General features: G+C 71.5%; 80 protein-coding genes, 4 pseudogenes and 2 riboswitches. Of the genes and pseudogenes, 49 read left to right on the plus strand and 35 right to left on the minus strand.

Annotation, left to right across the window (positions count from 1 at the left end):
* The 4 genes from IPZ69_RS18435 to IPZ69_RS18450 all read right to left on the minus strand — a co-directional run.
* A partial coding sequence (locus IPZ69_RS18435; protein ID WP_235455233.1) for a glycosyltransferase family 39 protein occupies positions 1–1,240 on the minus strand: 1,240 nt, incomplete at its 3' end.
* Positions 1,237–2,475 (minus strand): bifunctional glycosyltransferase family 2/GtrA family protein, encoded by a 1,239-nt coding sequence (locus IPZ69_RS18440; protein ID WP_235455234.1) that lies wholly within the window; start codon positions 2,473–2,475, stop codon positions 1,237–1,239. The genes IPZ69_RS18435 and IPZ69_RS18440, both read right to left, overlap by 4 nt.
* A 101-nt stretch (positions 2,476–2,576) precedes the next feature.
* The gene (locus IPZ69_RS18445) at positions 2,577–3,098 is read right to left on the minus strand and encodes a hypothetical protein (protein ID WP_235455235.1); all 522 of its coding nucleotides are present in this window, start codon (positions 3,096–3,098) and stop codon (positions 2,577–2,579) included.
* A gap of 10 nt (positions 3,099–3,108) precedes the next feature.
* Positions 3,109–3,615 carry a SigE family RNA polymerase sigma factor gene (locus IPZ69_RS18450; RefSeq protein WP_235455236.1) on the minus strand — a complete coding sequence of 169 codons (507 nt, stop codon included), beginning with the start codon at positions 3,613–3,615 and terminating at the stop codon, positions 3,109–3,111.
* Between the two features lie 229 nt (positions 3,616–3,844).
* On the opposite strand from IPZ69_RS18450, the gene IPZ69_RS18455 reads away from it, so the two are divergent.
* Genes IPZ69_RS18455 through IPZ69_RS18465 form a run of 3 tightly spaced genes read left to right on the plus strand, consistent with a single transcriptional unit; the run spans position 3,845 to position 5,912 of the window.
* Positions 3,845–4,351 (plus strand): SRPBCC family protein, encoded by a 507-nt coding sequence (locus IPZ69_RS18455; protein WP_235455237.1) that lies wholly within the window; start codon positions 3,845–3,847, stop codon positions 4,349–4,351.
* On the plus strand, positions 4,351–5,409 hold the full coding sequence (locus tag IPZ69_RS18460; protein ID WP_235455238.1) for an LLM class flavin-dependent oxidoreductase: 1,059 nt from the start codon (positions 4,351–4,353) through the stop codon (positions 5,407–5,409). The genes IPZ69_RS18455 and IPZ69_RS18460 overlap by 1 nt, the downstream gene beginning before the upstream one ends.
* Positions 5,406–5,912, plus strand: a complete 507-nt coding sequence (locus IPZ69_RS18465; RefSeq protein WP_235455239.1) for a winged helix-turn-helix transcriptional regulator — start codon at positions 5,406–5,408, stop codon at positions 5,910–5,912. Before IPZ69_RS18460 ends, IPZ69_RS18465 begins: the two co-directional genes overlap by 4 nt.
* 12 nt (positions 5,913–5,924) lie before the next feature.
* Here the strand turns inward: IPZ69_RS18465 and IPZ69_RS18470 are convergent, their stop codons facing one another.
* From IPZ69_RS18470 to IPZ69_RS18485, 4 genes are all read right to left on the minus strand, one after another.
* Entirely contained in the window at positions 5,925–6,515 is a 591-nt protein-coding gene (locus IPZ69_RS18470; RefSeq protein WP_235455240.1) for a hypothetical protein, read from the minus strand.
* A gap of 66 nt (positions 6,516–6,581) precedes the next feature.
* The gene (locus tag IPZ69_RS18475; RefSeq protein ID WP_268834737.1) at positions 6,582–9,989 is read right to left on the minus strand and encodes an NACHT domain-containing protein; all 3,408 of its coding nucleotides are present in this window, start codon (positions 9,987–9,989) and stop codon (positions 6,582–6,584) included.
* Between the two features lie 4 nt (positions 9,990–9,993).
* Positions 9,994–10,344, minus strand: coding sequence for a trypco2 family protein (locus IPZ69_RS18480; protein ID WP_235455242.1), 351 nt, complete (start codon positions 10,342–10,344; stop codon positions 9,994–9,996).
* A 134-nt stretch (positions 10,345–10,478) separates the two neighbouring features.
* A complete protein-coding gene (locus IPZ69_RS18485) occupies positions 10,479–11,027 on the minus strand; it encodes a hypothetical protein (RefSeq protein ID WP_235455243.1) in 549 nt (182 codons plus the stop codon).
* Positions 11,028–11,190: 163 nt separating this feature from the next.
* Between IPZ69_RS18485 and IPZ69_RS18490 the strand changes: the two genes are divergently transcribed.
* From IPZ69_RS18490 to IPZ69_RS18520, 7 genes are all read left to right on the plus strand, one after another.
* The gene (locus IPZ69_RS18490) at positions 11,191–11,691 is read left to right on the plus strand and encodes a carboxymuconolactone decarboxylase family protein (RefSeq protein WP_235455244.1); all 501 of its coding nucleotides are present in this window, start codon (positions 11,191–11,193) and stop codon (positions 11,689–11,691) included.
* 90 nt (positions 11,692–11,781) lie between these two features.
* A complete protein-coding gene (locus tag IPZ69_RS18495) occupies positions 11,782–12,207 on the plus strand; it encodes a hypothetical protein (RefSeq protein WP_235455245.1) in 426 nt (141 codons plus the stop codon).
* Between the two features lie 208 nt (positions 12,208–12,415).
* Positions 12,416–13,897, plus strand: a complete 1,482-nt coding sequence (locus IPZ69_RS18500; RefSeq protein WP_235455246.1) for a sialidase family protein — start codon at positions 12,416–12,418, stop codon at positions 13,895–13,897.
* Between the two features lie 70 nt (positions 13,898–13,967).
* The gene (locus tag IPZ69_RS18505; RefSeq protein WP_235455247.1) at positions 13,968–14,477 is read left to right on the plus strand and encodes a GNAT family N-acetyltransferase; all 510 of its coding nucleotides are present in this window, start codon (positions 13,968–13,970) and stop codon (positions 14,475–14,477) included.
* A gap of 275 nt (positions 14,478–14,752) precedes the next feature.
* Positions 14,753–14,974 carry a CbtB domain-containing protein gene (locus tag IPZ69_RS18510; RefSeq protein WP_235455248.1) on the plus strand — a complete coding sequence of 74 codons (222 nt, stop codon included), beginning with the start codon at positions 14,753–14,755 and terminating at the stop codon, positions 14,972–14,974.
* Positions 14,975–14,995: 21 nt separating this feature from the next.
* Positions 14,996–15,748, plus strand: a complete 753-nt coding sequence (locus IPZ69_RS18515) for a CbtA family protein (RefSeq protein ID WP_235455249.1) — start codon at positions 14,996–14,998, stop codon at positions 15,746–15,748.
* 92 nt (positions 15,749–15,840) lie between these two features.
* Positions 15,841–16,194, plus strand: a complete 354-nt coding sequence (locus IPZ69_RS18520; RefSeq protein WP_235455250.1) for a hypothetical protein — start codon at positions 15,841–15,843, stop codon at positions 16,192–16,194.
* Positions 16,195–16,216: 22 nt separating this feature from the next.
* Here the strand turns inward: IPZ69_RS18520 and IPZ69_RS18525 are convergent, their stop codons facing one another.
* Positions 16,217–16,807, minus strand: a complete 591-nt coding sequence (locus tag IPZ69_RS18525) for a histidine phosphatase family protein (protein ID WP_235455251.1) — start codon at positions 16,805–16,807, stop codon at positions 16,217–16,219.
* A 177-nt stretch (positions 16,808–16,984) separates the two neighbouring features.
* Positions 16,985–19,294 (minus strand): 5-methyltetrahydropteroyltriglutamate--homocysteine S-methyltransferase, encoded by a 2,310-nt coding sequence (gene metE / locus IPZ69_RS18530; RefSeq protein WP_235455252.1) that lies wholly within the window; start codon positions 19,292–19,294, stop codon positions 16,985–16,987.
* 155 nt (positions 19,295–19,449) lie between these two features.
* Positions 19,450–19,667: riboswitch (cobalamin riboswitch) on the minus strand.
* A 78-nt stretch (positions 19,668–19,745) separates the two neighbouring features.
* Between metE and IPZ69_RS18535 the strand changes: the two are divergent.
* Positions 19,746–20,010, plus strand: a pseudogene (locus tag IPZ69_RS18535) (3-hydroxyacyl-CoA dehydrogenase family protein); the annotation flags it as partial.
* On the opposite strand, the pseudogene IPZ69_RS18540 reads toward IPZ69_RS18535, so the two are convergent.
* Positions 20,011–20,218 (minus strand): annotated as a pseudogene (locus IPZ69_RS18540) (3-hydroxyacyl-CoA dehydrogenase NAD-binding domain-containing protein); the annotation flags it as partial. It abuts the pseudogene before it with no gap.
* A gap of 154 nt (positions 20,219–20,372) precedes the next feature.
* Here IPZ69_RS18540 and IPZ69_RS18545 point away from each other — a divergent pair.
* From IPZ69_RS18545 to lpdA, 6 genes and pseudogenes are all read left to right on the plus strand, one after another.
* A pseudogene (locus IPZ69_RS18545) lies at positions 20,373–20,624 on the plus strand (short-chain fatty acyl-CoA regulator family protein); the annotation flags it as partial.
* 147 nt (positions 20,625–20,771) lie between these two features.
* Positions 20,772–22,142 (plus strand): MBL fold metallo-hydrolase, encoded by a 1,371-nt coding sequence (locus IPZ69_RS18550; protein WP_235455253.1) that lies wholly within the window; start codon positions 20,772–20,774, stop codon positions 22,140–22,142.
* Positions 22,139–23,401: an MFS transporter gene (locus tag IPZ69_RS18555; protein ID WP_235455254.1), complete on the plus strand. Its 1,263-nt coding sequence runs from the start codon at positions 22,139–22,141 to the stop codon at positions 23,399–23,401. The genes IPZ69_RS18550 and IPZ69_RS18555 overlap by 4 nt, the downstream gene beginning before the upstream one ends.
* 138 nt (positions 23,402–23,539) lie before the next feature.
* On the plus strand, positions 23,540–23,980 hold the full coding sequence (locus IPZ69_RS18560; protein WP_235455255.1) for a spore germination protein GerW family protein: 441 nt from the start codon (positions 23,540–23,542) through the stop codon (positions 23,978–23,980).
* Positions 23,981–24,340: 360 nt separating this feature from the next.
* Entirely contained in the window at positions 24,341–25,039 is a 699-nt protein-coding gene (locus tag IPZ69_RS18565; protein WP_235455256.1) for an SDR family oxidoreductase, read from the plus strand.
* A gap of 59 nt (positions 25,040–25,098) precedes the next feature.
* A complete protein-coding gene (lpdA, locus tag IPZ69_RS18570; protein WP_235455257.1) occupies positions 25,099–26,496 on the plus strand; it encodes a dihydrolipoyl dehydrogenase in 1,398 nt (465 codons plus the stop codon).
* A 40-nt stretch (positions 26,497–26,536) separates the two neighbouring features.
* Here lpdA and IPZ69_RS18575 read toward each other — a convergent pair whose 3' ends face one another.
* A complete protein-coding gene (locus IPZ69_RS18575; protein WP_235455258.1) occupies positions 26,537–27,004 on the minus strand; it encodes a winged helix-turn-helix transcriptional regulator in 468 nt (155 codons plus the stop codon).
* Positions 27,005–27,093: 89 nt separating this feature from the next.
* Here IPZ69_RS18575 and IPZ69_RS18580 point away from each other — a divergent pair, with 89 nt between their 5' ends.
* From IPZ69_RS18580 to IPZ69_RS18595, 4 genes are all read left to right on the plus strand, one after another.
* Complete coding sequence (locus IPZ69_RS18580) at positions 27,094–27,588, plus strand: PaaI family thioesterase (protein WP_235455259.1); 495 nt, start codon at positions 27,094–27,096, stop codon at positions 27,586–27,588.
* Between the two features lie 49 nt (positions 27,589–27,637).
* Positions 27,638–27,705, plus strand: a riboswitch (guanidine-III (ykkC-III) riboswitch).
* 12 nt (positions 27,706–27,717) lie between these two features.
* Positions 27,718–28,593 carry an MBL fold metallo-hydrolase gene (locus tag IPZ69_RS18585; protein WP_235455260.1) on the plus strand — a complete coding sequence of 292 codons (876 nt, stop codon included), beginning with the start codon at positions 27,718–27,720 and terminating at the stop codon, positions 28,591–28,593.
* Between the two features lie 98 nt (positions 28,594–28,691).
* Complete coding sequence (locus IPZ69_RS18590) at positions 28,692–29,999, plus strand: hypothetical protein (protein ID WP_308407496.1); 1,308 nt, start codon at positions 28,692–28,694, stop codon at positions 29,997–29,999.
* 89 nt (positions 30,000–30,088) lie between these two features.
* Positions 30,089–30,289, plus strand: coding sequence for a hypothetical protein (locus IPZ69_RS18595; protein ID WP_235455261.1), 201 nt, complete (start codon positions 30,089–30,091; stop codon positions 30,287–30,289).
* A gap of 32 nt (positions 30,290–30,321) precedes the next feature.
* On the opposite strand, the gene IPZ69_RS18600 is transcribed toward IPZ69_RS18595, so the two are convergent.
* Positions 30,322–31,542: a glycosyltransferase gene (locus tag IPZ69_RS18600; RefSeq protein WP_235455262.1), complete on the minus strand. Its 1,221-nt coding sequence runs from the start codon at positions 31,540–31,542 to the stop codon at positions 30,322–30,324.
* A 280-nt stretch (positions 31,543–31,822) separates the two neighbouring features.
* Here IPZ69_RS18600 and IPZ69_RS47430 point away from each other — a divergent pair, with 280 nt between their 5' ends.
* Positions 31,823–32,263, plus strand: a complete 441-nt coding sequence (locus tag IPZ69_RS47430; protein WP_308407497.1) for a peptidoglycan-binding protein — start codon at positions 31,823–31,825, stop codon at positions 32,261–32,263.
* Between the two features lie 44 nt (positions 32,264–32,307).
* Here IPZ69_RS47430 and IPZ69_RS18615 read toward each other — a convergent pair whose 3' ends face one another.
* Positions 32,308–32,733: a VOC family protein gene (locus tag IPZ69_RS18615; protein WP_235455263.1), complete on the minus strand. Its 426-nt coding sequence runs from the start codon at positions 32,731–32,733 to the stop codon at positions 32,308–32,310.
* 129 nt (positions 32,734–32,862) lie between these two features.
* Between IPZ69_RS18615 and IPZ69_RS18620 the strand changes: the two genes are divergently transcribed.
* The 8 genes from IPZ69_RS18620 to IPZ69_RS18655 all read left to right on the plus strand — a co-directional run bounded on the left by IPZ69_RS18620 (position 32,863) and on the right by IPZ69_RS18655 (position 40,840).
* Positions 32,863–33,882 (plus strand): helix-turn-helix transcriptional regulator, encoded by a 1,020-nt coding sequence (locus IPZ69_RS18620; protein ID WP_235455264.1) that lies wholly within the window; start codon positions 32,863–32,865, stop codon positions 33,880–33,882.
* A 119-nt stretch (positions 33,883–34,001) separates the two neighbouring features.
* Positions 34,002–34,412 (plus strand): VOC family protein, encoded by a 411-nt coding sequence (locus IPZ69_RS18625; protein WP_235455265.1) that lies wholly within the window; start codon positions 34,002–34,004, stop codon positions 34,410–34,412.
* A complete protein-coding gene (locus IPZ69_RS18630; protein WP_235455266.1) occupies positions 34,409–34,861 on the plus strand; it encodes a pyridoxamine 5'-phosphate oxidase family protein in 453 nt (150 codons plus the stop codon). Before IPZ69_RS18625 ends, IPZ69_RS18630 begins: the two co-directional genes overlap by 4 nt.
* Before the next feature lie 151 nt (positions 34,862–35,012).
* Positions 35,013–37,403, plus strand: coding sequence for an ATP-binding cassette domain-containing protein (locus IPZ69_RS18635; protein ID WP_235455267.1), 2,391 nt, complete (start codon positions 35,013–35,015; stop codon positions 37,401–37,403).
* A 149-nt stretch (positions 37,404–37,552) separates the two neighbouring features.
* On the plus strand, positions 37,553–38,005 hold the full coding sequence (locus tag IPZ69_RS18640; protein WP_235455268.1) for a MarR family winged helix-turn-helix transcriptional regulator: 453 nt from the start codon (positions 37,553–37,555) through the stop codon (positions 38,003–38,005).
* Between the two features lie 28 nt (positions 38,006–38,033).
* A complete protein-coding gene (locus IPZ69_RS18645; RefSeq protein WP_235455269.1) occupies positions 38,034–38,444 on the plus strand; it encodes a hypothetical protein in 411 nt (136 codons plus the stop codon).
* Positions 38,445–38,574: 130 nt separating this feature from the next.
* Entirely contained in the window at positions 38,575–39,309 is a 735-nt protein-coding gene (locus IPZ69_RS18650) for a FadR/GntR family transcriptional regulator (RefSeq protein WP_235455270.1), read from the plus strand.
* Positions 39,310–39,682: 373 nt separating this feature from the next.
* Positions 39,683–40,840 carry a DUF3103 family protein gene (locus IPZ69_RS18655; RefSeq protein ID WP_235455271.1) on the plus strand — a complete coding sequence of 386 codons (1,158 nt, stop codon included), beginning with the start codon at positions 39,683–39,685 and terminating at the stop codon, positions 40,838–40,840.
* Between the two features lie 61 nt (positions 40,841–40,901).
* On the opposite strand, the gene IPZ69_RS18660 is transcribed toward IPZ69_RS18655, so the two are convergent.
* From IPZ69_RS18660 to IPZ69_RS18675, 4 genes are all read right to left on the minus strand, one after another.
* Positions 40,902–41,807: an NmrA family NAD(P)-binding protein gene (locus tag IPZ69_RS18660; RefSeq protein WP_235455272.1), complete on the minus strand. Its 906-nt coding sequence runs from the start codon at positions 41,805–41,807 to the stop codon at positions 40,902–40,904.
* A 124-nt stretch (positions 41,808–41,931) separates the two neighbouring features.
* Positions 41,932–42,777 carry a thioesterase family protein gene (locus tag IPZ69_RS18665; RefSeq protein WP_268834740.1) on the minus strand — a complete coding sequence of 282 codons (846 nt, stop codon included), beginning with the start codon at positions 42,775–42,777 and terminating at the stop codon, positions 41,932–41,934.
* Positions 42,767–43,093 (minus strand): branched-chain amino acid transporter permease, encoded by a 327-nt coding sequence (locus IPZ69_RS18670; protein ID WP_235455274.1) that lies wholly within the window; start codon positions 43,091–43,093, stop codon positions 42,767–42,769. Before IPZ69_RS18670 ends, IPZ69_RS18665 begins: the two co-directional genes overlap by 11 nt.
* The gene (locus tag IPZ69_RS18675) at positions 43,086–43,772 is read right to left on the minus strand and encodes an AzlC family ABC transporter permease (protein WP_235455275.1); all 687 of its coding nucleotides are present in this window, start codon (positions 43,770–43,772) and stop codon (positions 43,086–43,088) included. Before IPZ69_RS18675 ends, IPZ69_RS18670 begins: the two co-directional genes overlap by 8 nt.
* Positions 43,773–43,851: 79 nt before the next feature.
* Between IPZ69_RS18675 and IPZ69_RS18680 the strand changes: the two genes are divergently transcribed.
* Positions 43,852–44,292, plus strand: a complete 441-nt coding sequence (locus IPZ69_RS18680) for an Lrp/AsnC family transcriptional regulator (RefSeq protein ID WP_235455276.1) — start codon at positions 43,852–43,854, stop codon at positions 44,290–44,292.
* 35 nt (positions 44,293–44,327) lie between these two features.
* Here the strand turns inward: IPZ69_RS18680 and IPZ69_RS18685 are convergent, their stop codons facing one another.
* The 3 genes from IPZ69_RS18685 to IPZ69_RS18695 form a co-directional block, all read right to left on the minus strand.
* Entirely contained in the window at positions 44,328–44,495 is a 168-nt protein-coding gene (locus tag IPZ69_RS18685; protein ID WP_235455277.1) for a hypothetical protein, read from the minus strand.
* A gap of 61 nt (positions 44,496–44,556) precedes the next feature.
* Positions 44,557–45,390, minus strand: coding sequence for an NmrA family NAD(P)-binding protein (locus tag IPZ69_RS18690; protein WP_235455278.1), 834 nt, complete (start codon positions 45,388–45,390; stop codon positions 44,557–44,559).
* The gene (locus tag IPZ69_RS18695; RefSeq protein ID WP_235455279.1) at positions 45,387–45,815 is read right to left on the minus strand and encodes a nuclear transport factor 2 family protein; all 429 of its coding nucleotides are present in this window, start codon (positions 45,813–45,815) and stop codon (positions 45,387–45,389) included. The genes IPZ69_RS18690 and IPZ69_RS18695 overlap by 4 nt, the downstream gene beginning before the upstream one ends.
* A 91-nt stretch (positions 45,816–45,906) precedes the next feature.
* Between IPZ69_RS18695 and IPZ69_RS18700 the strand changes: the two genes are divergently transcribed.
* Positions 45,907–46,488 carry a TetR/AcrR family transcriptional regulator gene (locus IPZ69_RS18700; protein WP_235455280.1) on the plus strand — a complete coding sequence of 194 codons (582 nt, stop codon included), beginning with the start codon at positions 45,907–45,909 and terminating at the stop codon, positions 46,486–46,488.
* Positions 46,489–46,668: 180 nt separating this feature from the next.
* Here IPZ69_RS18700 and IPZ69_RS18705 read toward each other — a convergent pair whose 3' ends face one another.
* The 6 genes from IPZ69_RS18705 to epsC all read right to left on the minus strand — a co-directional run bounded on the left by IPZ69_RS18705 (position 46,669) and on the right by epsC (position 51,574).
* A complete protein-coding gene (locus IPZ69_RS18705; RefSeq protein WP_235455281.1) occupies positions 46,669–47,178 on the minus strand; it encodes a hypothetical protein in 510 nt (169 codons plus the stop codon).
* 143 nt (positions 47,179–47,321) lie between these two features.
* Positions 47,322–48,044, minus strand: a complete 723-nt coding sequence (locus IPZ69_RS18710; RefSeq protein WP_235455282.1) for a hypothetical protein — start codon at positions 48,042–48,044, stop codon at positions 47,322–47,324.
* Between the two features lie 366 nt (positions 48,045–48,410).
* Positions 48,411–49,058, minus strand: coding sequence for a vitamin K epoxide reductase family protein (locus tag IPZ69_RS18715; RefSeq protein ID WP_235455283.1), 648 nt, complete (start codon positions 49,056–49,058; stop codon positions 48,411–48,413).
* 408 nt (positions 49,059–49,466) lie between these two features.
* A complete protein-coding gene (locus tag IPZ69_RS18720) occupies positions 49,467–49,991 on the minus strand; it encodes a hypothetical protein (protein ID WP_235455284.1) in 525 nt (174 codons plus the stop codon).
* Between the two features lie 31 nt (positions 49,992–50,022).
* Complete coding sequence (gene cysK / locus IPZ69_RS18725) at positions 50,023–50,946, minus strand: cysteine synthase A (RefSeq protein ID WP_235455285.1); 924 nt, start codon at positions 50,944–50,946, stop codon at positions 50,023–50,025.
* Positions 50,873–51,574, minus strand: a complete 702-nt coding sequence (gene epsC, locus IPZ69_RS18730; RefSeq protein WP_235455286.1) for a serine O-acetyltransferase EpsC — start codon at positions 51,572–51,574, stop codon at positions 50,873–50,875. Before epsC ends, cysK begins: the two co-directional genes overlap by 74 nt.
* A 495-nt stretch (positions 51,575–52,069) precedes the next feature.
* On the opposite strand from epsC, the gene IPZ69_RS18735 reads away from it, so the two are divergent.
* From IPZ69_RS18735 to IPZ69_RS18750, 4 genes are all read left to right on the plus strand, one after another.
* The gene (locus tag IPZ69_RS18735) at positions 52,070–52,879 is read left to right on the plus strand and encodes a DUF2249 domain-containing protein (RefSeq protein ID WP_235455287.1); all 810 of its coding nucleotides are present in this window, start codon (positions 52,070–52,072) and stop codon (positions 52,877–52,879) included.
* Between the two features lie 159 nt (positions 52,880–53,038).
* Positions 53,039–53,347, plus strand: coding sequence for a FeoA family protein (locus IPZ69_RS18740; protein WP_235455288.1), 309 nt, complete (start codon positions 53,039–53,041; stop codon positions 53,345–53,347).
* Positions 53,344–55,293, plus strand: a complete 1,950-nt coding sequence (feoB, locus tag IPZ69_RS18745; RefSeq protein ID WP_235455289.1) for a ferrous iron transporter B — start codon at positions 53,344–53,346, stop codon at positions 55,291–55,293. Before IPZ69_RS18740 ends, feoB begins: the two co-directional genes overlap by 4 nt.
* A gap of 7 nt (positions 55,294–55,300) precedes the next feature.
* Positions 55,301–55,843: a NifU family protein gene (locus tag IPZ69_RS18750; RefSeq protein ID WP_235455290.1), complete on the plus strand. Its 543-nt coding sequence runs from the start codon at positions 55,301–55,303 to the stop codon at positions 55,841–55,843.
* Positions 55,844–55,886: 43 nt separating this feature from the next.
* On the opposite strand, the gene IPZ69_RS18755 is transcribed toward IPZ69_RS18750, so the two are convergent.
* From IPZ69_RS18755 to IPZ69_RS18780, 6 genes and pseudogenes are all read right to left on the minus strand, one after another.
* Entirely contained in the window at positions 55,887–57,200 is a 1,314-nt protein-coding gene (locus IPZ69_RS18755; RefSeq protein ID WP_235455291.1) for a molybdopterin molybdotransferase MoeA, read from the minus strand.
* A gap of 5 nt (positions 57,201–57,205) precedes the next feature.
* Positions 57,206–57,481, minus strand: a pseudogene (locus IPZ69_RS18760) (DUF6457 domain-containing protein); the annotation flags it as partial.
* A gap of 38 nt (positions 57,482–57,519) precedes the next feature.
* A complete protein-coding gene (gene narI, locus IPZ69_RS18765; protein WP_235455292.1) occupies positions 57,520–58,281 on the minus strand; it encodes a respiratory nitrate reductase subunit gamma in 762 nt (253 codons plus the stop codon).
* Positions 58,278–59,054, minus strand: coding sequence for a nitrate reductase molybdenum cofactor assembly chaperone (gene narJ, locus IPZ69_RS18770; protein ID WP_235455293.1), 777 nt, complete (start codon positions 59,052–59,054; stop codon positions 58,278–58,280). The genes narI (IPZ69_RS18765) and narJ (IPZ69_RS18770) overlap by 4 nt, the downstream gene beginning before the upstream one ends.
* Complete coding sequence (gene narH / locus IPZ69_RS18775; RefSeq protein ID WP_235455294.1) at positions 59,051–60,619, minus strand: nitrate reductase subunit beta; 1,569 nt, start codon at positions 60,617–60,619, stop codon at positions 59,051–59,053. The genes narJ (IPZ69_RS18770) and narH (IPZ69_RS18775) overlap by 4 nt, the downstream gene beginning before the upstream one ends.
* Before the next feature lies 1 nt (position 60,620).
* A complete protein-coding gene (locus tag IPZ69_RS18780; RefSeq protein ID WP_235455295.1) occupies positions 60,621–64,319 on the minus strand; it encodes a nitrate reductase subunit alpha in 3,699 nt (1,232 codons plus the stop codon).
* Between the two features lie 391 nt (positions 64,320–64,710).
* Here IPZ69_RS18780 and IPZ69_RS18785 point away from each other — a divergent pair, with 391 nt between their 5' ends.
* From IPZ69_RS18785 to IPZ69_RS18805, 5 genes are all read left to right on the plus strand, one after another.
* Positions 64,711–65,919 carry a TIGR04053 family radical SAM/SPASM domain-containing protein gene (locus IPZ69_RS18785; RefSeq protein ID WP_235455296.1) on the plus strand — a complete coding sequence of 403 codons (1,209 nt, stop codon included), beginning with the start codon at positions 64,711–64,713 and terminating at the stop codon, positions 65,917–65,919.
* A complete protein-coding gene (locus IPZ69_RS18790) occupies positions 65,916–68,612 on the plus strand; it encodes a multicopper oxidase domain-containing protein (RefSeq protein WP_235455297.1) in 2,697 nt (898 codons plus the stop codon). The genes IPZ69_RS18785 and IPZ69_RS18790 overlap by 4 nt, the downstream gene beginning before the upstream one ends.
* Complete coding sequence (locus IPZ69_RS18795; RefSeq protein ID WP_235455298.1) at positions 68,609–69,058, plus strand: hypothetical protein; 450 nt, start codon at positions 68,609–68,611, stop codon at positions 69,056–69,058. The genes IPZ69_RS18790 and IPZ69_RS18795 overlap by 4 nt, the downstream gene beginning before the upstream one ends.
* A gap of 271 nt (positions 69,059–69,329) precedes the next feature.
* Positions 69,330–70,568 carry an MFS transporter gene (locus tag IPZ69_RS18800; protein ID WP_235455299.1) on the plus strand — a complete coding sequence of 413 codons (1,239 nt, stop codon included), beginning with the start codon at positions 69,330–69,332 and terminating at the stop codon, positions 70,566–70,568.
* A gap of 34 nt (positions 70,569–70,602) precedes the next feature.
* Positions 70,603–71,076 carry a hemerythrin domain-containing protein gene (locus IPZ69_RS18805; RefSeq protein ID WP_235455300.1) on the plus strand — a complete coding sequence of 158 codons (474 nt, stop codon included), beginning with the start codon at positions 70,603–70,605 and terminating at the stop codon, positions 71,074–71,076.
* Between the two features lie 90 nt (positions 71,077–71,166).
* Here the strand turns inward: IPZ69_RS18805 and IPZ69_RS18810 are convergent, their stop codons facing one another.
* A complete protein-coding gene (locus IPZ69_RS18810; RefSeq protein WP_235455301.1) occupies positions 71,167–71,631 on the minus strand; it encodes a pyridoxamine 5'-phosphate oxidase family protein in 465 nt (154 codons plus the stop codon).
* Between the two features lie 226 nt (positions 71,632–71,857).
* Between IPZ69_RS18810 and IPZ69_RS18815 the strand changes: the two genes are divergently transcribed.
* The 8 genes from IPZ69_RS18815 (at position 71,858) to narI (IPZ69_RS18850) (ending at position 84,992) form a co-directional block, all read left to right on the plus strand.
* Positions 71,858–73,582 carry a sensor histidine kinase gene (locus IPZ69_RS18815; protein WP_235455302.1) on the plus strand — a complete coding sequence of 575 codons (1,725 nt, stop codon included), beginning with the start codon at positions 71,858–71,860 and terminating at the stop codon, positions 73,580–73,582.
* A 259-nt stretch (positions 73,583–73,841) separates the two neighbouring features.
* Positions 73,842–75,047: a globin domain-containing protein gene (locus IPZ69_RS18820; RefSeq protein ID WP_235455303.1), complete on the plus strand. Its 1,206-nt coding sequence runs from the start codon at positions 73,842–73,844 to the stop codon at positions 75,045–75,047.
* 434 nt (positions 75,048–75,481) lie between these two features.
* Positions 75,482–76,471 carry an Acg family FMN-binding oxidoreductase gene (locus tag IPZ69_RS18825; protein ID WP_235455304.1) on the plus strand — a complete coding sequence of 330 codons (990 nt, stop codon included), beginning with the start codon at positions 75,482–75,484 and terminating at the stop codon, positions 76,469–76,471.
* A 72-nt stretch (positions 76,472–76,543) separates the two neighbouring features.
* Positions 76,544–77,788, plus strand: a complete 1,245-nt coding sequence (locus IPZ69_RS18830) for an MFS transporter (RefSeq protein WP_235455305.1) — start codon at positions 76,544–76,546, stop codon at positions 77,786–77,788.
* Positions 77,789–78,107: 319 nt separating this feature from the next.
* Positions 78,108–81,842 carry a nitrate reductase subunit alpha gene (locus tag IPZ69_RS18835; RefSeq protein ID WP_374293418.1) on the plus strand — a complete coding sequence of 1,245 codons (3,735 nt, stop codon included), beginning with the start codon at positions 78,108–78,110 and terminating at the stop codon, positions 81,840–81,842.
* Positions 81,842–83,575 carry a nitrate reductase subunit beta gene (gene narH, locus IPZ69_RS18840; protein WP_235455306.1) on the plus strand — a complete coding sequence of 578 codons (1,734 nt, stop codon included), beginning with the start codon at positions 81,842–81,844 and terminating at the stop codon, positions 83,573–83,575. Before IPZ69_RS18835 ends, narH (IPZ69_RS18840) begins: the two co-directional genes overlap by 1 nt.
* Positions 83,572–84,231, plus strand: a complete 660-nt coding sequence (narJ, locus tag IPZ69_RS18845; RefSeq protein ID WP_235455307.1) for a nitrate reductase molybdenum cofactor assembly chaperone — start codon at positions 83,572–83,574, stop codon at positions 84,229–84,231. The genes narH (IPZ69_RS18840) and narJ (IPZ69_RS18845) overlap by 4 nt, the downstream gene beginning before the upstream one ends.
* On the plus strand, positions 84,228–84,992 hold the full coding sequence (narI, locus tag IPZ69_RS18850) for a respiratory nitrate reductase subunit gamma (protein WP_235455308.1): 765 nt from the start codon (positions 84,228–84,230) through the stop codon (positions 84,990–84,992). The genes narJ (IPZ69_RS18845) and narI (IPZ69_RS18850) overlap by 4 nt, the downstream gene beginning before the upstream one ends.
* A 24-nt stretch (positions 84,993–85,016) precedes the next feature.
* Here the strand turns inward: narI (IPZ69_RS18850) and IPZ69_RS18855 are convergent, their stop codons facing one another.
* Complete coding sequence (locus tag IPZ69_RS18855) at positions 85,017–85,484, minus strand: DUF5990 family protein (RefSeq protein ID WP_235455309.1); 468 nt, start codon at positions 85,482–85,484, stop codon at positions 85,017–85,019.
* Between the last annotated feature and the right edge of the window lie 567 nt (positions 85,485–86,051).

An 86,051-nucleotide genomic window follows, 5' to 3' on the forward strand; every position in this document is an offset into this window, starting at 1 on the left:
CGAGTTCGAAGAGCACGTAGCCCGCGTACGAGCCGGAGGCGAGCGCCGCGAGACCGAGCAGGCTGATCTGCAGGGGCAGGCGGAGGCGGCGGAGCGCGGTGGCGAGCGGGATGAAGAGCGGGAAGGCGGGGAGCAGATAGCGGGAGACGTTGCCGAATATCTGCTGGCTGCCCAGGACGAGAGCGATCGTCAGCACGGTGTAGACGAGCAGCGGCGGTGGGAGCCGCAGTCGGACCAGCAGCGGGAGCAGCGCGAGGGTCAGCAGGACGGCACCGATGCCGACGATGTCCGCGAAGGGGAACGCGAAGAGATAGGTGAAGTGGCCGACCGGGACGGAGGTGAGCACGTCGAGTGTGTGCCGCCCGTAGTCGAACTCGTGGGCCCAGGCGCCGCTCTGGAGCGTGAAGTAGCCGCCGTAGGAGCCCATGCGATGGCCCACCCAGGCCAGGTATCCGAGCAGGCCGAGCGGTGCGAGGGCCATCGCGGCCACGGGGCGCGGGACGCCGACCCGGCGTCGGCGGAGGGCCGACAGGGCGGTGACGAAGAGCGCGGCGATCAGCGCGACGGCGGTGGGGCGGCAGAGCCCGGCGGCGCAGGTGAGGAGGCCCGCGGTGAGCCAGCGGTGGTTCAGGAGGGCGTGGCAGGCCCAGACGGTCAGGGCCACGTAGAGGGAATCGGAGTAGACCGACCACTCCACGCCGGAACCCGGCCACACCGCCCACAGTCCGGCCGCGGCCAACCCGGCTCCTCTGCCGGTGAGTTGGGAGGTGAGGACGTAGATGCCGAGCGCGGCGGCGAACGAGGAGACGACCGAGACCAGCAGCCCGGCCCCGTACAGGCCGAGGCCGGTGGTCTCGGAGACCAGCCGTATCAGCGCCGGGTAGAGCGGGAAGAACGCCGCGGAGTTCTCCTGCACGGTGAAGAGCCCGCCGGCGTGCGGCAGTTGGACGAGCGCGGGGTGGTACCCGTGCGCGGCGATCTGCTGGTACCACCAGCCGTCCCAGCTGGCCAGCACGTCCCAGGGGTGGGCGCCGCCGCCGAAGCGCGGGGGCTTCTTCCGGTAGTCCCCGGCCGAGTCCAGCAGGAAGAGGAAGACGGAGAAGCCGACGAGCTTGAGGCCGCCGTACATCGCCGCCGCCGGGCCGTACCGCTGCACCGCGCACCGCAGCCGCTGTCGGACGGGTCCGGGGGCGGTCGCGAGGGCGGGCGGACGGGCGGCGAGGGTTGTCAGGGTCTTCATGAGGCGGCGGCTCCCGTACGGTCACGGCGCGGCCGGAACACCCAGGCGCGCAGCAGCACGAACCGCAGCAGCGTCGCGGTCAGGTTGGCGGCGATCAGGACGGCGAGTTCGGCGCGGTCCGAGGCCTCGGGTGCCACGTGGTGCAGGAGCGCGAGGGAGCCGCCGGTGAGTGCGAGCCCCACGAGGAAGGCCGCCATGCCCCGGGCCTGGTGGCGCAGCGCGCCCGCGCGGCCGCGCACTCCGAAGGTGAGCCGCCGGTTCGCGGCCGTATTGGCCACCGCGCACACCAGCAGCGCCAGCGCGTTGGCCACCTGGGCTCCCGCCGCCGGACGCAGCGCCGCGTACAGCAGCAGGTGTGCCAAGGTGCTCACCGCTCCTACGGCGGCGAAGCGGGCGAACTGCGTGACCAGGCGCCCCGACGGCCCGTCGGCGCCCCGGTGCAGTCCGGTCGGCGGAAGCGTGCCGCGCAGCAGAGCCAGGGTGATCCTGGCGATGCCGCGCAGATCGGCCAGCGCGGTGGCCAGCAGATCGACCCGGCTGTCGGGATCGTCCACCCAGTCGACCGGCACCTCGTGGATCCGCAGCCCGTCCCGCTCGGCGACGACGAGCAGTTCGGTGTCGAAGAACCATTCCGGGTCCCGCACCAGGGGCAGCAGTCGCTCGGCGACATCACGTCGTACGGCCTTGAAACCGCACTGCGCGTCCGAGAAGCCGACCGAAAGGGTCGAGCGCAGCAGGGCGTTGTAGCAGCGGGAGATGATTTCCCGCTTGGGACCGCGTACCACGCGCGAACCGGGTGCCAGGCGCGTGCCGATGGCGATGTCGGAGTGCCCGGAGATCAGCGGGGCCACCAGCGGCAACAGGGCCGTCAGTTCGGTGGACAGGTCGACGTCCATGTATGCCAGGACCGGCGCCCGCGAGCGCGACCAGGCAGCCCGCAGCGCCCGCCCCCGCCCCTTCTCGGCCAGCCGCAGCCACTCGACCTCGGGCAGTTCGGCGGCCAGCCGGGCGGCGATGCGCGGGGTCGCGTCGGTGCTGGCGTTGTCGGTGACGGTGATGCGGAACGGGTAGGGGAAGGTCTCCCGCAGGTGCGCGGTCAGCCGCCGCACGCTCGGCTCCAGCGCGGCCTCCTCGTTGAACACCGGGACGACCAACTCGAGGACCGGCTCCGGGTGGTGGGCCGGCACCGGTGGCCGGTGCGGACCTGGCACGGTGACCAGACCTGCCTCTCTCATTTTTCGTCCTTTCTGTCAGCTTCTGTATGCATTCGTGCGCGGTTTCGGGGCATGCCGAAGGCACGCCTGGCGAGGGCGGGTTCAGGTGACGCGGGGTGCGGTCAGCCGGTCGGGCCGACCAGGGCCGAGGACGTGGCCGGTGGGGCCGACCGGCCGGGCGGTGGCTCCGAGGTGTAGTTCGCCGTCGATGTCGCCGGGGGCGCCGACGCCGTGTCCGTCTCCGAGTCCGCGGGTGTCGGCTCGGAGCCCGTGCTCGAACTGCCGGGCGTCGGCAGCTGTGAGGTGGCGGTCCCGCTCGGGGGCGCGGAGTTGGTGGCGGTCGAGGAAGGGGGCGTCGGCGACATGCCCGGCGTCGGTGTCGTGGTCGGCGACGGCGTCGGGCTGATCGCGGGCCGGGGGTGCGGGGCGCTGGGTTCGTCTCTGGCGTGGGAGTGGGGCAGCAGGAACAGTCCGGCGCCGAGCCCGGCCACCGCCAGGACGGAGCCGACGGCCGCCTGCGCCGCGCGCGCACGGCGACGGGCCCGGACGCCCGCCCGGAGACGTTCCCGGTGCCTCGGCTCGAAGGGGGACTGCTGCTCGGAGTGGTGCATCATGCGAGCCAGCTGCCGTTCGAAGTGGTCCATGGTCTCTCCCTCACCCCACCGGCTCGATGACGTCGGCCAGAAGCTGCCGCAGTCGTGCCACACCGCGTGCGGTGTGTGACCTGGCCGTGCCCAGGGGGCACCCCAGCGCCTCCGCGACCTGGCCCTCGGGCAGGTCCTGGTAGTACCGCAGCACCACCGCGACCCGCTGTTTCGCCGGCAACTGGCCCAGCGCGGCCTCCAGGCGCGACCGCTCGGCGACGACCGCGGAGACATCGCCGGCGACCGCCGTGTCCGGCAACTGCGCGACGGGACGCTCACCCCACCAGCGCCGCCTCGCCGACCGGGCCGCCGCGCGCACCATCACCTTCCGTACGTACGCGTCGGGGGCCTCGTCGGCGACCTTCGACCACACGAACCAGAGCTTGACCAAGGACTCCTGCACCAAGTCCTCGGCTCTGTGTCGATCACCGCCGGTGAGCAGCCGGGCGAGATGGAGCAATCCCGACCAGCGGACCGCCACGAACTCGTCGAACTCACCGGCCCGAGCCTGCGCCATCCGCAATGTCCCCGCTCTCGCCAGTTGCCTTCACGGAGAGAAAGACGGTGGCGGCCGCTCCGCTATGCACTCGGCGGCTGTGACCCTGGTCACTGGCCGCAAGGGGGCTGGGACATCGGCCCTGGAGCCCTCGGCGCTCCAGGCTCGCGCCGCTATTGACTTGCTAAGTCTTGTTACGCAACTCTGAAGGGGCAGGCAGACCCCTGGACCTCGAGGAGGCCGACTCACGATGGAGTGGACGGGCGCGCGGTACGCGGACACACCGACGGTCGAGGTGACGACCTGGATCGATGCCCCACCGCAGCGGGTGTGGGAGCTGGTCTCGGACGTGACCCTGATGCCGGGCATGAGCGACGAACTGGCGTCGACCGCATGGCTCGACGGCGCCACCGGGGCCGCCCTGGGCGCGCGGTTCGTCGGGCGCAGCAAGCACCAGGCCTTCGGGGAGTGGGCGACCACCTCGACCGTCGTCGAGTGCGAGCCGGCCCGGGTGTTCGCCTGGGCGGTGGAGGACCCGGACCGGCCGTCGGCGCTCTGGCGGTTCCGGCTGGAACCCAAGGACGACGGAACGGAGTTGGCGCAGTGGATGCGGATGGGCCCCGGACGCTCCGGCCTGTCCATGGCGATCGACGCCATGCCGGACAAGGAGCAGAAGATCGTGTTCGTACGGATGCGGGAGTTCGAGCACAACATGACGGCGACGCTCGCGCACATCAAGAAGCTGGCGGAGGCGTGATGCGGACCGCGACGACCGTCGAGGCGGCGGGCTTCGAATCCTGGTCCCGGCAGGCCGACTTCGTGATCGAGGCCGAGAAACTGGGCCTCGACATCTGCTGGGTGGCCGAGGCCTGGGGCTCGGACGCGCCATCCGCGCTCGGCTTCTACGCGGCCCGCACCGAGCGCCTGCTGCTCGGCTCGGGCGTGATGCAGGTCGGCACGCGCACGCCGGTGGCTCTCGCGCAGACGGCGATCACGCTCTCCAACCTCTCCGGCGGACGCTTCCTGCTCGGCCTGGGCCCCTCCGGGCCGCAGGTGATGGAAGGCCTGCACGGCGTGCCGTTCGCCCGGCCCCTCGCGCGTGTCCGCGAGACCGTGGAGATCGTGCGGGAGGTGGTCGCGGGCGGCAAACTCTCGTACACGGGCTCCGAGTTCCGGATCCCGCTGCCGGGCGGGGAGGCGGTGCCGATGCGTCTGTCCATGCGGGCCGAGCATCCGGTCCCGATCTACCTGGCCGCCCTGTCCCCGGCCATGCTCCGGCTCACCGGGCGGGTCGCGGACGGCTGGCTGGGCACCAGCTTCGTACCGGAGGGCGCGGCCGAGGCGTACTTCGCCCCGCTCGACGAGGGGCTGGCCGACAGCGGCCGCGGCCGTGCCGACATCGACGTCTGCCAGGGCGCCGAGGTCGCGTTCGCGCCGGACGAGGAGGCGCTCGGCGCCATGGTCGCCGGGCGCAAGAAGGAACTCGCCTTCAGCCTCGGCGGGATGGGTTCCGCGTCCACCAACTTCTACAACCGCGCCTACAGCCGCCAGGGCTGGAGCGAGGTCGCCGAGCAGGTGCGCGAGCGCTGGCAGGCGGGGGACCGGGACGGCGCTGCGGGCCTGGTCACCGACGACATGGTGCTGGCCACCACCCTCATCGGCACGGAGGACATGGTCCGGCGGCGGCTGCGCGTCTGGCGCGACGCGGGGGTGGACACCGTACGTCTCTACCCGGCCGGGGAGACCATGGAGGCGAAGCTCGACACCCTGGGCCGGGCGATCGAACTGGTACGGGAAGTCGGCGACGCGTCATGAGCCCGGCGCGCCCCTCCTTCGCCAACTGGCCGTGCTCCATCGCGAGAACGGTGGACGTGCTCGGCGACGCCTGGAGCTCCCTGCTGCTGCGGGAGGCGTTCTACGGCAGCAGCCGCTTCGAGGAGTTCCAGCGCGAACTCGGCATCGCCCGCAACACCCTGACCGACCGGCTGCGCCGCCTGGTCGACGAGGGGCTGATGGAGAAGCGCCGCTACGAGAGCGAGCCGCCGCGCTACGAGTACGTGCTGACGGAGAAGGGCCGCGACTTCTTCCCGGTCCTCGCCGCCCTCAGCCGGTGGGGCGACCGCTGGCTGGCGGGGGAGGAGGGCGCGCCGGTCACCCTCCACCACGACACCTGCGACCACGACGCGCACGCCGAGGTGGTCTGCTCGGCGTGCGGCGAGCCGATGCGCTCCGAGAACACGTCGGTACGGATGGGCCCCGGCTACCCGGAACACCTCAGAACGAGACCGGACATCGTCCGCCGCTTCACACAGACGTGAGGCGAACACCCGTCACCAGCCGAGCTGTGGTTCGCCCAGGACCTCGCCGCCGATGAGGGCGGCGAGCTTCTGGGCCCGGGGCAGGTCACCGAACTTGGTCACGTGGACGAAGACCGTGTGATGCTCCGCCCACCCGGCCCACTGGGCATGGTCCCCGTGGAACACGACCTGGACACCGTCGTACTTCGCCCATCCGAAGCTGTCCGCCTCCGGGTCGTCCGGCCACACGCCGTGCCACTCCAAGGAGGCGAGGCTCTGACCGAGAGCCGCGACGAACCGCTCCTCGACACCGCCTCCCGGAACTTCCTGCATCACGCTCAGCGGCAGGTGCGCCTCCAACGCCCGGTCGTCGACCGCACTCACGTCGAGGTCGTACCGGAGGTACTCACCCGTCGCCGGATCAGTACGGACATCCAGAAAATCGAAGTCCGCCCCGGGAAGGACCTCGGCCATCCGCCGCAACTCCGCCGCCGTCCGCAGCTCGGCGTAGAACCACACCTCGTCCTCGCGCTCCTCCAGCACCGCACACAGACGCTTGGCCTGCGCGTATGCCTCGGCAGCGTCGCTGGTCCGAAGAACGGGATATGCCATGGAGTTGCCCACGCCCCGAACCTTCACATGTCTCCGGGGGCTACGGCCAGGGGGTTTCCCACGACGTGGCGAGCTGTGTCATCCGCTCCGTCTGCCTCCCCGGCTGTCCGGAGTCGTCAGTGAAGGCGGCTGGCCCGGGGTGGCACGGAGCCGATGAACCAGCGGTCCCGGTTCTCGGATCGTGGGTCGTTCCATGGAGACGACGGTCACGGAGAGGTCGGGGAGTCCGTGGAGGGGTTTGAGATCGACCACCGGATCGGGAGTGACTCCGAGGTCGATGGTCAGTCTGCGGAGTGCCGGGAAGGTACGCGTCACTCCCTTCAGATGGGGGTCATTCAGGAGGCTGGGCAGTGTGAGGGAGTGGACCTGGTGGAGCGCGGGGAGGCGCTGAAGCTCGTACGCGGGATTCGCGAGGGGTAGCTGGAGCGCTTGGAGTCTTGGGAGCTCGGTCAGCTGTGCGAAGAGTTCGTCGAGCGCCGTCGGCTGCCAGATCGCAAGGCCGCGCAGGCCGACCCAGCCATGCAGCGTGTCCACCTGAAGGTCTTGGCTCGACACGGACAGCCGCGCCACGGAGCGGTGAGGCGGGGGAAGCCACGCGTATTGACCGATCGGCAGCCCTTGGAGGTGGAGTTCCCGGAGCCCGTGCACGGTGGGAATGACTTCCAGATCCTCGGGGAGCAGGAGCGCCGCGTTCAGTGCGAGGGTCACCAGGTGACAGTGGGCCAGATGGGAGATGTTCCTTATCTGGGCGGTGGAATCGACGATGAGGTGCTTGATGCCTGGCCGTCCGTTGAGGAACGACAGGTCGGTCAGGGCCGGGTTGTCGGCGACGCCCAGACGTTCGAGCGGTGTGTACGGCAGGTCCCGATGCAGTTGGTCAGCGGGGAACTTACCGTGCACGACGACCTTCTTGAGTGGCCCGAGGTGATGCAGGTGCTTGAGCATGTGGTCACGGTTGACCACGATCTCCAGGTCGTCGAGTCGCATGGTGGCGAGGACATTGCGCGCATAGGGCTCGGCCGGGAAGTCTCCCCAGGCAGAGGCCAGAAACTGACGCAGCGTCCTGCTTGGCTGGTCGGCGTACTCGCCGACGAGGGGCAGGCAGTCCGGGGTGCCGATCTTGGTCAGCGTTGTGGCAACGAGTAGCTGTACGTGCTCCGGCAGTCCTTCCGGCCCGGGAAGCATGGGAAGGACGTAGGCACCGAGTTTGGCCACCTCGGTTGCCTGGAGTATGTCCTTGGGAGGCATGAAAGCCCTGAGACGTTCGGCCACGGCGGCGCGTTTGTCCTGTGGTAGGAAGACCGCTTCGGCGGCGCAACTCGCGGCGAGGACATGCAGGTTCCAGCGCTGATGGCCCTCTTGGGCATCGCCCTGTTCCATCAGGTTGTCGATCACTTTCTCGACTTCGGCGGTCCTGCAGTGACCGATCGACAGGAGGACGACGTCTTGCCATTCCTCCTGGGCGGCATGGCCGAGCAGCTCCTTGAGGCTTTCGCTGTCCTGGAACTCCTTTGCCGCGAGGTAGTCCTGAAACGTGCGGTGGATGAACTGGATACTGTCCTCGGCGCGTTCCTCCAGAACCCCACTGCGATTGAGGATGTGCCGCAATACCTCGTCCACGGAGCCCTGCACCTCGGACATGCCGCTGAGCGTGGGGACCAGCCGGCTTCTGGCCTGCTCACGGGAGAGCTGGGACTGCCCGTTGCGCACCAGCCAGGCGGCGATGCGTTGGAGTAGCAGTTCGTGTTTCTCAAGATCCAGCTTGATCCCTTCCGGCTCGCGGATGTCGCGCCCCACGTCGCGCTTTCCGAGCAACATGTGCAGCGCTGCCGCATACAGTTCGGGGCGGCTCACCGGCAAGTCCCCTTCGCGGCGGCGATTGAGGGCGCAGATCACGGCACAGAGCAGGGGCGTTCTGGCCAGGTTGCGCAGTGCCGGGCTGCTCGTGAACTTCGCCTTGAGCTCGGCTTCCAGCTCCGCGAGATGTCCACTCTCGTCGGCCGACTGAGTTGGTTCCAGGCGAGCGGTGTCGTGCCAGGCGTGCACGAAGGCCTGGATGTCGGTGTCCCGCATGGGCAGGAGCCGCAGCTCGCGAAACCCCTCATTGCTCAGCCAGTTCATCTCCACCGCGAGCGGTCTCACCGTGACGAGGCAGTGTAGACCGGGGAATTCGGCCAGCATGTCGCCGAGCCACCGGTGAGCGTTCATCCTGTCGCCCCGGGGAACCTCGTCCAAGCCGTCCACCAGCAACAGCCCCCGCCCCGCCATCAGCACCCTGCGGGCCCAGCCCTGCGGAGCCTGGTCCGTCAGCAGGCGTGCGGCCCGGTCGAGTTCGCCGGGCCGCGGGAATCCCTCGCCCTTCGCTCGAAGACTGCGCAGCGGTACGACGAACGGCACCTGTCCGTTCAGGTGGGCCAGGCTTCCACCGAGCGTGCCCGAAGCCGCGTGGGAGGCCAGCCACCACACCAGAGTCGTTTTGCCCGCACCGGCTTCTCCCCTCAGGAGCACGCACGGCCCCGCCTCGGCCAGCAGCTCGTCGACGCGCCGTGGCCGGGAGGACACGCCCCTGGAACCGGCCGCCGGCGGGGCGGCCTCGGCTTCAAGGTGGAGGTACGCGGTGTCCAGGTCCCAGCGGGACTCGCGGGTGCTCAGCTCGTCCAGGCCGATGATGTCGATCTTGCGGTAGCGGTTCTTGATCGCCCGTCGGTACTGCTGCTCGAATGCCTCGTCGCGGCGGTGGTTCTCCGCGACGTCCTCGGTGCGCGGGGTCAGCAGTCCGGCCTCGGCACGGTCCAGCAGACGCAGTTGCTCCGCGTCGACGTTGGCCACCTCGATGCGCATGTGCTCCCGTCCGCGGGGGACGGCGGTGACGATGCCGAGCAGCACGCCGCTGGCGAACAGTGGCGCGCCCGAGAGGCCGGCGAGCGGGGAGTGGCGGTTGTCCGTCTCCGCCACGGGCTTTCGGGAAAACTCGCAGACCGTGACCTCCGGCCGTAGACGGCTCGCCATGGGCAGCACGGTGACCTCGTACTGATCACATTCGATTTCACCGCTGACGGGGTCGCGCTGCACGGCGGGAAACCCGATGATCTGGCAGTCGGTGATGGGCTGTGAGGTGGCGATCCGTCCCAGGCGCATGCGGCCCAGCGGCTGCAGGAAGTCGGGTCCCACCGCCTCGTTGCGTGTCCTCAGCAGTACGAGGTCGCGGGCGGTGTCGATCCATCGCACTTCGCAGGTGGCCCATTCGGAGCTGTGCGGGTGGATGATCTTGGCGGTGCGAGGGGGCTGAGTGGGGACGACCACGAGCTTGGGCGGCTTGCGCCGGAGATCAGTGACGTTCTCAGGGTGCTGGACCCGCGCTCTGGGCGGTCCGGTCAGCACATGTGCCGCCGTGAGGATGTGCCGGGGCCCGATCAGCACCCCGGTGCCTTGTACGGCGCCGTTGACCAGGACCACCCGGTCTGCCGACGAAGTGGCGCGCGGCATGGCGTCAGTCGCCGGTGATGGGGCGACCGAAGCGCCCCGTGCCGCCCGGGGCAGGGTTTCCCACACGCAATGGCCCACCTGTGCGGGCGTCCGTGGGTGAGAGCGTGAAGCTCACTTTGTGCGTGCGGGCGGTGGAGCGTGTGTCGTCGACACCGGCATCCAGGACCCACGCGCGGACCTTCGCGCCCGCCTTCTCCTCCGCACGTAGCTCCACCGTGAATTCCATCTGGATGTCGCCCACTTCGAAGGCGACGCCCTGCCCCGAAGCCCGACTCGCGGCGATGAGGAGCTGGTCCCGGACCGCCTGGACCGCGTCCGCCAACTCGATACCCTCTTGGGCATTCTGATCAGCCATGCTGCCTCCCCCGTAGCAGATGCTCAGGCAGCGAATGTACCGGGGAAACTCCCCGAAGTCGGCGGAAATCGATGAGGTGGTACGCCGCGGGACGGGCCCGCGCGGGCGGCCCCACCCGTCCACGAGCCAAGGGCTCAGGACCGCCGGCGTGGGGCCTCGTCGTCCGGGGTGTCGGGGCTGGCGAAGTGGAAGGGGACGCAGAGGTGGTCGGCCAGGGCTCGGCCGGCCTGGTCGGCGGCTGCGGCCGAGGGATGGCGGGTGCCTCGGTTCCCGGTGTCGCCGAGGTGTCGTACGGCCGTGCCCCAGTAGATGGTGGCCAGCGGGTGTTCCGCGTCGGGGTCGGCGGTGATGGCCAGCAGGACCACGAACCAGTCGTGGAAGGTGTCGCCGTCCCACACGGCCTCGACCGCGACGACGCGGCCGTGGAGGCCGGCGGCGCGGGCCGCCAGGGACTCCAGGTCGAGGGGGCTGTCGGGGGTGCGGGCGATTGCGTCGCCGTGGTGGTCGTAGCGTTCGGCGACCACGTACTGAGCGTCGGTGAGCCCCAGGCCACGCGCACGGCCGGCCGCCAGGACGACGCGGATCGCTTGCATGTGGGCGTCCTGGAGGACGTACCCGTCGACCTGTTGCCGGACCCCGGCCGGCAGCAGCTCCCACCACTGGGTCGCGGTCTTGTCACCCATGAGTTTCCCCGTCTCCCCTCAGGCCCGCACGGCAGGGCCCCCGAGCGTCACTGTAGAACGGCTGCCTGCTGCCCGAAGATTTTTTTCCGGGAGGCGTCACATCCTCGTCGTCGGTTCCGTCAGTGCTGTGTCAGCTATGTCAGACACCCGGAGGAACACAGTCATGGGAGATCAGTCGACCGCCGCGCAGACGGCCGGTTCGCGGCTGCCCGACCCGCTCAAGCTCGTCCCCGAGTTGGGGGAAGTGGCGGGACTGCTGTACAAGACCATCGGCAACGGCACGGTGCCGCAGAGCACGATCAGCTTCATGCACCTGAGGGCCGGTCAGATCGTCGGCAACACCTACCTGACCCTGATGCACACCGAGAGCCTGCGCAAGGCGGGGGAGTCCGAGGAACGGATCACCGCGGTGTCGTCCTGGCAGGACGCGCGCTGCTTCACCGAGGCCGAGGCCGTCGCGCTGGCCCTCGCGGAGGCGGTGCTCCAGCCGTCCGCGCACGGCGAGCGCGTCTCCGACGAGCTCTACGCCCGGGTGGCCAGGAGCTACGACGACAGGGCACTCGTCACCCTGATCCTCGCGCTCGGCCAGGTCAACTTCTTCATCCCGCTGGCCGTGATAGGCAAGCCGATTCCCGGCGCGAAGCCGTCCGAGCAGTGGAGCTGACCTGAGGGTGTCGGACGAGGGAGCCGCGGTGCGCCGTCGGCTTCCTCGTCCGGCGTTCCGGGAAGTCAACGGCGTACTGGGGGGCTGGACATGGGTGCCGTCGTCGTGGGCGTCATCGGAACGCTGCTCGGAGTCCTGATCGGCGGCGCCCTCCAGCAGTCGCAGGCGTCGCGCAACCGCAAGTGGCAGCGGGAGGACTCGCTCAGCGACGCCAAACGAACCGCCTACGCCGAGTATCTGCGGTCGATCAGCGCCAGTTACGCGCAAGCGGTGTCCGGTCAGCGGAACCGTTCGGAGGACGGCCGCCTGCTGGCTGTCACCGCTGAGATCGAGGTCCTGGCGGGGCGAGACGTGTCAGGGCCGGCTCGGGACCTGGTGAACTCCGTCATCCAGGCGCATACGGCGATCGCCGCGGGCGCGAGTGTCGCGGAGGCCGGGGTGGCCGAGGTCGACCGGCGTCGATACGAACTGATCGAACGGTTCAAGGCTGACCTTGGGCGCACGACACACCCCTGACCGTCACCGCGCCGAAGGGGCGGCTGAAACCTGCGCGGCATTTCAGGTGCACTTCGCGGAACGCGAGCCGGACATGCGCCCGAGCCCCGCACGGGGCGCTCGCCCGCGCGGCACTCCGCCTTTCGGCCCATCAAGGGCATCGACCACGACGCCGAAAGAGATCAAGCAGTGCCGTCGCTCGGCTGTCGAGGTCCGGAGGAGATCCTTCATGCGCGTCCGTCCGCCCTTGACCGCCACTGCCACCGCTACCGCCGCACTCCTGCTCACCGCTGTCACCGGTGCGACTCCGGCGGCCGCAGAGCACGGCAGCGACAGCGGGTCGCTGAGCAAGGTGTCCCACGGCGACCCCTACGCCGACTGCACCATCGGCGCGAGGTCCCCCGACAGCGTCGTCTATCCGGGCACCGAGGTCGAGCCTTACCTCACCGTCGATCCGCGCGACGCCAAGCGCGTGGTCACCGTGTTCCAGCAGGACCGCTGGTCCGACGGCGGCGCCCGTGGCCTGGTGGCGAGTTGGAGCAGGGACGGCCGTACGTTCCACGAGAGCACGCTGCCGTTCAGCGCCTGCGCGCCGGGCGGCGCGGACTTCGAGCGGGCCACCGACCCCTGGGTGAGCACCGGACCGGACGGCACCGTCTACGCCGGCGGAGAGGGCGTCGACTTCACGAAGAGCACGCGTACCGGCCTCCTCGCCGCCACCTCCCACGACGGCGGGCGTACCTGGGAGAACCTCACCACCACACACGTCGACGAGCAGCCGTTCTTCAACGACAAGCCCTCGATCACGGCCGACCCGATCCGCAGGGGCACCGCCTACCAGGTCTGGGACCGCCTCGACAACGACCCTCCCGAGCCGAGCGACCTCGACGGTCCGGGCTACATCTCCGTCACCCGCGACGGCGGCCGCACCTGGAGCGAGGGCCGGCGGTTCGTCGACACCAGCGCCGTTCCCAACACGCAGACCATCGGCCACGTGATCGTCGTCAACCGGCACAGCGGCGCCCTGTACGACTTCTTCGACTGGATCACCTACGCCGATGACCTGACCACCGTCACCGACGCCCACTACGCGGTGGTGACCTCGACCGACGGCGGCGCGACCTGGAGCGCGCCGGTCACCGTGGCCAAGGACACCGCCGTACCGGAGGTCCACCCGAACGACCCCACCAAGGCACTGCGCGCCGGCTCCACCCTGCCCAGCCCGGCCATCGACCCGAAGAGCGGCACGCTGTACATGGCCTACGAGGGTTCGGACTTCTCCGGCGGCAGGCACAACTCCGTCCAACTGGTGCGCTCCACCGACGGCGGGCACACCTGGAGCAGGACCCCGACGCTGATCAGCCCACGGCGCGTGCCGGCTTTCTCCCCGTCGGTCGCCGTCGACGAACGGGGCACGGTCGCGCTCACCTACTACGACGTCCGCTTCCTCAAGCCGGGCGACACCACCACGCTGCCCACCGCCTACCAGTTGGCCACGCTGCCGCACGGCGACCCGCGGTCGCTGTCCGAGCGGCGGATCTCCCGGGTCTTCGACTGGCTGCAAGCGCCGTACGCGGGCGGCTACTTCATCGGTGACTACCAGGGCCTGGTGTCCGTCGGGACCGGGGTGCGACCGGCGCTGACCGAGACCAACTCCGGCGCACCGGACAACCGTACGGACGTCTACAGCGGCATCTTCCGCACCCGGTGACGGGCCTGGACCACCCGAAGGTGTCGTAGGCAGTGTCCCGCTTCCGTCCGCGATGCGGGAGGCTGGGATCATGCGCACCGACTGGATCACCCGTGTCGAGACCGGCGCCGACCTCCCCGCCATCCGCGAGATCGACCTGGCGGCCTTCGAGACGCCGTTGGAAGCCGACCTCGTCGACGCCCTGCGGGCCGACGCGTCCTGGATCGACGGTCTGTCCATCGTCACCGCCACGCCGGACGGCAGGCCCGTCGGCCACGCGCTGCTGACTCGCTGCCACATCGACGCCACCCCGGCCCTGTGCCTGGCCCCCGTCGCCGTACTGCCCGAGTACCAGGGGACCGGCGCCGGATCCGCGGCCGTCCGCGCCGCGCTCCAGGCCGCCCGGGACACGGGCGAGCACTTCGTCGTCGTCCTCGGGCATCCGGCGTACTACCCGTGCTTCGGCTTCACCCGCGCCTCCACCCACGGCATCGGCGTCACCTTCGACGTCCCGGACGAGGCCCTGATGGCCCTCACCCTGCACGCCGGTCACCCGCTGCCCGGCGGTACCGTCCACTACGCCGCACCCTTCGGCGTCTAGGAGACCCGTGCGGGGGCGGAGGTGCCGCCAATCCTGGCAGGCCGGACAAGAGGGGAAGATCACGTTCGCCGATGCGGTCTTGGCCAGGCTCCGGACTCGCGGTACCGTCGGTCCGATATCGACGACGGCAGAACGGAAGCCGGTGGAAGTCCGGCACGGTCGCGCCACTGTGAACGAACAGCCCTGCAGCGCCAGGGCTGTTGGTGAGTCAGACCCGTAGCGGTCGTCCTGTGCACCACCGAGATGGGACGCGAACTCCCAGAGGAGGTTCTGCCATGGCGCAGACCGTCGCCCAGCCGACAGCCACCACCCCCGCCGTTCCCGCCACGCTGCCGCTGAAGGCGATAGCTCCCTGGGCGGTCTTCTTCGGCATCCTCATGCTCATCCTGCTCTACTTCGTCGGCGCCGAGCAGGGCGCCACCTCCGTGTTCAACGGCACGGACGTCCACGAGTGGGTGCACGACGCCCGCCACCTGCTCGGTTTCCCCTGCCACTGACGCGAGGGACGCCGCACACCCATGAATTCCGCAACGGTTAGAAACCTCCTCGTGCGGGGCATGCTCGCCGGCCTCGCGGCCGGCGTGCTCGCCCTGGTCGCCGCCTACTTCCTCGGTGAGCCGAACGTCGACAGCGCGATCAGCTTCGAGGAGGCCCACTCCCACGAGCACGAGATGGAAGTCGTCTCCCGCTCCCTGCAGTCCACCGCCGGCCTTGCCACCGGCGTCCTGGTCTACGGGGTCGCCTTCGGCGGCATCGCGGCGCTCGCCTTCTGTTTCGCGCTCGGCCGGGTGGGCCGCTTCAGCCCGCGGGCGACCGCGCTGCTGCTGTCCGGCTGCGCGCTGCTCGCCGTGTACGTCGTGCCGTTCCTGAAGTACCCGGCCAACCCGCCGTCGGTGGGTGACCCGGACACCATCAGCAAGCGGACCAGCCTGTACTTCCTGATGATGGTGCTCAGCCTGCTCCTGGCGATCGCTGCCACCATCCTCGGCAAGCGGCTCGCGCCCACCCTGGGCACCTGGTGGGCGACCGTGGTCGCGGTGGCGGCCTTCGCCACCGTGATCGGGCTCGCGTACGCACTCCTGCCGGCCGTCAACGAGGTGCCGCAGCACTTCCCGGCCACCCTCCTGTGGCGGTTCCGTCTCTCCGCACTGGCCATCCAGGCCGTTCTGTGGGGCGGATTCGGTCTGCTCTTCGGCGAGTTGGCCGAGCGGCAGCTGAACCCCAAGCCCGCGACCGCGACGTCGGGGCGGGCGGTTCCGGCCGCCCACTGATCCCTTCCGGACACGAGTCGGCCCTTCGGAACCGTCCGAGGGGCCTCTCGCGTTCTCGGGACACCGACGGAGGCGACGAGCGGAGGAGCCGAGTGGCCCGCCAACATCCCCAACCGCGCCACATCACTCTCGGCGGACGCGAGGCGGTCGCCCTGACCCCGGAGGAGTACCGGCGACTGGTCGCCAGCCGACGCCAGATCGGCGGTCAGAGCGCGCGCGTGCGGGTCCTGGCCCAACAGGCCAAACGCACCGAGAGACTCCTGCGGGAGCTCGAAGCCCTGGTCGGCGGCCCGCAGCCCGGCTGTCCCCCGCCCCAGGAGCGAACAGGGGCGCTGGAAGCGGCCGAGTGCGACCGCCACCACGACACCACCGGCGCCCCGGATACCGACTGCCTGCGCTGCGCGATAGCGGCGCTCCTGCGCCGCCACCGGGACGAGACCGCCTGATCAGGCCTCGCGCCGACCGGCGTCAGGGCGCGGATGCGCCCCCCGGCGGGGAGAGGACGGGTCCGAGCCGCAGATTCCAGCGCCCGGAGCGGCCGGTGACCTCCGTCGCCGCGAGCGGGGGGACGTCGACGCGCCAGAACGCGGTCTCGGGCGCGCCCAGCGCGTGCAGCACCACCGCCCGGATCACCTCCGGCTCCGCCACGGCGACCGTCCTGCCGTCCGCCAGGCCGGTCGTCTCCAGCCACCGCGCGACGCGCGCACACAAGTCCCGTACGGACTCACCGCCGTGCGGCGCGGCACCGGGATCGGCGAGCCAGCGGGCCACCGCCTCCGGCTCGGCGGCGCCGACCTCGTCCAGGGTCAGCCCCCGCCACCGGCCCACGTCCAGGCCCGAGAGCCCCGTCTCCTGCGAGGCGTCGAGGCCCAGCGCGGCCGCCGTCTCCCGACAGCGCACGCTGGGCGAGACGAAGACACGACCGGCGGTGGGCAGGGACAGCGCCGTCGCCCCCGCCCGGACCGCCGCGCTGTCCTCGATCGAGTCGTCGTCGTCGAAGCGGGCCCGCCGCAGCGATGGTGTCATCGCCGGTGAGATGAGAGTGACTCTGCTCGTCACCGCGTTACTCCTCCTGCTCCGCTGCGGCGGGGTCGCCGGACCGTCCTTCTGTCCCACCCCGTATCCGTCACCACACCACGCATCCTCGCAGCATCCTGCGCGGCCGGGGTGGGGCGGGTGACCGCGGGTGGACCGGTGACCGGACCCGAGGCAGGCCCGGTCACCGGCCGCGGCCCGCTACAGCTCCGTGCGCACCCTCCGTGCCGCGGCCACCAGGTTCTCCAGCGAGGCGCGGGTCTCCGGCCAACCGCGGGTCTTCAGGCCGCAGTCGGGGTTGACCCAGAGCCGTTCGGCGGGGATGGCCTTCAGACCGGTACGGAGCAGCTCGGCCGTCTCCTCGGCGCCGGGCACGCGAGGGGAGTGGATGTCGTACACGCCGGGTCCGGCCTCGCGCGGGTAGCCGTGGGCGGCGAGTTCGCGGGCGACCTGCATATGGGAGCGGGCCGCCTCCAGGCTGATGACGTCGGCGTCGAGGTCGTCGATGGCCTGGACGACGTCACCGAACTCGGCGTAGCACATGTGCGTGTGGATCTGGGTGTCCGGCCGTACGCCACCGGTGGTCAGCCGGAACGCCTCCGTCGCCCACGTCAGGTACGCGGGACGGTCGGCGGCGCGCAGCGGCAGCGTCTCGCGCAGGGCGGGTTCGTCGACCTGGACGACCGAGGTGCCCGCCGCCTCCAGGTCGCCCACCTCGTCGCGCAGGGCGAGCGCGACCTGGCGCGCGGTCTCGGCGAGGGGCTGGTCGTCGCGGACGAAGGACCAGGCGAGCATGGTGACCGGACCGGTCAGCATGCCCTTGACCGGGCGGTCGGTGAGCGACTGGGCGTACGTCGTCCAGCGCACCGTCATCGGATCGGGACGGGAGATGTCGCCGGCGAGGATCGGCGGGCGGACGTAGCGGGTGCCGTACGACTGGACCCAGCCGTGCTGGGTGGCGAGGTAGCCGGTGAGCTGTTCGGCGAAGTACTGGACCATGTCGTTGCGTTCGGGCTCACCGTGCACGAGGACGTCCAGGCCGGTCTTCTCCTGGAAGGCGATCACCTCCTGGATCTCCGCCCTGATGCGCTCCTCGTAGCCGGTCGTGTCGATCCGGCCCGCTCGCAGGTCGGCGCGGGCGGTGCGCAGCTCGCCGGTCTGCGGGAAGGAGCCGATGGTGGTGGCCGGCAGCAGGGGCAGGCCGAGGCGGGCGCGCTGGGCCGCGGCCCGTTCGGCGTACGGCTGTGAGCGGCGGGCGTCGGCCTCGGTGACCGCGCCGGTGCGGGCGCGGACGGCCGGGTCGTTGGTGACGGGGGAGTTCGCCCGGGAGGCCAGGTCGGCGCGGTTGGCGGCCAGTTCGGCGGCGATGGCGCCCGTACCACGGTTGAGCCCGCGGGCCAGGGTGACGAGCTCGGTGGTCTTCTGCCGGGCGAACGCGAGCCACCGCAGGATCTGTGGCGCGATGTCCCGCTCGGCCGTCGTGTCGAGGGGGACGTGGAGCAGCGAGCAGGAGGCCGCGACGTCCACCCGGTCCGCCAGGCCGAGCAAGGTGCCGAGCGTGCTCAGGGACTTCTCCAGGTCGGCGACCCAGATGTTGCGGCCGTTGACGACCCCGGCGACCAGCCGCTTGCCGGGCAGACCGCCGACGGCCGCGAGCGCCTCCAGGTTGGCGGCGGCGGCGTCGGTGAAGTCCAGCGCGAGTCCGTCGACGGGCGCCTTGGCGAGGACGGGCAGGGCCTCACCCAGCCGATCGAAGTAGGAGGCGACCAGCAGCTTCGGACGGTCGGTGCGGGCACCGAGGTCGCGGTAGGCGCGGCCGGCGGCGTCGAGTTCGGCCGGGGTGCGGTCCTGGACCAGGGCGGGCTCGTCGAGCTGCACCCACTCGGCGCCGGCCGCGCGCAGGTCGGCGAGCACGTCGGCGTACACCGGCAGCAGGCGGTCGAGCAGGGTCAGCGGGTCGAAGCCTGCGGCCACACCGGGGGCGGGCTTGGCGAGGAGCAGGTAGGTGACGGGTCCGACCAGTACCGGCCGCGCCGTCAGGCCGAGGGCGAGGGCCTCCCGCAGTTCGGCGACCTGCTGGGCGGAGTCGGCCGCGAACGTCGTGTCCGGGCCCAACTCCGGTACGAGATAGTGGTAGTTGGTGTCGAACCACTTGGTCATCTCCAGCGGCGCGACGTCCTGCGTCCCGCGCGCCATGGCGAAGTAGCCGTCCAGCCCGTCCGCGGCGACGGCCTCCCGGTGCCGTGCGGGGATCGCGCCGACCATGACGGTGGTGTCGAGCACGTGGTCGTAGTACGAGAAGTCACCGGTCGGTACTTCGTCGAGGCCGGCCTCGGCCAGCTCGCGCCAGTGCCTCCGGCGCAGTTCGGCGGCGGTGGCGCGGAGGGCGTCGGCGTCGACGCGGCCCTTCCAGTAGCCCTCGATCGCCCTCTTCAGTTCCCGGTTCCGTCCCTGACGGGGGTAGCCGTACACGGTGGCCCGTGCTGCCGCGGCCGCGGACTTGGTGGTCACGGAGATCTCCTTCGCGAGATGAATCCCTGAGATCCCGGGGACGGGAGGAGAGCGCGAAGGGAGTGACACACCGGACGGCGACGGCGCAGGGCCGTGCGTTCGGTGTGTACGTCGACCCGCCCTCGAAGGTCACCGGGATGTCCGCGCACGAGTGCTTCGCGCGCGGGCAGTTGGCAGGTCTTCGGACTCGCGGGCACGTCCTCACCGAGGAGGACACCTACTGGCCGTCGCTTCCCAGGCCCTCAGGACCCAGTGCGTATGACGGCGGTCGTTCCCGCTCACCGCTGCGGGGCAGTCCCGGATTCCCGCCGGGTTCCCTCTTGCGACGCCTCCCGCCTGGCGGACGGGGCGAACCAGCTGCGTCGATCAGCTTAGAGGGTGACGCGGGCCACCGGAGCGCCGTCCCACGGTTCGGACGGCACCGTGGACACCGGGGCGGGGCCCACTCAGCTCCCGGGACCGGGCGGGGTGCGTCGTCAACGCGTTGCTCGCCCCGTACCCGCTGGCGGCCGTCCGGATGACGGAGTCCGGCTTCGCCATGGCCGCCGACGTCGACACCGGCCTGGAGCTGGGCTGCGCCCAACCCAGGGACCGCTCGGACTCGCCGACCTGATCGGCCTGGACACCACCGCTGCCACCGCCGAGTCGCTCTACGAGGAGTGCGGGAACCCCTCTACACCCTTCCCCCGCTGCTCCGGCGGATGGTCCAGGCTGGGCAGGGCGTCCCGCGCCGCCTCCGGCGCCGGCCTGCCCCGCTGGACCGCGCGGTCCAGGGAGGAGGACACCCGGTGCGGCGCGGCGCGGGCTGCCGTGGCGTCGGCCTCGCGGACCACAGTGTCCAGCCCGGCCCGCGCGCACCTCGGCGATGCCCGTGCCCGTCTGCCCGCAGCCGACCCCTCTCGCGCGCCGGATGCCGCCGCTCACGAGACCGGCTTCGCGCGGCGCACGAGGTGGCGGGTGTAGGCAATCGGGGGTGAAGAAGCACGGCAACTCGCCGCTCAGGGCGGTGCGTTCGAAGATCGCCCGTACGTCGTCGAGGGGCGCCCAGGGGAACCGGGCGCCGAGCGCGGCGAGTTCCTCGTGGGGCGAACCCGGCAAGACCTTCGCCATCGGCCTCGGCTGCGAGGTGCGCCACGCCCACCGCCTCGTCTACTCCGACGGCCTCGACCTCGCCAACGCCTCCGCCGCGACCCCCATCGGCACGGGCTGCCGCGTCTGCGAACGCCTCGACTGCCCCCAGTGCGCCGCACCACCCCTCGGCCGCCCCCTCCGCATCGACCAGAACACCAGCACGTTCGTGCCGTACCCCGTGTCGGACACCACGGCCTGACCGGTCCTGCCCCGGGCCGGTCGCGGAGCGGCAGGGCCACGCGGAGCACCTGTCCGCATTGCTTACTCCATAAATCTATGGATTACTGTAAGTGGAGCCGAGGGCATCGCTTCCCGCTCGGCAGTGCCTTGCTCGGAAGGACATGGGATGGGCTTCGCCGACGACCACCTGATACCGCTGGTCGACCAGGGTCTGGGGAACAGCGCGTACCTCGTCGACCTGGGCGACGGGCGGGCGCTGGCGGTGGACGCCGGCCGGGACCTGCGCGCCCTGCGGAGGGCGGCCGAGCGGCGCGGCCTGACCGTCGCCTACGCGGCGGACACGCACCTGCACGCCGACTTCCTCTCCGGCGCCGTCCAGCTCGCCCACGACGACGGCGCCCGCGTCCTCGCCTCCGCCGTTGGTCGGCGCGACTTCCCGCACACCCCGCTGGCCGACGGCGACGAGACGGACCTGGGCGGCCTGACCCTGCGGGCCCTCGCGACGCCCGGCCACACCGACGAGCACCTGTCGTTCCTGCTGCTGGACGGCGAACGGGAACTCGGCGTGTTCAGCGGCGGCTCGCTGATCGTGGACTCGGCTGCCCGTACCGACCTCCTCGGCGCGGCCCGTACCGAGGAACTCGCCCGCGCCCAGTACCACTCCCTCAGGCGTCTCGCCGCCCTGCCGGACGAGGTCGCGCTCTGGCCCACCCACGGGGCAGGTTCCTTCTGCTCGGCCCCGCCCGGCACCGAGCGCACCTCCACCGTCGGCGCCCAGAAGCGGACCAACCCGCTGCTGTCCGCCCCGGACGAGGACACCTTCGTACGACTGCTCCTGGACGGCCAGGGCAGCTACCCGGACTACTTCGACCGGCTCGCCGAGGCCAACCGGCGCGGTCCCGCCGTCCTGACCTCCGCACCCCTCCTGCCGGACCTCGACGCCGGACAGGTCAGGTCCCTGCTCGCCGACGGCGGTCAGGTGGTCGACGTGCGTCCGGCCGCCGACTACGCGGCCGGCCACATCCCCGGTGCCCTGTCCATCCCGTTGCGCGGCCAGTTCGCCACCTGGCTGGGCTGGCTCCTGCCCGACACCGCACCGCTCGCCTTCGTCGCGGGCGAGGACCAGGACCTCGACGAGATCGTCTGGCAGGCGTACAAGATCGGCTACGAGCGGCTCACCGGACGCCTCACGGGCGGCATGACCGCCTGGCTGGCCGACGGCAACCCGCGGGCCACCACCGCGTTCGTCACCGCCGACCAGGCAGGGGACCGCCCCTACCTCGACGTGAGGCAGGACGCGGAGTTCGCCGCCGGACATGTCCCCGGCGCCCGCCACATCGAGCTCGGCGGGCTCGCCGCGCACGCCGTCGAGGCCCCCGAGGGGCCGATCGTGGCGTGCGGCCACGGCGAGCGGGCCATGACCGCCGCCAGCCTCCTCGAACGCGCCGGCCGCATCGACATCGCCGTCCTCGACGGCGGACCCGCCGAGTACGCGGCCGCCCACAGCCGGCGGCTCACCCAGGGGGCGGACGCGTGAACGCCACTCCCGCGACCGCCGCACCGGCCGACGCGTCCGGACGGCCCGTCCGCCTGGGCCTGCGGGAGAACTGGCTCCAGTTCACCCTGCTCGTCGTCGTCAACGTCTGCGTCGGCGGTCTGGTCGGCCTGGAACGCACCACCGTCCCGCTCATCGGCGCCGAGGTCTTCGGCCTCACCAGCGACCTCGCCGTCTTCTCCTTCATCATCGCCTTCGGCGTCACGAAGGCACTGACCAACCTCGCCGCCGGCGCCCTCACCGCCCGCTTCCGCCGCAGGCAACTCCTGCTGACCGGCTGGCTGATCGGCATCCCCGTCCCCTTCGCCCTCGCCTGGGCGCCCTCCTGGGGCTGGATCGTCGCCGCGAACGTCCTGCTCGGACTCAACCAGGGGCTGACCTGGTCGATGACCGTCAACATGAAGATCGACCTCGTCGGACCGTCCCGGCGGGGCCTGGCCACCGGCCTCAACGAAGCCGCCGGCTACACCGCCGTCGGCGCCACCGCCCTGCTCACCGGGTACCTCGCCACCCACCACGGGCTGCGCCCCACCCCCGAACTCATCGGCGTCGTCTTCGTCGCCGCCGGCCTCGCCCTGTCCCTCGTCGTCCGCGACACCGCGGCGCACGTGGCCCTCGAACTCGCCCAGCACGCCAAGCCCTTGCCCACCGGCGAGGACGCGGGACTGGCCGCCACCTTCGCCCGTACCTCCTGGCGCGACCGCTCCCTGCGCGGCGCCAGCCAGGCCGGCCTGGTCAACAACCTCAACGACGGCCTCACCTGGGGTGTCTTTCCCCTGCTCTTCACCGACCACGGCCTGGGCCTCGCCGCCGTGGGCCTGATCAAGGGCCTCTACCCCATCCTGTGGGGCCTCGGCCAGATTCCCACCGGCCACCTCGCCGACCGCATCGGCCGCAAACCCCTGATCGTCCACGGCATGCTCGTCCAAGCCGCCGGATTCGTCCTCGCGCTCGCCCTCCTCGGCCGCCCGCTGCTCGCCGGAGTCGTCTCCGCGGTCTTCCTCGGCATCGGCACCGCCATGGTCTACCCGGCCCTGATCGCCACCGTCTCCGACCACGCCCACCCCACCTGGCGCGCGAACGCCCTCGGCACCTACCGCTTCTGGCGCGACATCGGCTACGCGGTCGGCGCCCTGGTGGCCGGCATCCTCGCCGACGCGCTCGGACTCAACGCCACGGTCGTCGCCGCCGCCGTCCTCACGGCCGTGTCCGGCGTCTTCGCGGCGCGCTGGATCACCTGAGCAGCGCCGCACCGCCGCACCGGCGAGACCCTGGCAGATGCGGCCGGGCGCGGCCTATCGTGAAGTCACTTCGCTCTGTAGTGACTCCGCCACATCCCGTACGGACGCCTGCCCTCCTCACCAGGAAGCGAGCCCCCGATGAGCGGCACCGAGAAGACCCCCGCTTCCGTCCCGCTCGGGGACCTCACCGCGGAGCACGCCTCCGTCACCCTGCTGGAGCGGCTGGCCGACAAACTCGGCGCCCGGGCCTCGGTGGCCGCGGTGTACGGCGAACCCGTCACCCGGGACGGCGTCACCGTCATCCCCGTGGCCCGGGTCGGCTTCGGCTTCGGCGGCGGCACCGGGCGCGAGATCGGTACCGCCAAGACCGCCAAGACCGCCGAGGGCGGCGGGGGAGGCGGCGGCCTGGAGGCCCGCCCGCTCGGCTTCATCGAGATCAAGGACGGTACGGCGGTCTACAAGCCCATCCGCGACCCGTGGACGGACGTGGCTCTCCCGCTGGTGGCCGTGCTGGCCGGGGTCCTCGGCACCAAGTCGGTGCGCGCCCTGACCCGGCTGCGGAGTCGTCGCCGTACTTGAGCGCGCGAGCGCGCGGGCGCTTGCGACGGCCTGCGCCCGGATCTCGCTCGAAGTGACAGGCGGCCACGGCGAAGGGAAGACTGATCCCATCACGTCGTGCACACCCGCTCCTGCGAGGACAGCATGTGGTCCCGGACATCGATCGCCGACCCTGCCCGTCACCATCGCCGACCCTGCCTGTCATTCAGCGGAGCCCACGCACCGGCGTCACAAGCCACCCATGATGCGGTGCCGAGGCGTGCGCGACCTTCATGAACGCGGTTCGGGGCGCCTTCCGTAGCGGGGCGCGTCGCTGCCCCGAAGGCACTGGCCGGACCGGGCCGTGCGGGAGTGGGAACCCCCGGAGTAAGGAGTCCGATCATGGAAATCAATGGATCGGTCGCCCTGGTGACCGGCGCGAACCGGGGCATCGGACTGGCCTTCTCGCGCGCCCTGCTGGCCCGGGGAGCCGCCAAGGTGTACGCGGGCGTCCGCCGGCCCGAGGACTTCGAGGAGCCCGGGCTGGAAGCCCTACGCCTCGATGTCACCGACCCCGAACAGGTCGCGGCCGCGGCGGCGGCCGCGACCGACGTCACCATCGTGATCAACAACGCGGGCATCCAGGCGGGGCCCGGACTCTTCGAGGGATCCTTCGACGGTGCGCGGCGGGAGCTGGAGGTGAACTACCTGGGCACCTGGTCCGTGTCGCGGGCCTTCGCGCCGGTGCTCGCCGCCAACGGTGGCGGAGCCCTGGTGAACATGCTGTCGGTGGCCTCATGGCGAGCCAACAGCCGCTGGCCCAGCTACGCGGCGTCGAAGTCCGCCCAGTGGTCCCTGACCAACGCGCTCCGCGTCGCGCTGCGGGAACAGGGCACGCTCGTCGTCGGGGTGCACGCGGGCTATGTGGACACCGACGCCACCGTGACGGTCGACGCCCCGAAGATCGAGGCGGCGGACGTGGCCGAGATGACGATGGACGCCATCGCACGCGACGAGCCGGAAGTCCTCGTCGACGAACCCGCCCGCCAGGTGCGCGCCGCCCTGTCCGGCCCCTTGGATCTGCAGTACCCGACCCCCTGACCACCCTGACCACGCTCGGAGCGACGGCGAGGCGGACCGAGGCGGAGCGAGGTGGAGCGATGGACACGGACTTCGACGTCGTCGTCCTGGGGGCCGGCCCGGGCGGATACGTGGCCGCCGTCCGGTGCGCCCAGCTGGGACTGCGTACGGCGATCGTGGAAGGCCGGTTCTGGGGCGGAGTCTGCCTGAACATCGGATGCATCCCCGCGAAGGCCCTGCTGCGCAACGCGGAGATCGCCCACCTGGTCACGCACGACGCGGAGAAGTTCGGCCTGAAGATCGGTGGAGACGTGACCCTGGACTACCGGGCCGCCTATGAGCGAAGCCGGGTGGTGGCCGACGGGCGCGCCAAGGGCGTCGGCTATCTGATGCGCAAGAACAAGATCGCCCAGTTCGAGGGGCAGGGCACGTTCCTCGACCCGCACACGATGCAGGTGCGGATGAGGGACGGCGAGGCGACGCTGTCCTTCCGTTTCTGCGTCATCGCGACCGGAGCGACCGTGAAGCTGCTCCCGGGGACGACACTGGGCAGGCGCGTCGTCACCTACGAGGAGCAGATCCTCTCCGACAGCCTCCCGGCGAGCCTGATCATCGCCGGTGCGGGTGCCATCGGGGTCGAGTTCGCGTATCTGCTGCGGTGTTACGGGGTCGAGGTGACGCTGGTCGAGTTCCTCGACCGGATCGCGCCCCTGGAGGACGAGGAGGTCTCGGCCGAGCTCACCAAGCGCTTCCGGCGCCAGGGGATCAACCTGCTGACCTCCACGCGGGTGCGGAGCATCGAGGAGGCCGACGACCGGGTCCGTGTGGTCGTCGAGCGGGAGGGCCGGCCGGAGGTCCTGGAGGCGGAGAAGGTGCTGCAGGCCACGGGCTTCCACCCGCGGACCGGTGGCTACGGGCTGCCTTCCACGGGCGTCCGGCTCACCGATCGCGGAGCCATCGCCATCGACGGGTACTGCCGCACCGACCAGCCGCACATCTACGCGATCGGCGATGTGACGGCGAAGCAGATGCTGGCCCACACCGCCGAGGCGATGGGCGTCGTCGCCGCCGAGAGCATCGCCGGCGCGGAGACCATGGAGCTGGACTACCGCATGATTCCGCGCGCGACGTTCTGCCGGCCGCAGATCGCCAGTTTCGGCTGGACCGAGAGCGAGGCGCGCGGTGAGGGCTTCGACGTCCGGGTGGCGACGTTCCCGTTCACCGCCAACGCCAAGGCGCACGGATTCGGCGACACCGCGGGCTTCGTGAAGCTGATCAGCGACGGCCGCCACGGCGAACTGCTGGGCGGCCACATGATCGGTCCGGACGTCACCGAGCTGCTGCCCGAGCTCACGCTGGCGCAGAAATGGGACCTCACGGTGACCGAGCTCATCCGGAACGTCCATGCGCATCCGACGCTGAGCGAGGCGGTCCAGGACGCCCTGCACGGCCTCGCGGGACACATGATCAACCTCTGAAACCGTGGCCCCCGGTCCACCCGTACTTCTGGGCCACCCGTCAGGTCGCCGTGTGTGCCGAGGCGCCGGGTCGCGTGTAGGCCTGCCGCGGGTTGAGGGGCCCGTGATCGCCCGCGCAGACGACGACGACTTCCAGCGGGTCGTCGCAGTCACGGTGCCGCACCTCCAGGGGCGGTCCCTCCGGATCCGCGGTGTAGCGGTCGCCCCACTGCTTCAGGGCGATCATCACGGGCCACAGGTCCCAGCCCTTGGCCGAGAGCCGGTACTCGTGGCGGGTGCGATGCCCAGGCTCACGGTACGGAACGGTGTCCAGGATCCCGGCCGCGACCAGCTTGCGCAGCCGGTCCGCCAGCACCGCCTCGGACATCCCCACGTGCCGCCGGAAGTCGTCGAAGCGGCGCACGCCGTTCATCGCGTCACGCAACACCAGCAGAGACCACTTCTCGCCGATCAGGTCGAGGGTGCGCTGCACGGTGCAGTTCTCGGTGCTCAGGTCCAGCCAGGCCATGGGGCCATCGTAGGCTGACTGCGACATTGACAGCCAGAGGTTCGACTGGCTAACTTCAAATCTGGAAGCCAGCTGAGGAGGGCACGGTCATGTCGAGGTCACGCACGTTCGAGTGGGAGGACCCGGGTATCTCCGCGGCCGCCGTCGGCCAGGAGAGCGGACTCGACTTCCTGCGCGGAGTGCTCGACGGACGTCTGCCCGCCGCGCCCATCGGCGCGACCGTCGGCTTCTGCCTGGAAGAGGTCGACTTCGGGCGCGCCGTCTTCGTCCTGGAACCGGGGGAGGACCACTACAACCCCATCGGCAGCGTGCACGGCGGTGTCTACGCCACCCTGCTCGACTCGGCCGCGGGCTGCGCCGTGCAGTCCATCCTGCCGGCGGGCATGGGATACACCTCGCTCGACCTCAGCGTGAAGTTCCTGCGCCGCATCACCGTCGACACGGGCAAGGTCCGCGCCGTCGGCTCCCTCCTCAACCACGGCCGCCGCACCGCCCTCGCGCAGGCCGAACTCCTCGACTCCGACGACCGCCTGCTGGCCCACGCGACGAGCAGTTGCATGCTGTTTCCGGTGCCGGCCGGCTGAGGTCTTTCGGGGAGCCGAAACGTCGCGGTGATGCCGTGTTAGCGTCAGCGCGGAGGCTCGTACGTGCCTGCCCCGGACGAGATGCGCGCCGTACCCGGTCTGCCAAGACGACGCGCCGGAGGAGACGTCATGGACGCGGGTACGGGCCTGATCGATTTCGCCGGTGGTGTTCCCCGGCCCCAGGCGCTGGACGTCCGGTGGATCCACGGCTCGCCGTCGGCGAAGCACAACGCCGATCCGGACATCCAGGTCCATGCCTACGACGAGCACACGTTCATCCTGCGGCAGAACATGGCGATCGACTATGAAGCGCCGTTCCTGTTCCTGCTGTTCGGCAACTCCCGGGCGGTGTTGATCGACACCGGTGCCACCGCGTCCGCGGAGTTCTTTCCGCTGCGCCGGGTGGTCGACGAACTCGTCGACGGGTGGCTCGCCCGGCACCCCCGGGAGGAGTATCACCTCCTCGTTCTGCACACCCACGCACACGGTGACCACGTCGCGGGCGACGGGCAGTTCGCCGACCGCCCCCACACCACCGTGGTGGGCGCGGACCTGGCCACCGCCTGGGAGTACTTCCGGTTCGACGCGGACCCCGACGCCGTGAGCACGGTCGACCTGAGCGGCCGGGTCCTGGAGTGCCTGGCCACCCCGGGCCACCACGAGGCGGCGGTGACGTTCTACGACCCGTGGACCGGGTTCCTGCTCACCGGAGACACGGTCTACCCCGGGCGGCTCTACATCCAGGACTGGCACGCCTTCGCCCGCACCATCGACCGGCTGATCGAGTTCTCCGACCGCCGGCCGGTCACGTACGTGCTCGGCTGCCACATCGAGATGACCAGTCGGCCGGGTGTGGACTATCCGATCCGTACCACCTACCAGCCCGACGAGCCCCCGCTCCAGATGACCACCGATCACCTGCGCCGGATCCGTGCGGCGATCGCGGAGGCCGGCGACCGGCCCGGCCGGCGCGCCTGCGCGGACTTCATCCTCTACCCCGTCTGACGCCGCCGGCCCGGACATCGGTCCGAGGGCGCTGTCAGTGCCGAGCCGTAGCCTTCCGGATATCCGCACATGGCGTGCCACTCGGAGCGTTGGGGGTAATGATGCGCAGGCCGGTCGAGGGCGAGGTCTCCGTTCACTACGGCCAGATCTACGTCGAGAGCGATCCGGACAGCTACGGCCCGGACCTCGCCGAGGCGTTCGCGGGGCAGAGCTCCGGGCTCTGCGGGGCGGCGATCCCCGGCACGCTGTGGCTGACGACCGGGCTGCACACCGGCGAGGTCGGATTCACCGTCGAAGTGCACGAGGACCCACCGCGGTTGGACCCGGAATGGGAGGACGTGGTGGAGGTGTCCTTCCGGCCCGTGTCGGACAGCACCGCGCTCGTCCTGTGGGGAGGCATGGGCGACTGGGACCTGGGCCTGGAAGAGACGGACTACCGGGTGCGCTACTGCGCCAAGGACATGGACGCGGCACGCGAGCGCGACACCCGACTCGACGACGAGCCCCAACTGGACAGCTACCTCCTCCAGTTCTGGCCGGCTCCGCCGTCGCCGGACCGCGTCCTCAAGCAGACCTCCGGTTCCGCCGCCTACTGGCACGGCTACGCCCGCGAGCTGCCGCCCCCTCCCACCCCCGCCGAACGCGCCGAGGCCGAACGCCTCGCCCGCCTCGCACAGGAACAGGCCGACAGAGAACGCGAACTCGCCTACGAACTGTGGGACTGGGGCGGGCAACTGCCCAGCCAGGCCCTGCGCGAGGTCGACGGCAACGTGAGCGGCCTGGTCCGCTTCGACGCGGCCCTCGTCCACACCATCGACGCCGCCGGCCCCGAGGTCCAGCGTGCGGTGGCGCTGCTGGCCGCGCGACGCGCATGCGAGACCGCCGGTCTCACGGAGCTCGACTGGATCTCCCGGGGGCTCACCGCCCTGGCCGAGGGACGCCCGCTGCCGCCGCCCCTGGACGAGCCGGACGCCGTCTGGCAGGCCCTGGACGCGGACCCGCATGCTCCCGACGGGACCGTGGGCCGGGCCGTCCCTCCGGAGTGGCCGCCCTTCCAGCCGCCCGCCGCCGACGACGACCCGTACGTGTCGATACCCCTCCCCGAGGCGATGACAGCGATCGTGGGCCCGGCGGCACCCATGGCGGAGCCGCTGAGTCCGCCCGATCCGCCGGTGCAGCCGCCCGCCGGAACATCCAGGTACATGTTGGTCGCCACGATCGGCGAGCCGGACCCGTCCCTGCGCATGTCCCAGCCGCACATGGCCATCCCCGCACTGCTCGACGCCGCCCACCCCGACCCGCTCCGGGCAGCCCTCGACGCGGTGTTCGCGGCCGTGGCCACCTACGGCGAGGACTACCCGGTACTCCTCCAGGAGGTGTGGTCCGCCTGCCGGGGGCAGGCGTAGAGGGGGCCGGCATCCGAGCGGACGCGATCATTGCCCGGCCTTGGGCCGGGTGCCCGTAACCCCTGCGCGGGCTCCCGGTTGTGTCGGGTATGGACGACCACCTTCTCGCCGCCGACACCTCTGACCTGCTGGACCTCGAGGAACCGCGGCTGCCCTTGCTGACCCTGTCCGAGGCACAGCAACTGCTGGAGGTGTTGCAGCACTTCGGCGCGACCGACCATGACTGGGGCGCGCAGGCCCGGCATTTCGCCGCCGGGCTCGCCGCCCGCGTGCCGTCGTACGACGCGTAGTCCCGCCCGGAGCGTCGAGCGGTCGGCCTTCCTCAGCCGACCCCGTCGAGCAGCAGTTTCGCGGCCACGAGCGCTCCGTCCGTGCGGATCGTGCCGGCCACGGCGATCGCTCGTGCGCGGGTTTGCGGGGTGAGGGCCGAACCGAGCGCGGCCGAGAGGGACGCGAAGGTCGGAGTCGGGCCGGCGTGGGCCACGCCGATGCCCAACTCGGCCACCCGGTCGGCCCAGTAGGTCTGGTCCACCGCCTGCTGAGGCACCACCACCTGAGGCGCACCGGCCCACGCGGCGGTCGTCGTGGTGCCCGCGCCGCCGTGGTGCACGACGGCGGCCACCCGGCGGAACAGCGCCTGGTGGTTGACCTCGCCGACGGCGAAGCAGTCGTCCCGGTCGTCGCTCAGGTCCAGGTCCGCCCATCCGCTGGAGACGAGCGCACGTCGGCCCTGTGCCCGGACCGCCTCGATGGCCGCATGGCCGGCGCCCCGCGAACCGTGCATCGGCATGCTGCCGAAGCCCACGTACACCGGTGGCGTGCCGGCCTCCAGGAACGCCGCCAAGTCGGCCGGGAGGGGGCGCTCGTCCGGGAGGAGCCACGCGCCGGTCTGCACGACGTCCAGGTCCGTCGGCTCGTGCCACGGACCCAGGAGCGGGTCCGTCGCCAGCCACGGGCGCTCGGTGAAGGCGTGGTCGCGGACGTCGTCCACCGGTGGCAGGCCGTTCGACGCCCGCTGGGTGTTGAGGGCCTCGCCGAACAGCGCGTTCGCGCTCTGCGCGTCCAGGTCCCACAGCGCGAGGTTGTCGGTCACGTCCGGTGGGAAGGGGCGGCCCGGCCGCGGGTGCGGCGGGTGGTGCGGCGACGGCAGGGTGATCGGCTGGAAACTCGCGTACACATAGGGGACGTTCAGTTTCTCGGCCACCGACCGTGCGCCGGCAGCGGCCGGCAGCAGGCCCGACGCCAGGAGCACATCACAGCCCTCGGCCGCCGCGGCAACCGTGTCGAAATACGAGGCGATCAACGCGGCCGCACGCTGAGGCACACCCCCTGGCGACGGCGGCGTCGCCCCGGTCGTCAGCCGGCGCACCGACTGACCGACCGGCACCATCGGCACACCCACCCCGGCCAGCCGCTCCGCGAACTCCTCGTCCGGCGGCGCGCACACGCGCACCTCCGCGCCGAGTTCCCGCAACCGCACCGCGAGGGCCACCAGCGGTTCGACGCCCCCACGCGAGTCATATCCCGTCAACAGCACACGCACTTCGCGACTCCCACCACCACAGGTCCCGGCATTGCCCGGCAAGTCTTCGCTACGACCCGGATCTTGCCGCAAGCCCCCCGGTGCGCTATACGTTGAGGGCGGGAAGGGGTGAGTACGCTCCTTCCCCTTCTTTATGGGTTGTTGTGGCGACCGACCGACTCCGGTGGATCCGTTGAGTCGTAAATAAGTGAAAGAGGAAACAGCGGGTGCCTGCCGCGTTCCCGTCAATTTTCCGATATCTCCCCTTATGGGATCCGATATTCCTCGATAGAGTGGTCGCATGGATACGTCAACGCTGTATTACACGGTGAGAACTGGCGACACTCTCTCCAAGATTGCAGCCAGGATCCATGTGACACTGGCGCAGCTCCTGGAGTGGAACCCCGAGATCACCGACCCGAACATCATTCGCCTCGGACAGCGGATCCGTGTCTCCCCGCCGGAAGGGGTACCGATCCCGGACCAGGAGTTCGAGCCTTTCCCGGGCGCGGACTTCTTCCAGTCGGCGACGGTCAGCCCGATCATCGAGGTCATGGGCTATCGCCTGATCGACGAGGGCTGCTCCGTGTACCCCGGCGAGCCGGACGCCCAGTGGAGCGACGCGGACCGCGCGTCGTACGCCAAATGGCAGCGCAAACTCGGTTTCAGCGGAGCGGACGCGGACGGTATTCCGGGAAAGAACACCTGGGACAAGCTCCACGTGCCCGTCGTGTTCGAGTGATTGCCACCCCGGGCGGCGGATGTCCGCCGCCCGGGACTTGATGGTCAGGACGCGTTGTATTCGCTGACGACGTCCACGACCCAGGTGACACCGAAACGGTCCCTCAGCATTCCGTAGAGCGGCGCCCACTGAGCGGGCTCCAACGGCCGCAGGACGGTGGCGTCTTCGGACAGCTTCTTCCAATACGCCGTGACCTCCTCGGCCGTTTCGCCGCGGAGTGAAACGAAGAACGCGTTCTCGCCCTGGCTCCACGGCATGCGCGAGGGCACGTCGTAGGCCATGACGCGAAATCCGCTGTCGGCGGCCACCTGGCCCCACATCACCTGGTCCGCCTCGGACGGCTCCTGGACGTTTCCGGCGTCCTTGTAGGTGACCATGACCAGGTCCCCGCCGAACACGGACCGGTAGAACGTGAGCGCCGCGCGGGCGTCACCTCGGAAGTTCAGGTGGGTCACAGCACTGACGGACATGATGGGCTCCTTGCCATTCGACCTATTTTCCGATCTCCGCGGTCCTGCTCGCGCGCAGCCCCGCTCGATGACGACAGTTCCAGGAGAAGCGGCCAGGATGTGGCCGCTTCTTGCGGCACCATCGGCAGCATGCAGAAGACCTCAGCGCGACTGCTGTCGCTGCTCTCGCTGCTCCAGTCGCGCCGGGACTGGCCGGGAGCCCTGCTGGCCGAGCGGCTGGGCATCAGTGCGCGCACCGTGCGCCGCGATGTCGACCGCCTGCGCGAGCTCGGCTACCCCGTCGTGGCGGTCAAGGGCCCCGACGGCGGGTATCGGCTGGACGCCGGTACGGAGCTGCCGCCGTTGCTGTTCGACGACGAGCAGGCCGTCGCCCTCGCCGTGGCGCTCCGGATCGCCGCCACCACCGGCGCTGGCATCGAGGACGGCGCGGTGCGCGCGCTGAACACCGTCCGGCAGGTCATGCCCGCCCGGCTGCGCCACCGCGTCGACACCCTCCACGTCACCGCCGTCGAGCGGCCCACGACCCGGCCGAACCCGCAGGTCGACAGCGGCGTGCTCATGGCGCTCACCGCCGCCGTGCACGCCTGCGAGGTGCTGCGCTTCGACTACGCCCCCGCGTCACCATCGGGAGACGGCCAGGGGGGCACCATGGCTCCGCCGCGCCGGGTGCAGCCGCACCACCTCGTCACCTGGGGCGCGCGCTGGTACCTCGTCGCCTGGGATCTCGACCGCGAGGACTGGCGGACCTTCCGCGCGGACCGGATCACCCCGCGCACGCCGACGGGGCCCCGCTTCGCCCCGCGCGAACTGCCCGGAGGCGACGTGGCCGCCTTCGTCGCCGACAGGTTTCAGGGCTCCGCCGGCTCGGGCACCTGGCCCTGCCGCGGCGAGGTGATCCTCCACCTGCCCGCCGCCGTCGTGTCCCCGTACACGCATGACGGAGTCGTCGAGGAACTCGGCCCGGACCGCTGCCGGTTGCTGCTGGGCTCCTGGTCCTGGGCCGGCCTGGCCGCCGCCATCGGCAGGTTCGACGCCGACATCGAGGTCGTGGGCCCGGCCGAACTCAAGGACGCCTTCGCGGTCCTGGCCCGCCGCTACGCCAGGGCAGCGGCCGACGCGGGAGCCGGCACCGCGCCCCCGATGCCGTGAGTCGGCCCCGCCGGAAGCCCCACCGTGCTGATCAGCACGACCGATCAGCACGACCGATCAGCGCGACCGATCAGGAATGGAGAAGCGCCGGTCACAGGGCCGCGGCTAGCGTGACGGCCATGGACATCACCATCCACTGGACCTTCCTCCCGCACACCGACCCGGAGACCTCCCTCGCCTTCTACCGCGACGCCCTCGGCTTCGAGGTCCGCAAGGACGTCGGGAGCGGCGCGATGCGCTGGATCACGGTCGGCCCCGTCGGCCAGCCCGGTACGTCCATCGTCCTGGAGCCGCCGGCCGCCGACCCCAGCGTCAGTGACGAGGAGCGCCGCACCATCGCCGAGATGATGGCCAAGGGCAACTACGGCCGCATCACCTTGGCCACCCCCGACCTCGACGCCGCCTTCGAGCGGCTGGCGGCCAACGGCGCCGAGGTGATCCAGGAGCCGACCGAGCAGCCGTACGGGATCCGCGACTGCGCCTTCCTCGACCCGGCGGGCAATCTCGTGCGCATCAACGAGGTCCGATGAGTGGGGACCCGCGCCCCGGCGCCCAGCGGCGTCGTGACACCGAGTACCGGCTCCGCCACGACGTGGACATCTGGGTGGCCAGCGCCTCGGCGGACGGTGTGCCCCACCTGGTGCCGCTCTCCTTCGACTGGGACGGCGAGGCGCTGCTGATGGCCACGCCCACCAACAGCGTGACCGGCAGGAACCTGGCTGTGAGCCGGTCCGTCCGGCTGGGCCTCGGCCCCACCCGCGACGTGACCATGATCGAGGGTGAGGTCGAGGTCTTCGAGATCGACGGGCTGCCGAAGGAGCGCATCGACCTGTTCGTCGAGGGCGCCGACTTCGATCCGCGCCTGCCGGCCGCGCCGTACCGCTGGTTCCGCGTCACCCCACGCCGTATCCAGTCCTGGCGCGAGGTGAACGAGCTGACCGGCCGCGAGCTGATGCGCGACGGTGATTGGCTGGTCTGACGCCTCGGGCGGGTGCGGAAGGCAGCCGGTGGCTGTTCCCGCGACCCCGCCACCCCCGGAGAACCGAACGTTACGCTCGAAGCCGCCCAGATCGAGCCAGCTGACGCCGACGGAGACCGCGCACGCGGCCCGCCCGAAAGATGGAGACACGATGAGCAAGGCCACGGGGACGGACACGCCGTCGCCTGCGCTGCACGCCGCCGACAGCCACGATGTGATCCGCGTGCACGGCGCGCGCGAGAACAACCTCAAGGACATCGACGTCGAGCTGCCGAAGCGCCGGCTCACGGTGTTCACCGGCGTCTCCGGCTCGGGCAAGAGCTCCCTGGTGTTCGACACGATCGCCGCGGAGTCGCAGCGGCTGATCAACGAGACGTACAGCGCCTTCGTGCAGGGCTTCATGCCGACGCTGGCGCGGCCCGAGGTCGACGTGCTCGAAGGGCTGACGACCGCGATCATCGTCGACCAGCAGCGGATGGGCGCCGACCCCCGCTCCACCGTCGGCACCGCCACCGACGCCAACGCGATGCTGCGCATCCTGTTCAGCCGGCTCGGGAAGCCGCACATCGGCTCGCCCCAGGCGTTCTCCTTCAACGTCGCCTCGATCAGCGGAGCCGGCGCGGTCACCGTGGAGCGCGCCGGACAGACCGTGAAGGAGCGTCGCAGCTTCAGCATCACCGGCGGCATGTGTCCGCGCTGCGAGGGCCGTGGCACGGTCTCCGACATCGACCTCACCCAGCTTTACGACGACTCCAAGTCGCTGTCCGAGGGCGCGCTCACCATCCCCGGCTACAAGCCGGGCGGCTGGAACTACCGGCTCTACACCGAGTCCGGCTTCTACGACCCGGACAAGCCGATCCGCAAGTACACCAAGAAGGAGCTGCACGACTTCCTGCACCGCGAGCCGACCAGGATGAAGATCGCGGGCATCAACATGACCTACGAGGGCCTGGTCCTGCGGATCCAGAAGTCGATGCTCTCCAAGGACCGGGAGGGGATGCAGCCGCACATCCGCGAGTTCGTGGACCGGGCGGTCACCTTCACGTCCTGCCCCGACTGCGACGGCACCCGGCTCAGCGAGGCCGCGCGCGCCTCGAAGATCAACGGGATCAGCATCGCCGACGCCTGCGCGATGCAGATCAGCGACCTGGCCGAGTGGGTCCGCGGCCTCGACGAGCCGTCGGTGGCGCCGCTGCTCGGCACGCTGCAGCGGACGCTCGACTCGTTCGTGGAGATCGGCCTCGGCTATCTCGCGCTCGCCCGGCCGGCGGGCACGCTGTCGGGCGGCGAGGCGCAGCGCGTCAAGATGATCCGCCACCTCGGCTCCTCGCTCACCGACACCACGTACGTCTTCGACGAGCCCACCACCGGCCTGCACCCCCATGACATCCAGCGCATGAACCGCCTGCTGCTGCGGCTGCGCGACAAGGGCAACACGGTGCTCGTCGTGGAGCACAAGCCGGAGACGATCGCGATCGCCGACCACGTCGTCGACCTCGGCCCCGGTGCCGGTACGGCCGGCGGCACGGTGTGCTTCGAGGGCACCGTCGAGGGACTGCGGACCGGGGGCACCATCACCGGCCGCCACTTCGACGACCGGGCCTCCCTCAAGAAGGCCGTGCGCGAACCCACCGGCAGGCTGGAGATCCGCGGCGCGACCGCGAACAACCTGCGTGAGGTCGACGTGGACGTCCCGCTCGGCGTGCTCACCGTCATCACGGGCGTGGCCGGCTCCGGCAAGAGCTCGCTGGTGCACGGGTCGATCCCCGCCCGCGAGGGTGTGGTGTCGGTCGACCAGAGCCCGATCCGCGGCTCCCGGCGCAGCAACCCGGCGACGTACACCGGACTGCTCGAACCCATCCGCAAGGCGTTCGCGAAGGCCAATGGCGTCAAGCCGGCGCTGTTCAGTGCCAACTCCGAGGGCGCCTGCCCCAACTGCAACGGCGCCGGCGTCATCTACACCGACCTGGCGATGATGGCGGGCGTCGCCACCACCTGCGAGGAGTGCGAGGGCAAGCGGTTCCAGGCATCGGTGCTGGAGCACCACCTCGGTGGTCGCGACATCACCGAGGTGCTGGCGATGTCGGTGACCGAGGCCGAGGAGTTCTTCGGCAACGGCGAGGCGCGCACACCGGCCGCGCACCGTATCCTCGGCCGGCTCGCCGACGTCGGTCTCGGTTACGTCAGCCTCGGCCAGCCGCTGACCACGCTGTCCGGCGGCGAGCGGCAGCGGCTCAAGCTGGCCACGCACATGGCCGACAACGGCGGTGTCTACGTCCTCGACGAGCCCACCACCGGCCTCCACCTGGCCGACGTCGAGCAGCTGCTCGGCCTGCTCGACCGGCTCGTCGACTCCGGCAAGTCGGTCATCGTCATCGAGCACCACCAGGCGGTCATGGCACACGCGGACTGGATCATCGACCTCGGCCCGGGCGCCGGGCACGACGGCGGCCGCATCGTCTTCGAGGGCACCCCCGCCGACCTGGTCGCCGCTCGCTCCACCCTCACCGGCGAACACCTCGCGGAGTACGTCGGCGGCTGACCGGGCCGGCACGAACACCGGGGACGGGTTCCGGCGGCTGCCGGAACCCGTCCCCTTCCATGTCCGAAGGGGACGGCTCCATGTCCGAGGGAGACGGCTCGGTCAACGATTGCCTTGACAACTATTGTCGCGGCAACGAAGATGGATGTGTGAGTACGACAAGCGGGCTGCACGACCACCTCGGATACTGGCTCCGACGCCTGTCCGACGAGGTCCACAGCCGGTTCGAGGCAGAGCTGGACCGGCACGGCGTGACCGTCTCCCAGTGGGGAGTGATGGTCGGCGTCTTCCACGGACACGGCACCACCAAGGCCGTGGCCGCCCACATGGACATCGACCCCGGAGCCGTCTCCCGGCTGGTCGACCGTCTCATGGCCAAGGGCCTGATCCGGCGCGAGCCGGACCCCGCCTCCCGGCGGATCGTCCGGCTCGTCCTGACCGACGAGGGCCAGGCCCTCGTGCCGCTCCTGGCCGAGATCGCCGACCGCAACGACGCCCACTACTTCGGCTCGCTCGACGCGGCCCAGCGTCAGCAACTGGAGGCGTGGATCAGGCGCCTGGTGGGCGAAGTCCATCCCGCACCCGAGGACGACAACTCCTAGACGACACACCTGGAAGAAGAAGCGCGCCATGAGCACCGCCCTCTCCATCACCAAGACCGTCAGCATCGACCGCCCCTTCGCGGATGTGTACGCCTTCCTGGCCGACCCCGCGAACTGGTCCAAGTGGGCCGTGGTCAACATCCGATCGATCGAGCCCACGGCCGACCCCGACTGGTGGCAGATGTCCACCCCCGTGGGTCCGGCCAGGCTGCGCTTGCACGCCGACGCCGAACTCGGCGTCCTCGACCACGACTACGTCGACGACACCGCCTCCTGGCGGGTCCCGGCCCGCGTGGTGCCCAACGGCGACGGCGCCGAATTCATGATGACCTTCTATCAACCACCCACCCTCGGCCGAGAGTTCTTCGTGCAGCAGGTCGACCTCGTCGACACCGAGCTGGCCACGCTCAAGAGGATCCTCGAATCCGGCCGGGCGTGACTCCGTCCTGTCGACGCAGTGTCAAATGCTGGCCAGAGATGGAGGATTGACGGCCTGTTGGGCGAGGTGCTTCACTGAACGGGCGTGGCTGAGCCACTCACCCACTGACCAGCCCCTCTGGAGACCGTCCGTGGCCGTCGAAAGCATTCCCCGTCAGTCCGTGGTCGATGTGCTGGAGGCCCGGCTGCGTGACGACATTCTGCGGGGTGAGCACCAACCCGGCACCCTGCTGCCTCCCGAGCGTGAGCTCGCCGCAGGGTACGGAGTCACCCGCACCACCCTCAAGCACGCCCTGACCCGCCTTGAGCAGGCGGGGCTGCTCAGTACACGGCACGGCATCGGTACCCGCGTGATCGACTTCCTGCGGCTCGGCGGGGCCGAGTTGCTGCCGATGCTGGCCTCCCAGGACTCGTCCTGGCTCAAGGAGGTCTTCGAGGCGCGACGGCATATCGGGACCCTCATCGCCGGTCGCGCGGCCGCACGGCGCACGGTCAAGCAGTCCCGCCGCCTTCAGGAACTGCTGGAGGCGGTGGCCGAGGCCCCGGATGCCGACGCGACCCAGCTCGCCGATGTGGAGGTTCACCGGGAGTTGGCGCGGGCCACGGGCAACCGGGTCTATCTGCTGCTCACGAACACGCTGTTCAACGCGTATCTGCCGGTGCGACTGGCGCTCCAGGCCCCGTTCGAGGACCCTGCCAAGGCCGCCGGACGACTGGCGCCGGTGGTGCAGGCGGTGGTCGAAGGCCGCGTCGAGGGGGCGCAGAGCGCGGCCGAGAAGTATCTGCGCGGCACCGAGAAGCTCATGCTGGGTTCGCTCGGCCCCGGCCGGTCGCGGTCCGGGGGCAAGAGCACCGGATCGGGGTGAACGGGGCCGGTTGCCGGGGCCGGTAGCCCCGGAGGGGCTCGGCGCGGTGCGGCCGGCTCCGGCGCGCGAGCGGAAAGGCACCTGCCGTGGTTCGGCCGACTCCGAGTCGGCCGAACCCGGTTCCGTACGCCGGAGTTCGCACCACGCACCCATCGCGGTACGTCCAACTTCATGTCTCCAGGCCAGTGTTGGCAGAAATCTACGCGCGTCCATCAGTCGATTGACTTGTCATGGACGCAACACAATTGTCCGCCGGGTGTGATGCCGGGCGGAGGCACGATCCCGAGCGGTCCGCACCGCGAGGGACCCTCGCTCCTTTCACCGTCGCACCGCCAACCCCGGTGCATCAGTGCTCGATCACAGGAGGATCCCCGTGAGCACAGCGAGAAAGAGACGCAACGCCACCCTCATCGGCGCGACGCTGGCGGCCCTCGCCATCGGGACGCTCCAGCCGACCGCGGCCGCCTCGGCGGCGCCGATGTCCGAGGCCAAGACGTCCGCCTCCCGGCAGTCCCCGGTGTTCGGCGTCGAGGAGGGCATCGCCCGCACCGTGGCCTCCTCTCTGCTGTCTCAGCAGTGGCGGGAGCAGGTCAGGGAGGCCGTCCTCAAGAGGGGCGAAGTGGACCTGCACGCCCTGACCGGCAAGGCTGCCGACACAGCGGGCACGGGGCTCAAGTCCGCGGTCGCCGGCGCCGACCAGCGCATCCTCTCCCTCAAGGGGCTTCCGGCGCGGACCGGCTCCATGCTGCGCATACGCCTGGGCGCGCAGTCCATGCGCCCGCACCTCACCGCCGCGAGCGCCCCCTGGGTCGCCGTCGCCGCCACGGACGACCACGCCAAGACCCTCACGGCCTACGACAGCCAGGGCCGGCGCCACACCATCGACACGAGCAAGGTGCCGGACCGGCCCCTGTACATCGTCGACATCGACGTCTCCAAGGCCCACCGGGCAGGGCTCGCGTTGCTGCACAAGGAGCTGGTCGCCAAGGGGCTCAGCAAGCCCCAGACGCGGTCCGGCGCCCTGAACACCACGGCCGCGGCGGGCTGGTGGGCCACCAAGGTCGACGCGATCGAGGTACGGGACGACGAGGAGCCCTGGTTCAAGGGCGCGGCCGAGATGTTCTCCCTCGTGACCGGCTTCGGTCTCGACGGCAAGGCCCGCGTCGACTCGGTCGACATGCCGTACCTGGACTACGACAACACCGTCTACTACCCCAACCAGATCCTGGTCAACTGGTCCAACTACAAGTACAACCTCGCCGACGTCGTCATGATGGAGGACGACGACGGCACCAACTACAAGGCCCTCGCCCAGGCGATCACCACGGCCCTGCTCACCATCACGGACCAGGGAACCTACATCCCGCTGGTGAACGCGGTACTGAGCGCGATGCCCGACTCCTGGTTCACCGACGACCCGGACTACGTCGAGTCCTGGTACACCCTCGCCCGCACCTCCTCGGGCCGCCTCAACGGCGCGAGGGGCAACGGCTGGATGACCGTCGAGCCGTACTTCGTCGAGCAGTTCTGATCCGCGGAGCCGGTCCGGTCGACCAGCCGATCACACGGCTGGTCGACCGGACGGTGTGTGTTCAGCCAAGGTAGAAGTCCTTGCGGGCGGCCACGAACGACTCGACCGTCCGGGCCGGTTCGCCCGTCAGGCGTTCGACGTCGTCGGAGATGCGGTCGTAGCGGTTCTCCCGGTGCAGGCGGGCCATGGTGGCGATGTGCTGCTCGGTGTGCGGTGGCAGGCCGGCCTTGGCGAGGACGTCCTGTCGCCACTGGTCCAGCGGTACGTCCACGTAGGTCACCGGGCGGCCCAACGCCCGCGAGAACTGCTCGGCGATCTGCGTCATGTCGAGGGTCTGGGGCCCGGTGAGCTCGTAGACGTGGCCGATGTGTGCGGCCGGGTCGCGCAGCACGGTGGCGACCACTCGGGCGACGTCCTCCGTGGCGATCGGCGAGGTGCGTCCGGTGCCGAAGGGCAGTGCGAGCGTGCCGTTCTCCTGGATGGAACGTGCCGCCAGCGTGGTGAACAGCGGATTGTCGAGGAACGACGTCGGCCGGATGTGCACCACCGGGAGACCCGACCAGTTCAGTACCTGCTCCGACAGCCAGTGGAGCCGCTGCTGGTTCGACTCGCCGGTGCTGATGGCGGTCATCTGGGACACCGTCATCTGCGACATGTCGATCAAGGCGTCCAGATCCCCGTACTCGCGCGCCACGCTGGCCACCACGGTCGCCGCCAGGAGCTGGTCCGGTGACACGGACATCGCGAAGTACATCCGCCCCACACCCTCCAGTGCGGCCGCCACGGTCTCGGGCCGCGTCAGGTCGCCGACGACCGTCTCCACGCCGAGTGCGCGCAGCCCGGCCGCACGCTCGTCGTCGCGGCGGACCATCACGCGTACGGGCACATCCCGCGCGCGCAGGTCCTCGAGGACCTTGCGGCCCACGTCGCCGGCGTTGGACAGGAGCACGAGGTTGCTGGCAGCCATCAGTCGGGTTCCTTCTGCGTGGGGGAGCGGGGGGATCACCGGGGTGTGAGGACCCGTACCACGAGTGTGATCACTGGGGCCGCGGTGTGCGCGCCGTCGCGGGGACGACACGCGGCGGGCTCGGTCAGTGCTCCGGCCGAGGGCGGACGGTGAGGATCTGCTGGGCGTGGCCGACCGGGCCGTCGATGTCGTGCAGCACCGTGCTGGTGAGGCCCTGGCCGGTGGGGCCGAAGGTGACGGTGGTGTCCAGGCCGGTCCAGTCACCCCCGGGTGGGCGGTGGAGGTGGACGGTCAGGTCGACGTTGGGGAACATCCACGCCGTGGGCGGCTGCCGTACGGCGATGCCGTTGGCCGTGTCGACGAGGGCGAGGTAGGACGCGAGCGGGCTGCTGGGCTCGCCGGCGACGAGGGCGAGCGGCGTGGAGACCCAGGCGGTGGTGCGGCCCGGCCGGGGTTCGCCGAGGGGGCGGACGTCGAGGGAGGCGATGTAGCCGCCCGGCCACACGTCGGTCATGGGCCACGGGGCGAGTGAGTCGGGCGGGGCGAGCCGTTCGTCGGGGCCGCCTGCCACGGCGCTGGTGTCGAGGGCGGCCAGCAGCCAGGCGCGGGCGCGGACCACCGGGCGGTCGGCGATCCGGACGACGGCTTCCACGAGTTCGATGGTGCGGCCGGGGCGGACCGTCGCCACCCGGATCTCGCACTCGTCGAGGGCGAGCCGCCCGAGGATGTCGTAGCTGATGCGGGACAGGAGCAGCCCGGGGCCCGGGCGTGCGGCCAGATGACGGTCGATGGCGTGGACGACCAGGCCGCCGAGCGGACTGAAGTGCTGCTCGTCGAGGGCCCAGGCGCCGCCGGCGTGCGGGGTGGGCTTGTAGCGGTGGTCGTCGATGCGCTCGTAATAACTGCCGGGATTCACCGAATGCCTCTCCTCGGGTCCATGTTTCCGGTCCGCCGGTCGCTCACACGGCATTGAGCAGCACGACGTAGACGGCGGTGCCCATGCCCACGCTGAGGATCGTGCGGCGCCCGAGGGCCAGGTGGACGCCGATGGTGACGGCCACCGCGAGCAGCGCGTACCAGGCGCCGTTCGGGTCCTTGGTCATCGTGCCGTGCAGGGCGGTCACGGCGAGGATCAGGAGGATGCCGACCGGCATCCACACCGACAGCCGCTGGACCAGTGCCGAGCCGCGGAGCCTGCCGAGGAGCGCGAAGGGGAGGGCGCGCAGGGCGAAGGTGACGGTGAAGACGATCGCCAGGACGGTGATCAGGTACGTGGTGCTAGGCATCGGCGGGCCTCCGGGACATGAGGGCGTGGCGGCCGAGGAGCAGGCCGACGAACAGCAGCAGCGCCGTGAACAGGGCGACGCCGGGGGTCAGTAGCAGCGCGACGGAGACGCCGGTGCAGGCGAGCAGCGCCGAGGGGATCTGCTGGCGGGAGCGGAAGGCGTCCAGGGTGAGCACGGTGAACAGCGCGCACAGGGCGAATTCCAGGCCCTCGATCGGGGCGGGCAGCGCGCTGCCCAGCGCGACGCCGACCAGGCCGCCGCCGACCCAGTACGCCTCGCAGGCGAGCTGCATCGCCAGCAGACGGGGCGCGGAGCGCTTGTGCTCGGGCAGGGAGGCGCTCACCGCGTACGCCTCGTCGATCATCGCGTAGACGGCGTACGCCTTCGCCACCGGGTGCCTGACCAGGTGCAGGGGGAACGAGAACGCGTAGAAGACGTGCCGGAAGTTGACCACCAGCACGGTCAGCGCGACCGCGGCCGGCGGTGTGACGGCGGCCAGCATGCCCACCAGCAGCAGCTCCAGCGAACCGGCGAACGCGGCCAGGGACAGCGCCGGGGTGAGCCACCAGGGCAGGCCGGCCTGGAGGATCAGCAGGCCGAGCGCGATGCCCAGGGGGAAGATCCCGAGTCCGGCGGAGAAGGAGTCACGGACGCCTGCGGCGATCTGGTGTTGCTGCACACGTCCATGGTCGCGTAGAAGCCGCGACATGTGGTTGCAAAGATTGCTCGCCAGCCGTCCGCTGGTGCAATCTTCTGCCATGGATGCCATTGATGAAGCAATCATCGCCGAGCTGGAGCGGGACGGGCGGCTGACGAACGTCGAACTGGCACAACGGGTCGGGCTGACCACCGGGCCCTGCCTGCGGCGCGTCCAGCGGTTGGAGGCCGACGGGGTCATCCGGGGCTACCGCGCGGTGATCGACCCGGTCGCCCGGGACCGGTCCTTCGAGGTGCTGCTCGACCTCAGTCTGGAGTCGCAGGACGCGGAGACCGTCGCGCGCTTCGAGGAGACCCTGGCGCGGGCGGAGGAGGTGTTGGAGCTGCGCCGGCTGTTCGGCTCGCCCGACTATTTCGTGCGGGTGGCCGTCGCCGACCTGCCCGCGTACGAGACGTTCCTCAGCCAGCGGGTCATGACCATCCCGCGGATCAAGAACGTCACGTCGCACTTCACGATGAAGACCGTCAAGCCGGGCCCGTAGCGGACCCGGCTCGACGATGCGGGGTGCGCGCCCGTTCAGTCGTCCACGGCCCGCTCGCCCTCCGCCTGCGAAGGCTCCGTGCGGGGTACGTCCGGGTGCTGTTCCATGGCGCTGCGCTCGCTCGGTTCGTCGCGCTCTCCTTCGGCCTGCGACGGGGTGTGCGAGTACAGGTAGGTGTCGTAATCCGAGGCTCCGGTCTTCATGGGAGGCCTCCTTCGTCGCTCCACCTCCATGGTCCGCCTCCGCGAGTGCCGTGGCGAGCTGTCAGCGGTGTTCCGCGTGCTCGCGGAAGCCGCGCGGCCGGCGGCCGGTGATGCGCAGGACGGTGTCGGTGACGCGGTCCTCGGCTCCCTCGGCGATGGCTCTGTCCATGCCGGCGAGCAGGGCGGCGAACTCAAGCGGCATCGTCCGGGCCAGGTGCTCGCGCATCTGCTCGTACGTCAGCCGCTGGTGGGTGACGGCGCGGCCGGTCACCTCGCTGAGGACGGACGCGACCTCGCCGTAGCTCAGCGCCTCGGGGCCGGTGATGACCAGGTCGGTGTCGGGAGCCTGGGCATCGGTCAGCGCGTGGGCGGCGACGGCCGCGATGTCGTCGGCGTCGATGAAGGCCACGCGCCCCTCGCCCGTCGCGGTCCGGATCGTGCCCTCCTCGCGGATGCTCCGGGCGTGCAGGTGGTCGCCGGTGAGGTTCTGCATGAACCAGGACGGCCGCAGTACCGCCCACTCGTCGAACAGGTCGGGCAAGGCCTGGTGCACTTGTCCGACGGCCGGGCCGCCGGCGGGGATCGCCGAGGAGCTGAGCAGTACGGCGCGGCGCACTCCACACGCCCGGGCCTGCTCCAGGAAGGGCAGCATGATGCCGGCAGGGTCGGCGGAGGCCAGGGGCGGGACGAGGTAGACGCCGTCCGCGCCGCTCAAGGCCTGTTCGTACGTCGAGCTGTCGAACCAGTCGAAGCGGACACCCTGCGCCCCCTGGACGTCGGTGGCGCCTCGACTGGCCGCCTTGACCCGGTGTCCCCGGGCGGCGAGCTGTCGGGTCACGCGGCCGCCGGTGTTGCCGGTGGCGCCGATGACCAGGGCGGTGACGGGCGTGTTCATCGGCCGCTCCGGGTGAAGTCGGCCGAGCCGTCCTGGGGGACGGCGAGCGGGTTCCAGTAGTCGCGGTAGTGAGTGATGCGGCCGCCCACGACCGTCACGACGGCTATGTAGGTCATGTCGAAGGGCGCTCCGCTCGGGACCAGCTGCCCCACCCCGCGCATCTCGACCACGATCGTCTCCGGATCGTCGGTCCGGTGGATCTTCAGTTCGGGGAAGTCGTGCAGGTCGATGTGGTCGGGATAGTCGCGCATGTAGTCGGCGACGGCGGCTTTGCCCTCCAGTCGCTTCGGCCGGCCTTCGGGGGCGAAGGGGAACTCGAAGACGCCGTCCTGCGCCCACAGCTCGACCCAGGCGGAGATGTCCTTGTCGAGCAACAGGCGCAGGCCGTGGCGGTACAGGTCCGCCGGTTGCGTAGGCGTGGTCATGGGGGTCCCTCCGATACGATACGGACCCGAGGTCCGCTTAACGCCTCGAAGATACGGACCCAGGGTCCGTTTACTCAACTGGAGGAAGCCCGTGTCCGAGCGCAAGCCCCGTGCGGACGCCGCACGCAACCGCGAGGCCGTCCTCGCGGCCGCCGACCGGCTCTTCGCGAGCTGCGAGCGGCCCGAGCAGGTGACGATGGCCGACATCGCGACCGCCGCCGGCGTCGGCAAGGCGACCCTCTTCCGGGGCTTCACCGACCGCACCGGCCTGATCCGCGCGCTCTACGAGACCCGCCTCGAACCGATTCGCCACGCCGTCATGGACGGTCCGCCCCCACTCGGGCCCGACACCCCGGCGATGGAGCGTGTCCCCGCCCTGCTCGACGCCGTCCTGTGCTTCAAGCTCGACCACCGGCACCTTTCCCTGGCGCTGGAGGGGACGGGCAGCGACAGCCCGTACAGCGCGGAGCACTACGACTGGTGGCACGACACGCTTCACCGCGTACTGGAGCAGCTGCCCGGGTTCAAGGGCGCTGACTTCGCGGCGCACGCGCTGCTCGCGGCCGTACGCGCCGATCTCGTCGACCATCTGGTCGACCGGGGCATGTCCCGGGAGCACCTGCGGGCGGAGCTGGCCGCGTACACGGGCAGGATCCTGGGGGAGTTCGCCTGAGCGACTTCAGGGGCGGTGGGCCGTGAAGCCGCCGTTCACGGCCTGTGCCTTGAGGCGGGAGCCACGGAGTCGTCGGTCCCGGCCGGGCGGAAGGAGCCGTGAGCGAGAACGCCCGGCCGCCCCCTCGACGGAGTTGGGGCACCCCCGCTCGTGTCCGCGACGTGATCCTGCGGACCGGCCCTATGCCTTCTTGAGCCCGAACTCGGCGGACGCGATGGCGAAGACGTCACCCGCGTCGACGGCCGCCACGTCCAGGACGTCGGCGATGAGATCCGCGAAGTCCTGGGTGGCCTTCAGTTGGGTGTCGTGGATGGCGAACGACAGCTCCAGCGGCGCCACCTCAAGGGTGTTGACCAAGGAGTACTCGAAGGCCTGGACCCGCTGGGCGCTGTTGCCATTGCTGGTCTTGACCGCGAAGTCGACCCTGCCGTGGGGAATCGTCCCGCGGGGATGGGTCAACTCGATGAACGCTCCTTCGTCGTTCTCCAGTCGGATCCCGCCCGGGAAACTGGCCTCGCCGTTGCCGGTCGGGTTCACCTCCCCGCTGCCCATCGAGAACTTCACTCCCGGCAGCGGGCCGTTCAGCGGGGCGGCGGGTGCGATGGGGGAGACACTCACCCCTCGGTCTTCGAGCACGCCCCACACATGAGGGTCCAGTCGCATGCTCGCGGTACCTGTCGGCTTGCGCATGCTGACCTCCGTTCTCTTGCTCCGGATGGGGACACGCCCAGCGTCACACCACCCCACACGGCCCGCACCCAGTAGGGGGCCAGGTGGGTTTACTCCCTCCGATCACCCGCATGAGCCTGAGCTCGGCGCTCGGTTCGGCTCGCTCAACCCGGCGAAACCTGCGCGTCGGGTGCCAGCCGTAGCCCGGCCGCGGCGAGGAAATCGGCGAGTTCGATGTGGCCGCCGTCGGTCCCGTCGTCCCACTGCGTCCAGAGGCTGGACTCCTCGCCGTCCCATGTGTCGCAGTCCTCGCTCGGATGCTGCTCCACGCTTCCCTCCCCGTGCCGGTACCGCAGATAGAGGTACTGGCCACTGGTCGTCCACGCGTCCCACTGCGACGGGCATTCCCCGCAGGTCTGGACGACCCGGGCGAGAACCGTGTCCTCGTGCAGGTGGGCCTCGACAGGGCCCAGGTGCTGGTCGTGGGCGAGCAGGAGATCGTCGTCCAGGGCGAGCAGGCGGACGCTCCCGGTGGCGAACCGGAGAGTGAGGCCGGCCGGGAAATCGCCGTGGGCGTCCCGATACCGAATCTCCCGGGCGGAACGGATCGGCTCACCGAGGAATCGGGTCACCGGGACGTCCGGCGGGTCGTCGACGACCACGACGTCGCCGTACCGCTCCATGGAGTACGGCCCCGGGGGCCGGCCGGTCCGGAGGGACAGGCCGGTGCCGGGCGTGTGGAAGTGCACCGGGCCGAGTCCCTCCAGGTGGAGCCACAGGTGCAGCAGCGAAGGCTCGGCCTCGCCGGATACGTGCCAGGACGTGGTCACCCGCAGCAGCCGCTTGCTGACCAGGTTGCCGGCGAACAGCTGCTCATCGTCGGTCATCGCCCCCACCTACCCCACCACTTGGGCGGCAACGGGTCCGCCGGGGCCGAGGTCGGCTGATCCGGGTGCAGGCCCAGTCGCCGCAGGGTGTCCGCGCGGACGCGGACGACGATGGTGCCCCACGGACGCCCGTCGGGATGTTTCCCGCACAGGAGGTCGACCCAGATGTCCTGCTCCGTGAAGGGCCACCAGTCGATGCCCCGGTCGCGCAGTCAATCCGCCATCAGCCGCCCGGCCCTCGGGGAGCCGTCGACGTTCTCGTAGACGAACAGGGTGACCCGCTCGGAGTCGTCTGGATACATGCCTGGCATCTTGCCTCACGGTCACCGCGGGGGACACGGAATTATTCGGGGGGGGGCGGCTCGGTCACAGCAGGCTGCTCCAGTAGGACCAGAACCGGGTGAGGACGAGCATGACGATCACGCCGTACCAGGCGGCCAGCAGCAACCAGTGGGACTCCAGCACCAGGTTCAGGGTGCTGCGGCCCGCCGCCGGGACGGGGATGACGCCGTACTTGAGATTGTGCAGCGTGACGTACCAGAACAGCGCGATGGTGACGACCCAGACGACGGCGCAGTAGGGGCACAGCCGGTTGAGTTCGAACAGCGACTGCTGGATCAGCCAGTGCGTGAACACGATCCCGACGAGCGTCCCGGCGTTGAGGGCGAGCAGGAGTGTCCGGTGCAGGCGGGCTCCGGCGAGCACCGCCACGCCGAGCGCGGCGACGGCGGCGAAGGCGCCCAGGCCGAGCAGCATGTTGGGGAAGCCGAAGAGGTTGCCCTGCCAGCTGGCCATGGAGGTGTCGCAGCCGACGACCGGGCTGATGTTGCAACTCGGCCGGTAGCCCGGGTTCTTGAGCACGCGCCAGTCGTCGATGCTCAGACGGAGCGAGGCGAGCCAGCCGATGGTGCCGGTCAGCAGCAGGAGCCAGCCGATGCGTCTGCCGGTCCCTGCGGAGTGCGACGGCGTCATACGGGGCTGGGGGTACGGCGTTGGGTGGCGGACGGCGTCCACGGGTGATCGTTCTCCATGGTCGGGAACGTTAGGCGCTGCCCCGGTGCCGGGGCTGGGGCCGAACGTCCCTGGTCCCCCTGAGAGAAGGGACCGATGGGCGGTGTGAAGGGGGCCGTACGGCCCATGCCGTGCCGTCGGCGGCACGGGAGGCTGGTCCGCGACCGGCCGGGTGGCGACACGTACCGCCGCGTGGCGGCTGTGCGGCCTCGTCTTCTCCAATGCAAGGTCGTGCCCTGCGGCGCGCTCCCGGCCGGTCACCGTCCGGCCATCCGCTCTGCGTCCTGGACGGTCTTCCGCCACGTCCCCGGCGTCGGCCCGCACCGAGTGCTGGCCCGCCAGGTGCGCCGGCCGTGTCCGGGGCGTGGCGGACGCTCCCCGACCTGCTCGCGGTCCGTCAGCTGCGGTCCGTCAGCTGCGGTCCTTCAGTACGGGGAGCACCGCGGCGGCCCCGGTGGCGGCGTCGCCCCGGGGCGCGACGACGAGTGCCGCGCCCAGCCCTGTCAGCAGTGCGCCCAGGCCGGTGACCAGGGACGTCAGTTGCCAGGCCTGGTAGGCGGACATCAGCGAGGCACGCAACGTCTCGGCCATGAACGCGGTTTGGCGGAGTTTGGCGAGCTTCTCGTCGTTCCCGGCGGCGTGCAGTTCCGCGGTGATCTCGGAGTAGGTGCGGCCGTCGGTCGCGCGGGCCAGGTTCCCCTTGATCATGTCGGCGAAGGCCCGCGCCTCGGGCCCGGTCGCGAGGGGCCGGCCGGCGAACGGCGCCAGGTGGGCGGGCAGTCCGCGCTCGGGGAAAGTGATCTTCTGGGCCGCCAGTTCGGTGCGGATCTCGTTCCGGCCGCTGCGGCTGCGCCACAGCATCACGGGCCCGGCGGCCAGCAGCGCCGCGCCCATCGCCTTGAGCAGGGTGTCGGCTCCGCGGTTGGTGTGGGTCATGGGTGTTCTTCCTCGCTGGGTGTCGTTCCTACTAATCCTGGAAGAGCGGGGTGCTCAGGTAGCGCTCGCCCGTGTCGGGCAGGACCACGACGATCAGGGCGTCCTTGTGCCGCGGGTGGCGCGCCACGGTCGTGGCTGCGTGCAGCGCCGCGCCCCCGGAGACGCCGGCGAGGATGCCCTCGGTACGGGCGAGCCGGCGCGCCTGTGCGCGGGCTTCGGCGACGGCGACCCGGCACACGGCGTCGTAGACGAAGGTGTCGAGCACGTCCGGAACGAAGCCGGCGCCGAGGCCCTGGATGCCGTGGGGGCCGGGTGTGCCGCCGGAGAGTACGGCGGACTCGGCCGGTTCCACGGCCACCACGGTGACGGCCGGGTTCTTCCGCTTCAGCACCTGGCCGACTCCGGTGACGGTGCCACCGGTGCCGACACCGGCGACCAGCATGTCGACCTGTCCGTCGGTGTCCTGCCAGATCTCCTCGGCGGTGGTGCGCCGGTGGACCTCCGGATTGGCGGGGTTGGCGAACTGCTGAGGCATGAACCAGCCCTCGGCCGCGGCGAGTTCGGCGGCCCGGGCGACCGCTCCGGTCATGCCCTCGGCCGCCGGGGTGAGGACCAGATCGGCACCGTACGCGCGCAGCAGGGCCCGGCGTTCGACGCTCATGCTCTCGGGCATGGTGAAGGTGACGCGGTAGCCCTTGGCGGCGGCCACCATGGCCAGCCCGATGCCCGTGTTGCCGCTGGTCGGCTCGACGATGCCCTGTCCGGGCCGCAGGGCACCGGTGGCTTCGGCGTCCTCGACCATCGCCAGGGCGATGCGGTCCTTGACGCTGCCGCCCGGGTTGCCGGACTCCAGTTTGGCGACCAGGCGCGCCGGCAGGTCCTCACCGTACCGGGACAGCTCCACCAGGGGTGTCCGGCCGATGAGCGCCGTGATCGAGGGGTGTATGGCTGGCATGGCTGTCCTCTGGGGATCGTTCGGTCGCGGGAGACGGTGCGACGTGGGGTCTTTCGGCCGGGGACGGGGGTGCTGCCGGTGCCCGGTCCGCCGGGTCCGGGGCGGGGCGGGCGCGGGTGGTGACGTCCGGGGGACCGGCGCGGACGCCGGAGTGGGCGGGGACGTCGGTCAGGACGAGGGCGTGGGCGCCGATCACCGTGTCGTCGCCGACGCGGACGGGACCGAGTACGGTCGCGCCGACGCCGAGGACGACCCGGTCACCGATGGTGGGGTGCCGCTTGGCGGCCTTGCGGTCGCGCCACCAGCCGGTGCCGCCGAGCGTCACGCGGTGGTAGAGCATCACGTCGTCCCCCACCACCGCCGTCTCGCCGATCACCACGCCCATGCCGTGGTCGATGAAGCAGCGCCGGCCGATGACGGCTCCCGGATGGATCTCTATGCCGGTGACGGCACGGGAGAACTGGGACAGCGCCCGGGGCAGCAGCGGCACACCCGTGCGGTGCAGCCGGTGTGCGAGCCGGTGGAACCAGATGGCCCAGAGCCCCGGATACAGCAGGACCTCGGCCACGTGGATGCCGTGCAGTGCCGGATCCTTGCGGCAGGCCGTGCGCAGGTCTTCGACGATCATGCGGTGTCTCTCCGTGGACTCGGACGGTGGCTGGTTCGCCGACACCGCCGCCCTGACGACGGCGATCAGGGATGCCGTTCTTCATGGGTTCGAACCGTAAGGCAGCCGGGACGGGCGCAACCCGGCCGAAGTGCCCCTGTCGCGCGGCCGACCGGCCCTTGTCGCCGTGGGCCTTCGAGGACCAGTGGTCCAGGGTGCCGGACCCGCCCGGCCCAGGCGCCGCCGACGGGCGGCCGGGGATGCTCGACCGGGGATCGGAAGGGGAGGCGCCACGGAATACCGCGCCCGGTGCCGGCCGCGTCTTCTCGCATCACGCGGCGCCGCCGGGGCGGTGTCCTTCCCGTCCGGTCACCGTCCGGCCGCCTGCCAGGCCACCCAGGCGGCCGGTCCGTACGCCGTGCCGGCACCGCCCGCATCCAGGGCGTGTGCCGGCACCTGGCCCCTCACCGGCCCCGGTCGCACGCGACCGGTCAAGACCCGCTGGAGATATCGAAGATGAACACCGTCACTCTCGCGTCGACGCCCGACGAAGCCGCGGCCGCCACCGCCGCCGAGACGTACCACACCCGATTGGCCGGTGAGCTCGCCGGACGCGTCGCGATGCTGCGGCAGGCCGCCGAACGCGATCCCGGCGCCGCGGAGGACATCCGCACCGGCCTCGTCGACTTCTGCGAACGCGTGCTCCTGCCGTACTTCGCCGCCGAGGAGACGGTTCTCTACCCCGCCGCCCACCAGGTCACCGAGGCGCGGCTGCTCGCCGAGAGCCTGATCTCCGAACGCGGGGGCATCCTCGCCCTCGTCGGCGCGCTGCGCGCGGCGCCCACGGCGAGTGCCGCCGCGGCGGAGGCCCGCGCGCTGGAGGTGCTCTGCGGCGAGCACTTCGCCAAGGACAACGACCTCGTGCTGCCCCTGCTCGCCGGACAGCCGGGCCTCTCCCTGTCCGCCGTGGTCGCCGGCCTGCGGGAACTGTGCGGGCCTGACCTGGACGCCGGCGACGGCGGGACCGTACCGGAGGAGGACGGCGAGCGAGCCGGCGGCTGCGGCGGGGTCTGTGGCTGTGGTGGCGGCGGGGACGAGCCGGAGGTTCCCGAACTGGACGTCCGGTCGGTCCCGCACGCGCTGCGGCACGCCACGGTCTTCGGCGCGCTGGACTCGGTCCGGGTCGGCGGAGGGATCGTCCTGGTCGCGCACCATGACCCGCTGCCGCTGCTGGCGCAGATCGAACAGCGTTCGCCCGGCAGGTTCTTCGTGGAGTACACGGAGCGGGGTCCGGAGGTCTGGCGGCTCGTCATCACCCACCGCTGAAGGCGCCGAACGGGCCCCTCGCTCCCGGGTGATGGGGCCGTACGGCCCGCCGGTTGGGGCGGAAGGGCCCCAGAAAGCCGGGAGTCAGTGAGGTTAGCCTCGCCTTACTGAACAGGGCAGTTGGCCGGCTCGTCCCGGCTCGGCGTGGTGGAGGCAGGAATGCGCAGCGGTGGCATGGACTTCGAGCGGGGAGCCGGTCCGGCGCCGGCGATACTCTCCGCCGACCGGATACGGTCCCTGGCCGATCTGCCGCCCGGAGCCCGGGCCACCGTGGTCGAGGTCCTTCCGGTCCGGTCGACCGCGGTGGCCCGGCGTCTGGGCGACCTCGGCTTCACCCCCGGAGCGGCGGTGGAGGTCGTACGCCGGGCACCGCTGCGCGATCCGGTCGTCTACCGGGTCAAGGACTACGAGGTGTGCCTGCGCCGCACCGAGGCCGCCTGTGTGCGGACGGTCGGGGCGGACCGGTGACCGCGGGCTGTCACGGCGTCGACGAGGCGGGCGGGCTCCTGACCGAGGAGCCACGGATCGCCCTGGTCGGCAGCCCCAACTCGGGCAAGACCAGCATCTTCAACGGACTGACCGGCCTGAACGCCAAGACCGGCAACTACCCCGGAGTGACCGTCTCCCGGTTCGTCGGCACCTGCCGCACCGGGGGACGCGCATGCGTGGTCGAGGACCTGCCCGGCACCTACAGCCTGGCCCCGATCAGCCCGGACGAACAGATCACGGTCGACGTCCTGGACGGACGGCTGGACCACGCCACCCGCCCCGACGCGCTGCTCGTCGTGGTGGACGCCACCACACTCCGGCGGTCCCTGGGACTGGTCGCACAGGTGCTGGCGCGCGGCCTGCCCACCTGCGTGGTCGTCACGTTCATGGACGAGCTGACCCGCCGTCAAGGGAGCCTGGACATCGACGCGTTCGCCCAGGCCCTCGGCGTGCCGGTGGTTCCGGTGATCGGCCACCGCGGGCACGGCCTGGGCCGGCTGCGCGAGCGACTCGCCGCATGGCAGGCCTGGACGTCCCCGCCGCTCACCCCGCCCGCCGAGCCGGGTGAACGGGACGCCTGGGCGGAGTCGGTGCTCGCCTTCGCCGGGTACCGGGCCCCCGAACTGCACCGGATCACCCGGCGCGTCGACGCCGTACTGCTGCATCCGCTCTGGGGCACGGTCGTGTTCTTCGCGGTGATGATGCTGTTCTTCCAGACCGTGTTCACCCTCGCCGCCCCGCTCCAGGGCGGTGTCGACACCTTCTTCGGATGGCTGTCCGGCCTGGTCACCGACCACGTCGACAACCGCTGGCTGTCCGGGCTGCTCGGCGACGCCCTCATCGGCGGCGTCGGCGGCGTGCTGGTGTTCGTCCCCCAGATCCTGCTGCTGTTCCTGCTCCTCGCACTGCTCGAGGGTGTCGGCTACATGTCGCGGGCCGCCTTCCTCATGGACCGGGTGATGGCCCGCGCCGGGCTGGAGGGCCGCGCCTTCGTGGCCCTGCTGTCGTCGTTCGCCTGCGCCATCCCCGGCATCATGGCCACCCGCACCCTGCCCTCGGCCAAGGACCGCCTGGCGACCATGATGGCCGCCCCACTCGTGACCTGCTCGGCGCGGCTGCCGGTCTACGTCCTGCTCATCGGCATGCTCGTCGACCCGTCCGCACACGTCGGCCCGTTCGGCGCGCAGGGCCTGATCATGTTCGGCCTGTATCTGCTCGGCGCGGTCTCCGCGATGCTCGCCGCCTGGGTGTTCAAGAAGATCGGGGACCTGCGCGGCCCGCTCGTGCCGTTCTACATGGAGATGCCGCCCTACCGGCTGCCCGCGCCGCGCTCGGTGCTGATCGCGATGGGTTCCTCCGCACAGGCCTTCCTGCGCAAGTGCTCCACCGTCATCGTGGCCACCAGCATCGGGCTGTGGCTGCTGCTGAACCTGCCCCTGCACTCGGTGGCGCAGATGCGCGCCGAGGGCGTCGACACCGCGAACCCCACCGCCGTGTCCGCGTACACCGTCGACCACAGCTACGCCGCCGATCTCGGCCGCCTGGTCGGCCCCGTCTTCGACCCGCTCGGCTTCGACTGGCGCATCAACGTCGGTGTGATGTCGGCCCAGGCGGCCCGGGAGACCTTCGTCGCCACCCTCGGGCAGGTCGCCGCCGCCGAGGACTCCGAGCACCCGAAGGAGGCGCTGCGGGCCATGACGTACTCCGACGGGCCGCGTGCCGGGCAGCGCGTCTTCACCGCGCCGACCATCGCCGCGCTGCTGGTCTACTTCGCCTACGCGCTGCAGTGCATGGCCACCGTCGCGGTCATGCGGCGCGAGACCGGCAGCTGGAAGTGGCCGGCCATCGCCTTCACCTATCTGACCGGGCTGGCCTGGATCATGGCGTATTCGGCGGCCACGGCCACCGCCGCGCTGGGCGGGTGAGACACGGATGATTCCGCTTCACCCGCAGCAAGTCCTCGACCGTCCGGCGCAGTTGCGCTGGATCCTGCCCGCCGGTGCGCTGCGCTGCACCGGCGCGCTGGACGCGGTCCCCGCACCGCTGGCCGCACTCCTCGCGGACGGCACCCTGGCCCGCGTCACGGCCGAGCCCGCCGCGCTCGTCACCGAGCTCGCCCCCGACCGCTCCTGGCCCCAGGAGGGCGCCCGGGTCCGTACCGCGATCCATGCCGCCCTCGACGACCGCGCGGGATGGATCCCGGCCGACGGAGACCACGGCGCGGACGACGACGCGCTGTTGTACCGCGCTGCGCGAGAACTCCTCGACGGCACGGTCGGGCGGTTCGCCGGTTCCCACGGCGGCGCCATCGAACTGGTCGGCGTACGCGACGGCATCGTCACCGTGCGGCTCGGCGGCGCCTGCCACGGCTGCCCGGCCTCCTGGATCACCCTGCACCAGCGCCTGGAACAGCAACTGCGCCGCCGCTGCCCGGGACTGGTGGCCGTACGCGCACGAGGACCGCTCGGCACTTGAGCCGAGCGGTCCTCGCCGTCTTCCGAGAGTCTGCCGGGATCGATCAGTACCCCACGCCTGCCGCTCCGGGCGTTCCCCAGCCCATGGCCAGCACGGTGGTCCGCGTGCCGGCGCGAACCCCTCCCGGCGGAACGACCGCCATGCCGGAGGCGCCGGCCAGCCCGCGCAGCATCGCCGGGCCGTGGAAGCGCAGCGGTACGGCTCGTGACCTGTCGTCCAGGGCCACCGGCACCAGACGGGTGTCGGACGGACGGCCGGGCACGTCGGAGGCCACCGCGGCCGTCACCGGCGCCTGGGCGGCTCGGCCGCTCAGCGTGCGCAGCAGGGGTTCGACGAGGGTGAGCACGCCGGAGACGGCGGCCAGCGGATTGCCCGGGAGCCCCACCAGGTGCCCGCCGGCCGGCAGTTCGGCCAGCAGCATGGGATGACCGGGGCGCACCGCGACGCCGTCGACCAGCAGCCCGGCGCCGATCCTTCGCAGCACGGGATGGACGAAGTCCGCGGGACCGGCGGCCGTCCCTCCCGTCGTGACGACGAGGTCCGCGCTCGTTCCGGTGACCGTCTCCAGCAAGGCGTCCGCGTCGTCCACGATCCGTCGTACGGCGGTCACCTCCGCGCCCAGCATGCCCAGCCACGGCGGCAGGAGCGGGCCGAGCGCGTCCCGGACCCGGCCGCCCGAGGGCAGACCGCGCTCCAGCAACTCGTCGCCGAGCACGAGGACGTCCACCCGGGGACGCCTGACGACGCACAACGCGTCGTACCCGGCGGCGGCCGCCAGCCCGAGCACCGCCGGGGTGACCGGCGCCCCGGCACCGAGCAGGGCCTCGCCCGCCCGGCACTCCTGGGCGCGCGGCCGGATGTCCCGGCCGGGTTCGGGCACCTCGTGCGCGGCATGCAGGAAGGAGCCTTCCACGTGGCCGTGTTCCCGGCGCAGGACGGCGCTCGCCCCGGGCGGCAGCGGGGCGCCGGTCGCGATCTGTACGGCACGGCCGTCCAAGAGCCGCTCGCCGGGCGACTGCCCGGCCAGCAGGCGGCCGGACAGCTGCCAGGGCCCGGGACCGGCCACCGCCCAGCCGTCCATCGCCGAGGTGTCGAACGACGGAAGGTCGGTCAGCGCGCACAGCGGCTCGGCCAGCACCTGGCCGAGCGCCTCGGCCAGGGACAGACGCACGGCGGGCAGCGCCACCGCGGCGCCGCCCGCCGTGCGATGTGCCTCGAACCAGTCCGTACGACCGTGCCCGTGCCCGTGACCGTGTGTGGACGCGGACGCGGACGCGGTGCTCGGGGAGTCGGGAACGCGCGGACATTCCTCCTGCCACGGCTCGCGGTCGAGAGTGAGGGATGCGGGTCCGTTCATGGTGCTCAGCCGAGGGTGGCCGGGCCGTGATCGGTCTCATCGCCCCAGCGCGCCGCCAGTTCCGTGGCCCGACGGGCGGCCACGGCCACGGCCTGCGGGCCGCCGCCCTCCAGGCCCGCCGCGTAACCCACCAGGAAGGCGGTCAGCGGCGCGGCGGGCCGGGCGATGCCGTGCGCGGTGTCGCGCGCGAGATCGAGGAGGACGGCCCGGTCGACCTCCAGGTCGATGCCCAGCTCTTCCTTCACCGCGTCGATCCATGTGTCCATCGTGTGCTCCCGCTCCGTACTCGGTACTGCCCGAGGGGCTGTGTGGGCCTGGCTCATGCCGCTCGCCGGGCGCTGCGCCGTGCCCTGGCCGGCGCCACCGGGGTGTTCGTGCGGCGGCGGTAGACCAGGTACGGGCGGGCCAGGTAGCCGATGGGCACGCTCCACACATGCACGAGGCGGGTGAACGGCCAGGCCGCGAAGAGCAGGCAGGCGGTCAGGGCGTGCAGCTGGAACAGCAGCGGGGCGCCGGTGATCGCCTCCGGCTGGGGCTGCAGGGTGAAGATGCCGCGGAACCAGACGGAGATGGTCTCCCGGTAGTCGTAGCCCGGCCCGAAGACGTTGTGCGCGGCGGTCGCGGTGATGCCCAGCAGCACCGTGGCGGACAGCAGCGGGAAGAGGAACTTGTCGCTGCGGTCGGTGCCGAGGCGGATCCGGCGGGTCAGCAGTCGCCGGGCGCACAGCATGCCCAGCCCGGTGACCATGGCGACGCCCGCCACCGAGCCGGCCCACACGGCCGTGGTGTGGTACTGGTGCTCGCTGATGCCCGCGGCCTCGGTCCAGGAGGCGGGGACCGCCAGGCCCACCACGTGTCCGCCGATGACCATGAACGCGCCCAGGTGGAACAGCGGGCTGCCCCAGCGCAGCCAGCGGTGTTCGAGGAGCTGGCTGGTGCGGGAGGTCCAGCCGAACTGGTCCTGCCGGTAGCGCCAGATGTGCCCGACGGTGAACACGGCCAGGCAGATGTAGGGGAACGCGACCCACAGCAGCAGGTCGGCGCCGCTGGTGGTGGTGGCGAGGGAGGCGGCGGTGCTCATCGGAGGCCTTCCGGGGAGGACAGGGGCGGCATGAGGGTCGGCGGGGCCTGCTCGGGCGGCACGAAGGTGCCGGGCGGGGCGAACTCCCCGCTGCCGTACGGGTCGAGGCCGACGTCCTCGTTGGGCGGCCCCTGGGCGGCCAGCTCGGCCACGGCCTTCAGGTCTGCCTCGGTGGCCGGCGGCAGGAGGCTGAGCAGGGCGGCCAGGACGTGCCGGTAGGGGGACTTCGTGTCGGTCAGCGCCCGGTGGATCAGCTCCAGCCCGCGCCGGTGCTGGCGCAGCGGCGCCTCGCCGGGGCCCGGCCCGCAGAGCGCGGCGAACTCCAGGGCGACCGGGAGGTGGTCGGGCAGTTCCCCGCCGTCCGTGTCCCAGCCGGCGGCGCGGTAGCGCTGGGCCAGGGCGAGCAGGGCCATGCCGCGGCGGCGGGTGTCACCGTGCAGGTAGTAGGTGAGGTAGAGGCTGCTCTTGCGGCGCAGGTCGAACGTCTCGACGTAGTGCTGCTCCAGCGCGTCGGACTCCTGCGCGGTCGACCAGGCGGTGAAGGCGGCCAGTTCGGTGGCGGCCGGCGAGGGGTCCAGCGCCGCCACGGTGGCTTCGACGACCGGGCGGGCGGCGACGAGTTCGGCGTCCGGGTACTGCAGCAGCAGGGACATCAGCCGCAGCAGCAGGGCACGGTCCTCCGCCTCGCGCGGGGTGAGCGGGGCCCGGCGGCGGGTGGCCGCGCGGATACGGGTGCGCACGATCTCGGGGACGGTGGCGGGCAGCGGGCTCACGGGTGGCCTCCGGCGGGAGCGTCGGGGTTGCGGCGGCGCAGGGTGGGGATGCCGAGCATCACGCGGCGGCCGTCGGTGGGCTGGGGATCGCCGGAGGACTCCACCGGGCAGCGGTTCTCCATCGCGGACAGGGCGGCCGCGTCCTCCTTGTGCGCTGCGGGGATGACGTACCGGTCCTGGTACTTGGCGACGGCGAGCAGCCGGTGCATGTCCTCCGCCTCGCGGGCCGTCAGGCCCACGGCCTTCAGCGCGCTCTCGTCGCCCGGCTCGCCGAGGATGCGTTCGCGCATGTACGAGCGCAGCGCCGTGAGCTTCATCAGCACGCCCGCGACGACGTCGGCGTCCCCGGCCGTGAACAGCTCGGCCAGGTACTCCAGCGGGATGCGCAGCTGGGTGACCGCGGCGAAGACATGGTCGGGGTCGTCCTGGTTGCCGCCCGCCGCGTCGACCGCGTCGAGGACGGGGGAGAGCGGGGGCACGTACCAGACCATGGGCATGGTGCGGTACTCCGGGTGCAGCGGCAGCGCCACCTTGTACGTCATCACCAGGTCGTACACGGGGGAGCGGCGGGCGGCGTCCAGCCAGTCCTCGGGGATGCCGGATCTGCGTGCCGCGGCGATCACTTCGGGGTCGGACGGGTCGAGGAAGACGCCGCGCTGGGCGTCCAGCAGGTCCTTCTCGTCCGGCGTGGCGGCGGCCTCGCCGACGCGGTCGGCGTCGTACAGCAGCAGGCCCAGGTAGCGCAGCCGACCGACGCAGGTCTCGGAGCAGATGGTGGGCTGACCGGCCTCGATGCGCGGGAAGCAGAAGGTGCACTTCTCGGCCTTGCCGGTGACGTGGTTGACGTACACCTTCTTGTACGGGCACGCGGTCACGCACATCCGCCAGCCGCGGCAGCGGTCCTGGTCGACCAGGACGATGCCGTCCTCCACCCGCTTGTACATCGCGCCCGAGGGGCAGGCCGAGACGCAGGCAGGGTTGAGGCAGTGCTCGCACAGCCGGGGCAGGTGGAAGAGAAAGGTCTGCTCGAACTCGAACTTCACCTTCTCCGCCCACTCGCCGGAGAGGTTGGGGTCCGCGCCGGCGTGCTCGGGCGCGCCGCCCAGGCTGTCCTCCCAGTTGGCGCCCCAGGTGATGTCGGTGGGCTTGCCGGTGAGGACCGAGCGGGGGCGGGCGACGGGCATGTCCGGCCCGGCCGGGGCGCTGACCAGGTTGTCGTAGTCGTAGGTGACCGGCTCGTAGTAGTCCTCGATGGACGGCAGGTCGGGGTTGGAGAACAACGAGAGCAGCCGCTTGACCCGGCCGCCCGAGCGCAGCACCAGCCGGCCGCGCTTGTCGAGCATCCAGCCGCCCTTCCACTGCTCCTGGTCCTCGTAGCGGCGGGGGTAGCCGACGCCGGGCTTGGTCTCGACGTTGTTGAACCAGGCGTACTCGACGCCGGTGCGGTTGGTCCACGTCTGCTTGCAGGTGACCGAGCAGGTGTGGCAGCCGATGCACTTGTCGAGGTTCATCACCATCGCGACCTGGGCCATGACGCGTCCGATGGTGGCTCCGTCACGGGGCATGTCAGTACTCCACATCCTGCGAGCGACGGCGGATGACCGTGACCTCGTCGCGCTGGTTTCCGGTCGGGCCGTAGTAGTTGAAGGCGTAGGTGAACTGCGCGTAGCCGCCCGCGAGATGGGTGGGCTTGAGCAGCAGCCGGGTCAGGGAGTTGTGGATGCCACCGCGCCTGCCGCTGACCTCGGTCTTCGGCACGTTCACGTTGCGGTCCTGGGCGTGGTACATGTACACCGTGCCCTCGGGCATGCGGTGGGTGACCACGGCCCGGGCGGCGACCACGCCGTTGCGGTTGTACGCCTCGATCCACTCGTTGTCCTTGACGCCGATCTTCTCGGCATCGCCGGTGGACATCCAGATCACGGGGCCGCCGCGGGACAGGGCGAGCATGTGGGCGTTGTCCTGGTAGTTCGAGTGGATGGACCACTTGGAGTGCGGGGTCAGATAGCGGACCGTGACCTCGGCCCGGCCGTCCTCGCGCAGGTGCTCGTCGCCGTAGTGCCGGGGCGTGTTCAACGGCGGCCGGTAGACCGGCAGTTGCTCACCCAGCTCGGCCATCCAGTCGTGCTGGACGAAGAAGTGCTGGCGTCCGGTGAGGGTGTGCCAGGGCTTCTTGTGCTCGACGTTGATGACGAACGGCGAGTAGCGGCGGCCGCCGGTCTCCGAACCCGACCACTCGTACGACGTGATCACCGCGCGCGGCTGGGTGCGGGTGTCGGCGAAGGTGATCCGCTCCGCCTCACGCTCGGCGGCGAGTTCCACCAGGCCCTCGCTGCCCGTCTGCCGCTCCAGTTCGCGGAAGCCCTCCGTGGCGAGCCGTCCGTTGGTCGTGCCGGACAGGGCCAGGATGGCCTCGCACATGTGGCTGGCGGTGGCCAGGGCGGGGCGGCCCGCGGCGATCCCGTCGCGCACGGTGCCGTTGCGGTGGCGCAGCTCCTCGATCTCCTGGTCCGGGTGGACGGTGACGCCCTTGGTGGTCGTGCCCAGCTTGTCCAGCAGGGGGCCGACCGCGCGCATCTTCTGGGCGATCGCCGCGTAGTCCCGCTCGATCACGACCAGCTTCGGCATGGTGCGTCCCGGCACCGGCTCGCACTCGCCCGCCTTCCAGTCCCGTACGACACCGCCGGGCTGGGCGAGTTCGTCCGGTGTGTCGTGCAGCAGCGGCACGGCGAGGACGTCGGTGCGGGTGCCGAGGTGGTCGGCGGCGAGCTCGCTGAACTTGTCGGCGATGGTGAGGAACGTGTCGTAGTCGGTGCGCGCCTGCCAGGGCGGGGCGATGGCCGGCGTGAAGGCGTGCACGAAGGGGTGCATGTCCGTGCTGGACAGGTCGTCCTTCTCGTACCAGGTCGCGGCCGGGAGGACGACGTCGGCGAGCAGGCCGGTGGAGGTCATCCGGAAGTCCACCGCGACCATCAGGTCCAACTTGCCCTCGGGGGCCTCCTCGCGCCACACCACCTCCTTCGGGCGGGCCTCGGGCGGAGTCTCCGTGGAGCGGACCGCCGCGTCCGTGCCCAGCAGGTGGCGCAGGAAGTACTCGTTGCCCTTGCCGGACGAGCCCAGCAGGTTCGCCCGCCACACGGTCAGGACACGCGGGAAGTTGGCCGGGTCGTCGGGGTCCTCTGCGGCGAACCGCAGCCGTCCGGACTTCAGTTCCTCGACGATGTGCTCGCCGACCTCGCGTCCCTGCGACCTCGCCTCGTCCGTGAGATCCAGCGGGTTGCGGTTGAAGCCGGGGTGACCGGGCGTCCAGCCCAGGCGTATCGCCTGCGCGAGGCAGTCGGCGAAGCCCTTGCCCTTGAACCGGCCCTCACCGAGCGGCGAGGCCAACTCGTCCGGCCCGAAGGCCTCGTAGCGCCACTGGTCGGAGTTGAGGTACCAGTACGAGGTGCCCGCCATGTGCCGGGTGGGCCGCTGCCAGTCGAAGGCGAACGACAGGTGCTGCTGCCCGGTGACCGGACGGACCTTCTCCTGGCCGACGTAGTGCGCCCAGCCGCCGCCGTTCACGCCCTGGCAGCCGGTCATCGTCGTCAGGGCCAGGAAGGCCCGGTAGATCGTGTCGGAGTGGAACCAGTGGTTGGTCCCCGCACCCAGGGCGATCATGGAACGGCCGTTGGTGCGCTCGGCGTTGCGGGCGAACTCCCGGGCGATCCGGGCCGCCTGCTCGGCCGGCACCGAGGTGATCGTCTCCTGCCAGGCCGGGGTGTACGGCTGGTCCGCGTCGTCGTACGAGGACGGCCAGCTGCCCGGCAGACCCGGCCGCCGCACCCCGTACTGGGCGAGCATCAGGTCGAACACCGTGGTGACGAGGCGGCCGCCGATCCGGCGCACCGGCACCCCGCGCACCATGAACGAACCGCCCTCGGTGGCGCCCTCGTCGAAGCGCGGCAGGGCCACGGCGACCGCGTCCCCGGCCTCCGCCAGCAGGCTCAGCGCGGGCACGGTGTCGTCCAGGTCGAGGTTCCAGCGGCCCTTGCCCTCCTCGCCCCAGCGGAAGCCGAGCGAGCCGTTCGGCACGACCGGCTCGCCGCTCGCGCTGTCCACCAGGACGGTCTTGGACTCCGCGTGCTCGCTCGTGTCGCCGAGGTCGGCGGCCGTCAGGAACCCGTCCGGCACGTGGCCGCCGTCCCGCTCGCGCAGCGTGACCAGGAACGGGGCGTCGGTGAACTTCCGCAAGTAGTCCTGGAAGTAGGGCACTTGGCGGTCGACGAGGAACTCGCGCAGGATCACGTGGCCCATCGCCATGGCCAGCGCCCCGTCCGTGCCCGGGTGCGGGGCCAGCCACTCGTCGGCGAACTTCACGTTGTCCGCGTAGTCGGGGCTGACCGCGATGACCTTGGTGCCGTTGTAGCGGGTCTCGGTCAGGAAGTGCGCGTCGGGCGTGCGGGTCACCGGGATGTTGGAGCCCCACATGATCAGATAGCCCGCGTTCCACCAGTCCGCGGACTCCGGTACGTCCGTCTGGTCGCCGAAGACCTGCGGCGAGGCGACCGGCAGGTCGGCGTACCAGTCGTAGAACGACAGCAGCGTGCCGCCGATCAGCGACATGAACCGGGCGCCGGCCGCGAAGGACGCCATGGACATCGCCGGGATCGGCGAGAAGCCCGCCACCCGGTCCGGGCCGTACGCCCGGACGGTGTGCACATGGGCGGCGGCGACCAGCTCGGCCACCTCGTCCCAGTCGGCGCGCACCAGGCCGCCCTTGCCGCGGGCCCGCTTGTACGCGCGCGCCTTCGCCGGGTCGCCGGTGATCTCCGCCCAGGCCGCCACCGGGTCGCCGAGCCGGCGCCGGGCCTCGCGCCACAGCTTCAGCAGCGTGCCCCGTACGTACGGGTAGCGGACCCGGCTGGGCGAGTAGGTGTACCAGGAGAAGGAGGCACCCCGCGGGCAGCCGCGCGGCTCGTACTCCGGGCAGTCGGTGCCGATCGACGGGTAGTCGGTGGCCTGGTGCTCCCACGTGATGATGCCGTCCTTGACGTACACCATCCACGAGCAGGAACCGGTGCAGTTCACGCCATGGGTGGAGCGCACCACCTTGTCGTGCGACCAGCGGTCCCGGTAGAAGCTCTCCCATTGCGGGTCGCCCTCACCGAACACGGCGCGACCGTCCGCCGACACCTCACGGCGCGTGAGCAGCCGCCGGGCCGCCAGCGGCCAGCCCTCTCCGGCGCGCGGCTTGGCGGGGCGGGCGTTCTCGTCTTTCTCCATGGTTGCGAACGCTAAGCGCCGCGCGTGCCCCGGCACCTGGGCCGAACGGCCCTGTCACCGGGTCTGACCGACCCGAGAAATCCGGCCGGGCCGGGGACCCACGGCCCGCGGCGCAGGGACCGGTGGCACAGGCGTCGCCGGCCGGCTCCCGGACATGCTGGCGTCGACCGAACCGGAGGTTTGACGTGTACGACCGCATCGGGCGCTCGCCCGGACAGTTCCCCCCGACAGTGCCGTGGCGGGCGGGGCGTACCCAACGGTCCGGTCGCCGGCCGGCCGCCCACCGCGACTGCCACCGCGGCGGGGCGGCCGGAACCGGACGCCGCGCGAGCGGCCGCCCGGCGGCGGGGCGAGCCGGCCTGTGCGTGAACGGCCGCCCGGAGGCAGGGCGATGAGCGCCGCCCGTGTGGTGCGTCGGCAGCATCAGGACGCGGCCGACAGGCCCTTCATCGTCATCTGGGAGAGCACCCGGGCCTGCCCGCTGGCCTGTCTGCACTGCCGTGCCGAGGCCGTACCCGACCGCGACCCGCGCGAACTGGACACCGCCGCCGCCCAGGACCTCATGCGTCAGGTGGCCGCCTTCGGGCATCCCGCCCCGCTGTTCGTGATCACCGGCGGAGACCCCTTCCAGCGCCCCGACCTGCTGGACCTGATCCGGTACGGACGGGAGATCGGGCTGCCGGTCGCCGTCTCGCCCTCCGGCACCCCGACCCTCACCCCGGACCGGCTCCGGGCCGTGCACGAGGCGGGCGCCAAAGGCCTCTCCCTGAGCCTGGACGGCTCCACGGCCGCCCTGCACGACGGCTTCCGCGGCGTCGACGGTGTCTACGGCTGGACGCTCGACGCCTGGGACACCGCACGCGCCCTCGGCATGAAGGTGCAGATCAACACCACGGTCACCCGGCACAACCTGCACGACCTGCCCGACATCGTCCGGCTGGTCCGCGAGCACGGAGCGATGCTGTGGAGCGCCTTCTTCCTGGTGCCCACCGGCCGTGGCCGGGCGCTCGGCGCCCTGACCGCCGCCGAGACCGAGGACGTCCTCAACTTCGTGTACGACGTCGGGCTGAGCGTGCCCGCCAAGACCACCGAGGCCCACCACTTCCGCCGGGTCGCCCTGCAACGCCGGATCCTGGCGGACACCGGCGGCGACCCGGTGGCCGTCCTCGGGCTCGGCCCGCTCTACCTGCGGCTGCGCGAGCGCGCCGCCGAACTCGGGCTCGACGCGGGCGAGCGGCGCACCCGCCGGCCTCCGCTGGACGTCAACGCCGGCCGCGGTTTCGTCTTCGTCTCGCACACCGGCACCGTCCATCCCAGCGGCTTCCTGCCCCTGGGCGCGGGCAGCGTGCGGGAGACGCCGCTGACCGGGATCTACCGGAACTCCGACCTGTTCACCGGCCTGCGGGACGCCGACCGGCTCGGCGGGCGGTGCGGTGGCTGCGAGTTCCGCCGCGTGTGCGGCGGATCGCGTTCCCGCGCGTACGGCGTCACCGGCGACCCCTACGCGGAGGAACCCTGGTGCGGCTACCGCCCCGGGTCCTTCCCCTACCAGCGGGAGCTGGCCGAGCTCCTGCCCGACACCCCCGGCGGAACGGCATGATCACCATCGGGCGCGGACCCGCGCAGGCCGACGGCCCCCACGGACCCGCCAAGTACCCCAGCAGATTCAGGGAGTCCGGGCTGCGGGTGCGCCACATGCGCGCCCACGTGGTCGTCGCCGCGTGGTTCGGGCTGGCCCTGCTGGCGGCCACCGCCCAGCACTCGCTCCCCGTGGCCCGCTGGCTGGCGATCCACATGTTCCTGCTGGGCGGCGCGACCACCGCCATCCTCATCTGGAGCGAGCACTTCGCCGTCGCACTGCTGCACGCGAGGATCCCCGACGAACGCTGGAGCGACGCCCGCCTCGCGGGAGCCAACGCGGCCGTCACCGGCATCCTCGTCGGCGTGTTGGCCGACCTGCCCGTGCTGACCGGCGTCGGCGGCGTGCTGCTGGTCGCCGTCGCCACCGCACACCTGGTGGTGCTGATACGGATGGGCCGGGGCGCCCTCGGCGGCCGGCTGAAGCCGGTCGTCGGCTACTACCGCGTCGCGACCGCTGCCCTGATCGCCGGGGCCGTGCTCGGCGGGCTGCTGGCCACCGGCCACGCGGGCGCCACCCACTACGCCGGGCTGCGCCTGGCCCACATCCACGCCACGATGCTCGGCTGGATCGGACTCCCGGTCGTGGGGACCCTGTTCATGCTGTGGCCCACCGTGCTCGGCGTACGGATGAAGGACATCACCACCCGGGTGTCGCGCTGGGTGCTGTGGCTCACCGGCGGCGGGCTGACGCTGGCCGCCGTCGCACTCGCCCTGGAGTGGCGCTGGCCGGCCGCGGCCGGCCTCGCCGTGTACGCGGCCGGGGTCGCCCTCGCGGCGGGGCTGTTCGTCCGTACCGTACGCGGCAATCGGCCCGTCTCCGCGGCGGCGGCCTGGATGCTGGCGGCGGCCACGTGCTGGCTGCTGATCTGCGTGGCGGTCGATCTGGTGATGCTGGCCGCCCGGTCGGTCCCGGGGGTCCAGACGGTGCTGGAGGACCTGGTGCCGGTGCTGCTCGTCGGCTTCGTCGCCCAGGTCCTGATCGGCGCGCTGACCTATCTGCTGCCCGTGGTGCTCAGCCGCGGCCCCAAGGACCGGGCGGTCGTACGGGCGGTGCTGGAGCGGGGATGGCTGCCGCGCCTGGTGGCGCTCAACCTCGGCGTGGCGCTGCCGGTGCTTCCGTTGCCCGGGCCCTGTGCCGTCGTGGGCATGGGCCTGGTCGGCGCCTCGGCGGCCGCGTTCCTGGTCCTCGTCGGACTCGTGCTGGCCCACAGCCGTCGCGCCGTTGATCAGGAGCAGGCCGCGGCGGGCTCCGGACCGGGGCAGTCGCCGGCTCCCGGCTCCCGGCGGCCCGCGCTGCTGGGCACCGCGGCCGGGGTGGTGCTGACCGTGCTGGCCGTGCTGGTGGCGAACGGCGGCTGGGACACCGGTGGTTCGACCGACACGGCCGGCGGCGGCTCGGGGCCGTCCGCCGGGTCCCGTACCGTCGATGTGTCCATCTCGGGCATGAGCCTGAGCCCGAACCGCATCGTGGTCGTCAAGGGCACCTCGCTGCGACTGAAGGTCACCAACAAGGACGCCCAGCGCCACGACCTCAAGTCCGAGAACGGCCCGGCGACCCCGCTGCTGTCCCACGGCCAGAGCCACGTCCTCGACATCGGGAAGGTCACCGACGACCTGAAGGTGTGGTGCACCGTGCCCGGCCACCGTGCCGCCGGAATGCGGATGGACATCGTCGTGAAGTCCGGCACGGGCGCGGCCGCCGACCGGAGCACCCCGTCCTCCGGTTCCGGCATGGACATGGACCACGGCGGGCACTCCATGGACTCCGCCGACAGCGGCGGACTCGACCTCGCCAAGGCCTTCTCGCCCGGCTGGAAACCCCGCTCGGCCGACCTGCCGGCCGCCGGCAGCGCGACGGTACACAAGGTCGAACTGCACGCCGCCCACCGCACCGTCGAGGTCGCGCCCGGCGTCCGGCAGCAGATGTGGACGTTCGGCGGCACCGCCCCGGGCCCCACCCTGCACGGCAGGATCGGTGACGTCTTCGAGATCACGCTCGTCAACGACGACACCGGCATGGGCCACGGCATCGACTTCCACGCCGGAGCCCTCGCCCCCGACCGGCCCATGCGGACCATCGACCCGGGGGAGCGACTGGTCTACCGGTTCCGCGCCGAACGGGCCGGAGCCTGGCTGTACCACTGCAGCACGGCGCCCATGCTCCAGCACATGGGCAACGGCATGTACGGCGCCGTCGTCATCGACCCGCCCGGACTGCCCGAGGTGGACCACGAGTACGCCCTGGTCTCCTCCGAGCTGTATCTCGGCACACCCGGCAGCACGGCACAGGTCGACAAGATGCGCCATGACACCCCGGACGCCTGGGTGTTCAACGGCATCGCCGCCCAATACGCCAAGGCGCCCCTGAAGTTGAAGGCCGGGGAGCGGGCCCGCTTCTGGGTCGTCGCCGCCGGACCCAGCGACGGGATCGCCTTCCACATCGTCGGCACCGTCTTCGACACGGTCTACAAGGAGGGCGCGTACCTGCTGACGCCGAAACAGCCGGGTGGGTCCCAGGTGCTCGATCTCTCCGCGGCCCAGGGCGGTTTCGTCGAGACCACGTTCGCCGGGGCCGGCCACTACTCCTTCGTCGACCACGACATGCGCCATGCCGAAGCCGGCGCGCACGGCATGGTCGAGGTGACGCCGTGACGGGCGCCGTCGGCCTGTGGAGCCTGGTGCGTTTCATCCATGTCATCGGCGCGGTGGTGTGGGTGGGCGGCCAACTGGCCCTGTCCCTCGTGGTGTTGCCGCTGGGCCGTCGACTGCTCGACACGGAGGCCTTCGCCGGCTTCGCGGCGGCGGCCGGCCGCCGCTTCGGAATCCTGACCGGCGCGGTGTTCCTGCCGCTGCAACTGGGCACGGGCTGGGCCCTCGCCTGGCACAAGGGCGTCACCTGGGCGTCCCTCGCCGAGCCCGGCTACGGGCGCGTCCTCGCGGCCAAGTTGGCGCTGTTCGTCGCGGTGATGCTGGCGGCGGCCGCACACGGCTGGGCCCATGCCAAGGGCCGGGCGGAACTGGCCCGCGCCCTGGCGGTCGTCTCCCTCGTCGGCTCGATCGGGGTCGTACTGCTGGCCACCGCGTTGCCCGCCACCTGACCAGCCCAGGAAGGCATCCCGGGGCGACCGTGCCGAAGGCGGCGACGGTCGCCTCGTGCTTTCCCCACCCGAGTGCGGACCGGAGGGCCACCGGGCCCCGAAACGGCCTCGGGGGCGTGGCCCGCTCGGCGGGCCGACAGGGACTGATGGCCCACCCCTCGCGGGCACGGCGTGGATGAGTCTTCTTACGGGCGGAACGCGCGAGGCGCATCCCCTCCGGAGCCGGACCGGATCGGCCGGGCCGGACCCTGTGAGCAAGAGGAGCAGGCAGATGCTGCAGGCATCGCAGAACAAGGACGGCGCGACGACGTCCGTGCCGCGCCAGGCATGGCTGATGCTGGCGCTGGCCACGGTCGGATTCGCCGTGAACTTCTGGGCGTGGGCGCTGCTCAGCCCCCTGGGCCCGCGGTTCAAGGACTCCCTCGGCCTCTCCTCGTTCCAGCAGTCACTTTTGGTGGCGGTGCCGGTCGTGGTGGGTTCGCTGGGCCGGATCCCGGTGGGCGCCCTGACCGACCGGTTCGGCGGGCGGGTGATGTTCCCGCTGGTGTCGGCCGCCACCATCGTGCCGGTGCTGTACCTCGGTCTCGCCGGGCACTCCTCGCTGGGCGAGCTGCTGCTGGGCGGCTTCTTCCTCGGGATGGGCGGCACCGCGTTCGCCGTGGGCGTGCCCCTGGTCAGCGCCTGGTTCCCACCGGAGCGGCGGGGCACGGCGATCGGCATCTTCGGCGCGGGTATGGGCGGAACCGCGATCAGCGCGCTGACCACGGTGAAGCTGGTGGACGTGCACGGCATGGCGAACCCGTTCCTGATCACCGCGGGCATGCTGGCGGCCTACGCGGTGCTGTCCGCGCTGCTGCTGCGGGACGCCCCCGGCCGCACGGTGCCGACCGAGCCGCTGGCCCGCCGGCTCGCGGCCACCTTCAAGCTGAGCATCACCTGGCAGGCGTCCGCGCTGTACGCGGTGGCCTTCGGCGGCTACGTCGCCTTCTCCGTCTACCTGCCGACCTACCTGAAGACCGGCTACGGACTGGCCCAGGCCGACGCGGCCAACCGGATGGCCGGGTTCGTGCTGCTGGCGGTGGCGATGCGGCCGGTGGGCGGCTGGCTGTCGGACCGCATCGGCGCGGTGCGGGTGCTGACGGGCGCGCTGGGCGTGGTCCTCGTGGGCGCCTTCGTCCAGGCGATGACCCCCTCGCTGGCCCCGGTCGGCACGGTCGCCTTCCTGGCGATGGCCGCCGCGCTCGGTGCCGGCAGCGGCGCGGTGTTCGCGCTGGTGGCGCTCCTGGCCCCGTCGAACATGGTCGGCTCGGTCACCGGCGTCGTGGGCGCCGCGGGCGGCCTGGGCGGCTTCCTGCCGCCGCTGGTGATGGGCACGCTCTACGGCGCCTACGGCTCGTACGCGATCGGCCTGGGCCTGCTCGGACTCGTCGCCACCGCCGCCCTGGCCTTCACCGCCACCGGCGTGCGCCAGGCGGTCACGCGCCGCGTGGCCACCGTCCCGTCGCACTGACACCCGGACCCGCCGGACAGGAAGGAGCCGCACGATGTGCGAGTACTGCGGATGCCAGTCACTGGCCGCCATCGACGAACTCACCCGCGAGCACGACACCGTCGTCAACCTGATCGGCGAGGTGCGCGGCGCCCGGCGCGACGGTGACGTGCCGCGGATGGCGGTGCTGGCCCGGGAGATCGACGCGGTGCTGGTCCCCCACACGGCCGTCGAGGAAGGCGCGCTCTTCCCCGCCATGGCCGAGGAGTTCCCCGACCAGATCGCCGTACTGGAGGCCGAGCACCGCCGTATCGAGGCGGTGCTGGCCGAGGCCGAGGAAGGGGTGCCGGCCGATCCCGCGTGGCCGGACCGGCTGATCGAGGTGCTCGCCCTGCTGCGCGAGCACATCCTCAAGGAGCAGGACGGTGTCTTCCCCGCCGCCCTGGCCGTCCTGGACACCGAACAGTGGGAGATGGTGGACGCGGTACGCAGCCGCGTCGGCGGCCTCACACAGGCGCCGAATCGCTGAGACCAGCACCGACGAGACCGGGGCCGCGGCGGATGCCGCGGCCCCGGTCTCGTCACGCGCACGGACGTGCGGTTCACGAGGACGTGCGGTTCATGCGTCGGCGGCCCGGTCCGCCTCCGTGACGAGGATTCCGGACACCAGATCGGGCCGGATACGGACGGCGTACTCCATGGTCTGCCTCACCCAGGGGCGCAACAGCGTCCGATAGCGCTCCAGTTCCTGCTCGTCGGTCACCAGCTCCGCGAAGCCGGTGACCACGACGCTCCAGCCCAGGTGCGTGTCCGGGTCGATCGCGTCGGCCTCGTAGGCGACGACGACCCCGGAGCTGCCGTTGTGGCGGGTGTGCGAGGTCAGGGCCGCACCCTCGTGGGTGCGGATGACGATGTGACCGTCGGCCAGGACGTGATTGACCGGGCGGATGGTCGGCAGTGCGTCGCGCGTGAAGACGACCCTGCCCAGGGGCACGCTGCCCAGCAGCCGTAGCGCCTCGGCGCTGTCGAGTTCGGTGGTCCGGCGCGGTTCCACGGGGACCGGCCTGGTGTCGTTGAGGGGCATGGTGTGTGTCCGTAGGGAGGGATCCGGAACGTAGGCGTTGAGCGGTTTCGCTCAGGGGCCTCGATCAGACCAGTGAAACGAGCTGCGCCCGGGTCGCGCCAGGGCCGTTCGGCCCCGGTCGGCCTCCGTACGGCCCTCCGTGCCGCCACCCGTCCCCGTACCGATACCGTGGCAGTTGTTCAGAAGGATCGGTGTCGGCACCGTGACCAGGGACGGAGGACCGACGGTGGCAAGCCCCGACGAGGCTCGTGAGGCGCGCATTCGGCTGCCGCAGCTGCGGCTGGACGAGCTCCTGGAGGAGCTCCAGGCCCGCCTGGACGCGGCCCGGGGCACCCGGGACCGGGTCCACAGCCTGCTGGAGGCGGTTCTCTCCGTCGGCCGGGAGCTGAACCTGGAGCAGGCGCTGCGCAGCATCGTGGAGGCCGCGGCGGTCCTGGTCGAGGCCGAGTACGCGGCCCTGGGCGTGATCGGCCCCGACGGAACGCTGCTGTCGGACTTCCTCACGGTCGGCATCAGCGACGAGCAGATCGCCCGGATCGGCCCCTACCCGCAGGGCCACGGCATCCTCGGCGAGCTGATCCGGCACCCCGAACCGCTGCGGCTGGCCAAGCTCTCCGACCACCCCGCCTCGTACGGCTTCCCGCCCCACCACCCGCCGATGAACTCCTTCCTCGGCGTCCCGATCCGGGTGCGCGACCAGGTCTTCGGCAACCTGTACCTCACCGAGAAGCGGGGCGGGGCACAGTTCGACGAGGAGGACGAGGCGGTCCTGTCCACGCTGGCCGTGGCCGCCGGTGTGGCGATCGACAACGCGCGCCTGTACGAGGAGTCGCGGCTGCGCGAGCGCTGGCTGCGGGCGAGCACGGAGATCACCGAGCGGCTGATGTCCGGCATGGACGGGGGCGACGTCCTCGGGCTGATCGCGGACCGGGCGATGGAGATCGCCTCCGCGTCCCTCGCCGTGGTCGCCGTGCCGATGGCGGACACCGACGCGCTCACGGTGGATCTGGCGATCGGGGAGGAGGCGGAGGCACACCGCGGTCTCGTGCTGCCCGTCGACGACAGCCTGATCGGCCGGGCCTTCTCCTGCGGCGCCCCCATCACCAGCGCGGACGTCTGCCGCGACGAACGGGTCTCGTCGGGCCCCCCGCGGTTCCACGGGCTCGGCCCCGCCGTGGCCGTACCCATCGGCTCCGGCGACGGGGTGCGCGGCGTGGTCCTGCTCGTTCGGGCGGCGGGGCGGCCCGCGTTCTCCGGGGAGGAGACCGAGCCGCTGCAGGGCTTCGCCGCGCAGGCCGCGGTCGCGATGGAGCTGGCCGAGCGGCGCAGGGACAGCGAGCAGATCGCGGTGCTGGAGGAGCGCGACCGGATCGCCCGGGACCTGCACGACCTGGCCATCCAGCGGCTGTTCGCCACCGGGATGACGCTGCAGAGCGCCGGCCGGTTCATCGAGCACCAGGAGGCGTCGGGCCGGGTGCTGCGGGCGGTCGACGACCTGGACGAGACGATCAAGATCATCAGATCGACGATCTTCGGCCTGCGGGCGCACGACACCAGCACCGGCCCCGGTCTGCGGGCGCGCGCGGTCCGCGCGGTCGGCGAGGCGGCGGCGCTGCTCGGCTTCGCCCCCAGCCTGCGCATGGAGGGGCTGCTGGACACCCATGTGTCCCGGGAGACCGCCGACGAGGTGATGGCCGTGCTGTCCGAGGCGCTGACGAACGTCGCCCGCCACGCGCACGCCTCCAAGACCGACGTGGCGCTGGAGACCGACGGCAGGGAGGTACGCCTGACGGTCTCCGACAACGGCGTGGGCATCCCCGCCACCGGCCGCCGCAGCGGCCTGCGCAACATGGAGGAACGGGCCCGGCGGCTGGGCGGCGACATGGAGTTGACCACGGGGTCCGAGGGCGGCACGACGCTGGTGTGGCGCGCGCCCGTCGGGGAGCACTAGCCGGGCGTCCGTGGCCGGCCGCTCCCGCCACGGGGGCTGGCTCGGCACTCCGATCGCGACCGGGAGCGTCGGGCAACCCGCTAGGGCCGTCCGGCCCCGGTTCCGGCTCGGCGGCGGGACCAAGTGGCCTGACCTGCGAAGTCGTTCGGCCTCGATCGGGCCCGGAGCCCGTAATCGGGGCCGATTCACTGATAGACGGATTGCAGCTGTGATGTGTGAGCCTCTTGGCCCGCGCCCTTCTGCACCTCCGAGGAGAGCCATGCTTTCGCCCGAATCCGCTGCCGTCGTCCGCGCCACTCTGCCCGCCGTGGGCGGTGCCCTCGACGAGATCACGACACGCTTCTACGGCACGATGTTCGGCGAGCAGCCCGAACTGCTGGACGGAATGTTCAACCGCGGCAACCAGGCCAACGGCGAACAGCGGCAGGCCCTGGCCGGCTCCATCGCCGGCTTCGCCCAGGCCCTCCTCGCCGACCCCGACGCCCGCCCGGACGCGCTGCTGTCCCGCATCGCGCACAAACACGCGGCGCTCGGCGTGACCGAGGACCAGTACACGATCGTCCACAAGTACCTGTTCGGCGCCATCGCCGACGTCCTCGGCGACGCCGTCACCCCCGAGGTCGCCGCCGCCTGGGACGAGGTGTACTGGCTGATGGCAGGCGCCCTCATAGCCCGCGAGGCCCGCCTCTACCAGGAGGCCGAGGTGGACCCGCGGCACCCCTGGCGGCAGTGGACCGTCGTCGAGCGCCGTGAGGAGACCCCGGACGTCGTCTCCTTCCTGCTGCGCCCCGCCGACGGGTCGCCCGTACCGCCCGCCCGTGCGGGCCAGTACGTCAGCGTGCGCGTCGTGATGCCCGACGGCATCCACCAGCTGCGCCAGTACAGCCTGTCCGGGTGCCCCGACGGCGAGCTGCGCCGCATCACGGTCAAGCGGGTCGCGAGCGTCGCCGAGGCCCCCGAGGGCGAGGTCTCCAACCAGCTGCACCGCACCGTGCGGACCGGCGACGAGCTCACCCTGTCGGCGCCGTTCGGCGACGTGGTCCTCGAAGACGCCGACACCCCGCTGCTGCTGGTCTCCGCCGGCATCGGCTGCACCCCGATGGTCGGCATGCTGGAACACCTCACCGCCATCGGCTCCACCCGGCCCGTCTGGGTCCTGCACGCCGACCGGTCCCCGAAGGACCACGCCCTGCGCGCCGACACCCGCCACCTGGTGGAGCAACTGCCCGACGCGCGCGCCGAGTTCTGGTACGAGGACGGCGCCGACGGGGAAGCCGGCGCCCGCACCGGGCTGATGGTCCTCGACGAGCTGGAGCTGCCCGCCGACGCCGACGTGTACCTGTGCGGCTCGCTCCCGTTCATGCGCGGCGTCCGCAGCCACCTGCTGCGCGCCGGCATCCCCGCGCGCCACATCCGCTACGAGGTGTTCGGCCCCGACCTGTGGCTGGCCCACGCCGAGGGCTGACGGCCCCACGTTCGACACCGGACCGCCCGAGGAGGCGGGCCGGTGTCGTCGTACGCCCGAACGACGGCCGGGCCGGGCGGTGGAGGTGTCCCGCCTGGGCCGAAGGTCCCGCTCCGGGACGCCGGCCGGTCCCCGAAACCCGGCCGCGGCAGAGACCTGTGGTCCGCGACCGTGGCCTGTCCGGCCATGGGTGGCAGGCCGCCCGATCGCGCAAGCTGGGAGCGACCGAACCGGAGGATCACGTGTACGGATCCCACGGACGCCCACCCGTCCGGCTCCCCGTCCGGAGCCGGCGGCACGGCGTCCGCACCGGTTCGGCCGCCGTCCGGCCACCCGCCATGTCTGCCCTGACACCCGGGCGGCCGGACGGACCAGGGGCTCGGCCCGGGCCGTACCGAACGGCCCGCACCCCGGCGGTCGTCAGGGAGAAGCGCATGCATGCACCAGGCATACCGAAGATGGATGCCACCGCTCTGGAGGTGTTGCTGTCGGCGGCGACGGCGGCGCCCTCGATCCACAACACCCAGCCCTGGCGGTTCCGGCTGGACCCCGTCACCCGGCTGCTGGAGGTCCGCGCCGTACCGCAGAAGTCGCTCTCGCGGACGGATCCGGAGTTCCGGGCCCAGTATCTGTCGGTGGGCGCGGCCCTGTTCAACCTGCGCGTCGCCGCGGACCACCTGGGCCTGGACGCGATGGTGCGGCTGCGGCCGGACCCGTCCGACCCCGGGCTGCTGGCCGCCCTGTGGCCGTGCGGCCGCTCCGACTCGCCCGACCTGCCGACCGAGCAGTGGCGGCAGCTGGACCTGTACGAGGCCATCGCGCGCCGGCACACCAGCCGGATGCCGTTCACCGGGCGTCCCGTCCCGGAGCCGATCGTGGCGCAGATGGTCGAGGCCGCCCGGCTCGAAGCGGCGAAGCTGCGCGTGCCGGACTTCGCCGGGACCCGGCGGCTGTTGCAGCTGACCGCGGCGGGCGAGGCCCGCAACCACTCCGACGTGGGGCGTGCGGCCGAGGCCAGGGCCTGGATCACGGCCCCGGAAGGGGGACCGTACGGCATTCCGGTGACCGCGCTGGGACCGCAGGACGCGGCCGGACGGATGCCCGTGCGGGACTTCATCGGCACCCAGCGCTCACGGAGTCTGCCCAGGCTCCGCTTCGAGCGGCACGCCCAGGTGGCCCTGCTGTGCACCGTTCGGGACCGGCGCGTGGACTGGCTTCGCGCCGGGCAGGCCCTGCAGCGCGTACTGCTGGTGGCCACCGCGCACGGGCTGCGCACCTCGATGCTGCACCAGGCGCTGGAGTGGCCGGATCTGCGGTGGGCGATGCGCAATGGACAGGAGCGGCGCTGCAGTCCGCAGTTGCTGATCCGCTTCGGATACGGCCCGGAGGGCGGCCGGACCCCGCGCGCACCCGCACAGCCCTGAGGGCCGTGACCGACCCGGCTCACTCGGCCGGGTGAACCGGGTCGGAGCAGTGAGAGCGAAGGAGCAGACAGGATGCCGCAGGCACCGACGCAGCAGGAGGCAGGACCGGCAGCGGTTCCCGGCCGGGCGTGGCTGATGCTGGCGCTGGCCACGGTCGGCTTCGCCGTCAACTTCTGGGCCTGGGCGCTGCTGAGCCCGCTCGGCCCCCGCTTCAAGGACTCCCTGGACCTGTCCTCCTTCGAACAGTCACTGCTGGTGGCGGTGCCGGTCGTGGTCGGCTCGCTGGGCCGCATCCCGGTCGGGGGGCTCACCGACCGGTTCGGCGGACGGGTGATGTTCCCGCTGGTCTCCGCGGTCACCATCGTCCCCGTGCTCTACCTCGGCCTCGCCGGCCACTCCTCGCTGGCCGCCCTGCTGGTCGGCGGCTTCTTCCTCGGCATCGGCGGCACCGCCTTCGCCGTCGGCGTGCCCCTCGTCAACGCCTGGTTCCCGCCCGCGCGGCGGGGGTTCGCCATCGGCCTCTTCGGCATGGGCATGGGCGGCACCGCGATCAGCGCGCTGACCACGGTGAAGCTCGTCGACGCCCATGGCATGGCCACCCCCTTCCTGATCACCGCCGCCGTGCTGGCGGTGTACGCCGTCGTGGCGGCGCTGGTGCTGCGCGACGCCCCCGGACGCGTGGTGCCGACCGAGCCGCTCTCACGCCGTCTGGCCACCACGCTCAAGCTCGGTGTCACCTGGCAGGCTTCGGCCCTGTACGCGGTCGCCTTCGGCGGTTATGTCGCCTTCTCGGTCTATCTGCCGACGTATCTGAGGACCGCGTACGGGCTGACCCAGGCCGACGCGGCGAACCGGATGGCCGGGTTCGTGCTGCTCGCGGTGGCGATGCGGCCCGTCGGCGGCTGGCTGTCGGACCGCGTGGGGGCGGTGCGCGTCCTGGTCGGGGCCCTGGGCGTGGTGGTCGTCGGTGCGCTCCTGCAGTCCCCGACCCCCTCTTTGGCGCCGGTCGGCACGATCGCGTTCCTCGCCATGGCCGCGGCGCTCGGCGCGGCCAGCGGAGCCGTCTTCGCCCTGGTGGCCCTGCTGGCCCCGGCGAACCAGGTCGGCTCGGTCACCGGAGTGGTCGGCGCGGCCGGCGGCCTGGGCGGGTTCCTGCCGCCCCTGGTCATGGGCTCGCTGTACGGCGCCTACGGTTCCTACGCGCTGGGCCTGGTGCTGCTGGCCCTGGTCGCCACGGCGGCGCTGGTCTTCACCGCCACCGGCGTACGGCACGCCGTGGACCGGCGCGTGCGGGTCGCCCAGCCGCAGGTGCGGTGACCGCCGCACCGTAACGCGGCATCACGTGTTTGGCCGAACGGCCCCGGGGGACTCCTCGCCGCACGGCCCGTCCTTGCGGAGGGTGAAGAGCAGGAGGGCGAGGGGGTGTTGGCGGTAGATCCGTTCCGTCCTCGCGTCCGTGACGGCTTGTGGCGTCGGCTCTCCCATCGCGCCGCCCTGGGGGCGGCGTGAAGATGCAAAGGAGTCCGCGCCGCTCGGTGCGGACGTTCCGCGCCGAGCGGCGCGCGGGGAGTACTCCGCCACCGCTGGGGCCGAGAGAGAACACCGTCGGGCACTTGCCCGGGAAGAGGTCGAGACGGTGGCCGACCAGACCGGTTCCCGCACCCAACAGACGAGCCGCACCCACCCGGTGGGGCTCGACGGTGAACTGACGGAGGCGCTGGTGCGCTCCCGCCGGTACTTCACCCGGGCGGAGGTGTCCGGCGATCTGCGCACCCTGCGCAGAGCCGGCGGCCGCCAGGCGGACGACTTCTACCGGGACCGCTGGTCGCACGACAAGGTGGTGCGCTCCACCCACGGCGTGAACTGCACCGGATCCTGCTCGTGGAAGGTGTACGTCAAGGACGGCATCATCACCTGGGAGGCCCAGCAGACCGACTATCCCTCGGTCGGCCCGGACCGCCCCGAGTACGAGCCCCGCGGCTGCCCGCGCGGCGCGGCCTTCTCCTGGTACACCTACTCGCCGACCCGGGTGCGCTACCCCTATGTGCGCGGCGTGCTGCTCCAGATGTACCGCGAGGCGAAGGCCCGGCTGGGCGACCCGGTCGCGGCCTGGGCGGACATCGTCTCCGACCCCGAGCGCGCCCGCCGCTACAAGTCGGTGCGCGGCAAGGGCGGCCTGGTGCGGGCGAGCTGGGACGAGGCGCTGGAGCTGGTCGCCGCCGCCCATGTGCACACCATCAAGGAGTACGGTCCGGACCGGCTGGCCGGGTTCTCGCCGATCCCGGCGATGTCGATGGTCTCGCACGCCTCCGGCGCCCGCTTCTATTCGCTGCTGGGCGGCGTGATGCTGTCGTTCTACGACTGGTACGCCGATCTGCCGGTCGCCTCCCCGCAGGTCTTCGGCGACCAGACCGACGTACCGGAGTCCGGGGACTGGTGGGACGCCGGCTATCTGATCATGTGGGGCTCGAACCTGCCCGTGACCCGGACCCCGGACGCGCACTGGATGGTCGAGGCCCGCTACCGCGGCCAGAAGGTGGTCGCGGTCTCCCCGGACTACGCGGACAACGTGAAATTCGCCGACGAGTGGCTGCCCGCCCAGCCCGGCACCGACGGGGCGCTGGCCATGGCGATGGGGCACGTGGTGCTCAAGGAGTTCTTCGTCGACCGGCGGACCCCGTACTTCGAGGACTACGTCAAGAGGTTCACGGACCTGCCGTTCCTGGTGACGCTCGACGAACGTGAGCCGGGCTCCTACGCGCCGGGGAAGTTCCTGACCGCCGCGGACCTCGACGGCGAGCAGGCGGTGGTCGAGCACGCCGAGTTCCGCACCGTACTGCTGGACGCCGCCACCGGCCGTCCGACGGTGCCCAACGGGACGCTCGGCGACCGGTTCGGAGAGTCCGGCGCCGGCAAGTGGAACCTGGACCTCGGCGACACCGACCCGCTGCTGTCGGCCGATGGCGGCGGCGAGGCCCCGGTGGAGGTGGAACTGCCGTGCTTCGACGCCCCCGACGGCGGCGCGCGGCAGCTGCGGCGCGGGGTGCCGGTGCGGCGCGTGGCCGGGCGGCTGGTGACCACCGTGTACGACCTGCTGCTGGCCCAGTACGGGGTGGCCCGCGCCGGACTGCCCGGCCGCTGGCCCTCCGGCTACGACGACCCGACCGAGCCGTACACCCCCGCCTGGCAGACCGCGATCACCGGGGTGGCCGCGGACCGGGCGGCCCGGATCGCGCGGGAGTTCGCCGCCAACGCCGAGGAGACCCGCGGCCGTTCGGTGATCATCATGGGGGCGGGGGCCAACCACTGGTTCCACTCCGACACCATCTACCGGGCCTTCCTCACCCTGACGACGCTGACCGGCTGCCAGGGCGTCAACGGCGGCGGCTGGGCGCACTACGTGGGCCAGGAGAAGGTCCGCCCCATCACCGGCTATTCGGCGCTCGCGACCGCGGCCGACTGGAACCGTCCGGCGCGCCAGATGATCCAGACGGCGTACTGGTACCTGCACGCCGACCAGTTCCGCTACGACCCGTTCTCCGCCGGCACCCTCGCCGCGGCCGGCTCCGGCGGTCCGTTCGCGGGCATGGCCACCGCCGATGTCATCGCCGCCTCGGCGCGCATGGGCTGGATGCCCTCGTATCCCACCTTCGACCGCAACCCGCTGGACCTGGCCGACGAGGCCGAGGCCGCCGGCCGGGGCGTCGCCGAGCACGTGGTGGACGAACTGAGGGCCGGGCGGCTGCGGTTCGCGGGGGAGGACCCGGACGCACCCGAGAACTTCCCCCGCGTACTGACCATTTGGCGGGCCAACCTGCTCGGCTCCTCCGCGAAGGGCAACGAGTACTTCCTCAAGCACCTCCTCGGCACCGACTCCTCGGTCAGCGCGACGGAAGCGCCCCCACAGGCCCGGCCCCGGGACGTGGTGTGGCGGCCGGAGGCACCGGAGGGCAAGCTGGACCTGCTGCTCACCCTGGACTTCCGGATGACCAGCACCACCGTGTTCTCCGACGTCGTCCTGCCGGCCGCCACCTGGTACGAGAAGTACGACCTGTCGAGCACCGACATGCACCCCTATGTGCACGCGTTCAACCCGGCCATCGCCCCGCCCTGGCAGACCCGCAGCGACTGGGACGCCTTCAACGGCATCGCCGAGGAGTTCAGCCGGCTCGCCGCGGGCCACCTGGGGGTGCGCAAGGACGTGGTGGCCGCCCCGCTGCTGCACGACACCCCGGACGAACTGGCCAACCCGCACGGCCGCGTCAAGGACTGGAAGGCCGGTGAGTGCGAGCCCGTGCCCGGCCGCACCATGCCCAAACTGCTCACCGTCGAGCGCGACTACGGCGCCGTCGCCGAGAAGATGACCGCGCTCGGCCCGCTGCTCGACACCCTCGGCGCCACCACCAAGGGCATCACCTTCCGCCTCGAACGGGAGCTGGAGTACCTCCGGCACAAGAACGGCACCGCGCGCGGGGGAGTGGCCGACGGCCGCCCGCTCATCGCCCGTGACGCACAGGCCTGCGAGGCGATCCTCGCCCTGTCCGGTACGACCAACGGACACCTGGCCACCCAGGGCTTCCACACCCTCGAAGCCCGCACGGGCACCCGGCTCGCGGACCTGGCCGCCGAGCACGAGGGCAAGCAGATCACCTTCGCCGACACCCAGGCGGCCCCCGTCCCGGTCATCACCAGCCCCGAGTGGTCCGGCTCGGAGACGGGCGGGCGCCGCTACTCGGCGTTCACCATCAACGTCGAACGCAGCAAGCCCTGGCACACCCTCACCGGCCGCCAGCACTTCTACCTGGACCACGACTGGATGACCGCACTCGGCGAGCAACTGCCCGTCTACCGGCCCCCGTTGAACATGCACGCCCTGTTCGGCGAGCCGGAGATCGGGGACACCGGCGAACTCGGCGTGACCGTGCGCTATCTGACCCCGCACAGCAAGTGGTCCATCCACTCCGAGTACCAGGACAACCTGTTCATGCTGTCGCTGTCCCGGGGCGGCCCGACGATCTGGATGTCCACCGCCGACGCCACCAAGATCGGCGTACACGACAACGACTGGATCGAGGCGGTCAACCGCAACGGCGTCGTCGCCGCCCGCGCCGTCGTCTCCCACCGGATGCCCGAGGGCACGGTGTACATGTACCACGCACAGGACCGGCTCATCGACGTGCCTCGCACCGAGACCACCGGCCGGCGTGGCGGGATCCACAACTCCCTCACCCGCCTGCTGATCAAGCCCAGCCATCTGATCGGCGGTTACGCCCAGCTGTCCTACGCCTTCAACTACCTCGGCCCGACCGGCAACCAGCGCGACGAGGTCACCGTCGTCCGCCGCCGCGCCAACCAGGAGGTGACGTACTGATGGCCCCCGGCGACACCGGCATCGGCCGCGTCATGGCCCAGATGGCGATGGTGATGAACCTCGACAAGTGCATCGGCTGCCACACGTGCTCGGTCACCTGCAAACAGGCCTGGACCAACCGCACCGGCGTCGAATACGTGTGGTTCAACAACGTCGAGAGCCGCCCCGGCCAGGGCTACCCCCGCCGCTACGAGGACCAGGACACCTGGCAGGGCGGCTGGACCCTCACCAAGCGCGGCCGCCTCACCCTCAAGGCCGGCGGCCGCTTCAAGAAGCTGGCCGGCATCTTCTCCAACCCCCAACTGCCCACGCTCGACGACTACTACGAGCCGTGGACCTACGACTACGAGACGCTGACCAGCGCCCCGCTGCAGGAGCACACCCCCGTCGCCCGCCCCAAGTCCCTCATCACCGGCAAGGACATGAAGATCTCCTGGTCGGCGAACTGGGACGACAGCCTCGGCGGCTCGGCCGAGCACGGCGAGAAGGACGTCCTGCTGAGCGAGGTCGCGGACCGGATCAAGTTCGAGTTCGAGCAGACCTTCCTGTTCTACCTGCCGCGCATCTGCGAGCACTGCCTCAACCCGTCCTGCGCGGCCTCCTGCCCCTCCGGCGCGATCTACAAGCGCACCGAGGACGGCATCGTCCTCGTCGACCAGGACCGCTGCCGGGGCTGGCGGATGTGCGTGACCGGATGCCCGTACAAGAAGGTCTACTTCAACCACCGCACCGGCAAGGCCGAGAAGTGCACCTTCTGCTTCCCGCGCGTCGAGGTCGGCCTGCCCACCGTCTGCTCCGAGACCTGCGTCGGCCGGCTGCGCTACATCGGCCTCGTCCTCTACGACGTCGACCGCGTCCTGGACGCCGCCTGCACCCCCGACGACACCGATCTGTACGAGGCGCAGCGCCGCGTCTTCCTCGACCCGGACGACCCCGAGGTCATCGCCGCCGCCGAGCGCGACGGCATCCCGCGCGACTGGATCGAGGCCGCCCAGCGCTCACCCGTGCACGCGCTGATCAACACCTACAAGGTGGCGCTGCCGCTGCACCCGGAGTACCGCACCCTGCCCATGGTCTGGTACATCCCGCCGCTCTCCCCGGTCGTCGACGCCGTCCGCGAGACCGGCCACGACGCCGAGAACCACCGCAACCTGTTCGCGGCCGTCGACGCCCTGCGCATCCCCGTCGACTACCTCGCCCAGCTCTTCACCGCCGGCGACCCCGCCCCCGTCGACGCCGTGCTGCGCCGGCTGGCCGCCATGCGGGCCTACATGCGCGACATCAACATCGGCCGGGAACCCGACGCGACCATCCCCGAACAAGTCGGCATGGACGAGCAGCGGATGTACGACATGTACCGGCTGCTGGCCCTGGCCAAGTACGACGAGCGGTACGTCATCCCGCCCGCCCACGCCGAACAGGCCCACCGCCTGGAGGAACTCGCCACCGAGTGCAGCCTCGACTACGAGGGCGGACCCGGCATGGGAGGCTCCGGCCCGTTCGGCGAGACCTCGGGCGGCGCCGCTCCGATCGCGGTGGAGAACTACCGGGCTCTGCGCGACCGCCAGTCCTCCGACACCCCCGCGACCCCCAGTGACAAGGCGACCCGCGTCAACCTCCTCAACTGGGACGGCAAGGGCACCCCACCGGGCCTCTTCCCACCGTCCGGCGGCGGGACCGCGGCCGGCGACGAGGACACCGACACGGGCGGGGAGGTCGAACCGAAGCCGTGAGAAGGAAGAGCAAGACCACACCGCGCACCGAACCCTGGCTGCCGCACGCCTGGCAGATCCAGTCCCTGCTGCTGGCCTACCCCGACGACGAGTTCGCCTCCCGACTGGCCCTGGCCCGTCGGGTCGCCGCCCAACTGCCGCGGCCGGCCGCCGAGCCCCTGCTGGAGTTCGTGACGCACGCCGACCGGACGGCCCCCGCCGACCTGGCCGCCGCCTACGTCGCCACCTTCGACCATCGCAAACGCTGCTGCCTCTACCTCACCTACTACGCCCACGGCGACACCCGGAACCGCGGCCTCGCGCTCCTCGGCCTGAAGCGGACCTACGCCGCCGCCGGCCGGCGCCTGACCGACGACGAACTGCCCGACCACCTGGCCGTCGTCCTCGAATTCGCCGCCACCGACCCCGCCACCGGGCTCCGCCTGCTCACCGAACACCGCGCGGGACTGGAACTGCTGCGCCTGGCCCTCCAGGACGAGGACTCGCCCTGGGCCGGCGTCCTGCGGTCCGTCTGCGCCACCCTGCCCGCGCTCGCGGGCGACGAGCGTGCGGCAGTCGCCCGGCTCGCCGCCGAAGGCCCACCCGAAGAACAGGTCGGCCTCACCCCGTACCCCACCCCGCAGTTCCTGCCCGACCCCGCGGGAGGCCCGCGATGACCGCCCCCACGCACCATCCGACCCTGGCGGCCACAGCCGGCACAGGCCCCGTCCTGCTCTGGGTCGTCCTGCCGTACCTCTCCCTCGCCGTCTTCGTCCTCGGCCACATCTGGCGCTACCGCTACGACAAGTTCGGCTGGACCACCCGCTCCTCCCAGCTGTACGAGAACCGGCTACTGCGCATCGGCAGCCCGCTGTTCCACTTCGGCATCCTCGTGGTGCTCATCGGCCATATCGGCGGGCTGCTCGTCCCGAAGAGCTGGACCGAGGCGGCCGGGATCAGCGAGCACACGTACCACGTCACGGCCGTCGCCCTCGGCACCGTCGCGGGCGTGTGCACCCTGGGCGGACTGGCCATCCTCATCTACCGGCGCCGTACCGTGGGCCCGGTCTTCTCCGCCACGACCCGCAACGACAAGGCGATGTACGTCCTGCTCACCGCGACGATCGTGCTCGGCCTGGCGGCCACCGTCGCCGCCAACATCCTCGGCGGCTACGACTACCGGGACACCATCTCCCCCTGGTTCCGCTCCATCTTCTACCTCCAGCCCGACCCGGCCCTGATGACGGGCGCGCCGGTGCTCTTCCAGCTCCACGCGCTCAGCGCCCTGCTGCTCTTCGCGGCCTGGCCCTTCACCCGCCTCGTCCACATGCTCACCGCGCCGCTGGGCTATGTCACCCGCCCGTACATCGTCTACCGAAGCCGCGACGTCGGCCTAGGCGCCCGGGCACCGCGCCGGGGCTGGGAACGCGTGGGTTGACGTCACCGCACCTGCGAGCGGGTGTCATCCCGCGCGCTGTTCGACCGCCTCCGCGGTCCAGGTGATGTGCGGCGGTACGACCCGGGCACACAGGGGGTTGCCCCGGGCGTCGGTCAGGCCGAGGCGCCCGACCAGCAGGCCGCTGCGGGCGGCGGCGTCGAGGACGTCGGCGGGGACGGCGTCGAGCATGAGCTTGGCGCGGCGGAACATGGTGAAGGCACCCGCCTCGTCCACAGTGCCCCACGACAGGTAGACGAACCGGCCGCCCGGCGGGCCCTGTACGTGGGGCCCCTTCACATCCGTACCGATCGGTGAGGCGGCCGTGGTGCACTCCAGCGTCCAGGTCGCCGAGGCGGCATCGCCGGGCTGCGGTTCGAGCAGTTCGGTCGGGCTGTTGCGGCGCTGCACGGCGACGTGAATGTTGGCGTAGGCCGAGGGGCCGGGGTGGCAGGTGAGGCCGGGCAGGTCGACCGCGTCGATGCGGATGCGCATGCCGGCCATCATCCCGCAGACCTGGTCGGGCGCGGAGGCACGTGGGTGCGTGGGTGCGTGGGTGCGTGGGCACGGAGGCACCGGGCGCGGCGCCGTGCGGCCCCCTCTTGGGGTGTTTCTCAGCACAGGGGGCCGCACGGTTTCCCTCGCGGGAAGGTGCGGCGTCGAGTGGCGCCTTGCCCTTCCATGATGCGGGATGCGCGGCCGGACATGTGAAGGAGTGATGTTTCCCCCTCAAAGGGTTGAATCATCTGCCGTCCGGCCCCGGAGTGGGGGTGGCGCGGGATAGCGGGACACGGCTGTCGCGGCGGCATTGTTCCGTAACACCATGATCACGTGGCGTGGCGCGCGCGGGGCGGGGCATGCTGGCGTCTCCTTCCTGATGACGCTTCAGCACCGCTGTCGGGAAGGGCAGTTGGTGTGTGTCCCACTCACAGAAATCGAGTGCGATGTCGAGTAAGAAGGTGGTGACCGTCGCCGTTCTGGTGGCGGTCCTCACGTGGAGCACGGTGATGACCGTGCTGGGACAGGTCGCGGCCGCCGCTGCCCTGCTCCCGTCCCTGGGCC

It is taken from the genome of Streptomyces olivochromogenes (assembly GCF_021538895.1).
GTDB lineage: Bacteria > Actinomycetota > Actinomycetes > Streptomycetales > Streptomycetaceae > Streptomyces > Streptomyces olivochromogenes_A.

Bases quoted from the DNA above. Each gene is read 5' to 3' on its own strand.
- IPZ69_RS18440 (WP_235455234.1), bottom strand. From the start codon at position 2,475: ATGAGAGAGGCAGGTCTGGTCACCGTGCCAGGTCCGCACCGGCCACCG.
- IPZ69_RS18445 (WP_235455235.1), bottom strand. From the start codon at position 3,098: ATGGACCACTTCGAACGGCAGCTGGCTCGCATGATGCACCACTCCGAG.
- IPZ69_RS18450 (WP_235455236.1), bottom strand. From the start codon at position 3,615: ATGGCGCAGGCTCGGGCCGGTGAGTTCGACGAGTTCGTGGCGGTCCGC.
- IPZ69_RS18455 (WP_235455237.1), top strand. From the start codon at position 3,845: ATGGAGTGGACGGGCGCGCGGTACGCGGACACACCGACGGTCGAGGTG.
- IPZ69_RS18460 (WP_235455238.1), top strand. From the start codon at position 4,351: ATGCGGACCGCGACGACCGTCGAGGCGGCGGGCTTCGAATCCTGGTCC.
- IPZ69_RS18465 (WP_235455239.1), top strand. From the start codon at position 5,406: ATGAGCCCGGCGCGCCCCTCCTTCGCCAACTGGCCGTGCTCCATCGCG.
- IPZ69_RS18475 (WP_268834737.1), bottom strand. From the start codon at position 9,989: ATGCCGCGCGCCACTTCGTCGGCAGACCGGGTGGTCCTGGTCAACGGC.
- IPZ69_RS18480 (WP_235455242.1), bottom strand. From the start codon at position 10,344: ATGGCTGATCAGAATGCCCAAGAGGGTATCGAGTTGGCGGACGCGGTC.
- IPZ69_RS18485 (WP_235455243.1), bottom strand. From the start codon at position 11,027: ATGGGTGACAAGACCGCGACCCAGTGGTGGGAGCTGCTGCCGGCCGGG.
- IPZ69_RS18490 (WP_235455244.1), top strand. From the start codon at position 11,191: ATGGGAGATCAGTCGACCGCCGCGCAGACGGCCGGTTCGCGGCTGCCC.
- IPZ69_RS18495 (WP_235455245.1), top strand. From the start codon at position 11,782: ATGGGTGCCGTCGTCGTGGGCGTCATCGGAACGCTGCTCGGAGTCCTG.
- IPZ69_RS18500 (WP_235455246.1), top strand. From the start codon at position 12,416: ATGCGCGTCCGTCCGCCCTTGACCGCCACTGCCACCGCTACCGCCGCA.
- IPZ69_RS18505 (WP_235455247.1), top strand. From the start codon at position 13,968: ATGCGCACCGACTGGATCACCCGTGTCGAGACCGGCGCCGACCTCCCC.
- IPZ69_RS18510 (WP_235455248.1), top strand. From the start codon at position 14,753: ATGGCGCAGACCGTCGCCCAGCCGACAGCCACCACCCCCGCCGTTCCC.
- IPZ69_RS18515 (WP_235455249.1), top strand. From the start codon at position 14,996: ATGAATTCCGCAACGGTTAGAAACCTCCTCGTGCGGGGCATGCTCGCC.
- IPZ69_RS18550 (WP_235455253.1), top strand. From the start codon at position 20,772: ATGGGCTTCGCCGACGACCACCTGATACCGCTGGTCGACCAGGGTCTG.
- IPZ69_RS18560 (WP_235455255.1), top strand. From the start codon at position 23,540: ATGAGCGGCACCGAGAAGACCCCCGCTTCCGTCCCGCTCGGGGACCTC.
- IPZ69_RS18565 (WP_235455256.1), top strand. From the start codon at position 24,341: ATGGAAATCAATGGATCGGTCGCCCTGGTGACCGGCGCGAACCGGGGC.
- lpdA (WP_235455257.1), top strand. From the start codon at position 25,099: ATGGACACGGACTTCGACGTCGTCGTCCTGGGGGCCGGCCCGGGCGGA.
- IPZ69_RS18575 (WP_235455258.1), bottom strand. From the start codon at position 27,004: ATGGCCTGGCTGGACCTGAGCACCGAGAACTGCACCGTGCAGCGCACC.
- IPZ69_RS18580 (WP_235455259.1), top strand. From the start codon at position 27,094: ATGTCGAGGTCACGCACGTTCGAGTGGGAGGACCCGGGTATCTCCGCG.
- IPZ69_RS18585 (WP_235455260.1), top strand. From the start codon at position 27,718: ATGGACGCGGGTACGGGCCTGATCGATTTCGCCGGTGGTGTTCCCCGG.
- IPZ69_RS18590 (WP_308407496.1), top strand. From the start codon at position 28,692: ATGATGCGCAGGCCGGTCGAGGGCGAGGTCTCCGTTCACTACGGCCAG.
- IPZ69_RS18595 (WP_235455261.1), top strand. From the start codon at position 30,089: ATGGACGACCACCTTCTCGCCGCCGACACCTCTGACCTGCTGGACCTC.
- IPZ69_RS47430 (WP_308407497.1), top strand. From the start codon at position 31,823: ATGGATACGTCAACGCTGTATTACACGGTGAGAACTGGCGACACTCTC.
- IPZ69_RS18615 (WP_235455263.1), bottom strand. From the start codon at position 32,733: ATGTCCGTCAGTGCTGTGACCCACCTGAACTTCCGAGGTGACGCCCGC.
- IPZ69_RS18620 (WP_235455264.1), top strand. From the start codon at position 32,863: ATGCAGAAGACCTCAGCGCGACTGCTGTCGCTGCTCTCGCTGCTCCAG.
- IPZ69_RS18625 (WP_235455265.1), top strand. From the start codon at position 34,002: ATGGACATCACCATCCACTGGACCTTCCTCCCGCACACCGACCCGGAG.
- IPZ69_RS18630 (WP_235455266.1), top strand. From the start codon at position 34,409: ATGAGTGGGGACCCGCGCCCCGGCGCCCAGCGGCGTCGTGACACCGAG.
- IPZ69_RS18635 (WP_235455267.1), top strand. From the start codon at position 35,013: ATGAGCAAGGCCACGGGGACGGACACGCCGTCGCCTGCGCTGCACGCC.
- IPZ69_RS18645 (WP_235455269.1), top strand. From the start codon at position 38,034: ATGAGCACCGCCCTCTCCATCACCAAGACCGTCAGCATCGACCGCCCC.
- IPZ69_RS18660 (WP_235455272.1), bottom strand. From the start codon at position 41,807: ATGGCTGCCAGCAACCTCGTGCTCCTGTCCAACGCCGGCGACGTGGGC.
- IPZ69_RS18665 (WP_268834740.1), bottom strand. From the start codon at position 42,777: ATGCCGTGTGAGCGACCGGCGGACCGGAAACATGGACCCGAGGAGAGG.
- IPZ69_RS18670 (WP_235455274.1), bottom strand. From the start codon at position 43,093: ATGCCTAGCACCACGTACCTGATCACCGTCCTGGCGATCGTCTTCACC.
- IPZ69_RS18680 (WP_235455276.1), top strand. From the start codon at position 43,852: ATGGATGCCATTGATGAAGCAATCATCGCCGAGCTGGAGCGGGACGGG.
- IPZ69_RS18685 (WP_235455277.1), bottom strand. From the start codon at position 44,495: ATGAAGACCGGAGCCTCGGATTACGACACCTACCTGTACTCGCACACC.
- IPZ69_RS18690 (WP_235455278.1), bottom strand. From the start codon at position 45,390: ATGAACACGCCCGTCACCGCCCTGGTCATCGGCGCCACCGGCAACACC.
- IPZ69_RS18695 (WP_235455279.1), bottom strand. From the start codon at position 45,815: ATGACCACGCCTACGCAACCGGCGGACCTGTACCGCCACGGCCTGCGC.
- IPZ69_RS18705 (WP_235455281.1), bottom strand. From the start codon at position 47,178: ATGCGCAAGCCGACAGGTACCGCGAGCATGCGACTGGACCCTCATGTG.
- IPZ69_RS18710 (WP_235455282.1), bottom strand. From the start codon at position 48,044: ATGACCGACGATGAGCAGCTGTTCGCCGGCAACCTGGTCAGCAAGCGG.
- IPZ69_RS18720 (WP_235455284.1), bottom strand. From the start codon at position 49,991: ATGACCCACACCAACCGCGGAGCCGACACCCTGCTCAAGGCGATGGGC.
- cysK (WP_235455285.1), bottom strand. From the start codon at position 50,946: ATGCCAGCCATACACCCCTCGATCACGGCGCTCATCGGCCGGACACCC.
- epsC (WP_235455286.1), bottom strand. From the start codon at position 51,574: ATGATCGTCGAAGACCTGCGCACGGCCTGCCGCAAGGATCCGGCACTG.
- IPZ69_RS18735 (WP_235455287.1), top strand. From the start codon at position 52,070: ATGAACACCGTCACTCTCGCGTCGACGCCCGACGAAGCCGCGGCCGCC.
- IPZ69_RS18740 (WP_235455288.1), top strand. From the start codon at position 53,039: ATGCGCAGCGGTGGCATGGACTTCGAGCGGGGAGCCGGTCCGGCGCCG.
- IPZ69_RS18750 (WP_235455290.1), top strand. From the start codon at position 55,301: ATGATTCCGCTTCACCCGCAGCAAGTCCTCGACCGTCCGGCGCAGTTG.
- IPZ69_RS18755 (WP_235455291.1), bottom strand. From the start codon at position 57,200: ATGAACGGACCCGCATCCCTCACTCTCGACCGCGAGCCGTGGCAGGAG.
- narI (WP_235455292.1), bottom strand. From the start codon at position 58,281: ATGAGCACCGCCGCCTCCCTCGCCACCACCACCAGCGGCGCCGACCTG.
- narH (WP_235455294.1), bottom strand. From the start codon at position 60,619: ATGCCCCGTGACGGAGCCACCATCGGACGCGTCATGGCCCAGGTCGCG.
- IPZ69_RS18780 (WP_235455295.1), bottom strand. From the start codon at position 64,319: ATGGAGAAAGACGAGAACGCCCGCCCCGCCAAGCCGCGCGCCGGAGAG.
- IPZ69_RS18785 (WP_235455296.1), top strand. From the start codon at position 64,711: ATGAGCGCCGCCCGTGTGGTGCGTCGGCAGCATCAGGACGCGGCCGAC.
- IPZ69_RS18790 (WP_235455297.1), top strand. From the start codon at position 65,916: ATGATCACCATCGGGCGCGGACCCGCGCAGGCCGACGGCCCCCACGGA.
- IPZ69_RS18800 (WP_235455299.1), top strand. From the start codon at position 69,330: ATGCTGCAGGCATCGCAGAACAAGGACGGCGCGACGACGTCCGTGCCG.
- IPZ69_RS18805 (WP_235455300.1), top strand. From the start codon at position 70,603: ATGTGCGAGTACTGCGGATGCCAGTCACTGGCCGCCATCGACGAACTC.
- IPZ69_RS18810 (WP_235455301.1), bottom strand. From the start codon at position 71,631: ATGCCCCTCAACGACACCAGGCCGGTCCCCGTGGAACCGCGCCGGACC.
- IPZ69_RS18820 (WP_235455303.1), top strand. From the start codon at position 73,842: ATGCTTTCGCCCGAATCCGCTGCCGTCGTCCGCGCCACTCTGCCCGCC.
- IPZ69_RS18825 (WP_235455304.1), top strand. From the start codon at position 75,482: ATGCATGCACCAGGCATACCGAAGATGGATGCCACCGCTCTGGAGGTG.
- IPZ69_RS18830 (WP_235455305.1), top strand. From the start codon at position 76,544: ATGCCGCAGGCACCGACGCAGCAGGAGGCAGGACCGGCAGCGGTTCCC.
- narH (WP_235455306.1), top strand. From the start codon at position 81,842: ATGGCCCCCGGCGACACCGGCATCGGCCGCGTCATGGCCCAGATGGCG.
- narI (WP_235455308.1), top strand. From the start codon at position 84,228: ATGACCGCCCCCACGCACCATCCGACCCTGGCGGCCACAGCCGGCACA.
- IPZ69_RS18855 (WP_235455309.1), bottom strand. From the start codon at position 85,484: ATGCGCATCCGCATCGACGCGGTCGACCTGCCCGGCCTCACCTGCCAC.